Origin of the sequence: Pseudomonas fluorescens group sp. (genome assembly GCF_020093335.1) — a bacterium.
Classification (GTDB): Bacteria; Pseudomonadota; Gammaproteobacteria; order Pseudomonadales; family Pseudomonadaceae; genus Aquipseudomonas; species Aquipseudomonas petroselini.
On the sequence record NZ_JAIOKW010000021.1, the window covers coordinates 1 to 91,878 of the forward strand.

A 91,878-nucleotide genomic window follows, 5' to 3' on the forward strand; every position below is an offset into this window, starting at 1 on the left:
GGCTCGGTGTGCCCTCACTCCGGCTTTGGAGCGTGGGCCGCCGCGATGGGCCATCCTTGGCCCAGCGCGGCTAACCCGGCGTCCTGCCGGGTTACCCACGCTCCAAAGCCTGCGTTCGGCCAGCGTGTTTGACGGGGCGCCCCAGATCAAAGGCAAAAGCGCGGCGGCCTTAGAGCCGACCGGGGTTGGGGGTGCGTTACTGGGTTAAAAATGTGGGAGGGGGCTTGCCCCCGATGGCGGTGTGTCAGTTGATGCATCTGTGGCTGTCACACTGCCATCGGGGGCAAGCCCCCTCCCACAGTTTGAACTGCATACATCAGGTAGATATCAGCCTGCTTTTGCCCTGCTTTGCCCTACTTTTGATCTGGCTTTTGATCTTGATCTTAGGCGGCCCCCCAAATCACTGTCGGATTACGGGCACACCGAGCCTAGGCGAGGTGCCGAGTGTTGGGGCAAGAGCCTGTTGCTTACTTTTGGGCTTTTCAAAAGTGAGCCGCTGTAAGAGCGGAACCATAAGCCGCCGTTACCTAAAAAACGGATATGTACTCCAATGATCCAGCCCCGCGCCTTTTCGCCCAGCGGACTGCCGCTCCCCCCCGTTTGCCGTTATACTCGCCGGCTTTCAAAAGTTCGCCAACGAGTGCTGCCCGCCATGGAAATCAACCCGATCCTTAACACCATCAAGGACCTGTCCGAGCGCTCCGAAACTATTCGGGGGTATCTTTGACTACGATCAAAAGCATGAGCGTCTGACCGAAGTCAATCGCGAGCTTGAAGATCCGGCTGTCTGGAACAAACCTGAATACGCCCAGGAGCTGGGCCGCGAGCGCGCTGCGCTGGCACAGATCGTCGACACCCTCGATGAGCTGAACACCGGCCTGGGTGATTGCCGTGACCTGCTGGACATGGCCGTCGAAGAAAACGACGAAGGCGCAGTGGGCGATGTCTTCGCCGAGCTGGCCCGTCTCGAGGAAAACCTCGCCAAGCTTGAATTCCGTCGCATGTTCAGCCATGAAATGGACCCGAACAACGCGTATCTGGACATCCAGGCCGGTTCCGGCGGCACCGAGGCCCAGGACTGGGCCAACATCCTGCTGCGCATGTACCTGCGCTGGGCCGACAAGCGCGGTTTCGACGCGACCATCATGGAGCTGTCGGCCGGTGAAGTCGCGGGTATCAAAGGCGCGACGGTGCATATCAAGGGTGAGTACGCCTTTGGTTGGCTGCGGACCGAGATCGGCGTTCACCGTCTGGTGCGCAAGAGCCCGTTCGACTCCGGCAACCGTCGCCATACCTCGTTCTCCGCCGTGTTCGTCTCGCCAGAGATCGACGATAAGGTGGAAATCGAGATCAACCCGGCCGACTTGCGTATCGACACCTACCGCTCCTCTGGTGCCGGTGGTCAGCACGTAAACACCACTGACTCGGCCGTACGGATTACCCACGTACCGACCAACACCGTGGTCAGCTGCCAGAACGAACGTTCCCAGCACGCCAACAAGGACACCGCCATGAAAATGCTGCGGGCCAAGTTGTACGAGCAGGAAATGCAGAAGCGCAACGCCGCTTCCCAGGCGCTGGAGGACACCAAGTCGGATATCGGCTGGGGTCACCAGATCCGTTCTTATGTGCTCGATGCGTCGCGGATCAAGGATCTGCGCACTAACATCGAACGCAGCGACTGTGACAAGGTGCTCGACGGCGATATCGACGAATACCTGGAAGCCAGCCTGAAATCGGGCCTGTAAAAAGACTGTAGGAGCCGGGGGGACGCAGCGTCCCTGCCCGGCGATCCCCAGCCGAAGGCTGGGGGCAACGAACCTGTGATGGAATTTCAAAAGACATGAGCGACCAACAACTCGACCCGCAAGCCCTGCAACAGGAAGAAAACTCCCTGATCGCCCTGCGCAAGGAAAAGCTGGCTGCCGAGCGCGCCAAGGGCAATGCCTTCCCCAACGACTTCCGCCGCGAAAACTACTGCGATGCCTTGCAGAAGCAATACGCGGACAAGACCAAGGAAGAGCTGGCAGAGGCTGCGATTCCGGTCAAGGTGGCAGGTCGCATCATGCTTAACCGTGGCTCGTTCATGGTGATCCAGGACATGACCGGGCGTATCCAGGTCTACGTCAACCGCAAGACCCTGTCCGAAGACACCCTGGCCTCGGTGAAAACCTGGGACATGGGCGACATCATCGCCGCCGAAGGCACCCTGGCCCGTTCCGGCAAGGGCGACCTGTACGTGGAAATGACCAGCGTGCGGCTGCTGACCAAATCCCTGCGCCCGCTGCCGGACAAGCACCACGGCCTGACCGACACCGAACAGCGCTATCGCCAGCGCTACGTTGACCTGATCGTCAACGAAGACGTGCGCCAGACCTTCCGCGTGCGTTCGCAAGTCATCGCCCACATCCGCAGCTTCCTGATGCAGCGTGACTTCCTGGAAGTGGAAACCCCGATGCTGCAAACCATCCCCGGTGGTGCCGCAGCCAAGCCGTTCGAAACCCACCACAACGCGCTGGACCTGGAAATGTTCCTGCGTATTGCGCCTGAGCTGTACCTCAAGCGCCTTGTTGTTGGCGGCTTCGAGAAGGTGTTCGAGATCAACCGCAACTTCCGTAACGAAGGCGTCTCGACCCGTCACAACCCAGAATTCACCATGTTGGAGTTCTACCAGGCCTACGCCGACTACGAAGACAACATGGACCTGACCGAAGAACTGTTCCGCGAGCTGGCACAGCTGGTTCTGGGCAGCACCGACGTGCCGTACGGCGACAAGGTGTTCCACTTCGGCGAGCCGTTCGTGCGTCTGTCGGTATTCGATTCGATCCTCAAATACAACCCTGAGCTGACCGCCGACGACCTGAACGACATCGACAAGGCTCGTGCGATCGCCAAGAAAGCCGGCGCCAAGGTGCTGGGCTTCGAAGGCCTGGGCAAATTGCAGGTGATGATTTTCGAAGAGCTGGTGGAGCACAAGCTGGAGCAGCCGCACTTCATTACTCAGTACCCGTTCGAAGTGTCGCCGCTGGCCCGTCGCAACGATGACAACCCGAACGTCACCGACCGTTTCGAGCTGTTCATCGGCGGCCGCGAAATCGCCAACGCCTACTCCGAGCTCAACGACGCGGAAGACCAGGCCGAGCGCTTCATGGCCCAGGTGGCCGATAAGGACGCCGGCGATGACGAAGCCATGCACTACGATGCTGACTTCGTACGCGCCCTGGAATACGGCATGCCGCCCACCGCCGGTGAAGGTATCGGCATCGACCGCCTGGTGATGCTGCTGACCAACTCGCCGTCGATCCGTGACGTGATCTTGTTCCCGCACATGCGGCCGCAAGCGTAACCGTAGCGAAATCCGAAGCCGCCTTTTATAAGGCGGCTTTTTTATGTGGCGTTTATAAGCGTCAAGCAAACAGCGCCAGGTTTTGATCTATTCAAGGATGTGTGTCGTGAACCGCGTAATGGCTCAAGAAGGTGCCGCCGGCATTGCTGCTGCCGTGGCTGAAAGCGTCCAGTACCAGGGCCGCAAGGCCAGCCGTCGGGGCAGCGAGCAGCGCAGGCAAGACATTCTCGATGCCGCCATGCGCATCGTGGTGCGTGACGGCGTAAGGGCTGTGCGCCATCGGGCAGTGGCGGCGGAGGCGGGGGTGCCGTTGTCGGCCACCACCTACTATTTCAAGGATATCGATGACCTGCTCACCGATACGTTTGCCCAATACGTTGAACGCAGCGCCGCGTTCATGGGCAAGCTGTGGGTGCGTAACGAAGGCCTGCTGCGTGAAATGGTCGCCTATGGTGACGGCAGCCCCGCCTCGCGCTCGCAGTTGGCCGATGACATTGCGCGGCTGACCGCCGACTATGTGCTACGCCAATTGACCAACCGTCGCGAACACCTGATGGCCGAACAGGCTTTTCGCCAGGAAGCCTTGCTCAACCCGCGCCTGGCGGAACTGGTGCGCTCCCATCAGCAAATTCTGTTGCAGGGCACCGGGCAGTTTTTCCAGGTGTTGGGCTCCCGCGAGCCGCAACAGGATGCCAAAGTGTTGACGGCGATAATCAGTCGGATGGAATATCAGGGCCTGTTGGGCGGCGCAGAGCCTCTGACCGGTGAAGAAATGCTTGAGATCCTCAAGCGTTACATGCATTTGGTGTTGGCCTCGGTCTGACACCGGGGGATGTCCAATGAAAACCTGGCGTCTGGTTGTAATCGCCTTGTCGTTCCTGCTGCTCAGCGGTTGCCTGGTGACCTTCAAGGAGCCGCTGCCGGCCCATGACGCCGCGCCGCCGGCCCTGCTGGGCCACTGGACCAGCAAAAACGCCTGGGGCGAGCCGCTCAACCTGCACATCACCCGCGTCGGCGAGCACCGTTATAAAGCCGTGAGCTACCCTACAGCCAAGCCAGGCCAGCGTGACGAGTACCTGTTCAGTGTGTCGCGCCATGGCAACCGCTGGTACCTGTCAGCGCCGTTGCCGGCCAAGCTGGGCGGGCATTTCATCCTGGCGGGTTTTGAAATCAGCGAAAAGCACGAATTGGTGGTCTACACCCTCGACCTTGAGCAGATTCATCAAGCGATAGGCCAAAAAAACTTGCATGGCAGTACTGTGGAAACCGTCGAAGGCGCCGGGGTGCTGGTCGACAGCCCCTTGGACCAGGTGTTTGCCTACCTGGATGACCCGGCCAATGCCGATGTATTCGTAGAGGCCGTGCGCTACCGGCGCGCGGGCAAATAACGTTTAAAGAGGAAGCACCGGGTGGACGATTACCAGCAGACGATACGCACCTTGTCTGATCGCATTGTGCTGGCGCAAACACCGATTCGCGTCCTCGACGCCGTGAAGTGGGACGAGAACATTCGTCAGGGGTTCCTCAAGGCCAAAGGCAAGGAAATGCCGGCGGTTGACCGTGATTACTATCTCAACCGGCCATTGGCGTTCGACTCCAGCGCGGTGAAGCTGGAGTTCCAGAACATCGAGCGCGACATCACCCGCAGGCTCGGCCAGTTCAGCCCGGTGGGGCAGATCATGCGCCGCATGTGCCGGGAATATCGCATGGTGGTGCGCATGCTCGAAGCGCGTGGCACCGAGGATTTCGGCCTGATTTCCCAGGAACTGTATGGCGCCGCCTCCGATGCGTTCCACGCCGGCGACCCGACCCTGGCCGACCTGGGCCTGATGCTGTCCGACTACCTGAACAATATCGACGGCCGTGGCGACCTCAAGGACGAAGCCAAGACGCTCACCGCCAAGGACGCCGTCGCTCTGCTGCAAACACGCCTGAATAAAGTATTCGGCGAGGCTGAAGAAACCATCCGCGTGTTCGAGTCCGACGGTATCGTCGCCGACGCGGCGGCGGGCGCGGACTACATCAAGATCCGCGCCGACGCGATGTTCAACGATCGCGACGTGCGTGCCCTGGAGGTGCATGAAGGCCTGGTGCACGTGGGCACCACCCTCAATGGCCAGAACCAGCCCATCTGCACCTTCCTGTCCAAGGGCCCGCCGTCGTCCACTGTGACCCAGGAAGGCTTGGCGATCCTGATGGAAATCATCACGTTTGCCTCCTACCCGAGTCGCCTGCGCAAGCTGACCAACCGCACCCGCGCCATCCATATGGTGGAGGAGGGTGCCGATTTCCTGCAGGTGTTCGAGTTCTTCCGCGAGCAAGGCTTTGAGATGGCCGAAAGCTACGGCAATGCCAGTCGCGTATTCCGAGGATCGGTGCCGACCGGTCTGCCGTTTACCAAGGATCTGTCCTACCTCAAGGGCTTTATCATGGTCTACAACTACATCCAGCTGGCCGTGCGCAAAGGCAAGCTGGAACAAGTGCCGCTGCTGTTCTGCGGCAAGACCACCCTGGAAGACATGCGCACCCTGCGCCAACTGGTCGACGAAGGCCTGGTGGTGCCGCCCAAGTACCTGCCCGAGCAGTTTCGCGACATGAACGCGCTGGCGGCGTGGATGTGCTTCTCCAACTTCCTCAACCACCTGAGCCTGGATCGGATCGAGGCGGATTACTCCAATATCCTTTAAACCGTGGTATTCGCGAGGCTTCAACGGATGAGAATCCTCGGCATTCTATGCCTGCTCCTCACATTGAACGGCTGCAGCTCATTGCTGTTCTACCCCGAACCCGGCCTGCCGTTCACGCCGGAAAAAGCGCACCTGCAATACCGCGACGTCACCCTCACCACCGCCGACGGTGTGAAGCTCCACGCCTGGTGGCTGCCGGCCAAGCCTGGTGTGCCGCTCAAGGGCACGGTGCTGCACCTGCACGGTAACGGTGGCAATCTGGCCTGGCACTTGGGTGGCAGTTGGTGGCTGCCCGAACAGGGCTACCAAGTGCTGCTGCTGGATTATCGCGGTTACGGCTTGTCGCAAGGCAAGCCCTCGCTGCCCGCGATCTATCAGGATGTGGATGCGGCCTTCAACTGGATCGACAAAGCGCCTGAAACCCAAGGCCAGCCACTGATCGTGCTGGGCCAAAGCCTGGGCGGTGCGCTGGCGGTGCACTACCTGGCCGCGCACCCGGAGCGCCAATCCCGGCTCAAGGCGCTGGTGCTGGACGGCGTGCCTGCCAGTTATCGTGACGTAGGACAATTCGCCCTGAGCACCTCCTGGTTAACATGGCCGTTTCAGGTGCCGTTGTCCTGGCTGGTACCGGACGCCGACAGTGCGATCCATGCCATGCCTCAGCTGACCGGCGTGCCGAAGCTGTTGTTCCACAGTCTGGATGACCCGATCGTGCCCGTGGCCAATGGCATTCGCCTGTACCAGGCCGCCCCGCCGCCCAGGGTGCTGCAGTTGACCCGAGGCGGTCATGTACAGACCTTTGCCGACAAGACTTGGCAAACCGTGATGCTGCGTTACCTCGATGACCCGCAGCACTTCAACGGCCTGCGGCGGCTGGGCGAAATTCCGAACTACCCCACTCCTAACGTTGATTCATCAGAGAGCCCGCAATGAGCGAAGAACGCAACATGATCCCGCTGATCCTCACCGGTATCGGCACCATCATCGGTACCGTCGGTTGCCTGTGGTACTACGGTTACCTGCACTTCGCCAAGCCGGAAGATGCGCTGTTGCTCAGCGATTTCACCCTGCTCAAGACCGTGCCGGGCGAGGACTACAAGATCTCGCTGACGCCGGCCGCGCAAGTGGCGCAGTGCGTCGATGGGGTGCTGGTCATGTTCGATACCGAGCAGAAAGGCCTGAGCGGCGTGCTGGTCAACAACAAGAAGCAGGCCGTGCGTTGCATGGGGCAGGAAACCCCTAAATTGCAACAATGAACGCGGTTTTTATCGGTGTGGGAAAGCTCCGTTTTGCTTACCGATTAATGATTTAACGCCTGTCAGGCGCTCGGCCGGCCGGAACCAGCCTCGCTTGCTCACCACTGATAATGGACTGATTGGCAATGCTGATCAGTCCATTTTTTTATGAGTCTGGAGTGAGCATATATGGCAGGTATAAACGGAATATCGGGCGCAGGCAGCATGGGTAACGGTGGTAATGTCGGCGGTGGCGCCCCGTCAAGTCAAGGCCTTGATCAGCAGATCCAGGACGTTCAAAGTAAAATTAAAGACCTGCAGTCACAAAGTGCTAAAGGCGGACAGGGCAGCCAGGGTAGCCAGGGCGGAGGTGAGCTCGAGGAACTGATGAAGCTGCTGGAAAAGCTGCTTAAACAAAAAAATGATCAAGGTGCACAGGGTGCGCAGGGCGATCAAGGCGCGCAGGATGGTCAAGGTGGCGCTCAGGGCCAGGGCCAGATCCAAATGCCGGAGACCCAGGGCACAGGCAAGGTGGGCGGTTAAATAGCGGCCCTTTTGAACCGCCCTTTTGGGGCGGTTTTTTCATTTTGATACAGCTATTCAGCCTGTCGCGAAATGTGTGGCGCAGCACTTCATGCAGTTGCTGTGGAAATTTCGGAACCGTTTCTTCTCAAATGCCACAAAAAATGCGGCAACCTACCTAGATTGGGTCGAGGATGAAAATACATATTCCTGTATTGGAAAACATGTTGGCCATGGCAAGGCAGCATGTAGCGCTGGAACAGGAAGCCGCTCGCAGGTACAAGCGCGATCAACAAATGGATGAGCAGGCGGGCGCGAAGATTGAAATGCCAGCCGAGGACACGAATCGCACTATTCAGTTTGATGAGTCGAAAAAAAACCCACCGTGAGGTGGGTTTTCTTATATTGCGCTAATCAATCAGTTAGCAACGGAAGACCGTGGCTTGACCGGCTGGTTGTCGTTGGAGATGGTCACTTCAACGCGGCGGTTCATGGCACGGCCCGATACGCTGCCGTTGTCGGCAACCGGGTATTCCTTGCCATAGCCCTGGGTCACGATGCGCGAGATATCCACGCCCTGTTGGGCCAGTGCGCGTTGTACCGAAGCCGCACGGCGCTCAGACAGGCTCTGGTTGTACGAGTCGGAACCGGTGCTGTCGGTGTAGCCTTCGACGATCACTTTACGGTCCGGGTTGTCGCGCAGGAACTGAGCCAGTTTGGTGATGTTCACCAGGCCGCTGGATTTCAGGTCGGACTTGTTGGTAGCGAACAGCACGTCACCGAACGTTACCAAGGTGCCGCGATCAGTCTGCTTGGCATTCAGGCTGTCTTGCAGTTGCTTGATCTGTGCATCACGGGCGTCCAGCAGGGCGCGGGCGCGTTCGTCACCGGCGTTTTTCAGCTTGGCTTCGGATTCGCGCAGCACGATGGTGTCTTTGGCCACTTCAACGCGCTGGTTGGTCAGGTAGGCCAGCTGGTCGACTTTCTTCTCGTCTTCCTTATCGCGGTAGGCCTTGTCAGCCTTGTCCAGCCATTCGCTGGCGTCCTTGGTTTCCAGCGCCGCCAGCTTGGTGGCTTGCGGGTTGGTTTGCAGGGCCGAAAAGTTGGTCCGTGCGTTTTCCAGGTTCGCGTTCGGCGGGGTGGAGCAGGCCGCCAGTGCAACGCTCATCGCCAGCAGGGCAGGGATCATCAATTGTTTACGCATAGTCGTGTCGTCCTTTCAATTCGATATCAGGTGCGATGCGGTCAAGGGGTGCGTCTTACTTCTGCTGGATAGCAGCCGGGCGCATGCCTTCCTTACGCAACTCATCAACAGCCTTCTGGGAATCCTTCACAGCCTGTTCAGCCTTGGCGGCCTGGGACTTACGCTCGGCGACGCGAGCATCCCACTCGGCTTGTTCAGCCAGGCGACGGGCTTCGTCGTAGTTCTTGTCGTGCATGGCAATCTCGGCTTGCTTGAGCTTGTCCTGGGCCGACTTCATTTCTACAGCTGCGTACTCGGTGCCGCCGGCGCTGACAGCGCTGTTGACTGCGGACTGGGTCACCGCGTACTGCTCGGTCGGAGGATTGCCGGCGCAACCCGCCAGAACGAAGCTGGTGCCGATTGCCAGCGCGGCCAATTTGAGCCCGCGCAGGTGGTTAAACGAGGATTTGGCAGTGCTGGTCTTCATCGTCTTCAACTCCATTGGATAACTCCTGAAAAACATTTAAATCCATGTCACTGGAGTGCGGCTGAGGACCTGGCGATAAAGCAGCAGAAGCCCTTTCAAACGGCCGTTCCAAGTGATGGCTTACTGGCTGTGACCGGAGGCTTTTTTCAAAAGTTCAGAGAAGATGGCGATTTGCCTAAAAAAATATCTGACTGATCGGTCAGTGTAAAAAACTTGGAACTTCTGCGTTGCGCAGCGGTACGCCGGGCGCGTGAAGTGCCCGGCGTACAAGGGTTTGGCAGGGTCGTATCAGTGCTTCTGTTCGTCGCTGCTGGCGGACATATCATGCAGATAACGCCGCGACAGCGTCAGGAAGCGAGGGGTAGGACCGACGTCTTCATACAACGGATCGCCCTCTTCATCGGTGGCAATCACCTGCTGGCCCTTGATGTACGGAAAGCTGGCTTCCAGCTCTTCGAGGGCGGCGCCGATCAGCTCGCCGAGCAGTTCTTCAGTGTGGCGCTTGGGGTACATTTCGGCGATGGCCGCCAGCCTCGCGGCAGACTCCACATCCAAGTGGATGGCGTACTCGGTCTTGGTCAAGCGACCCTTGGCGTTTTCTTCCCAATGCTGGGCCAGTTCTCGGATTTTCATGGCAACCTCAATAAAGCCCGTGATGGCAGGCGGTGATGAGTGACCAGTCGCTGCATGGATAAACGCAGGCGACTCAGTGTTGAGACTAGCTGCAACTCACAAGGTTTAAAGTCTTGTCATAAATCGACGCCAGCGGCACTCTGACAGACCTGCGCGTCCCGGATTTCTGGCTGGAGATTGGCTGATGAGTGATATCGATGCACGCTTGCGTGAGGATGTTCACCTGCTGGGTGAGCTGTTGGGCAACACCATTCGAGAGCAGTACGGCGATGCTTTTCTCGACAAAATCGAGCAGATCCGCAAAGGCGCCAAGGCCGACCGACGCGGGGCCGGCGATGAATTGAGCGCGAGCCTCAATCAGTTGCAGGAAAACGAACTGCTGCCGGTCGCCCGGGCGTTCAACCAGTTCCTCAACCTGGCCAATATCGCCGAGCAATACCAACTGATTCACCGGCGCGATGAGTCGCAACCGGCACCCTTTGAGTCCCGCGTATTGCCGGAATTGCTCGCCCGCCTGCAAAGCGAAGGGCACAGTAACGAGTCCCTGGCCCGCCAGTTGGGGCGCCTGGAAATTGAATTGGTCCTCACCGCGCACCCGACCGAGGTGGCGCGCCGCACCTTGATCCAGAAATACGATGCCATTGCCGCCCAACTGGCGCTGCAGGATCACCGTGACCTCACCACCGCAGAGCGCGAGCAGATTCGCCAGCGCCTGCAACGCTTGATCGCCGAAGCCTGGCACACCGAAGAAATCCGCCGCACCCGGCCCACCCCGGTAGACGAGGCCAAGTGGGGCTTTGCGGTGATCGAACATTCCCTGTGGCACGCCATTCCCAATTACCTGCGCAAGGCCGACCAGGCCCTGCACGCCGCCACTGGCCTGCGCTTGCCGCTCGAGGCGGCGCCGATCCGCTTCGCTTCGTGGATGGGCGGCGACCGTGACGGCAACCCGAATGTCACCGCGCCGGTCACCCGTGAAGTGCTGTTGCTGGCACGCTGGATGGCGGCCGACCTGTACCTGCGTGATATCGATCACTTGGCGTCCGAGCTGTCGATGCAGCAAGCCAGCCCGGCATTGCAAGCCAAGGTCGGCGACAGCGTCGAACCCTATCGCGCTCTGCTCAAGCAACTGCGCGAACGCCTGCGGGCCACGCGCCAGTGGGCACACACGGCGTTGAGCAGCAGCACGCCAGCGCCCGCCGAGGTGCTGCAAAACAATCGCGACCTGCTGGAACCGCTGGAGTTGTGCTACCAGTCGTTGCACGAGTGCGGCATGGGCGTGATCGCCGACGGGCCGCTGCTCGACTGCCTGCGGCGTGCGGTGACGTTCGGTTTGTTCCTGGTGCGCCTGGATGTGCGCCAAGACTCCAGCCGTCATTCGGCGGCCATGACTGAAATCACTGATTACCTCGGCCTGGGGCGTTACGAAGACTGGGATGAAGAGGCGCGCATCAGCTTCTTGATGAAAGAGCTGGCCAATCGTCGACCGCTGCTGCCGGGGTATTTCAAGCCGTCGGCGGATACTGCCGAAGTGCTCAACACCTGCAAGGAAGTCGCCGCCGCCCCCGCCGCATCGTTGGGCTCGTACGTCATCTCCATGGCCGGCGCTGCGTCGGACGTGTTGGCGGTGCAACTGCTGCTTAAAGAGTCGGGCGTGCAACGGCCGATGCGCGTGGTGCCGCTGTTCGAAACCCTGGCCGACTTGGATAACGCCGGCCCGGTGATCGAGCAACTGTTGCTGCTGCCGGGCTATCGCACGCGTTTGCAGGGCCCGCAGGAAGTGATGATCGGCTACTCGGACTCGGCCAAGGATGCCGGCACCACCGCCGCCGCGTGGGCGCAGTACCGGGCGCAGGAGCGGCTGGTGGATATCTGCCGCGAGCAGCAAGTGGAACTGTTGTTGTTCCACGGTCGCGGTGGCACCGTCGGTCGTGGCGGTGGCCCGGCCCACGCGGCGATCCTGTCGCAGCCGCCGGGTTCGGTGGCAGGACGGTTCCGGACCACTGAACAGGGCGAGATGATCCGCTTCAAGTTCGGTTTGCCGGATATCGCCGAGCAGAACCTCAACCTCTATTTGGCGGCGGTACTGGAAGCGACGCTGTTGCCACCACCGCCTCCTGAACCGGCCTGGCGCCATTTGATGGACGAATTGGCGGCAGACGGTGTCAGTGCTTACCGCGCCGTGGTGCGGGAAAATCCGCAGTTCGTCGAGTATTTCCGTCAGTCCACGCCGGAACAGGAGCTGGGCCGCTTGCCGCTGGGCAGTCGCCCGGCCAAGCGACGTGCGGGCGGGATTGAAAGCCTGCGCGCGATCCCGTGGATCTTCGGCTGGACCCAGACCCGCCTGATGCTGCCGGCCTGGCTTGGCTGGGAGGCCGCGCTGAGCAAGGCCCTGGAGCGCGGCGAAGGCGAACTGCTGGGGCAGATGCGCGAGCAGTGGCCATTCTTCCGTACCCGCATCGACATGCTGGAAATGGTGCTGGCCAAGGCCGACGCCGATATCGCCCGTCTGTATGACGAGCGCCTGGTGCAGCCAGACCTGCTGCCATTGGGGACGCATTTGCGCGACCTATTGTCGCAGGCATGCAGCGTGGTGCTTGGCCTGACTGGCCAGTCGCAATTGCTGGCGCACAGTCCGGACACCCTGGAGTTCATCCGCCTGCGCAACACCTATCTCGACCCCTTGCACTTGTTGCAGGCCGAGTTGCTGGCGCGCTCCCGTCAGCAGGAAGCGGCACAAGACAGCCCTCTGGAACAGGCGCTGCTGGTCTCCGTGGCCGGTATTGCTGCCGGTTTGCGTAACACCGGCTAAGGTTTTTTGCGTGTTCTCAACGGCTTGCAGATAAACCACGACGGCCGCCCTGAAAAGGGCGGTCGGCGTTTACGAGGCCGGGTTGCACTCAGGCACACCCTACCTATGACGCATGCACGGCGCGGGTTCCTGCGACTTTTGGCGGCTTGTGTGGTTAAGGCCTGCTGTGTATCTTGATCAGCCTTTGGCCGTTTGGGCGGCCCGAATTCTATTTTTACGCGATTGGCCCCCCGCGGCGAATCCGAGCGTCATCTCTATAAAAAAATTGAGGAGCACATCGATGCGCGTCATTCTGCTGGGAGCTCCCGGGGCCGGTAAAGGTACTCAGGCAAAGTTCATCACTGAAAAATTCGGCATTCCGCAAATCTCCACCGGCGACATGCTGCGTGCGGCCGTCAAGGCGGGCACCGAGCTGGGCCTGATCGCCAAGAGCGTGATGGACAGCGGTGGCCTGGTTTCCGATGACTTGATCATCAACCTAGTCAAGGAACGCATCAGCCAGGAAGACTGCAAGAACGGTTTCCTGTTCGACGGCTTCCCGCGCACCATTCCCCAGGCTGAAGCCCTGGTGAAGGCCGGCGTCGAGTTGGACGCCGTGGTTGAAATCGCGGTTGAAGATGAAGAGATCGTCCAGCGCATTGCCGGTCGTCGTGTTCACGAAGCCTCGGGCCGCGTGTACCACACCGTCTACAACCCGCCAAAAGTTGAAGGCAAGGACGATGTGACCGGCGACGACCTGGTGCAGCGCAAAGACGACACTGAAGAAACCGTGCGTCATCGTCTGTCGGTCTACCACTCCCAGACCAAGCCGCTGGTGGATTTCTACCAGAAGCTGTCCGCTGCCCAGGGCAAGCCGAAGTACAGCCACATTCCTGGCGTCGGCTCGGTCGAAGCGATCACTGCCAAGGTGCTGCAAGCACTGAGCTGATCCCTCGACGGCTTCACGGATAACGGCCCGCTTGCGGGCCGTTGTTGTTTATACTGGCGCACTTTTTTTCGACTTGGACACCTACACCGATGAGCACCCTGCTGGCCCTGGACACCGCGACTGAAGCTTGCTCGGTTGCCCTGCTGCACGATGGCAAGGTAACGAGCCACTACGAGGTGATCCCGCGCCTGCACGCGCAAAAGCTGTTGCCGATGATCAAGCAACTGCTCGAAGACGCCGGTACTACGCTGGCTGCGGTCGATGCCATTGCCTTCGGCCGTGGGCCGGGTGCCTTTACCGGCGTGCGTATCGCCATCGGCGTGGTGCAAGGCCTGGCATTTGCGCTGGAGCGTCCGGTGTTGCCGGTGTCCAACCTCGCCGTGCTGGCCCAGCGCGCCTTGCGTGAACATGGCGCCCAGCAGGTTGCGGCAGCCATCGATGCGCGCATGGATGAAGTGTATTGGGGTTGCTACCGCGAAACAGCGGGAGAGATGCGCCTGGTCGGTGTTGAAGCCGTGCAGCCGCCGGAGTCATCGGTGCTGCCTGCCGACGCCAGCGGCGACTGGTTCGGTGCGGGCACCGGTTGGGGTTATGGTGAGCGCATCGCGGTGCCGTTGGCGGGCCAGGACGCTGCGATGTTGCCTCATGCCGAGGACCTGCTGACGTTGGCTCGTTTTGCTTTTGAGCGTGGCGAGGCGATTCCCGCAGATCAGGCCGCACCTGTGTACCTGCGCGATAAAGTGGCGCAGACCAAGGCCGAACGCGGCCTGTAACTGTCGTGAGCGGGCTTGACCCGCGCCGGGCTGCGAAGCGGCCCTAAACATCCCGAACACGCCTCTAATCTGCACCAATCGTCAGAATTTGCCCCCCGTTTTAAACCTTTTTCAAATTATGTGTTCTAGTTATCACCAGAGCATTTGCGCGCTACGGATTGCGCCACTAAAATGCCATCACCGATACCGAGTTCGCATCGATGCGTATAGACGGCTTTTCCTCACAGTCCTACCCCATCAAGCGTAAGCCGCGTAAGGCCAACGTCACGGTAGACGAGTCCGTCGAAGATTCACCGGACTTCATCGAAGTCCAGCCCGATGCGCAGTCCAACGCTCAATCACGTATCAGCGGTCTTCCCGCCCGTCAGCAAGACATGGTCTTCCCACGCTCAATGAGCAGAAGTGTCGCCACCGCCCTGGCCAGCTACCTGACCACCGCCGGCTTTGTCGAATGGGATATGGAAGTGCTGGGCCTCGACATCCACATCTGATGCGTCTGCCTTACTACCTGGGTTGCCCGTCTTGGAGTGAAAACGCTTGGCGCGAGTACCTGTACCCCGCCGATGCCCGTTCCAGCGACTACCTTGCGCTCTACTCCCAGGTTTTCAACGCCGTTGAAGGCAACACCACGTTTTATGCTCGCCCGTCGGCCGCCACCGTGCAACGCTGGGCCGAGATCATGCCCGAGGATTTTCGCTTCACGGCCAAGTTTCCCGGTGATATCAGCCACAGCGGCAACCTGATTGAGCAGCTCCCGGCAGCGGAAAGCTTTGTGGGCTTGATGAGTCCGTTGGGTGAGCGGGTATCGCCGCTGTGGTTGCAGCTGCCCGCGACGTTCACACCGCAGCGTCTGGGGGAATTGGCCGGTTTCATTGATGGCCTGGAGCGGCCAATGGCCGTAGAAGTACGCCATCAGGAATTCTTCGCCAAGGGCGATGCCGAGCGCATGCTCAACCGCTTGTTGCGTGACCGGGGCGTGGAACGCATCTGCCTGGACCCTCGTGCACTCTTCAGTTGCACGTCGACTTCAGCCGCCGTGCTGCACGCCCAATCGAAAAAGCCCAAGGTGCCACCACGGCCGGCGGCGCTGACGCAGTTCCCCCAAGTGCGTTTTATCGGCCATCCCGAACTCGAAGCCAACGATCCGTTTTTGGTCCCGTGGGTGGAAAAAGTCGCCGGCTGGATCGAAGAAGGCCGCACGCCCTATGTGTTCCTGCACACCTCGGATAACCGTCTCGCCGCGCAGTTGGCCCTGCGTTTCCACGACCAGTTGATGGCGCGCCTACCTGGGCTGCCGCCACTGCCCACGTTGGATCGCACCCCCGAAGTGGAGCAACTGGGGTTACTCTAGGGCTCCTTTTCCCGCCAGGAGCCAGACATGGATGCGCAAACCCTTCGCGCCGAAACCTTCAAGGCCTTGCATGAGCGTGACCGCGCCTTCGTAATGCCCAACCCGTGGGATGCAGGCTCCGCCGTGATGCTGGCCAGCCTGGGTTTTGAAGCGCTGGCCACCACCAGTGCGGGCTACGCGTTCAGCTTGGCGCGCCCGGATGCGGAAGGGGCGCTGTCCCTGGAAGACACGTTGATCAATGCCGGCATGATCGCCAAGGCCACGGCGCTGCCGGTGGCGGCTGACCTCGAAAACGGCTTCAGCGACACCCCCGAAGGTTGCGCCCAGACCATCCTGCGTGCCGCCGCCACGGGGATCGTCGGTGGCTCCATCGAGGATGCCACGGGCGTCGCCGTCGACCCGATCTATCCCTTTGACCTTTCCGTAGAACGTGTGGAAGCGGCCGTTGCCGCCGCCCGTAGCCTGCCATTCCCCTTCACCCTGACGGCCCGTGCGGAAAACCTCCTGCACGGCCGCCTGGATCTGCCCGACACCATCCGCCGCCTGCAGGCCTACGCCGAGGCCGGTGCCGACGTGCTGTATGCGCCGGCCTTGCGCAGTGCCGAGGAAGTGCTGGCGGTGGTCAAGGCGGTGGCGCCCAAGCCGGTGAATGTGTTGATGTCCGGCGGCTTGAACCTGAGCGTCGCGCAGCTCAGCGAGATGGGCGTGCGACGGATCAGCGTCGGCTCGGCCCTGGCGTTGGCGGCCTACGGTGAGTTCTATCGTGCAGCCCAGGAAGTGTATGAGCTGGGCACGTTCACCTTTACCGAGCGCAAGATGCCGTTCAGCCAGGCCAACCAGTTCTTCAAGGACTAAGCCGTGCGTTTTTTAAACGTGATGGGCTTGCTGCTGATTCTGGCGGGCGCCGTTGCCGTGGGCGTCTGGCGTGGCTGGGTGCCAATACCGGCCGATTGGAACCCCTGGGCACCGCTGGACGTACGTGCCAGCCCCAACCTGCTGACCCGTTACAAGCTGGGGCGCCTGCAGGATGACCCGGCGCTGTGCGACCAGGTGATGGAAACCTCGGGCCTGCGCGTCAGCCATCAGGCGGACTCGCCCGCCGATGCCGCTTGCCCCTTGCGTAATACCTTGCGCGTCCAGGGCGCAGCGGTCGGGCTGAGCAGCAGCTTTCTCGCCAGTTGCCCACTGGCGGTGGCCTTCGCCCTGTTTGAGCGGCACAGCCTGCAACCGGCGGCCCAGGCGGTATTCGGCCAGGCGGTGACACGGGTCGACCACCTGGGCAGCTTTGCCTGCCGCAATATGTATAACCGTGCCGAGGGGCGACTGAGCCAGCATGCGTCGGCCAATGCGCTGGACATTGCCGGCTTTCGTCTGGCGGATGGGCGCAGTATCAGCGTGCTCAAGGATTGGCCGGGGGAGGGCGATAATGCGCGGTTCCTGCGCCAGGTACGCGATAGCGCCTGTGATGATTTCAATGTGGTGCTGAGCCCGGACTACAACGCCGCGCACCGCAACCATTTCCATCTGGATATGGGGCGTTGGTGGGTGTGTCGCTGAGTGTCAGGCGGCCAGGCGCAGGTTGTGGGTGACCAGCGGGCGTGCCCAGTAGTAATCGAAGTCCAGGGCTTTCTGTTGCGCGACCAGTTCTTCGGTCGGGTACGGCGTGGCGGCCGGTGGCAGCAGGTCCAACTCGAATTCGGCGATGGGCAGGTGCAGTGGGCGTGGCTCCGGTGCCGGGCCTGGCTCCGGCAGCGCTTGGCCAGCGGTCAGTACGATCGGGCGCACCCAACCGCTTTCGAAGTTCTGCTGGCGTTGCTGGGCGACGATTTCTTCTTCCGGGAACGGTGTGGCGGCGGGTGGCAGCAAGTCGGTCTCGAACTCGGCGATCGGCAGGAACAGCGGCTCCGGCGGCGCGATTTCGGTGTCTTTCACGTCACACCCACGCTGCGTGAGGATCTGCGACAACAGGTCGGCGCCAGCACTCGGTTCTACCGCTGGGTCTGCCGGTGCAGGCGCCTGCACCGCGAGCGCGTCCGGCGTATCGCCAAGCTGCTCGGCCAATGCCCGGGCGAAGAAGTCCTGCCACACATGGCTCACCCCGGCCAGCGCTTGGGTATTGCGCAGGCCGTAGTGGTTGTGGGTCGGCAGTACACCGATGGTTAGGGGAAGAATGTCTGACATTTTTCTCGGTCGACGCTCAGCTCTGGCAAAATACCTGACTGTTGTTTTTATCGGCCGGTAGTTGCCGATCCTTAATATTTTTGAGCGTAGCGATTGATGAGCGAACAACCAGCGGCCAGCCGCATCCAGGTCGAGGCATTGGGCGACGGTTTCAAGGCCCGTGCCGAGCAGTGGGCGTCACTGTTGGGGCTGCCGTTGCAGCTGGCGGATGCGGACTTTTCCCTGCAAGTCGGCGAACATGGCCTGCAGTTGCAACAGCTTGGGCCTGACGCGCCTGGGCCGGTGCGGGTGGACTTTGTCGAAGGCGGAGCGGCGCATCGGCGCCTGTACGGTGGTGGCAGCGGGCAGATGATCGCCAAGGCCGTGGGCATTGCCCAAGGCGTGCGTCCACGGGTGCTGGACGCCACGGCCGGCCTGGGCAAGGACGCGTTCGTGCTGGCCAGCCTGGGCTGCGAGATGAGTTTGATCGAGCGCCAGCCGCTGATCGGCGCGTTGCTTGAAGATGGGTTGGCGCGTGGCGCGGATGATTTTGAGGTGGCGCCGATCGTGGCGCGCATGCAGTTGCTCAAGGGCAACTCCATCGACGTGATGCGCAATTGGGAAGGTGAGCCGCCCCAGGTGATCTACCTTGACCCGATGTTCCCGCACCGTGAGAAAACTGCGCTGGTGAAGAAGGAGATGCGCCTGTTCCGGCCGCTGGTGGGAGATGATCCGGACGCCCCGGCGCTGTTGGCTGCCGCGTTGGCCCTGGCCAGCCACCGTGTGGTGGTCAAGCGCCCGCGCAAGGCGCCGTGCATTGACGGGCCCAAGCCAAGTCATGCGCTGGATGGCAAGTCCAGTCGGTATGACATCTACCCCAAGAAAGCGCTCAAGCCTTGATCGTGGACCTGTGGCGAGGGAGCTTGCTCCCGCCGGCGGCCTTACAGCCGACCGCTATTTACCTGTTGCCCAGCGATCAAAATGTGGGAGCTGGCTTGCCAGCGATGAGGCCCGTCCATGCAACGAGCCTTTAAGGCCTGTACGCCCGCATAAACAACCCCACCACCTCCTGTACATGTTCTTCGGCGGCTTCTTCGCTCAGTTGCCCGCCGCAGCCATACAGCAAGCAAAAGTTCGCCGTGCCTTTGAGCAGGCAGAAGAAGTGCTCGGCTGCGGTAAACGGTTTGTCGATGCTCAGCGCGCCGCTCTGATCGATCTTGCTCAACAAACGCTCCATGCCTTGCAACATGCGCATGGGGCCGGCCTCGAAGAAAATCTGTGAGAGTTTCACGTCTTGATTGCCGGTGGTCATCATCAGGCGATGCAGGTTGACCGACTCTTCGCTGTTGATCAGGCGATGGAACCCTCGCGCGATGTTCAGCAACACAGTCTCTACGGGCACACCCATGGGCAGCTCGAAGTACATCACCGGCAGTTGTTCTTCGCACTTGGCCACTACGGCGGCCGTGAATAACGTTTCTTTATCGTTGAAATGACTGTAGACGGTCAGTTTCGACACGCCCGCTTCCAGTGCAACGGCATCCATGCTGGTACTGGCGTAGCCATTGCTCAAAAACAGGATTTTCGCGGCTTCAAGGATTGCCTGGCGTTTTGCCATGTCCTTGGGACGCCCGGGGCTATTGGTGTTTACAGGATTGTCGGACATTTTCACCTTTAATACTGGACTGGTGAGTTTGGTATTAATAACATACCCGCCAGTATAATTATTCCTAGCTCCATTAGCGAAAAGGTCCTACAGCATGCGCAGCATTTTCCTGCCCTTTGCGTTGCCTGCCAGTCTGGTCCTCCTATTGGCCGCCTGTGGCCATGAAGAAGCGACCCAGACCACCATCCGACCGGCCATGGTGGTGCAGCCACAGCCTTCTGCGCAGTCGATGGACAGCTACCCCGGCGAAGTGCGCGCACGCTATGAGCCGGACCTGGCGTTTCGCATTGGCGGCAAAGTCAGTAAGCGGCTGGTGGAGGAGGGCGAACGGGTCAAGGCCAACCAGGCGCTGGCGGAGCTCGACCCTCAGGACGTGCGCCTGCAACTCGAAGCGACCCGTGCCCAAGTCGCCGCCGCCGAGGCCAACCTGAGCCTGGTGCGTGCCGAGCGCGATCGCTACAAGACCCTGATGGACCGTCAGATGGTCAGCCGTTCCCAATACGACAATTCCGAAAACCTCTATAGATCCGGTGAAGCACGCCTCAAGCAGATCAAGGCCGAGTTTGACGTGGCCAGCAACCAGGCTGGCTACGCCGTGCTGCGCGCACCCCAGGACGGTGTGGTAGCCAAGCGCGCGGTCGAAGTCGGCCAGGTGGTGTCTGCCGGCCAGACGGTGTTCACCCTGGCCACCGATGGCGAGCGCGAAGTGCTGATCAGCCTGCCCGAGCAAGGTTTTGGTCGCTTCAAGATCGGCCAGCCGGTGTCGGTCGAGCTGTGGAGCCAGCCCGACCAGCGCTTCAGCGGGCGTATTCGCGAGCTGTCACCGGCGGCCGATCCGAAGTCGCGCACATTCGCGGCCCGCGTGGCGTTCACTGGCGGCAAGGTGCCGGCGGAACTGGGCCAGAGCGCCCGCGTATTCATACAGGCTGACGGCATTATTCCGCTGTCGGTGCCGCTCTCTGCCCTCAGTGCGGAGAACGGTGCGTCCTACGTCTGGCGCGTACAGCCCGACAACACCCTCAAACGCGTGCCGGTCCGTATTGGCGCCTTTGGTGAAAAAACCGTCCCGGTACTGGAAGGCTTGAGCCCGACCGATTGGGTCATTGCCGCCGGTGTGCATGTGCTCCACGAAGGCCAGCAAGTGCGCCCGGTGGATCGCGCCAACCGCGTGGTGAATCTGGCGGCCAAGGAGTAGTCCCCGATGGGTTTCAATCTTTCCGAATGGGCGTTACGTAATCGCCAGATCGTACTGTTCCTGATGATTCTGCTGGCAGTGGTCGGTACTTTGTCCTACTCCAAGTTGGGGCAAAGCGAAGACCCGCCGTTCACCTTCAAGGCCATGGTGATCAAGACCAATTGGCCCGGCGCTACAGCCCAGGAAGTCTCGCGGCAAGTCACCGAGCGTATTGAAAAGAAACTGATGGAGACCGGTGAGTACGAGCGCATCGTCTCTTTCTCGCGCCCCGGTGAATCCCAGGTGACCTTTATAGCGCGCGACTCGCTGCATTCGGCGCAGATCCCTGAGCTGTGGTACCAGGTGCGCAAGAAGATCAGCGACATCCGCCAGACGTTGCCGCCGGACATCCAGGGGCCGTTTTTCAATGATGAATTCGGCACCACTTTCGGCAACATCTACGCGCTGACCGGCGATGGCTTTGACTATGCCGTGCTCAAGGACTACGCCGACCGTATCCAGATTCAACTGCAGCGCGTGCCTGATGTGGGCAAGGTCGAGTTGCTCGGCCTGCAGGATGAGAAGATCTGGATCGAACTGTCCAACCTCAAGCTCGCCACCCTCGGTTTACCTCTGGCGGCGGTGCAGCAGGCTTTGCAGGAACAGAATGCGGTCTCGACGGCGGGTTTCTTTGAAACCCCGAGCGAGCGTGTGCAACTTCGGGTATCGGGCAATTTCAAGACCGTTGAAGAGATCCGCAGCTTTCCGATTCGCGTGGGTGACCGCACCTTCCGAATCGGCGATGTGGCCGACATCCACCGTGGCTTCAACGACCCACCGGCCCCGCGCATGCGCTACATGGGCGAGGACGCCATCGGCCTGGCCGTCGCCATGCGTGACGGCGGCGATATCCTGGTCTTGGGCAAAGCCTTGGAAGTCGAATTCGCACGCTTGCAGAAGAACCTTCCTGCGGGCATGGAGCTGCGCAAGGTCTCGGACCAGCCGGCGGCAGTGAAAACCAGCGTCGGTGAATTTGTGCAGGTACTGGCCGAAGCGCTGGCCATCGTGTTGCTGGTGAGTTTCTTCTCCCTCGGCGTGCGCACCGGCATGGTGGTAGCCCTGGCGATTCCGCTGGTGCTGGCGATGACCTTTGCCACCATGTATTACCTCGGGATCGGCCTGCACAAGATTTCCCTCGGCGCCCTGGTGTTGGCGTTAGGCCTGCTGGTGGACGATGCCATCATCGCAGTGGAAATGATGGCGATCAAAATGGAGCAGGGTTACGACCGACTCAAAGCCGCGAGTTTCGCCTGGACCAGCACGGCGTTCCCGATGCTCACCGGTACATTGATCACCGCCGCCGGATTCCTGCCGATTGCCACTGCGCAGTCGAGCACCGGTGAATACACGCGTTCGATCTTCCAGGTGGTGACCATCGCGTTGTTGGCCTCGTGGGTCGCCGCCGTGGTGTTTGTGCCTTATCTGGGGGAAAAACTCCTGCCGGACCTGGCGAAAATTCATGCGGCCAAGCACGGCACTGATGGCCCTGATCCCTACGGAACACCGTTCTATCAACGTGTAAGACGCTGGGTGGAGTGGTGCGTACGGCGACGCAAAACCGTAATCGTCCTGACGCTGCTGCTGTTTATCGGCTCGGTCGCGCTGTTTCGTTTTGTGCCACAGCAGTTCTTCCCGGCCTCCGGCCGCCTGGAGTTGATGGTCGACCTGAAGCTGGCCGAAGGCGCCTCCCTGAGCAATACTGCCGACCAGGTCAAGCGCCTGGAAGCCTTGCTCAAGGATCACGCCGGTATCGATAACTACGTGGCCTACGTCGGCACAGGCTCGCCGCGTTTCTACCTGCCGCTGGATCAACAGCTGCCGGCCACCAGCTTCGCCCAGTTTGTGGTATTGGCCAAAACCATCGAGGAGCGCGAAACCCTGCGCACCTGGTTGATCGAAACCCTCAACGAACAATTCCCCGACCTGCGTTCACGCGTCACACGTCTGGAAAACGGCCCACCTGTAGGCTATCCAGTGCAGTTTCGCGTGACCGGCGAACATATCGAAGAGGTCCGCGCCCTCGCACGTAAGGTTGCGGCCAAGGTTCGCGAAAATACCCATGTGGTCAACGTGCACCTGGACTGGGAAGAACCGAGCAAGATCGTCTACCTCAACATCGACCAGGACCGCGCCCGTGCCCTCGGTGTGAGCACCGCCAACCTGTCGAAATTCCTGCAGAGTTCGTTGACCGGTTCCACCGTCAGCCAATACCGCGAGGACAACGAGTTGATCGAAATCCTCTTGCGCGGCACCGTGCACGAGCGCACTGAACTGTCGCTGCTGCCAAGCCTGGCCGTGCCTACCGACAATGGTAAAAGCGTAGCGCTGTCGCAGATCGCCACCCTCGAATACGGCTTCGAAGAGGGCGTCATCTGGCACCGCAACCGCTTGCCCACCGTGACTGTTCGCGCGGATATCTATGGCAAGGAACAACCGGCGACGTTAGTCCAACAGATCCTGCCGACCCTCGAAGGCGTACGCGCTGAGCTACCGGATGGCTACTTGCTGGATGTCGGCGGTACGGTCGAGGACTCTGCCCGTGGCCAGAATTCGGTCAAGGCCGGTGTGCCCTTGTTCATTGTGGTGGTGCTGACCCTGCTGATGCTGCAACTGCGCAGCTTCTCGCGCACCGCCATGGTGTTTCTGACTGCCCCGCTGGGACTGATCGGTGTGACATTGTTCCTGCTGGTATTCCGTCAACCTTTCGGCTTCGTGGCCATGCTGGGAACCATCGCATTGTCGGGGATGATCATGCGTAACTCGGTGATCCTGGTTGACCAGATCGAACAGGACATCAAGGCGGGACTGGCACCCTGGCAGGCGATAATTGAAGCCACCGTCCGACGTTTCCGCCCGATTGTGCTGACAGCCCTGGCGGCCGTACTGGCGATGATTCCGTTGTCGCGCAGCGTGTTTTTCGGGCCAATGGCCGTGGCGATCATGGGCGGGTTGATTGTGGCCACGGCGTTGACGCTGTTGTTTTTGCCAGCGTTGTACGCGGCATGGTTCCGGGTCAAACCGCAGGTCGTGTAAAACCTTGTCGTAGGGATATTCACAAAGGTATTACGGAGCCAGGAACGTTTATTCGGCGAGGGGCCACTCATGAATTACCTGATTGCCAGGTCTTTTGCCGCCAGGGTTTTATCCCTGTCGGTGGAAGCATAAATCTGATGATTCAAGGAGTATTTATGAAAATAGGTATTAATTTTAATGCTTGGAAGCCCGGCTGCGGCAGCAACTCCTGTGCGCCTGCCAAGCCTAAACCCCCTTGCTCCAAACCCCCTTCCTGCAATAAGCCTGAAGACCCTTGCAAGCCCAGGAGTGGCGCGGCAATTGGCTTCGGTGTCATGCCTTTGGGCATGATCGCCTTCGGTGGTTTTGGTATAGGGAAGTTCTTCTAATTACGCCAGAACTGCTTGAATCCGGGCAGGTGAGCCTCCCCCACCTGTCCGGGCTCAGAGCGCGAGCTTACAGGGCGCCGAAGACTTTCTTCGCCAGGCTGGTCGCGGCAGCCGCTGGGTTCTCACGGATGGTTTCTTCCTGCTTCGCAATCATCTTGAACAACCCGTCCAGCGCCTGCTCGGTCACGTAGTTTTCGACGTTGGCGCTCTTGGCATCCACCGCACCAAAGGCCGCGGCTTTACCGGCCAGGGCATTGTACTGCTGAGCCACGCCGACCTTGTCGGTAGCGGCCTTGACGATCGGCAGGAACTTGGCGCGGATGGCCTCGCGACTGCTTTTGTTCAGGTACTGGGTGGCGGAATCCTGGCCGCCGCTGAGGATGCCCTTCGCGTCAGTCACACTCATGTTCTTGACGGCGTTGACCAGGATCGGCTGGGCCTGGGTCACGGCGGTTTCGGCGGCCTTGTTCATGCTGGTTTCCAGCTGGGTGACCTGGTCACCCATGCCGAACATTTTCAGTTTGTCGGCCACTTTGCCCAGCTTGCCAGGCAGGCCGATCTTCACTTCCGGGTTGTTGCTGAAACCACCGGGTACGCCCAGTTGCTTCACGGCGATCTGCGCGCCTTGGGTCAGGGCGTCCTTGAGGCCGCCGCTGGCGTCACCCTGGGACAGGCTGCTCAAGTCCAGGGCCATGGCGTTGGCACCGAGCAACAAACCAGCACACAGGGCAGTAAAGCGAAGGGAGTTACGGAGCATGGGCGCTTCCTTTTGATAGGGCTTATGTTCTAGAGACGACTCAGTGGGCTACAGCGTCGACGCGCAGGCGCAGGGGGTGTGGGTCCTGGCCATTGAGCTGCACGGAGTACCGTTCGGTGGTGATAAACAGTAGCTTGCCATCCAGTTCGATGCGAGCGCTCACCGAATAACTGTGGCCGGGTTTGACTTGCGCGGGGTCGTAGCTCAGGTGGAAGGGCAGCGGCACTTGGCCTTTGACCGGGCCTTTCTGCTCGGCGAGGGTCACGGCGGGTGCATCCGCCAGGGACACGTCTTGCAGGCTGACGCTCAAGGTTGCGGCCGGCGGCAGGGCGATACGTTGCAGGTAGAAGACTTCGCCGTCGAGGCTGGCCTTGGGAGCGGGCGTCATGGATTGGCAGGCTCCGAGCAGGGCGGTAAGGCCCAGGAGGATGATCTTTTTCAAGGTGCAGCTCCTTTTCAACGGCGCCGGATTCCATCCGGCGCCTGCTTAAATCTAGCGGCTTTCTTCAGGTTTTGGCGGTTGCGGTTCGACCGCGGCTTCGGCGGCCCCATCCACGCGATGCAAGGCGACCTGACGGATCGACAGGCGAATCTCCGCCGGTAACACGCGCTTGGCCGCGCCTTCGGCCAGTTCGCCGAGCAGGTCGTGGTAGCTCAACTTACCGGCTTCGTCGCGGCGCAGCACATCTTGCTCCAGTAAGGTCTGGATGAAATGTCGGAAAAGGCTCTTGTCGAAGAATTCCGGGGCGTTGAGGCCATGCAGGATCGACAGGCGTTGGGCCATGATCGTGCACAGGTCTTCCAGCTCTTCGGCGCTGATGCTGTTCTGGCCGCTGTTGAGCAGCAGCGAAATCGCCATGTAGAAGCGTTGCAGGGTCTGGGCGACAGTCTTGGACAGCAGCGTCAGCAGCACAAAGTGCCGCGAGCTCGGCGCCGGGCGCAGGTACACGTTGTTCTCGAAACGCAGCAGGCCTTGCTCCACAAAGGCCTCCAGCCATTGGTCGACCACGGTGTCCAGCTCGTCCAGCGACCAGCGGATAAACAGCTCCGATTGCAGGTACGGGTACAGCGCGTGGGTATAGCGCAGGATCTGATCGCGGCTCATCCGCGAGCTGCTTTGGAAGAAACTGGCCAGCAGCGCCGGCAGCGCAAAAATGTGCAGCACGTTGTTGCGGTAGTAGGTCATGAGGACGGCATTCTGCTCGTCCAGGTACAAAATCTTACCCAGCGCATCACTCTGTTCCGACAGCAGATCCATGTCCTTGACGTGCTTGATCAGCGCCAGGCCATCGCCGTCGGGCAGGGTGGTATGGGGCGAGTAGGGCACGCGGCGCAGCAGCGCCAGGTACAAATCCAACTGGCGCGCCATGGCTTGTTCGTCGAGGGCCAGGCGCGTGGTGGACAGCAATGCCAGCGCCACCAGGTTCACCGGGTTCACTGCCGCAGCTTCGTTCAAGTGGCGCGCTACCTGTTCGCCGAGGCGGTTGGTGGTTTCATTCAGCCAGGCGGGTTTGTAGTTCGGGCCCAGCTCCTGGGAGCGCCAGTCCGGTTGCTCGGCGTCGAGGAACTCAGCCAGCTTGATCGGCTCGCCGAAATTGACGGCGACCTGGCCGAAGCGCTGCTTGAGCGCGCCAACCACTTTGAAAATATCGAAGATCGACTCTTTCTTCTTGCTCGCGCCACGTAGCTCGCCCAGGTAGGTGCGGCCTTCGAGTACGCGCTCGTAGCCGATGTACACCGGCACAAACACGATGGGCATGCGCGAAGAGCGCAGGAAACTGCGCAGTGTAATCGCCAGCATCCCGGTCTTCGGCTGCAGCATGCGCCCGGTGCGTGAGCGTCCGCCTTCGACGAAGTACTCCACCGGGAAGCCCTTGGTGAACAAGGTGTGCAGGTACTCGTTGAACACCGAGGTGTACAGCGGGTTGCCCTTGAAGGTGCGGCGCATGAAAAACGCACCGCCACGGCGCAGCAGGCTGCCGATCACCGGCATGTTCAGGTTGATCCCGGCGGCGATGTGCGGTGGGGTCAGGCCATTCTTGAACAGCAAATACGAGAGCAACAGGTAATCGATATGGCTGCGGTGGCAGGGCACGTAGATCACCTCGTAGCCCTGGGCAACCTTTTGCACACCTTCGATGTTATTGACCTTGATGCCGTCGTAGATCTTGTTCCAGAACCAGCTCAGCACCACTTCGAGGAAGCGGATCGCCGTGTAGGTGTAGTCCGAGGCGATTTCGTTGCCGTAGCGCAGGGCCTGGGCCTTGGCTTTTTCCGGGGTGATCTTTTCCCGTTCGGCTTCGTCGGCAATGGCCTGGCGCACCAGCGGCATGTTGACCAGGCCCTTCACCAGGTTGCGCCGGTGTGACAAGTCGGGGCCGATCACGGCGGTCTTCAGGTTACGAAAGTGCACACGCAAGATGCGCTGGGCCATGCGCACGGTGCGTTCGTGCCCTTTATTGTGCTCGATCAATTCACGCAGGTTGATAGGCGCGGAGAATTGCACGCGGGTCTTGCGGCCCAGGATCAGGATGCTCAACAGGCGGCGTAGACGCCCGGTGACCGCCCAGCTGTCGGCAAACAGCAGCTTCCACGGGCTGGACTCGCTCTCCGGCGACTGCCCCCAGAACACGCTGACCGGAATGATTTGTGCATTCTCTTCGGCGTGCTCGCTGAGGGTATTGACCAGGCGGGTCAGGGTCGGTGGTGCGCCGCGCTTGTCCTGGCGTCCGAGCCAGTCCGGTTCCGGCGTGAGGTAGAAGAACGCCGCCGGTTCCATCAACGGGCCGACCGATACCGGCAGCACCGGGCGCGGCAGGCCGGCCTTGGTGCACTCGGCATCGACCACGGCCAATTCGCTGAGGGAGGGCGATTGCAGGACGTAGAACACCGGCCGGCTGCGGTCCAGGTTAAGGGTTAAGGACGACTGGTTGATCGTCTCTGAGCGAACCCAGAGGTACAACAGTCGGCGCAAGGTGCCAAACACTAGACGGCGGAACGGAGAGCGGGTCATAGGCGTGCTGCTTCAAGTGGAAAAAACCGAGCAGGCGCTCGGGCGGGTAGTGTGCCGTATTCACCGAAAATCGGCAAAAAAGCAGCGATGTAAACTTGAGTTGATCGTTTTTGAGCCTGTCTTATACTCGGCAGTTCAACGCGACCGACTCAACAATAACAATCAGGTGGGAGTGAACAGATGGCAACGCGCGAAACCGGTAATGTGAAGTGGTTCAATGACGCAAAGGGCTATGGCTTTATCCAGCGTGAAGACGGCAAGGATGTGTTTGTGCACTACCGCGCCATTCGCGGTGAGGGCCATCGTTCCTTGGCCGAGGGCCAGCAGGTGGAGTACGCCGTGGTGACTGGCGAGAAGGGGTTGCAGGCGGAGGATGTGGTGGGGCTATAAGCCCACCGCTGTACAGATGTGGCAAGGGGCTTGCTGTGGTGAGCGGGCTTGCCCCGCGCTGGGCTGCGAAGCGGCCCTAACAAGAACGCCGCGTCGTGTCACGCACTCCGCGGCGTAAGGTTTTAGGGCTGCTACGCAGCCCAGCGCGGGGCAAGCCCGCTCACTACACAAGCACTTCTTCAGGATTATGCGGTTTTCCAGGTGATCTGCTCTTCACCGTCTTCACTGATGCGAATCCAGGTGTCAGCGCTTTCTTCACCTTCTTCCTCGACCCAGGTGCCCGGTGCGCAACGCACTTCGACGTTCAGCGCGGCAAAGGCTGCGCGGGCACAGGCGATGTCGTCGTCCCACGGCGTCTGGTCGCTTTCCAGGTACAGGCTGTTCCATTTGCCTACAGCTTTCGGCAGCCAGGTAACGGGTACGTTGCCGGCCTTGCACTTGTAGGTCTGGCCCTTCTGGACCCAGTCGGTGCAGGGGCCCAGGGCGGCGCCGAGCCAGGCCGCGATGGCCTTGTAGTCGACGTCGGCGTCCTTCAGGTAAATCTCTATATCGGGTTGGCGCATGGATGTTCCTCGTTGCGGGATTCGAAAATCCATTCGCGGATACTGGACAGTCTGTTATTGAAGCACGAAATAGTCGTAGCGCATCGATACCGTGACCAGCAGCGGCTCGGCCGCCTCGATCACGTCGGCGCGGCGCTCGGCACTGGCGCGCCAGCCGTGGGGTGTCATCGCCAGCAGGTTGGCACGGTCCTGGGGTTCGGCCAGGCTCAGGGCGAATTCCAGTGTTTCGCTGTGCGCCAGGCTCATGCCGTCCGGCACCAGGGCCAGGTGCTTGTCGTCGGTGTATTCGCGCACTTCGTCGTATAAACGCTCGCGCAATTCCATCAGGTGGCCGGCGGTTGGGCCGACCTTCATCAAGCCGCCGCCGGGGCTGAGCAGGCGCTTGGCCTCTTCCCAATCCAATGGGCTGAAAACGCTGGCGAGAAACTGGCAACTGCCTGAGGCCAACGGCACACGGGCCATGCTGGCGATCAACCAAGTCAGCGCCGGGTTGCGCTTGCAAGCGCGTTTGACCGCTTCCTTGGAGATATCCAGCGCGTAGCCATCGGCGTGGGGCAGGGCTTCGGCGATTTGCGCGGTGTAGTAACCCTCGCCACAACCGATGTCCACCCAGCGCTGCGGCGCACGTTCGGCGGCCAGTTCAGCCAGGCGCTTGGCCACCGGGGCGTAGTGCCCGGCGTTGAGAAAGTCGCGGCGCGCCTCGACCATGGCCAGGTTATCGCCGGGGTCGCGGCTGTTCTTGTGTTGTACCGGCAACAGGTTCAGGTAACCCTGGCGCGCGCGGTCGAAACGGTGTCCGGCCGGGCACGCCACGCCATTGTCCACCGCATTGAGCGGCGCGCTGCAAATGGGGCAGGCGAGCATCAGGCGAGCAACTTGATCAGGGTCTGGTAGTAGATTTCGGTCAGCACATCGAGATCGCTGGCCAGGATGCGCTCATTGACCTGATGGATCGTTGCGTTGACCGGGCCCAGCTCGACCACCTGGGTGCCGAGGGTCGCGATGAAGCGTCCATCGGAGGTACCGCCGCTGGTGGACGCCTGGGTCTCACGCCCGGTGATTGCCTTGATGCTCGCCGAGACCGCATCCAGCAACGCGCCCGGTTCGGTGAGGAAGGGCAGGCCCGACAACGCCCACTCCACGTGCCAGTCCAGGCCATGTTTGTCGAGAATCTCGGCCACCCGTTGTTGCAAGCCTTCGACGGTGGATTCGGTGGAAAAGCGGAAGTTGAACACCGCTGTCAGGTCGCCGGGGATCACGTTGGTCGCGCCGGTGCCGGAATTGAGGTTGGAGATCTGGAAACTGGTGGGCGGGAAGAAGCTATTGCCGTCATCCCAATGCTCGGCAGCCAGTTCCGCCAGGGCCGGTGCAGCCAAGTGGATCGGGTTCTTCGCCAGGTGCGGGTACGCCACGTGGCCCTGTACACCGCGTACGGTCAGGGTCGCGCCGAGGGAACCACGACGGCCGTTCTTGACCACATCGCCCACCAGGGTGGTGCTTGACGGCTCGCCGACGATGCACCAGTCCAGACGCTCCTTGCGTGCGGCCAGGCGTTCGATCACGGCTTTGGTGCCGTGGTGCGCCGGGCCTTCTTCATCGCTGGTGATCAGGAAGGCGACCGAGCCCTGGTGGTCCGGGTAGTCGCTGACAAAGCGCTCGGCCGCCACCAGCATCGCCGCCAGGCTGCCTTTCATGTCCGCCGCGCCACGCCCGCAGAGCATGCCGTTTTCGTCGATCAACGCGTCGAACGGGTCGTTCTGCCAGGCTTGCACCGGGCCGGTCGGCACCACGTCGGTGTGGCCGGCGAAGCACAGCACCGGACCTTCATGCTTGCCATGGGTGGCCCAGAAGTTGTCCACGTCTTCGATGCGCATCGGCTCGAGCGCAAAACCGGCGTCGCCCAGGCGCTGCATCATCAGCTTCTGGCAATCGGCGTCCATCGGCGTCACTGAGGGGCGACGGATCAGGTCGATAGCGAGTTGAAGGGTCGGCGAAAGGTCGGCATGGGCCGTCATGGGAAACTCCGGAAGCATGTGATGGGCGCAGGACGTAAGGGGCGTAGATTCAGTGTGGGAGGGGGCTTGCCCTCGATGGCTGAGTGTCAGTCACTGCATCTGTTGACTGGCCCACCGCCATCGGGGGCAAGCCCCCTCCCACACAAAGCATTGGCCTGGGCCAAGACTCATAAAACGGCCGTTATCTTATAGCAAAACGGCGGCCAGAGGCCGCCGTTTAGTGCATTGCGCAAGTTTTTACTCAGCAGTTGCCAGCTCGACCTTCGGCGCCGGTTTCGGCAGCGACGACAGGAAAGCCATCACCAGCGCCGCCACATACGGCAGCGACTGGACCAGCAGCATCACCACCCAGAAGCGGATGTCATTGCTGGGCAGGCCCTGCACCAGGTAGATCCCCAGCGCCGCGCCCCACAACAGCAGCATGATGAACATCTCTTCGCGGGCTTCGGAAATCGCGACCCAGAAGCCGTGGTTATCCGCGTTTTTCGGTGTACGAAAGAACGGAATGCTGGTGGTGAAGAAGCCATACAGCACCGCTTTGGCGATGGTGTGGGACAACGCCAGACCGGCCAGGGCTGCGCAGAATGCATCCTTCAAGTTCACGCCTACCGCACGGCGGTAGAGGAAGATGATCTTGCCGACCTTGAACACAAACAGCGCCAATGGCGGAATCGCGAAAATCAGCAACGGCGGGTCGACCCGCGTCGGCACGATGATCATCGCCGCCGACCACAACAGGGCGCCCACGGTGAAGAAGATGTTCATGCCGTCCGCCACCCACGGCAACCAGCCCGCGAGGAAGTGGTAGCGCTGGCCACGGGTCAGCTCGGTGCCCTTGCCACGCAATAGGCTCGCGGTGTGGCGCTTGATGATCTGGATCGCCCCGTAGGCCCAGCGGAAACGCTGTTTCTTGAAGTCGATAAAGGTATCCGGCATCAGGCCCTTGCCGTAGCTGTCGTGGTAATACGCCGCCGACAGGCCTTTCTCGAACACGCGTAGGCCCAGTTCGGCATCTTCGCAGATGCACCAATCGGCCCAGCCCAGTTCTTCGAGCACCGAGCGACGGGTCATGGTCATGGTGCCGTGCTGGATGATCGCGTCACGGTCGTTGCGCGTCACCATGCCGATATGGAAGAAGCCTTTGTATTCCGCGTAGCAGAGCTTCTTGAAGGTGCTTTCGTTCTGGTCGCGGTAATCCTGCGGCGACTGCACCACGGCGATTTTCGGGTCGGCGAAGTGCGGCACCATGTGTTTGAGCCAGTTCGGCGACACGCAGTAATCCGAGTCGATCACCGCGATCACTTCGGCGTCCTTGGCGGTGTGCGGGATCAGGTAGTTCAGTGCACCACCCTTGAAACCCGCCAGCGGCGCGACGTGGAAGAACTTGAAGCGCGGGCCGAGGGTTTCGCAGTAGTCGCGTACCGGCTCCCACACGGCCGGGTCCTTGGTGTTGTTGTCGATGATCAGGACTTCGTAATCCGGGTAATCGAGGGCGGCCAAGGCGTCGAGGGTCTGTTTGACCATCTCCGGCGGCTCGTTGTAACACGGCACATGGATCGACACTTTCGGGCGGTAGTCCGAATCTCCCTCCACGGGTAGGAATTCACGCCGGCGCTTGTGGGTCCATACCGCTTCCGCCAGTTCGTGGGCTTCGGTCAGCAACACGATAAACACGCCGAGGGCGCCAAGGGCCAGGAGGATCCCCACGGTGACACTGAACCAGGTGCTGTATTGCTGGCTGTAGTCGTAGCCGATCCACACCAGCACCGAACCGCAGAGAAACGCGATAAAGGTCAGGAAGGTGCGGCCACGCTGGCGCAGGGATGAGCCATCGATCATCAGCAGGGTCAGGGACAGCAGCGCGAGCACCACCGAACCAATGGCCAGCACGCGCCATTGCGGAATCGCCACCACCGGCCCGTCAAAGTTGAATTTCTGCTGGCGCGCAGCGTTGTATACACCCCAGTAAGCGCCGGCCGAGCCTTCGTCACTGACTTTCCACGGCTGATCGAACGCCTCGATCACGAAGTAGTTGAAACCCTGGCGATTGAGCTTGTTCACCAGTGTGCGCAGATAAATCGCCTGGTCGGCAGGCGACGTTTCATTGCCACCGCGCATGCGGCCGTTACTCGGCCAGCCCACTTCCGACAGCAGCAACGGCTTTTTCGGGAACAGTTTCTTCAGGTCCCTGGCGCGGTCGAGTACGTACTGGCCGGCCTTGTCCATCGGAATGTATTCCCAGAACGGCAGGATGTGCGCGGCGATCAGGTCGACGTGCTTGGCCAGTTGCGGGTTCTTTTCCCAGATGTGCCATTGCTCGGACGTCGTCACCGGCACTTTCACGGCGGCGCGGACCCTGTCGAGCAGCACAATCAGCGCTTCGGGGGTGATTTCCTCACGGAACAGGGCTTCGTTACCGACCACTACCCGCACCACACTGCGCGAGCTGTTGGCGATTTCGATGGCGCGCTGGATTTCTCGCTCGTTGCGCTCAAGATCCGGGCTGATCCAGATCCCTAGCGTCACACGCAGGCCGAACTCCTCGGCCAGCTTGGGGATATCCCCCAGCGTGCCGTCGACCGAGTAGGTACGGATGTTGTCCGTCAGCTTGCTCATGATCTCGAGGTCGCGACGCATCTGGTCGTCGGTCGGGTACTGGTCTTTCTGTGGGTACTGGCCTTGCTGGAACGGCGAGTAGGAAAAACCGGAGATCTGTTCAGGCCAGTTGGGGGCGGTGACCGGGCGGTTGATCAGCGCCCAGAAACCGCTGAATAGCGCGGCAATTGCCAGCACTATCACTAGGTTGAGTCCAAATTTACGCGATGCCATGGCTATTTCGGGTTCCAAAGGGTGTGGAACGAAAAGAGGTGTCGGCCTACGCCGAACGGCGCGCATCCTACACCGGCCCTTCCCTGACCGTACAGCAAGCCGAGAAAAACCGGACATTGGGCAGCGAAAGTACATCTAAGTTCTTTACTTGTAACTTGTAGCTTAAAACTTGCCGCTGCGTAGCCCATAATGCGCGCCGGTTTTTGGGGTAATGGTCATGAGTACAGAAGATCCGCGGTTTGCAGGCGTCGCCCGCTTGTATGGCATTGAAGGCTTGGAACGCTTGAAAGCGGCCCATGTGGCGATTGTCGGCGTCGGCGGCGTGGGCTCGTGGGCGGCGGAAGCCATGGCCCGTTGCGGGGTGGGCGAGATTTCGCTGTTTGACCTGGATGACGTCTGCGTCAGCAACAGCAACCGCCAGTTGCACGCGCTGGACAGCACCGTCGGTAAACCCAAGGTCGAAGTGATGGCTGAGCGCCTGCGCGCGATCAACCCGGATTGCACGGTGCATGCGGTGGCGGACTTCGTGACCCGCGACACCATGGCCGAGTACATCACCCCCAACATCGACTGCGTGATCGACTGCATCGACGCGGTCAACGCCAAGGCGGCACTGATCGCCTGGTGCAAGCGTCGCAAGATCCAGATCATCACCACCGGCGGCGCGGGCGGGCAGATCGACCCGACGCTGATCCAGGTCTGCGACCTGAACCGTACCTTCAACGACCCGCTGGCGTCGAAAGTGCGCTCCACCTTGCGCCGCGACTATGGTTTCTCCCGCACCGTGACCCGCCATTACAGCGTGCCGTGCGTGTTTTCCACCGAACAACTGCGCTATCCCAAGCCGGATGGCAGCATTTGTTTGCAGAAGAGTTTCGTCGGGGACGGGGTGAAGCTGGACTGCGCCGGTGGGTTTGGCGCGGTGATGATGGTGACGGCCACCTTCGGCATGGTGGCGGCGACCAAGGCAGTGGATAAAATTGTGGCAGGAGTGCGCCGGCCGTCGGAGCGGGTCAAGCCCACTTAAATCTCGGAACCCTACACAATTCAAATGTGGGAGGGGGCTTGCCCCCGATAGCGGTGGATCAGCCAACTTGTTCAGTGACTGACACCCTGCAATCGGGGGCAAGCCCCCTCCCACATTTAGCTTTGTGTATGGCTGAGTTCGCGCATGCGTTGCAGGACCGCGTTGAGGCCATTGCTGCGCGAGGGTGAGAGTTGACGGGAAAGCCCCAATTGATTGAACCAGTCGGGCAGGTCCACGGCCAGTAGCTCGGCAGCAGAAAGCCCATTGACCCGCGCCAGCAGCAATGCGACTAACCCACGAATCATCCGTGCATCGCTGCTGGCGGCGAACTGCCAGTGGCCATCCTGCAAACGCCCCACCAACCACACCAGGCTTTCACAGCCCTGCACCAGGTTGGCCTCGGTCTTATCTTCATCCGCCAATGCTGGCAGCCGCTCGCCCCATTGCATCAGCATCCGCGCGCGCTGCTCCCAACTGCCCACGGCTTGAAAAGCCTCAAGTGCGGCAACGGCCTCTACCGGCAGGCTCATCGCAGCATGTCCAGCGCCTGGTCCAGCGCTTCAAAGAAGCGCTCCAGGTCATCGGAATCGTTATACAGCGCCAGGGACACGCGAATCGCCCCCGATAGATGCATCGCCTTGAGCAGCGGCATTGCGCAGTGATGGCCGGCGCGCACGGCAATGCCTTGCTCGGTGAGCAGGTGCGCGAGGTCCGCGTTGTGCACGCCATCGACGACAAAACTGACCAGCGCGACCTGCGGCGACCCCAGCACGCGCACGCCATTGCGCGCTTTGAGGCCACGTAACAGGTAGTCATGCAGCGCCGCCTCATGGGCGACGATCGCGGGCTGGTCCAGCGAACCCAGGTAATCCAGGCTGGCGCCCAGGCCGATCACACTGGCAATCGGCGGGGTGCCCGCCTCGAAACCCAACGGTGCCGGGCGGAAGCTGGCGCTGTGGTAGTCCGCCTGTTGCACCATCTCGCCGCCAAACTGCCAGTGGCGCAGGTGATGCAAGGCTTCGTTGCGCCCGAACAGCACGCCGACGCCATCCGGGCCATACAGCTTATGGCTGGAAAACACATAGAAATCGCAGCCCAAAGCCTGCACGTCGTGACGGCCATGGACGATGCCCTGGGCGCCATCGACCACCGTCAGGGTGCCGTGTGGCTGGGCGAGCGCCAGCAGGGCCTCCAGCGGCTGCCAGGCGCCGAGCACGTTGGACAACTGGCTCACCGCCAGCAGGCGTGTGCGTGGGCCGATCAGCTCGGCGGCGGCCGGCAGGTCGATCACGCCGTCATCGTTCAGCGGCAACACCACCAGCGTGGCGGCGCGACGTTTGGCCAGTTGCTGCCAGGGCAGCAGGTTGGCGTGGTGTTCCAGGGCGCTGATGACAATCTCGTCGCCCGCATTGAATAAGTGCTCTAGGCCATAGGCCAAGAGGTTCAGCGCTGAGGTCGCGCCGTGGGTGAAGACGATCTGCCCGCTGTCGCCTGCATTCAACCACTGCGCGACCTTGCTGCGACTGTCTTCGAAGGCTTGCGTCGCATGGGCGCCTGGCAAATGCTGGGCACGGTGCACATTGGCTGCGCCATTGGCGTAGTAATGGCTGATGGCATCCAACAGGGCCTGGGGTTTTTGCGTGGTGGCGGCGTTGTCCAGGTAAGTCTGGTCTTGCCGTTGCAGCGTGGCGATGGCCGGGAAATCGGCACGCCAGGGGGAGGGCACTAGCATGGTGTTCAAGACTCGTATAAGCGAGCCCCAGGGTCGGGGCCCGCTAGTGGCATCGAGTGGCTGCTTAGTTGTGAGCGTGCAGCGCTTCGTTCAGTTCGATGGCCGATTTGTGGGTTTTGCACTCCACGGCACCGGTCTCCGAGTTGCGGCGGAACAGCAGGTCCGGCTGGCCGGCCAGCTCACGTGCCTTGACCACTTTGACCAGTTGGTTTTGTTCGTCCAGCAGCGCAACCTTCGTGCCGGCAGTGACGTACAAGCCCGACTCCACGGTGTTGCGGTCGCCCAACGGGATACCGATACCGGCGTTGGCGCCGATCAGGCAGCCTTCGCCCACCTTGATCACGATGTTGCCGCCGCCCGACAGGGTGCCCATGGTGGAGCAACCGCCGCCCAGGTCCGAGCCCTTGCCGACGAACACGCCCGCCGATACACGGCCTTCGATCATGCCCGGACCTTCGGTGCCGGCGTTGAAGTTGACGAAGCCTTCGTGCATCACGGTGGTGCCTTCGCCCACGTAGGCGCCCAGGCGGATACGCGCGGCGTCAGCGATACGTACGCCGCTTGGCACAACGTAGTCGGTCATTTTCGGGAACTTGTCCACCGAGAACACTTCCAGCAGCTCGCCGCGCAGGCGGGCTTCCAGCTGGCGCTCGGCCAATTCCGCGATGTCGATCGCGCCCTGGCTGGTCCAGGCCACGTTCGGCAACTGCGGGAACACACCGGCCAGGCTCAGGCCGTGCGGCTTGACCAGGCGGTGGGACAGCAGGTGCAGCTTGAGGTAGGCCTCGGGGGTGGAGGTCAGTGCCGCGTCTTCGGCCAGCACGGTGGCGACCAGCGGGGTGTGGCTTTCAGCCAGGCGGCTCAGCAACGCGGCTTGGGTGGCATCAACACCTTTGAGCGCGTCTGCCAGTTGCAGGGCCTGGGTGACGGTGAAGGTAATCGCCTGGTTGCCTTCGCTGTAACCGAGGATCGGTGCGATGGCGGCGACAATTTCAGCCGATGGGTTGAGCAACGGTTGTGCGTAAAACACTTCCAGCCAAGCACCTTGGCGGTTCTGAGTGCCGACGCCGAAGCCCAGGCTGAACAGGGAATTGGACATGCTGTTACCTCTACAAAATGGAAAGGGCTGGCCTACTTGAGGGCCGCCGAATAACTATCTGGCTTGAAGCCAATCAGGGTTCTGTCACCGAGATCGAGCACTGGGCGCTTGATCATCGAGGGTTGTGCGAGCATCAATTCAATGGCTTTCGACTGATCGAGATCGGCTTTGCGTTCGTCTTCGAGTTTGCGAAAGGTGGTGCCCGCACGGTTCAAAACCACCTGCCAACCGTGCTCGTTGCACCATTGGGTCAAGTGTTCGCGGTCGATACCGGCCGTTTTGTAGTCGTGAAACTCATAGTTGACGCCTTGCTCATCGAGCCAGGTACGCGCCTTTTTCATGGTGTCGCAGGCTTTGATGCCGAAAAGGTGCAACGTTTTGCTTGAAGCGGTCAAGGAATTGCCCCCCTTTGGGCTGCTTAAAACGAAAGATCACGGATTATGCCACGACCAGCGGGTTTGGGTGCCGCTCGTCAGCGCTGTGCGACTTTTGTGCAAAAGCCACTGCGCGGCATAGCCGCTAACATAGCCGGGTAATATGGCACTTCAACGGCCACTTGTTGCCTGATGTGTGTCGTTGCAAGTCGATTGTCCGGGAAACCTGTTTTATGCAAACCGCCTACACCGTTCTTATCCTGCTGATGCTGGTCAGCGTTTCGCGTCTGGTCGGGCGTATCATCCCTCTGCCGTTACCGCTGGTGCAAATTGCCGCCGGTGCCCTGCTGGCCTGGCCGACGCTGGGGTTGCATGTGGCGTTGGACCCGGAGCTGTTCCTGTTTCTGTTCCTGCCGCCTCTGCTGTTTTCTGATGGCTGGCGCATGCCCAAGCGCGAGTTATGGCGCCTGCGTGGGCCGATCCTGACGCTGGCGGTGGGGCTGGTGCTGTTTACGGTGGTCGGTGCCGGCTACTTCATTCACTGGCTGTTGCCTACGATCCCGTTGCCGGTGGCCTTCGCCCTGGCGGCCGTGTTGTCGCCGACGGACGCCGTGGCGGTGTCGGCCATTGCCCAGAACCGCTTGCCGACGCCGCTGATGCATATGCTCCAAGGCGAGGCGCTGATGAACGATGCCTCGGGCCTGGTGACCTTCAAGTTCGCCCTGGCGGCGGCGCTGACCGGGGTGTTTTCCCTGGCCGATGCGAGCCTGACCTTTGTCCTGGTGGCGGTCGGCGGCCTGGCTGTCGGTGTGGCGCTCAGCTGGCTGGTCGGCCGTCTGCGCGCCTGGATGATTGCGCGGGGCTGGGATGATCCGGCCACCCACGTGGTCTTCATGTTGCTGCTGCCGTTTGCGGCCTATGTGCTGGCCGAACGCCTGGGCGCATCGGGCATCCTGTCGGCGGTGGCGGCGGGCATGATGCAAAGCTGGCTCGACCTGCTGCCACGCCAGACCAGTACGCGCTTGCTCAATCGCAGCGTGTGGTCGTTGTTGGAGTTTGCCTTCAACGGCCTGATTTTCCTGCTGCTGGGCCTGCAGCTGCCGGACATCATCAAGGCCGTGGTCAGTCATGAGCCGACGCTGTGGCCCACGCTGTTTTATCGCTGCCTGGATGTGATCGCGATCTTCCTGGTGCTGGTGGTGCTGCGGTTTATCTGGGTGCAGAGCATCTGGCGGCTGTCGGGTTTATTGCGGCGGTTACGTGGGAAAAGCGAGCTGACCCTGGTGCCCACAGCCCGCTCCTGCTGGCTGTTGACGGTGGGGGGTGTGCGCGGTGCGGTCACTTTGGCCGGTGTGATGTCGGTGCCCTTGCTGTTGGCGCCGGGCCAGGATTTCCCCGAGCGTGACCTGCTGATCTTCATCGCCGCCGGGGTGATCCTCCTGTCGTTGATCGCCGCTTGCATCGCGTTGCCGCTGTTGTTGCGCGGCATTGAGAAAAGCCCGGATGAGAAGCGTCATAACGAAGTCCGCGAAGCCTGGAAGAAAACAGCCGTTGCCGCGATTCATGCCCTGGAGGCCGAGGAGCCCGTTGAAACGGAAACCCAGGACGCTGCCCAAGCCGCACTCGCCGCCGAGTTGAAGGCACGGTTGATGTCGGAGTATCGCCATCAACTGGACGTGTTCAACGACTCGGCGGAAGCCCAGGCGCTGGCGCGGCAAATGGATCTGCTTGAGCGGAAGCTGCGTCTCAAGGCGCTGCGGGCGCAGCGGTTGGAGTTGTATAGCTTGAGCCGTCATCACCAGATTGGTGATGACGTCTTGAGGGAGGTATTGGCGGAGTTGGATATGAGTGAGGCGAATCTGGGACATCTGAAATGACCCGTCAGGCGCTTATCAGCGCCGCTGAATGAAATCCCGAATCCGCTCAGCTGCTTCCACGCATTCCCCCAGCGGCGCAACCAAGGCCAGGCGCACGCGCCCCGCGCCTGGATTGACACCGTCCACCTCCCGCGACAGGTACGAGCCCGGCACCACGGTCACGTGTTCTTCGACGAACAAGTCGCGGCAGAAGGCCGCATCGTCGCCCTTTACCTTTGGCCACAGGTAGAACCCGCCATCCGGGCTTTGTACGTCCAGCACCGGCTTGAGGATCGCCAGTACGGCGTCGAATTTTTCCCGGTACAGGTCACGGTTGGCCTGCACGTGGGCTTCATCTTGCCAGGCCGCGATGCTGGCCAGCTGGGTTTGCACCGGCATCGCGCAGCCGTGGTAGGTGCGGTACAGCAGGAACCCCTTGAGGATGTCGGCGTCGCCGGCCACGAACCCGGAGCGCAGGCCTGGCAGGTTGGAGCGCTTGGACAGGCTGTGGAACACCACGCAACGCTTGAAGTCCTGGCGGCCCAGCTCGACGCAGGCGCTGAGCAGGCCCGGTGGCGGGGTTTGCTCGTCGAAGTACAGCTCGCTGTAGCACTCGTCGGCGGCAATAACGAAGTCGTATTCGTCGGCCAGGGCGATGAGTTTTTTCAGGGTGTCGACCGGGATCAACGCGCCGGTCGGGTTGCCGGGGGAGCACAGGAACAGGATCTGGCAGCGTTTCCAGATGTCCGGCGTCACGGCGTCGAAATCCGGGTTAAAGCCATTGGCGTCCAGGCACGGCAGGTAATGCGGCTTGGCCCCGGCCAGGAACGCGGCGCCTTCGTAGATCTGGTAGAACGGGTTCGGGCTGACCACGAGCGCGTCGTCACCGCGATTGACCACTGTCTGGGTGAAGGCGAACAGCGCCTCGCGGGTGCCGTTGACCGGCAGGATATTGCGCGCCGGGTCGAGCCAACCCTTGGGCACGTCAAAGCGGCGTTCGCACCAGGCGCCGATGGCCTCGCGCAGGGCCGGGATACCCAGGGTGGTGGGGTACACCGCCATTTGATCGAGGTTGTTGCTCAGCGCTTCGGCGACAAACGTCGGAGACTTATGCTTGGGCTCACCGATGGACAGCGCGATTGGGCGCTTGTCCGGGTTCGGCGTGACGCTGCCGAGCAGGGCACGCAGTTTCTCGAACGGATAGGGCTGCAGCTGGTTCAGGGCGTTGTTCATGGAAGTCTCGTTCAATTCGGTTGAAAACATGCGGTCTGCTGGGCGAAGTCATTTAAATGTGGGAGGGGGCTCGCCCCCGATTGCAGTGTGACAGCCAACGCATTTTTATCTGATCCACCGCTATCGGGGGCAAGCCCCCTCCCACACGGGCCCTGTTTTTTAGATAGTCAGGCGTGTCAGTTCCACGCCAGGTTCCTGGGTCACGCTCAATTGCTGGACGATAGCGTCCTGCAGGCGGCGACACAGTTCCGGGTCGGACAGCGGCTGGTTATCGGCATCGGTAATGAAGAACACGTCTTCCACCCGCTCGCCCAAGGTCGCAATCTTGGCATTCTGTAGTGACAAATCGAACTCCAGGAAAATCCCGCCGATCCGCGCCAGCAGGCCAGGGCGGTCCGGTGCGCTGAGCTCCAGCACGGTTACCGGGCGCTGGGCGTCGTTGGAAATGGTCACTTGGGGCGCAAACGCAAAGTGCTTGAGCTGGCGCGGGACCCGGCGCTGGATGATGGTCGGGTAGTCGTCCGGGTTGCGCAGGGCCTCGGTCAGGCCTTCGCGGATCTTCTTCACCCGCACCGGGTTATCGCCGATGGATTCGCCTTCGGTGTCGAGCACGATGTAGGTGTCGAGGGTGAACTGGCTGCTGGAGGTGATGACCCGAGCGTCATGGATGTTCAGGTTGAGTTGGTCCATGGCCGCCACGGTCACGGCGAAGAAGTCGTGCTGGTCGGGGGCATAGATGAAGATCTGCGTGCCGCCTTCGAATTCGCGCTGGGTGGTTTCCTTGATCAGCACCAGCGGGCCGCCATCGGCGGGCTGTTGCAGGATCGCGTCACTGTGCCAGGCCACGTCGCCGGCGGTGTGGCGCAGGAAGTAGTCGTCACCCAGTTGCGACCACAGTTGCTCGACATCATCCGGGTCGTTGCCGCCGCGAACGAGGATGTCCAGGGCAGCGCTCTGGGTGCGGCGGATCTGCTCTTCGCGGTCCACCGGGTTTTCCAGGCCGCGGCGCAGGGCACGCTTGGTCTCGGTGTAGAGCTGGCGCAGCAGGCTGGCGCGCCACGAGTTCCATAACGTCGGGTTGGTAGCGTTGATGTCGGAAACGGTCAGTACGTACAGGTAGTCCAGGCGTGTTTCATCCTCGACTATTCCGGCGAAGTCATGGATCACCTGCGGGTCGGACAAGTCCTTGCGCTGGGCGGTAGTCGACATCACCAGGTGGTTTTGCACCAGCCAGACGATCAGGCGGCTGTCCCACAGCGGCAGTTGGTGACGTTGGCAGAACGCTTCAGCGTCGACCGCGCCGATCTCTGAGTGGTCGCCATGCCGGCCTTTGCCGATATCGTGGTAGAGGCCGGCGAGGTAGATCAGCTCGGGCTTGGGCAGCTTGGCCATGAGTTTGCTGGCCAGCGGGAATTTCTCTGACACCTGGGTGTACTGCAGCTTACGCAGGTGTTTGATCAGGTTCAGGGTGTGGGCGTCCACGGTATAGATGTGGAACAGGTCGTGCTGCATCTGCCCGACGATAAAACCGAACTCCGGCAAGTAGCGCCCGAGGATGCCGTAACGGTTCATGCGCCGCAGGTTGCGGTGGATGCCGATCTTGCACTTGAACAGCTCGATGAACAGGCTGGTGTTACGGATATCGTTGCGGAAATCGTCGTCGATCAGGTGACGGTTTTCCCGCAGCAGGCGGATGGTGTCGGCGCGCACGCCTTTGATTTCCGGCTGCTGGGCCATCAGCACGAAGATCTCCAGCATGGCGAACGGTGTGCGGCGGAATACATTGTCGTTGCGCGCCTCGATATAACCGTCGTGCAACTGGAAGCGCGAATTGATCGGTTGCGGCGGCGCCTCGTCTTCGGGGGCCAGGATCACTTCTTCGAAGTGCTGGATGATCAGGTCGCTGAGCTGGGCAATGCTCATGACCACCCGGTAGTACTGCTGCATGAAGCTTTCGATGCTGGTCTTCGCGTCTTCGCCCTCAAAGCCCAGCAGGGTGGCGATGGAGCGCTGGTGGTCGAACAGCAGGCGGTCTTCGGAGCGCCCGGCGAGCATGTGCAGGGCGTAGCGCACTTTCCAGAGGAACTCTTGGGACGAGGCCAGCAGGGCGTTTTCGCTCTCCACCAGGAAGCCTTCGCCAGCCAGGGCGCGAAGGTTCAGGGTGCCGTACTGGCGACGCGCTACCCACAGAATCGTCTGGATATCCCGCAGCCCGCCCGGCGAGCCCTTGACGTTGGGTTCCAGGTTGTATTCGGTGTCGTTGTATTTGTGGTGCCGGGCCTTTTGCTCGGCACGCTTGGCCAGGAAGAAGTCTTTGCTCGGCCACATGTGTGCAGTGCTGGTCACTTCAAGCATGCGCTGGCGCAGGCGCTCGGGGCCGGCGATGGTACGGCTTTCCATCAGGTTAGTGATCACCGTGAGGTCGGCACGGGCTTCTTCGGCGCATTCATCCACCGAGCGCACGCTCTGGCCGACTTCCAGGCCGATGTCCCACAGCAACGTCAGAAAACGCTCGATGGAATCGCGAAAGATCTCATGATCGGCGCTGTCCAGCAGGATCAGCAGGTCGATGTCGGAGTAGGGGTGCAACTCACCACGGCCGTAGCCGCCGACCGCCACCAGGGCGATGTCGGCGTCTTCGCTCCAACTGAACTGTTCCCAGGCTTTTTGCAGGATGTTATCGACGAACCAGGCGCGGTCCTCGATCAGCCGGCGGATATCCCGGCCACTGCGAAAGCGCCCATCGAGCACCTCGCGGGCCTGGCGGATAGCTTTCTTGAACGCAGCGATAGGGCTCGCCTTCAGGGCCAGTTCGGCCTGGAACTGGCCGCGGTCGAAGAGTTCGGGATCCACCTGGGGCATCGATCGGCTTTCCTTTCTATCTATCAGTCAGTCACAACACGGTTGGGGAAAACCTGGGTGATCCTTACGCGGAAACGCGCGGGATCGTGTCGTCCGCACGCAGGGTGAAGATCTCGTAGCCGGTTTCGGTGACCAGCAGGGTGTGTTCCCACTGGGCCGAGAGCTTGCGGTCCTTGGTGATGGCGGTCCAGCCGTCGCCCAGTACCTTGGTGTCGGCCTTGCCCTGGTTGATCATCGGTTCGATGGTGAAGGTCATGCCTGCCTTGAGTTCCATGCCGGTGCCGGCACGGCCGTAGTGCAGGATCTGTGGCTCTTCGTGGAAGACGGTGCCGATGCCGTGGCCGCAGAATTCGCGCACCACCGAGAAACCGTTCTTTTCCGCGTGCTTCTGGATCACTTCGCCGATGTCGCCCAGGCGGCAGCCGGGCTTGACGATTTCGATGGCCTTGTACATGCACTCTTGGGTGACCTGCGACAGGCGCTCGGCCCAGACCGGTACGGTGCCGACGTGGAACATGCGGCTGGTGTCGCCGAAATAGCGGTCCTTGATGACGGTGACGTCGATGTTCAGGGTGTCGCCGTCCTTCAACGGCTTGTCACCCGGAATCCCGTGGCAGACCACGTGATTGACCGAGGTGCAGATCGACTTGGGGAAGCCTTTGTAGTTCAGCGGCGCAGGAATGGCGCCCTGCACATTGACGATATAGTCATGGCAGATCTGGTTCAGGGTTTCGGTGGTAACGCCAGGCTTGACGTGCTCGGCGATCATTTCCAGCACGTCGGCAGCCAGTTTGCCGGCGATGCGCATGCCAGCGATGTCTTCGGCGGTTTTCAAGCTAACGGTCATACAGGCTCTCTCTAGCGCGACGCGCTGAAATCAATACGGTTTACGGGCGTGCGACAAAAGGTTACAGAATTCGCATAAGCCTCAAAAAACGCGATTCTAACAGACCATGGCGTCAAATCATGAGCCTCTGATGATCGCTTCTCTCTATAAGGTGGGGGGTTGTTGGCTCTATTCAAAGGGTTGCATGAAAGAGGCTCACGGCAAATGTGATTGCGGGTTCCGTTTTCGCCCTTGCTGTGGTATAAAATGCGCCGCTTTCCGGGGATACCCCGCAAAGCTTAAATCCACACACGTGTCGACACGATGACCTGGGTGCCGGAGGCCTTGATGCCGCTGGTTGGTCATTGGGGTACGTGGAGGCCAAACCCGACTTATTAAGGAACTATCATGTCCCAAGTCAACATGCGCGATATGCTGAAGGCCGGTGTGCACTTCGGTCACCAGACCCGTTACTGGAACCCGAAAATGGGTAAATACATTTTCGGCGCGCGTAACAAGATCCACATTATCAACCTTGAAAAAACCCTGCCGATGTTCAACGAAGCACTGACTTTCGTAGAGCGCCTGGCCCAGGGCAAAAACAAGATCCTGTTCGTCGGCACCAAGCGTTCCGCTGGCAAGATCGTTGCTGAAGAAGCAGCACGTTGCGGTTCGCCGTACGTCGATCACCGCTGGTTGGGCGGCATGCTGACCAACTTCAAAACCATCCGTGCTTCCATCAAGCGTCTGCGTGACCTTGAAGTGCAAGCCGAAGACGGTACTTTCGCCAAGCTGACCAAGAAAGAAGCGCTGATGCGCTCCCGTGACCTGGAAAAGCTCGATCGTTCCCTGGGTGGTATCAAGGACATGGGCGGTCTGCCTGACGCACTGTTCGTTATCGACGTTGATCACGAGCGCATCGCGATCACCGAAGCCAACAAGCTGGGCATCCCGGTTATCGGCGTAGTCGATACCAACAGCAGCCCGGAAGGCGTTGACTACATCATCCCAGGCAACGATGACGCAATCCGCGCTATCCAGCTGTACATGGGTTCGATGGCTGACGCTGTAATCCGTGGTCGCAACCACGTTGCTGGTGGTACCGAGCAGTTCGTTGAAGAAGCTCCGGTAGCTGCCGCTGAGTAATTGACGCCCTGGCGTTGACTCAGTAAGCAAAAAGGGGGCTTGGCCCCCTTTTTGCCACCTCGAAAACCATTTGTCGGCTCCCACTTGTGGCAGCGCAACCTAGCGACTGTAACGTGCAGCAGCCTACAAGGGTTATTCGGGAAGAATTGATCGCCCGTTTGATCGGGTGGAATGGTTGAAAACCTATCCAAGAGGATTTTGAAATGGCAGAGATTACTGCAGCGTTGGTTAAAGAACTGCGTGAGCGTACCGGCGAAGGCATGATGGATTGCAAAAAGGCCTTGACCAAGGCCGGCGGCGACATCGAAAAAGCCATCGACGACATGCGTGCCTCCGGCGCCATCAAGGCTGCCAAGAAAGCAGGCAACGTAGCTGCTGAAGGCGCAATCGCTCTGAAAGAAGACGGTAAGTCCGCTGTTCTGCTGGAAGTGAACTCGCAGACCGACTTCCTGGCTCTGCAGGACGACTTCAAGGCATTCGTTGCTGCCAGCGTTGAAAAAGCATTCGCTGACAAGCTGACTGACGCCGCTCCGCTGATCGAAGCTCAAGAAGCAGATCGCCTGGTACTGGTCGGCAAGGTTGGCGAAAACGTCAACATCCGTCGCCTGGTTCGCGTTGAAGGTGATGTTGTCGGCGGTTACCTGCACGGCAACAAAATCGGTGTAGCGGTTGTTCTGAAAGGCGGCAACGTTGAGCTGGCCAAAGACATCGCTATGCACGTAGCGGCCAGCAACCCTGAGTTCCTGCTGCCATCGGAAGTGTCTGCTGACGCAATCGAACGTGAAAAAGCGGTGTTCCTGAGCCTCAACGCTGACAAAATCGCTGGCAAGCCAGAGAACATCGTTGAAAACATGATCAAGGGCCGTATCAGCAAGTTCCTGGCTGAAGCAAGCCTGGTTGAGCAGGCGTTCGTCAAGAACCCTGAAATCAAGGTCGGCGAACTGGCCAAGAAAGCCGGTGCTGAAATCGTTTCCTTCACTTACTTCAAAGTAGGCGAAGGCATCGAGAAGCCGGTCGACAACTTCGCTGAAGAAGTTGCTGCCCAGCTGGCTGCCGCCAAGCAATAAGACAGTCTTCAACTGTCGCCCGAAAGAGGCTGCCCGCTCACGCGCGCAGCCTCTTTTCAAATGGGAAGGTCGATTTTATTTGGCTTCCCCTCGGAACTGGCTTACAAAGCCGTGTTCCGATGGCGCTGTGACAGCGTCCAGCTAGAGTGAACGCAAGCCGTAAAACGGCTCGCCAAGAATTTTTAAAAATACGCCGCAGGAGAGATTCGCAATGGCTCAGCAGGGCAGTGGTTATCAGGCTCGCTATAAACGCATTCTACTCAAGCTTAGCGGCGAGGCCCTGATGGGCTCGGAAGAGTTCGGGATCGATCCCAAAGTACTCGACCGCATGGCGCTGGAAGTCGGCCAACTGGTCGGTATCGGCGTACAGGTCGGCCTGGTGATCGGCGGCGGTAACCTGTTTCGCGGCGCGGCACTGAGTGCGGCCGGCATGGACCGGGTCACCGGCGATCACATGGGCATGCTGGCCACTGTGATGAACGCCCTGGCCATGCGCGACGCCCTGGAGCGCGCTAATATCTCGGCTATCGTGATGTCGGCTATTTCCATGGTCGGCGTGACCGATCACTATGACCGCCGCAAAGCCATGCGCCACCTGAACGCCAAGGAAGTGGTGATCTTCGCCGCCGGCACGGGTAACCCGTTCTTCACCACCGACTCGGCAGCGTGCCTGCGCGCCATCGAGATTGATGCTGACGTGGTGCTCAAGGCGACCAAGGTAGACGGCGTTTACACCGCAGACCCATTCAAAGACCCGCATGCCGAGAAGTTCGATCATCTGACCTACGATGAAGTCCTGGATCGCAAGCTGGGCGTGATGGACCTGACGGCTATTTGCCTGTGCCGCGACCACAAGATGCCGCTGCGCGTATTTAACATGAACAAGCCCGGCGCCCTGCTGAACATCGTACACGGCGGCGCAGAAGGGACTCTGATCGAGGAAGGCCAACAATGATCAACGAAATCAAGAAAGACGCCCAGGCGCGTATGCAGAAATCCCTGGAATCGCTGAGCCATGCATTCGGCCAGATCCGTACCGGCAAGGCACACCCGAGTATCCTGGGCAGCGTAATGGTGCCTTACTACGGTTCTGATACCCCTATCAGCAGCGTTGCCAACATTACCGTTAAAGATTCGCGCACCCTGCAAGTCGTGGCCTTCGAGCGCAACATGCTCGGTGCCGTCGACAAGGCCATCCAGAGCGCTGGCCTGAACCTCAACCCAACCAACCTGGGTGAGTTGCTGCTGATCTCCATGCCGGCCCTGACTGAAGAAACCCGTAAGGGCTTCACCAAGCAGGCGCGCAGCGCTGCCGAAGATGCGCGCGTCGCCGTGCGTAACATCCGTCGCGATGCCCTGGGTGACCTGAAGAAACTGGTCAAGGACAAGGAAATCAGCGAAGACGAAGAGCGTCGTGCCACTGCTGATATCGATAAGCTGACCAAGGATGCCGAGGCCCAGATCACTAAGGCCACGGAAGAAAAAGAAAAGGACCTGATGGCCGTATAAGGGGTCAGGACGCCTTCATGGAAAAGACCAAGCAGACTGTGCCCTCTGTGGTGCCGCGCCATGTCGCGATCATCATGGATGGGAATAATCGCTGGGCGAAGAAACGCTTTATGCCGGGTGTGGCCGGGCATAAAGCGGGTGTCGATGCGGTGCGGGCGGTGATCGAGGTATGCGCCGAAGCCAAGGTCGAAGTGTTGACCTTGTTCGCGTTCTCCAGTGAAAACTGGCAGCGGCCCGCCGAAGAAGTCAGCGCCTTGATGGACTTGTTCTTCCGGGCGTTGCGTCGTGAGGCCAAGCGCCTCAATGACAACAACATCTGTCTGCGCATCATTGGTGATCGCTCGCGCTTCCATCCGGAATTGCAGGCGGCCATGCGCGAAGCTGAGGCCATTACTGCCGGCGCCAACCGTTTTGTGCTGCAGATCGCAGCCAACTACGGTGGCCAGTGGGATATCGCCCAGGCCGCGCAGCGGCTGGCCCGCGAAGTGCAGGCCGGTCATCTGCGACCCGACGACATCACGCCCGAACTCTTGCAAACCTGCCTGGTGACCGGTGACCTGCCGTTGCCTGACTTGTGCATCCGTACCGGTGGTGAGCACCGCATCAGTAATTTCCTGTTGTGGCAGCTGGCCTACACCGAGCTGTACTTCTCCGACCTGTTCTGGCCGGACTTCAAACACGATGCCATGCGTACTGCGCTGGCCGATTTCGCTTCCCGTCAGCGTCGCTTCGGTAAAACGAGTGAGCAGATCGAAGCTGGAGCCCGGGTTTAAATGCTTAAACAACGAATCATCACAGCACTGATCCTGTTGCCGATCGCCTTGTGTGGGTTTTTCCTGCTCGAGGGTTCCGGCTTTGCGCTGTTTATCGGCCTGGTCGTCACCCTGGGTGCCTGGGAATGGGCGCGCCTGGCAGGTTTCAATGCACAGTTGCCGCGGGTGGCCTATGCCGCCGTGGTGGCCGCCTTGGCGTTTCTCTTGTACATCCTGCCCGACATTGCACCTTGGGTGTTGGGTGCGGCAGTACTGTGGTGGGCGCTGGCGACATTCCTGGTGTTGACTTACCCGCGCACCAGCAGTCAATGGTCGAGCGTGGCCTGCAAGTTGGTGATTGGTTTATTGATCCTGCTGCCGGCGTGGCAGGGGCTGATTGAGATCAAGCGTTACCCGATGGGTAACTGGCTGATCCTGGCGGTCATGGTGCTGGTCTGGGGGGCGGATATCGGTGCCTACTTCTCCGGTCGGGCCTTTGGCAAGCGCAAGCTGGCACCGGCGGTCAGTCCGGGCAAGAGCTGGGAGGGTGTATACGGTGGTTTGGCGTTGACGCTGGTGATCGCACTGGTCGTCGGTGTTGTGCGTGGCTGGGCGGTGAAGGACATCTTCCTGGCGCTGGTGGCTACAGCCATTGTCGTGTTTATCTCGGTGGTGGGTGACCTCACCGAAAGCATGTTCAAGCGCCAGGCCGGGATCAAGGACAGCAGCAACCTGCTGCCGGGTCACGGCGGTGTGCTGGACCGCATCGACAGCCTGACCGCTGCCATTCCGATCTTTGCCGTGCTGTTGTGGATGACGGCGTCGTGAGCCGCCTGCAACAAGTGACCGTGCTGGGTGCAACCGGCTCGGTAGGGTTGAGCAGCCTAGATGTGATTGCGCGCCATCCTGATCGCTACCAGGTTTTCGCCCTCACCGGGTTTACCCGCATGAGCGAGCTGCTGGCCTTGTGCGTACGCCATGCGCCGCGATTTGCGGTAGTGCCTGAAGCCGCTGCGGCGCGGACGCTGCAGGATGACCTGCGGGCTGCCGGGCTTGCGACTCAGGTGTTGGTCGGGGAGGAGGGGCTGTGCCAAGTCTCGGCCGACGCCGAAGTTGACACGGTGGTCGCCGCCATTGTCGGTGCTGCGGGGTTGCGTCCAACCCTGGCGGCCGTCGACGCTGGCAAGAAGATCCTGTTGGCCAATAAAGAAGCGCTGGTCATGTCTGGCGCGCTCTTCATGCAGGCGGTGCGCAAAAGTGGCGCGGTACTGCTGCCACTCGATAGCGAACACAATGCGATCTTCCAGTGCATGCCCGGCGACTATGCCCGTGGCCTGAGTCAGGTGGGTGTGCGTCGGATCCTGCTGACCGCCTCCGGAGGGCCGTTCCGGAAAACCCCGCTCGCGGAGCTGGAACAGGTGTCGCCCGACCAGGCGTGCGCTCATCCGAACTGGTCCATGGGGCGCAAAATCTCTGTGGATTCGGCGAGCATGATGAACAAGGGGTTGGAACTGATCGAGGCGTGCTGGCTGTTCGATGCGCGGCCTGACCAGGTCGAGGTGGTGATTCACCCGCAAAGTGTGATTCATTCCCTGGTCGACTACGTGGACGGTTCGGTCCTGGCGCAGTTGGGCAACCCCGATATGCGCACCCCGATCGCCAATGCCCTGGCCTGGCCCGAGCGGATCGATTCCGGCGTGGCGCCTTTGGACCTGTTTGCCGTGGCTCGTCTGGACTTCGAAGCGCCCGACGAGCAGCGCTTTCCGTGCCTGCGCCTTGCCCGGCAAGCTGCCGAAGCGGGCAATAGCGCGCCGGCGATGCTGAATGCGGCCAATGAGGTGGCGGTGGCGGCGTTTCTCGAACGGCGCATCCGCTTTCCGCAGATCGCGAGTATCATCGAGGACGTCCTGGCGCTTGAGCCTGTTGTGACGGTGAGCGATCTGGGGGCAGTATTCGAGGCCGATACCAAGGCCCGGGCCCTGGCGGAACAATGGTTGAACCGCAACGTGCGTTAGCCTGTGGGCAGGTTTGAGCCTTGAGGCACTGGATAGGAATGCGGAGAACTTAGATGAGTGCGCTTTACATGATTGTCGGCACCCTGGTTGCTCTGGGTGTGCTGGTTACCTTCCACGAATTCGGCCACTTCTGGGTGGCGCGTCGTTGCGGCGTCAAGGTATTGCGCTTTTCCGTCGGTTTCGGCATGCCGCTGTTGCGCTGGCACGACCGCCGTGGCACCGAGTTCGTGATCGCGGCTATCCCGTTGGGTGGCTACGTCAAGATGCTCGATGAGCGCGAAGGTGAAGTGCCGGCAGACCAACTGGACCAATCTTTCAATCGCAAGACCGTTCGTCAGCGTATCGCCATTGTTGCCGCCGGTCCGATCGCCAACTTCCTGTTGGCGATGGTGTTCTTCTGGGTCTTGGCCATGCTGGGCAGCCAGCAGGTGCGTCCGGTCATCGGCGCGGTCGAGTCGGACAGTATCGCCGCCAAGGCTGGGTTGGTTGCTGGGCAAGAAATTGTTTCCATTGATGGCGAACCCACCACGGGGTGGGGCGCGGTCAATTTGCAGTTGGTGCGTCGCCTGGGTGAAAGCGGCACCGTCAACGTGGTGGTGCGCGAGCAGGATTCCACCACCGAAACCCCGCGCGAGCTGGCTCTTGACCACTGGCTCAAGGGGGCTGATGAGCCTGATCCGATCAAGTCTCTGGGCATACGGCCCTGGCGTCCGGCCTTGCCGCCGGTGCTCGCGGAGCTGGACCCGAAAGGCCCGGCCCAGGCTGCAGGCCTGAAAACGGGCGACCGCTTGTTGGCCCTCGATGGCCAGTCGCTGGGTGACTGGCAGCAAGTGGTTGACTTGGTGCGTGTACGTCCTGAAACCAAAATTGTGCTGAAAGTTGAGCGCGATGGTGCTCAAATCGACGTCCCTGTGACGCTGTCGGTTCGCGGGGAAGCCAAGGCGGCCGGGGGTTACCTGGGGGCTGGGGTCAAAGGTGTCGATTGGCCGCCATCGATGGTGCGCGAAGTCAGCTTCGGGCCGTTGGCTGCCATTGGCGAGGGTGCAAAACGCACTTGGACCATGAGTGTACTGACCCTCGAATCGCTCAAGAAAATGTTGTTCGGCGAGCTCTCGGTAAAAAACTTGAGTGGGCCGATAACCATTGCTAAAGTGGCGGGCGCTTCTGCCCAGTCGGGTGTCGCGGATTTCCTGAATTTCCTGGCTTATCTGAGTATCAGCCTGGGTGTTCTGAATTTGCTGCCCATTCCGGTATTGGATGGGGGGCATCTGTTGTTTTATCTGGTCGAGTGGGCGCGTGGTCGCCCCTTGTCGGATCGGGTGCAGGGTTGGGGGATACAGATCGGTATCAGTTTGGTGGTCGGGGTGATGTTATTAGCCTTGGTCAACGATCTGGGTCGACTGTAACGCTTCGCTGAATTGCGAATCTGCCGCATTTTGCGGCAGTTTGTTTATTGCCAGTTGGAATAAGAAAGGACTTCATGAAACGTCTGCTGCTAACTGCGGTTCTCACCGTATTGATGATCGCCGAAGTTCACGCCGAGTCCTTCACCATCTCCGATATTCGCGTCAACGGCCTCCAGCGGGTTTCCGCGGGTAGCGTCTTTGGTGCCTTGCCGTTGAACGTTGGGGAACAGGCTGATGACCGTCGCCTGGTGGAATCCACTCGTGCGTTGTTCAAAACCGGTTTCTTTCAAGACATCCAACTGGGTCGCGAAGGCAACGTCCTGGTCATCACCGTCGTCGAGCGACCCTCCGTCGCCAGTATCGAGATCGAAGGCAACAAGGCGATCTCGACTGAAGACCTGATGAAGGGCCTCAAGCAATCCGGCCTGGCCGAGGGCGAGATCTTCCAGCGTGCCACCCTTGAAGGTGTGCGTAACGAACTGCAACGCCAGTACGTTGCCCAGGGCCGCTACTCCGCGACCGTGGAAACGGAAGTGGTGCCGCAGCCGCGCAACCGTGTTGGCCTCAAGGTCAACATCAACGAAGGCACCGTGGCCGCGATTCAGCACATCAACGTGGTGGGCAATACCAAGTTTGCTGATGAAGACCTGATCGACCTGTTCGAACTCAAGACCACCAACTGGCTGTCGTTCTTCAAGAACGATGACAAGTACGCCCGTGAAAAACTTTCCGGTGACCTGGAACGCCTGCGTTCCTACTACCTGGACCGTGGCTATATCAACATGGATATCGCTTCGACCCAGGTGTCCATCACCCCGGACAAGAAACACGTCTACATCACTGTCAACGTGAACGAAGGCGAGAAGTACAAGGTTCGTGACGTGAAGCTGAGCGGCGACCTGAAAGTGCCTGAAGACCAGGTCAAGGCGCTGCTGCTGGTGCAGAAAGACCAAGTGTTCTCGCGCAAGCTGATGACCACCACGTCCGAACTGATCACCCGTCGCCTGGGTAACGAAGGCTATACCTTCGCCAACGTCAACGGTGTGCCGACCCCGCATGATGATGACCACACTGTGGACATCACCTTCGTCGTCGATCCAGGCAAGCGTGCCTACGTGAACCGTATCAACTTCCGTGGCAACACCAAGTCTGCGGACGAAGTGCTGCGTCGTGAAATGCGCCAGATGGAAGGTGGCTGGGCGTCGACTTACCTGATCGACCAGTCCAAGACCCGTCTTGAGCGCCTGGGCTTCTTCAAGGAAGTCAACGTCGAAACCCCGGCCGTACCGGGCGTGGATGACCAGGTTGACGTGAACTACGCCGTTGAAGAACAAGCGTCGGGCTCCATCACCGCGAGCGTCGGCTTCGCACAGAGTGCCGGTTTGATCCTTGGTGGTTCGATCACCCAGAACAACTTCCTCGGTACCGGTAACCGAGTGTCCATCGGCCTGACCCGAAGCGAATACCAGAGCCGATATAACTTCAGTTATACCGACCCTTACTGGACTGCCGACGGTGTTAGCCTGGGCTACAACGCCTTCTACCGCACCACCGACTACAAAGACCTCGACGTTGACGTAGCAAGCTACGCAATCGACAGCCTCGGTGCCGGTGTCAACGTGGGTTACCCGATCAGTGAGACCTCGCGTCTGACCTTCGGCCTGACCGCGCAGCAGGATGAGATCAAGACCGGTGTGTACACCGTGGACGAGATCTTCGACTTTACCCGTCGCGAAGGCGACAAGTTCCTGAACTTCAAGGCGTCTGCCGGCTGGTCCGAGTCGACCCTGAACAAAGGCGTACTGGCGACCCGTGGCCACTCCCAGAGCCTGACCCTGGAAACCACCACGCCGGGCAGCGACCTGTCGTTCTTCAAACTCGACTACCGTGGCCAGCTGTTCCAGCCATTGAGCGACAACTACACCATGCGCCTGCACACTGAGCTGGGCTATGGCGATGGTTATGGTTCTACCAATGGCTTGCCGTTCTATGAAAACTACTATGCTGGTGGTTTCAACTCGGTACGTGGCTTCAAGGACAGCACCTTGGGTCCGCGTGGTACGCCAAGCCGTGGTGTGGGTGTGACCGGTAACCAAGGCACTGTGGCCGACTCCGACAACGACCCGCTGCCGTTCGGTGGTAACGTCTTGATCCAGGGTGGCGCGGAAATCCTGTTCCCACTGCCGTTCGTGAAAGATCAGCGTTCACTGCGTACGTCGGTCTTCTGGGACGTGGGTAACGTGTTCGATTCCAAGTGCGAGCAGATCAAAAACCCGAGTGGCGTGAAGTCCAACACTCAGTGCAACGACGTGAGCCTCAGCAACCTGGCAAGCTCCGTGGGTGTGGGTGTGACTTGGGTGACTGCACTTGGCCCATTGAGCTTTGCTCTGGCCATGCCGATCAAGAAACCGGACAACGCTGAAACCCAGATTTTCCAATTCTCCCTCGGCCAGACGTTCTAAGCGTCTGACCCAAGATAACGACAACGGATTCTGTAGGAGTGCATCGTGCGTAAGTTGACTCAATTGGTTCTGCTGGCAACCGTGCTGGTAGCGACCCCGGCCTTCGCCGAAATGAAAATCGCCGTCCTGAACTATCAGATGGCCCTGCTGGAATCGGACGCGGCCAAGAAGTACGCCGTGGATGCCGAGAAAAAATTCGGTCCGCAACTGACCAAGCTCAAGACTCTGGAAAGCAGCGCCAAGGGCATCCAGGACCGCCTGGTAGCCGGTGGCGACAAGATGCAACAAGGCGAGCGCGAGCGTCTGGAGCTTGAGTTCAAGCAAAAGGCCCGTGACTACCAGTTCCAGTCCAAAGAGCTGAACGAAGCCAAAGCGGTTGCTGACCGTGAAATGCTGAAACAGTTGAAGCCGAAACTCGACAGCGCTGTGGAAGAAGTCATCAAGAAAGGTGCCTTTGACCTGGTGTTCGAGCGTGGCGCGGTAATCGACGTCAAGCCTCAATACGACATCACCCGCCAGGTGATCGAGCGCATGAACCAGCTGAAGTAAGCCATGACCGCGACTATCAAGCTCGGCGAGTTGGCCGAGTTCCTGGGGGCCACCTTGCGTGGCTCTCCGGAGAAGGAAATCACTGGGCTAGCCACCTTGCAGGAGGCTGGCCCAGCTCAGTTGAGCTTCCTCGCAAACCCCCAATACCGTAAATACCTGGTCGACAGCCAAGCCGCCGCCGTGTTGCTGAAAGCGGCTGACGCCGAAGGGTTTGCCGGGGATGCGCTGGTGGTGGCTGACCCGTACCTGGCGTATGCCCGGGTGTCGCACCTGTTCGATCCTAAGCCCAAGGCAGCGGCCGGTGTTCATCCGTCTGCGGTGATCGCCGATGATGCCCAGGTTGACCCAGCGGCCAGCATCGGTGCCTTTGCGGTGGTCGAGAGCGGCGCGCGCATTGCGGCGGGTGTCACCGTTGGGGCCCATTGCTTTATCGGTGCGCGCTGCGAGATCGGCGCCGACGGTTGGCTGGCGCCGCGCGTGACCCTGTACCACGATGTGCGTATCGGTGAGCGGGTGGTCATCCAGTCGGGTGCCGTGATCGGCGGTGAAGGCTTTGGCTTTGCCAACGCCAAGGGCATCTGGAACAAAATTGCCCAGGTCGGCGGCGTATTGATCGGCGACGACGTGGAAATTGGCGTGAACACCGCTGTCGATCGCGGGGCCCTGGCCGATACCGTGATCGGTAACGGCGTGAAGCTCGACAACCAGATCCAGATCGCCCACAACGTGCAGATTGGCGATCACACCGCCATGGCCGCGTGCGTGGGCATCTCCGGCAGTACCAAAATTGGTAAGCATTGCATGCTCGCCGGTGGCGTAGGGCTGGTGGGGCATATTGATATTTGCGACAACGTCTTCATCACCGGGATGACCATGGTGACCCACTCGATTACCGAGCCAGGTGCCTATTCTTCCGGTACCGCCATGCAGCCTGCGGCTGAATGGCGCAAGAGTGCAGCGCGGTTGAGGCAGCTCGACGACATGGCTCGGCGTCTCAAACAGCTGGAAAAGCGTGTTGGGGACGTGACCCCTGGCGGTAATGCTTCATCAGAAGGCTGATACCATTTCCATATCAAGTGTGCACAGCCGCTAGACTGCCTCCTTGATTTGCTAGCGGGGCGTGCGTTTAGTTCGCCCGCCCCCAATCTTTATTACAGGCTTCCCCCCGAAATGATGGACATCAACGAGATTCGCGAATACCTGCCTCACCGTTACCCGTTCCTGCTGGTGGACCGCGTAGTGGACCTCAATGTCGAGGAAAAGCGCATTCGTGCCTACAAGAATGTCAGCATCAACGAACCGTTCTTCAATGGTCACTTTCCTGCACACCCCATCATGCCGGGCGTGTTGATCATCGAAGCGATGGCCCAGGCTGCCGGTATCCTTGGTTTCAAAATGCTTGACCTCAAGCCTGCCGACGGCACGCTTTACTATTTCGTGGGCTCCGACAAGTTGCGTTTCCGCAATCCGGTTACCCCGGGTGACCAGCTGATCCTGGAAGCCAAGTTCATCAGCTGCAAGCGCCAGATCTGGAAGTTCGAATGCCAGGCCTCGGTGGACGGCAAGCCGGTGTGCTCCGCTGAGATCATCTGCGCGGAACGCAAACTATGAGTTTGATTGACCCTCGCGCAATCATCGATCCGTCGGCCGTACTGGCCGCCGACGTTGAGGTCGGCCCTTGGTCGATCATCGGCGCAGGTGTGGAAATCGGCGAGGGGACTGTCATCGGGCCGCACGTGATCCTCAAAGGTCCGACCCGCATTGGCAAACACAATCGCATCTACCAGTTCTCCTCGGTAGGCGAAGACACCCCGGACATGAAGTACAAGGGTGAAGAGACGCGCCTGGTAATCGGTGATCACAACATCATCCGTGAAGGCGTGACCATTCACCGTGGTACCGTGCAGGATCGGGCCGAAACCACGCTGGGTGATCACAACCTGGTCATGGCCTATGCCCATATCGGCCACGACAGCGTCATCGGCAACCACTGCATCCTGGTCAACAACACCGCGTTGGCGGGCCATGTGCACGTTGACGATTGGGCGATCCTGTCCGGATTCACCCTGGTGCATCAGTATTGCCATATCGGCGCCCACAGCTTTTCCGGCATGGGCACCGCTATCGGTAAGGATGTTCCGGCGTTCGTCACGGTATTCGGCAACCCGGCCGAAGCCCGCAGCATGAACTTCGAAGGCATGCGCCGTCGCGGTTTCAGCGAAGAAGCCATCCACGCCCTGCGCCGCGCCTACAAGGTGGTTTACCGCCAAGGGCTCACGGTTGACCAGGCATTGACCCAACTGCTCGAGCCGGCAGCGTTGTTCCCGGAAGTCGCGGTGTTCCGTGACTCGATCCAGGCGTCGACTCGCGGCATCACCCGCTAATCATGGCTAATCTGCGTATCGCGCTGGTGGCCGGGGAAGCTTCCGGCGACATTCTGGGCGCAGGTCTTATGCGGGCCCTCAAGGCCCAGCATCCGGCGGTGCAATTTATCGGTGTCGGCGGCCCGCTGATGCAGGCTGAAGGGCTTACGTCCTACTTCCCCATGGAGCGCTTGTCGGTCATGGGGTTGGTTGAGGTGCTGGGGCGCCTGCGCGAACTGTTGGCGCGTCGCAAGCTGCTGATCCAGACCCTGATCGAAGAAAAGCCTGATGTGTTCATCGGGATCGACGCGCCGGACTTCACCCTCACTCTCGAACTCAAGTTGCGTCAGGCCGGCATCAAGACCGTGCACTACGTCAGCCCCTCCGTTTGGGCGTGGCGGCAGAAGCGCGTGCTCAAGATCCGTGAGGGCTGCGACCTGATGCTGACCCTGCTGCCGTTCGAAGCCCGGTTCTATGAAGAAAAGGGCGTGCCGGTACGGTTTGTCGGGCATACCCTGGCCGACACCATTCCCTTGCAGGCTGACCGCACGGCAGCACGTGCCGAGCTGGGCTTGCCAGACGGCCCGTTGGTAGCGTTGATGCCAGGCAGCCGTGGCGGTGAAGTCGGCCGCCTGGCTTCGGTGTTTTTCGACGCCGCCGAGCGTCTGCAGGCGCTGAAGCCAGGCGTACGTTTCGTGCTGCCCTGCGCCAGCCCGCAACGTCGTGTGCAGATCGAAACACTGCTGGAAGGTCGCAACCTGCCGTTGACCTTGCTCGATGGCCAGTCGCACCTGGCCCTGGCGGCCTGCGATGCGGTACTGATCGCTTCGGGCACGGCCACCCTCGAGGCCTTGCTGTACAAGCGCCCGATGGTCGTGGCCTACCGCCTGGCGCCGCTGACTTTCTGGATTCTCAAGCGCATGGTCAAAAGCCCCTACATCTCCTTGCCCAACCTGCTGGCCCAACGCCTGTTGGTGCCGGAGTTGTTGCAGGACGATGCAACGCCGGAGGCCCTCGCGCAAACCCTACTACCCTTGATCGACGGTGGCGAAGAGCAGACCCGTGGTTTCGACGACATCCACCGCACCCTGCGTCGTGATGCGTCGAACCAGGCGGCCGACGCCGTGTTGAGCTTGATCGGCCAGAAACAGGAAGCCTTATGAAGACGCAAATGGGCCTGGATTTCAGCCTGGTTGCCCAAGCCCACGAGCTGGTGGCCGGTGTTGACGAAGTAGGGCGCGGGCCTTTGTGTGGTGCGGTGGTCACGGCGGCGGTGATTCTTGATCCGAACCGTCCGATCCTCGGCCTCAACGACTCGAAGAAGCTCACTGAAGCACGCCGCGAAAAGCTCTACGACGAGATCTGTGAGAAAGCACTGAGCTGGCATATCGCCCGGGCCGAAGTCGAAGAAATCGACGAACTGAACATTCTGCACGCCACCATGCTGGCCATGCAGCGTGCGGTCGAGGGGCTGCACATCACCCCGAAAATGGCGATGATCGACGGCAACCGCTGCCCCAAGCTGGCCATGCCTTCCGAAGCGGTGGTCAAGGGAGATAGCAAGGTGCCGGCCATCGCCGCTGCCTCGATCCTGGCCAAAGTCAGCCGTGACCGGGAAATGGCCGCGTTCGAATTGATCTACCCCGGCTACGGCATGGGCGGTCATAAAGGCTACCCGACGCCCGTTCATCTGGAAGCCCTGGCTCGCCTTGGCCCGACGCCGATCCACCGCCGCTCGTTCGCCCCTGTGCGCGAGGCCTACGAGCTGCGCGAGAGCCTCAGCGAGGTGTAGTCGCGTAGGCTGATGTTTTGCTCAAGGCCCGGTACAATCCCGGGCCTTGTTGTTTCTAAGTTTCTAGACAGGATCACTATGCCGGCTTCATTCGTTCACCTACGCCTGCACACTGAATACTCCCTGGTCGACGGCCTGGTACGGATCAAACCGCTGGTCAAAACCCTGGTGGGCATGAACATGCCTGCGGTCGCGGTTACCGATCAGAACAACATGTGTTCCCTGGTCAAGTTCTACAAGAACGCCATGGGCGCCGGCATCAAGCCGATCTGTGGCGCCGACCTGTGGCTGTCCAACAAAGACCCGGATAACCCCCTGAGCCGCATCAGCCTGTTGGCGATGAACGGCGTGGGCTATCGCAACCTCACCGAACTGATTTCCCGGGGTTTCATCGACGGCCAGCGCAATGGCTCGATCATCATCGAGCGTGAATGGGTCGCCGAGGCCAACGAAGGCCTGATCATGCTGTCGGCCGCCAAAGAGGGCGAGATCGGTATCGCGCTACTGGGCGGCAACCCGCAGGAAGCCGAAGTGCTGGCGCGTGAATGGATGCAGGTCTTCCCGGACCGTTTCTACCTGGAAATCCAGCGCACCAATCGCCCCAACGACGAAGAACACCTGCACGCCGCGGTAGCCCTGGCCGACAAGCTGGGCGCGCCGCTGGTGGCGACCAACGATGTGCGCTTCATCAAGAAGGAAGACTTCGAAGCCCACGAAACCCGCGTGTGCATCGGCGAAGGCCGGGCCCTGGATGACCCGCGTCGCTCGAAGAACTACAGCGAGGAGCAATACCTCAAAAGCGCCGACGAGATGGCCGAGCTGTTCAGCGACCTGCCCGAGGCCCTGGAAAACTCGGTCGAGATCGCCAAGCGCTGCAACATCGAGGTCAAGTTGGGCAAGCACTTCCTACCCAACTTCCCGATTCCCGATGGCATGACCATCGATGAGTACTTCCGCAAGGTCTCGTTCGATGGCCTGGAAGAGCGTTTGTCTGTCCTGCTGCCCAAGGACACCACCGAGGATTACGACGCCAAGCGCCAGGTTTATGTCGACCGGCTGAATTTCGAGCTGGATATCATCATCCAGATGGGATTCCCCGGCTACTTCCTGATCGTAATGGACTTTATCCAGTGGGCCAAAAGCAACGGCGTACCGGTTGGTCCGGGCCGGGGGTCAGGTGCCGGCTCGCTGGTCGCCTATGTGCAGAAGATCACCGACCTTGACCCGCTGGAATATGACCTGCTGTTCGAACGGTTCCTGAACCCGGAACGGGTCTCCATGCCCGACTTCGACGTCGACTTCTGCATGGACGGCCGTGACCGCGTGATCGAATACGTGGCCGAGAAATATGGCCGCAACGCGGTCAGCCAGATCATCACCTTCGGTTCCATGGCGGCCAAGGCTGTAATCCGCGACGTAGCGCGGGTGCAGGGCAAGTCCTACGGCCTGGCGGATCGCCTGTCGAAGATGATCCCGTTCGAAGTCGGCATGACCCTGGAGAAAGCCTACGAGCAGGAAGAAATTCTGCGCGACTTTATCAAGGTCGATGAAGAAGCCGCCGAAATCTGGGACATGGCGCGCAAGCTCGAAGGTGTGGTGCGTAACGTCGGTAAACACGCCGGTGGCGTGGTTATTGCGCCGACCAAGCTCACGGACTTTTCGCCGATCTATTGCGACGAAGAGGGCGGTGGCCTGGTTACCCAGTTCGACAAAGACGACGTGGAGGCGGCCGGCCTGGTGAAGTTCGACTTCCTCGGCCTGCGGACCCTGACGATCATCGACTGGGCGCTCAAGACCATCAACCGTGACCGCGCCAAGGTCAATGAAGAGCCGCTGGATATCGCGTTTATCCCGCTGGACGACAAGCCAACCTACAGCCTGCTGCAAAAAGCCGAAACCACGGCTGTGTTCCAGCTTGAATCACGGGGTATGAAAGAGCTGATCAAAAAGCTCAAGCCCGACTGCCTGGAAGACTTGATCGCACTGGTGGCCCTGTTCCGTCCGGGCCCGCTGCAATCGGGCATGGTGGATGACTTCATCAACCGTAAGCACGGTCGCGCGGAACTGGCCTACCCGCACTCGGACTACCAGTACGAAGGTCTCAAGCCGGTACTGGCGCCGACCTACGGCATCATCCTGTATCAGGAACAGGTGATGCAGATCGCCCAGGTGATGGCCGGTTATACCCTGGGCGGTGCGGACATGCTGCGTCGCGCCATGGGTAAGAAAAAACCCGAGGAAATGGCCAAGCAACGTGGCGGTTTCATCGAAGGTTGCGCGACCAACAATATCGACGCCGATCTTGCGGGTAACATCTTCGACCTGGTAGAAAAATTCGCCGGTTATGGTTTTAACAAATCCCACTCCGCCGCCTACGGCCTGGTGTCGTACCAGACCGCCTGGCTGAAAGCCCACTACCCGGCGCCGTTCATGGCCGCGGTACTCTCGGCGGATATGCACAACACCGACAAGGTCGTGACCTTGATCGAGGAAGTGCGCACCATGAAGCTGCGCCTCGACGCGCCGGACGTGAACGCCTCGGAGTTCAAGTTCACCGTGAACGACGAAGGCCGCATCATTTACGGTCTGGGTGCGATCAAAGGCGTGGGCGAAGGCCCGGTGGAAGCCATCACCGAAGCGCGTCAGGACGGGCCGTTCAAGGACCTGTTCGACTTCTGCGCGCGGGTTGACCTCAAACGCATCAACAAGCGGACACTCGATGGCCTGATCCGCAGCGGCGCACTCGACCGTCTCGGTCCGTATTTCCATGATGAGCCCAAGGCTTACCAGGCGAATATCGACCGTAACCGCGCAGTGCTGCTCGCCGCCATGGAAGAAGCGATCAAGGCCGCCGAGCAAACCGCCCGAACCCACGACAGCGGCCACGCCGACCTGTTTGGCGGTTTGTTCGTCGAAGAAGATGCGGACGTATACGGCAACCATCGCAAGGCCAAGGACCTGACCCTCAAGGAACGCCTCAAGGGCGAGAAAGACACCTTGGGCCTGTACCTCACCGGTCACCCGATTGACGAATACGAAGGGGAAATCCGCCGGTTCGCCCGTCAACGCATCATCGACCTGAAGCCGGCGCGGGACACTCAGACCGTTGCCGGCATGATCATCGCCCTGCGGGTGATGAAGAATAAAAAGGGCGACAAGATGGGCTTTATCACCCTCGACGACCGTTCGGGCCGTATCGAAGCGTCGCTGTTTGCCGACGCGTTCCACTCCGCGCAGTCGCTGCTGCAGACCGACGCGATGGTGGTGGTGGAAGGGGAGGTCAGCAACGATGACTTCTCCGGCGGCCTGCGCCTGCGCATCAAACGGGTGATGAGCATGGAAGATGCGCGCACCAATTTGGCCGAAAGCCTGCGTTTGAAGGTGAAAACCGAAGCGCTCAAGGGCGATCAGCTACGCTGGTTGGGCGACCTGCTCAAACGCCACCGTGGCGCGTGCCCGGTGACCATGGAGTACACCGGCAATGACGCCAAGGCCATGTTGCAGTTCGGCGAGAGCTGGCGAATTGATCCCGCTGACGGCTTGATTCAAGCTTTGCGTGACCAGTTCGGGCGAGACAACGTCTTCCTCCAATACCGTTGACGGTCAGATGTGTCTGATCTCGACTAAACATTTAATCTCGACCTAAACGCGCCTCTCCCTTAAGGTAGGGCGCGAATAGACAACCGGCTGGCCAGGCACGCCCTGGCCGTCGACCCAAGACGGACGCTTATGAACCCGAATTTTCTTGATTTCGAACAGCCGATCGCTGACCTGCAAGCCAAGATCGAAGAACTGCGCCTGGTCGGCAATGACAATTCGCTGAACATCGGCGATGAGATCGCTCGCCTGCAAGACAAGAGCAGCACGCTCACCGAAGACATCTTCGGCAAGCTGACCAGCTGGCAGATCGCGCGCCTGGCCCGCCACCCGCGCCGTCCGTACACCCTGGACTACATTCAGCACATCTTCACCGAGTTCGACGAGCTGCATGGCGATCGCCACTTCTCCGACGACGCCGCCATCGTGGGCGGTATCGCTCGCCTGGACGACCAGCCGGTGATGGTGATTGGTCACCAGAAAGGCCGTGAAGTGCGTGAGAAAGTCCGCCGTAATTTCGGCATGCCGCGCCCGGAAGGCTACCGCAAGGCGTGCCGCCTGATGGAAATGGCCGAGCGCTTCAAGATGCCGATCCTGACCTTCATCGACACCCCGGGTGCCTACCCAGGTATCGACGCCGAAGAGCGCAACCAGAGCGAGGCTATCGCCTGGAACCTGCGCGTCATGTCACGCCTGAAAACCCCGATCATCGCCACCGTAATCGGCGAAGGTGGTTCCGGCGGCGCCCTGGCCATTGGTGTTTGCGACCAACTGAACATGCTGCAATATTCGACCTACGCGGTGATTTCGCCGGAAGGTTGCGCTTCGATCCTGTGGAAAACCGCCGAAAAGGCGCCGGACGCTGCCGAAGCCATGGGGATCACCGCCGATCGCCTCAAGGGCCTGGGCATCGTCGATAAAGTCATCGCCGAGCCATTGGGTGGCGCACACCGCGACCCGGCTGCCGCTGCCGCAACTATCCGTGGTGAGCTGGCTTCGCAACTGGCGATGCTCAAGAAGCTGGATAACGAAGCCTTGCTGGCCCGTCGTTATGAGCGCCTGATGAGCTACGGTCTCTAAGGCCAACGCACTACCAAAATGTGGGAGGGGGCTTGCCCCCGATTGCTGAGTGTCAGTCAATGTATCCAGTGACTGACCCACCGCTATCGGGAGCAAGCCCCCTCCCACATTTGCTTTGTGTATGCTTGGTCAATGTATTCCAGATTTGCGGCGGTAATGTTTGATGAAGCCAGCCCTGCCCGCCAAGCTCCTGCAAGCCCTGGCCCCCTGGCGCAGCGCCCCGGCCTGGCACATCGCATTCTCCGGTGGCCTTGATTCCACCGTCCTGCTGCACCTCCTGGCCAATCTGGCCAACACCGACACCCTGCCGCCCCTCGGCGCTGTCCATGTCCACCATGGCCTGCAAACCGCCGCCGACGCGTGGCCTGCTCACTGCCAGTCGATATGCGACAACTTGGGTGTGCCTCTGCGCGTGATGCGCGTGCAGGTGCAACCCGGCGCCAGCCTTGAGCGGGCCGCCCGTGACGCGCGTTACCAGGCTTTTATCGAGGTGACCGGGGCAGGGCAGGTGTTGCTGACGGGCCAGCATCGCGACGATCAAGCGGAAACCCTGTTATTCCGCCTGCTGCGTGGGGCTGGGGTGCGCGGGCTGTCGGCGATGCCGGCGCAGCGCCCATTGGCGGCCGGCTATCTGGTGCGGCCCTTGTTGGAGGTCTCGCGGGCAGAGCTGGAAGCCTATGCCGAGGAGCATCAGCTCGAATGGATCGAAGACCCTTCCAACGCTGATTCGCGGTTTTCCCGTAATTACCTGCGTCACCGGGTGTTGCCGACGCTGACGGAGCGCTGGCCTCAAGCTGTCTCAAGCCTGGCCCGCACCGCTGAGCACTTGAGCGAAGCCCAGGGCCTGCTTGACGAGTTGGCAGTCATGGACCTGCAGGCCGCCGACCAGCCGTCAGCGTTTCCCTGGCTGAGATTGCGGTCATTGACCCTCGCCCCCTTACGCGAGCTTTCCGACGCTCGCCAGCGCAATGCCCTGCGCCATTGGCTGACGCCGCTGACCCGTCTGCCTGACAGCGACCACTGGGCCGGCTGGCATTCCCTACGTGATGCCAAGGACGATGCACAGCCCCTGTGGCGCCTGGCCGATGGCGAGCTGCACCGTTGTGGTCAGCGCATCTGGTGGCTGCCCTCGACAGGGTCGGAATTTTCCGACGCAACGGTGAGCTGGCCCGATCCGCAAAAACCACTAGAGTTAGCCGGCAATGGTCAGTTGATACTCAGTGGTGAGGCGCCTGATGGTCCGCTGCAGGTTCGTTACCGCCAAGGCGGCGAAATCATCGAAGTGCCAGGTCGCGGTCGACGTGACTTGAAGCGCCTGCTTAACGAAAGTGGCTTGCCGGGCTTCGTCCGTGGCAGATTGCCGCTGCTGTATCAGGGCGAGCAATTGCTGGGTGTGCCCAGCCTTGCGGGACTTTGGCCAGCACCGAGCCATGACTGGCAATTACATTGGATGCCACAGACCTGCGATCAAGGTTTGAGCTGATAGAGCCTTTCCGGTAGACTACGCTCCCTTCTTGATACAACTTCTGTGGATTCGACTGAATCGCAGCAGTTGCCGATTACCAAGCAGTCTTTGCTGGGCGATTCCAAAAAATGTGTAGCGATCAACGTACCGGTGTTTCATTGCTGGTCTGTCACCACGCGGCGGTTTTTTTGAAAGGTGCACTGTGATTAATGCAGGTGATCGGGGGCTTCGGCCTTCCTTCGCTTTCCCCGGCGGCTCGGACCGCTTTAACGCAGACTTCTAGGGTTTTTCATGACGCGCTACATATTCGTCACGGGCGGTGTTGTTTCTTCATTGGGGAAAGGCATTGCCTCCGCTTCATTGGCGGCCATCCTGGAGGCGCGGGGACTTAAGGTCACCATGCTCAAGCTGGACCCGTACATCAACGTTGACCCGGGCACCATGAGCCCGTTCCAGCACGGTGAAGTGTTCGTCACCCACGACGGCGCCGAAACCGACCTGGACCTGGGCCACTACGAGCGGTTCATCCGCACGACCATGACCCAGAACAACAACTTCACCACCGGCCGTGTCTACGAGCACGTGCTGCGCAAAGAGCGTCGTGGTGACTACCTGGGTGCAACCATCCAGGTGATCCCGCACATCACCGACGAAATCAAGCGCCGCATCATCAAGGGTGCCGGCGATGCCGACGTGGCAATGGTCGAGATTGGTGGCACCGTGGGTGACATCGAGTCCCAACCGTTCCTCGAAGCCATCCGCCAGTTGCGTTTCGAAGTCGGCGCCAAGCGCGCGATGCTGATGCACTTGACCCTGGTACCGTACATCGCCACCGCCGGCGAGACCAAGACCAAGCCTACCCAGCACTCGGTCAAGGAACTGCGTTCCATCGGCCTGCAACCGGACGTGCTGGTGTGCCGCTCCGATCACCCGATCGACATTTCCTCGCGTCGCAAGATCGCGCAATTCACCAACGTTGAAGAACGTGCGGTGATCGCGCTGGAAGACGCCGACACCATCTACAAGATCCCGGGCATCCTGCACTCGCAAGGCCTGGACGATTTTGTCGTCGAGCGTTTCGGCCTGCAATGCAATGGCGCGGACCTGTCCGAGTGGGAAGCCGTGGTCGACGCCAAGCTCAACCCTGAGCACGAAGTCACCATCGCCATGGTCGGCAAGTACATGGAACTGCTGGACGCGTACAAATCGCTGATTGAAGCGATGAGCCACGCCGGTATCAGCAACCGTACCAAGGTCAACCTGCGCTACATCGACTCAGAAGACATCGAGAACCAGGGCACCGCGCTGCTCGAAGGGGTTGATGCGATCCTCGTGCCTGGCGGTTTCGGCCTGCGTGGCGTGGAAGGCAAGATCACGGCCGTGCAATACGCTCGCGAGAACAAGGTGCCGTACCTGGGCATCTGCCTGGGCATGCAAGTGGCCGTTATCGAGTTCGCCCGTAACGTGCTGGGCTGGAAAGACGCCAACTCCACTGAATTCGACAGCAAGAGCGGCCACCCGGTCGTCGGCCTGATCACCGAGTGGGAAGATGCCACCGGTGCCGTCGAGACCCGTACCGAAGCTTCCGACCTGGGCGGCACCATGCGCCTCGGCGCGCAGGACTGCCTGCTGGAGCAAGGCTCGCTGGTTCACGATTGCTACGGCAAGGACGTGATCGTCGAGCGTCACCGCCACCGCTACGAAGTGAACAACAACCTGCTGCCGCAAATCAAAGAGGCTGGCCTGAAAATCTCCGGTCGCTCCGGTGATGGCGCGCTGGTGGAAGTGGTCGAGGCGCCGGATCATCCATGGTTCGTCGCGTGCCAGTTCCACCCTGAGTTCACCTCGACGCCGCGTGACGGTCACCCGTTGTTCAGCGGCTTCGTCAAAGCAGCACTGACGCAACATCAGAAGAAGGCGTAACCCTGATGGCCCAGAAGATCATTCGCGTAGGCGACATCGAGATTGCCAACGACAAGCCCATGGTGCTGTTCGGTGGCATGAACGTGCTGGAAAGCCGTGACATGGCGATGCAGGTCTGTGAAGAGTACGTAAAGGTCACCGAGAAACTCGGTATCCCTTACGTGTTCAAGGCCAGCTTCGACAAGGCCAACCGTTCGTCCGTGACCTCCTATCGCGGCCCGGGTCTTGAAGAAGGCATGCGGATCTTCCAGGACATCAAGCAAGCCTTCGGCGTGCCGATCATCACCGACGTCCACGAGCCTGAACAGGCTGCCGTGGTCGCCGAGGTGTGCGACATCATCCAGTTGCCGGCCTTCCTGTCGCGCCAGACTGACCTGGTCGTCGCGATGGCCAAGACCGGCGCTGTGATCAACATCAAGAAAGCCCAGTTCCTCGCACCCCAGGAGATGAAACACATCCTGAACAAGTGCGTGGAAGCGGGTAACGACCAGTTGATTCTCTGCGAGCGTGGTTCGAGCTTCGGCTACAACAACCTCGTGGTGGACATGCTCGGTTTCGGCATCATGAAACAGTTCGAGTACCCGGTGTTCTTCGACGTGACCCACGCGCTGCAAATGCCGGGTGGTCGAGCCGATTCCGCTGGTGGGCGCCGTGCCCAGGTGCTGGACCTGGCCAAGGCGGGCATCAGCCAGTCCCTGGCGGGCTTGTTCCTAGAAGCCCACCCGGACCCGGACAACGCCAAATGCGACGGCCCATGCGCCCTGCGCCTGGACAAACTGGAGCCATTCCTGGCCCAGCTCAAGCAGTTGGACGAACTGGTCAAGAGTTTTCCGACGGTAGAGACCGCGTAAGCGCCATTTCTCCGGTAAAGTATCCCACGCTAAAAGCTCAGGCCCTCGGGCCTGGGCCTTGTCGCCTGCAAGCCTGCCCCGTTGTTCCACCCTTGCGGTCGGTCAAAAGATTTCCTTCAGCTGCGTCGTTTTCGTCAACTTTGGAGTGTTTACAACAATGGCAAAAATCGTCGACATCAAAGGTCGTGAAGTTCTCGACTCCCGTGGCAACCCCACCGTCGAAGCCGACGTGCTTCTCGATAACGGCATCATCGGCAGCGCCTGCGCGCCGTCCGGTGCTTCCACCGGTTCGCGCGAAGCGCTGGAACTGCGTGATGGCGACAAGAGCCGTTACCTGGGCAAGGGTGTTCTCAAGGCTGTAGCCAACATCAATGGCCCGATCCGTGACCTGTTGCTGGGCAAGGACCCGCTGGACCAGAAAGCCCTGGACCACGCGATGATCAAGCTCGACGGCACCGAAAACAAAGGTAGCCTGGGTGCCAACGCTATCCTCGCCGTGTCCCTGGCCGCCGCCAAGGCCGCTGCTCAGGACCAGGACCTGCCGCTGTACGCTCACATCGCCAACCTGAACGGTACCCCGGGTGTCTACTCGATGCCGGTGCCAATGATGAACATCATCAACGGTGGCGAGCACGCCGATAACAACGTCGACATCCAGGAATTCATGGTGCAGCCGGTGGGCGCCAAGTCCTTCTCCGAAGGCCTGCGCATGGGCACCGAGATTTTCCACCACCTCAAGGCTGTTCTGAAGGCCCGTGGCCTGAGCACTGCGGTGGGTGACGAAGGTGGTTTCGCTCCGAACCTGGCGTCCAACGAAGACGCACTGAAAGTGATCTCCGAAGCCGTGGCCAACGCAGGCTACAAGCTGGGCACCGACGTGACCCTGGCCCTGGACTGCGCGGCCAGCGAGTTCTACGAGGACGGTAAATACAACCTGTCCGGCGAAGGCCAGGTGTTCAACTCCGAAGGTTTCGCTGAATACCTGAAGGGCTTGACCCAGCGCTACCCGATCATCTCGATCGAAGATGGCCTGGACGAGTCCGACTGGGACGGCTGGAAAATCCTCACCGACAAGATCGGCGAGAAAATCCAACTGGTGGGCGACGACTTGTTCGTGACCAACACCAAGATCCTGAAAGAAGGCATCGATAAAAAGATCGCCAACTCGATCCTGATCAAGTTCAACCAGATCGGCACCCTGACCGAAACCCTGGAAGCCATTCAGATGGCCAAGGCGGCGGGCTATACGGCTGTGATCTCGCACCGCTCCGGCGAAACCGAAGATTCGACCATTGCCGACCTGGCCGTGGGCACTTCGGCGGGCCAGATCAAGACCGGTTCCCTGTGCCGTTCCGATCGCGTTTCCAAGTACAACCAATTGCTGCGTATCGAAGAGCAACTGGCTGGCAAGGCCAAGTACAACGGTCGCGGCGAGTTTCGCGGCTGATCGCTACATGGTAAAAATGGTAAAAGGTCGGCGGATTGCGTCGGAAAACTCACGACAGTGTGTATTTCGACGCTAATCTGATGGCTATCAAGCACAAGCCTGGTTCTTCCAGGCTTCGTGCTATCAGTTGCTGCAAAAGTTTTGCATGGCTGTTTTTTTTCACTGGATACCCGATATTCGATGCGCAGTCCCAATTGGTTGTTCCTCGTCTTGCTCTTGTTGCTGGCTGGCCTGCAATACCGCCTATGGGTGGGTAATGGCAGCTTTGCGCAGGTGAAAGACCTGACCGAGCAAATTGCTGCACAGCACGCCGAAAACGAGATCTTGCTGGAGCGCAACCGCGTCCTCGATGCCGAAGTGCTTGAGCTGAAAAAAGGCACGGAGACCGTTGAAGAGCGGGCTCGTCATGAACTGGGCATGGTCAAGGAGGGCGAAACCCTCTACCAGTTGGCCCAATGAGTGAGCGTTTGCCGGCCTTCTGGGCCGTGATTCCTGCCGCGGGCGTCGGTGCCCGTATGGCCGCGGACCGTCCCAAGCAGTACCTGCAATTGGGCGGGCGCACTATTCTCGAACACAGCCTCGGCTGTTTTCTCGACCATCCATCGCTCAAGGGACTGGTGGTCAGTCTTGCTGCTGATGATCCCTACTGGCCCAGCCTGGCCTGTGCTGCCGACCCGCGTATCCAGCGTGCGGAGGGTGGTTCTGAGCGCTCTGGTTCAGTACTTAATGCACTGCTGCAACTCAATGCCCTGGGTGCCGGCGATGACGACTGGGTGTTGGTGCACGATGCTGCACGACCGAACCTGAGTCGCGATGATCTGGACAAGTTGCTCGCCGAACTGGCGGACGACCCGGTCGGCGGCTTGCTGGCCGTGCCGGCCCGCGACACCCTCAAGCGCGTCGACAAATATGGCCGTGTGATCGAAACCGTCGATCGCAGCCTGATCTGGCAGGCCTATACCCCGCAGATGTTCCGCCTCGGCGCCTTGCATCGCGCGTTGGCCGATAGCCTGGTAGCCGATGCGGTGATTACCGACGAAGCCTCGGCCATGGAATGGTCCGGACAGGCACCGCGCCTGATCGAAGGGCGCTCGGACAACATCAAGGTGACCCGGCCCGAAGATCTGGAATGGTTACGGCTGCGGTGGGCGAATCGCAGGTAGTCGCCTGTATCGTGTCGACTTCATCGGGGGCAAGCCCCCCTCCCACATTTTGACCTGTGAACATATTCAAAGGTGGGAGGGGGCTTGCCCCCGATGAGGTCCGCCCAAACAACAATACAGTCAACTGCTGTACTCCGGCCGCCCAGCCAGCCCCTCCTTCAAGAAATCCACCAGCTTCCTGACCTTCGGCGACAAATGCCGTTGCTGCGGATACAGCGCCCACACCGCCGTATTCGGCGGTTGATGTGCCTCCAGCAACGACACCAGCGCGCCACTGTGCAGATGCTCCAGCACATAATAGTCCGGCAATTGGCACAACCCGACGCCCTGTAGCGCTGCATCCAGCACCGCTTGACCACTGTTGCAGCGCCAGTTTCCCTGCACACGCTGGGAAAATTCCCGCCCGTCCTGGGCCAGTTGCCAGATATCCGAGCTGCCGATCAGGCAGTTATGCCGACTCAACTCCGACAAACTATGTGGCCGACCATACCGCGCCAGGTAGGACGGCGACGCGCACAGGTACATGCGTCTCGGCGCCAGCCGGCTGGCAACCATGCGCGAATCCTGCAGGCGCCCCAGGCGAATCGCGAGGTCGAGGCCTTCGTGCACCAAGTCCAATGGGCGGTTGCTCAGCTCAATATCCACCCGCAGTTGGGGGTAGAGCGCCATGAACCGTGTCACCAGCGGCACGATAAAGCGCTCGCCGTACGCCACGGCGCAGGTCATGCGTAACATGCCTTTGGGTTCGCTGGTGAGGTCGCCGACCGCGCGCAGAGCTTCTTCGCGACCATCCTGCAGGCGCTGGCAATGCTGCAGAAAGGTCTGGCCCGCTTCGGTCAGGGTCACTTTGCGCGTACTGCGATACAGCAGGCGTGTTTGCAGCCGCTCTTCCAGGCGTGCCACCTGCCGGCTGATATGGGACGACGACACGCCTAAGCGCTCGGCCGCCGCCGTAAATTGGCTGCATTCAGCCACGGCGACAAACTCGTCGATGCCTTCCCAGCGGTTTTCCAGCATGGCAATTATCCCTGTACAGCAATAAAGTTTTGCTTTTGTCTGGATTATTAATCAGATGGCCATGTTTTACACTCTACGTCTCAGTTTTTAACTCCCTGGAGAAACCCGGATGATCAAGTCCCGCGCTGCCGTAGCCTTCGAAGCCAAGAAGCCCCTTGAGATCGTAGAAGTGGATGTCGCCATGCCCAAGGCTGGCGAAGTGCTGTTGCGGGTGGTCGCGTCCGGTGTGTGCCATACCGACGCCTACACCCTGTCGGGTGCCGACCCGGAAGGCATCTTCCCGTCGATCCTCGGCCATGAAGGCGGTGCCGTGGTTGAAGCCATCGGCGAGGGTGTGACTTCCGTTGCGGTGGGCGATCATGTAATTCCGCTGTACACCCCGGAATGCGGCAAGTGCAAATTCTGTCTGTCGGGCAAGACCAACCTCTGCCAGGCCATCCGCGCCACGCAGGGCAAAGGCCTGATGCCGGACGGCACTACACGCTTTTCCTACAAAGGTCAGCCGATTTTCCACTACATGGGCACCTCGACCTTCTCCGAATACACCGTGCTGCCGGAAATTTCCGTGGCCAAGATTCCTAAAGAAGCGCCGCTGGAAAAAGTCTGCCTGCTGGGCTGTGGCGTTACCACCGGCATCGGTGCGGTGATCAACACTGCCAAGGTCAAGCCGGGCGACACCGTGGCCATTTTCGGCCTCGGCGGTATCGGTCTGTCGGCTATTATTGGCGCGGTCAAAGCCAAGGCTGGCCGCATCATTGCCATCGATATCAACCCGGCCAAGTTCGAGATCGCCAAGCAACTGGGCGCCACTGACTGCATCAACCCGAAAGACTACGATCGCCCGATCCAGGACGTGATCGTCGACCTGACTGACGGTGGTGTGGACTTTTCCTTCGAATGTATCGGTAACGTGCAGCTGATGCGCGCTGCCCTCGAGTGCTGCCACAAAGGTTGGGGCGAGTCGGTGATCATCGGCGTGGCCGGTGCCGGCCAGGAAATCGCCACCCGTCCATTCCAGCTGGTGACCGGTCGCGTCTGGCGCGGTTCGGCATTCGGCGGCGTGCGCGGCCGGACCGAGCTGCCAAGCTACGTGGAAATGGCCCAGACCGGCGAGATCCCGCTGGACACCTTCATCACCCACACCATGGGCCTGGAGGACATCAACAAAGCGTTTGACCTGATGCATGAAGGCAAGAGCATTCGTACCGTCATTCACTTCTGAGGTCGGCCATGAGTCTGGAAAACCTGTCGTGCCAGAAAAGCTTCGGCGGCTGGCATAAACGCTACAAGCATCATTCCGATGTGCTCGACTGCGACATGACGTTTGCCGTCTACCTGCCGCCGCAAGCGGAGCAGGGCGGCAAGCTGCCGGTGCTGTACTGGTTGTCCGGTCTCACCTGCACCGATGAGAACTTCATGCAGAAGGCCGGCGCCCAGCGCATGGCCGCCGAACTGGGGTTGATCATTGTTGCACCGGACACGAGCCCGCGTGGGCCGGGTGTGCCGGGTGACCCGGATAACGCCTGGGATTTCGGCCTCGGCGCCGGTTTTTATCTGAATGCCACCCAGCAACCTTGGGCAAAGCACTATCGGATGCATGACTACGTGGTGCAGGAATTGCCGGCATTGGTTGAAGCGCATTTCCCGGCTTCGGCTAAACGGGGCATCAGCGGCCACTCCATGGGCGGCCACGGTGCGTTGGTGTGTGCATTGCGCAACCCAGGGCGTTACCAATCGGTGTCGGCATTTTCGCCGATCAACAACCCGATGGATTGCCCTTGGGGCCAGAAAGCGTTCTCCCGTTACCTGGGTGAAGAGCGTTCGAAATGGCGTGAGTGGGACGCCTGCGTGCTGATCAGCGAAGCGTCCGAAAAGCTGCCGCTGCTGGTGGACCAGGGTGACCGCGACGATTTCCTCGCCGTGCAACTCAAGCCTGAAGCCTTGCAGCAAGCGGCCAAGGCGGCCAACCATCCGTTGGAACTGCGCCTGCAACCCGGCTACGACCACAGCTACTTCTTTATCGCCAGCTTCATCGAAGATCATTTGCGACACCATGGCCGTGCTTTGCTCGGTTAATGTGAGGCAAAAGTAGGTAGAATCACGCCCTGAATTAAATCGGGGCGTTTTTTTATGCGTATTGGCCACGGCTACGATGTGCACCGTTTCGCTGAAGGCGATTTCATCACCCTGGGCGGCGTGCGCATTGCGCACCACCATGGGTTGCTGGCTCATTCCGACGGCGACGTTGTGTTGCATGCCTTGAGCGATGCCTTGCTCGGCGCGGCGGCGTTGGGCGATATCGGCAAGCACTTTCCGGACACAGACCCGACCTTCAAAGGCGCGGACAGCCGTGTATTGCTGCGCCACGTTGTGGGCTTGATCCATGCCAAGGGCTGGAAAGTCGGTAACGTCGACAACACCATCGTGGCCCAGGCGCCGAAGATGGCGCCCCATATCGAATCGATGCGCGCACTGATTGCCGCTGACCTGCAAATTGAACTGGATCAAGTCAACGTGAAAGCCACCACTACCGAAAAACTCGGGTTTACCGGTCGTGAAGAGGGCATTGCGGTGCACTCCGTTGCCTTGTTGCTGCGCGCATGAACGACTTGGAACTGCTGGGCCCACGGGCGTATGGCGAGGCGTTGGGCAGCGCGGTGCTGAAGGCCACGGCTGAAGACTTCCAAGTCGACGAAGTGTTGGATATTCCGTTGACCGGCGAAGGCGAGCACCTGTGGTTATGGGTCGAGAAGCGCGGCCTCAATACCGAGGAAGCAGCACGTCGGATCGCCAAGGCGGCCGGTGTGCCGTTGCGCACCGTCAGCTATGCCGGGCTCAAGGATCGCCAAGCGTTGACCCGGCAATGGTTCAGCGTGCAGCTACCGGGCAAGGCTGATCCAGACATGAGCGCGGCAGAAAACGACACGCTCAGGATCCTCAAGACCGGCCGCCACAAGCGCAAGCTGCAGCGCGGCGCGCATTCGGCCAATGGTTTCACCTTGCGCCTGACGCAGTTGGTCGGCGATACCGCCGCCATCGACGCGCGGTTGCAGCTGATCGCCCAGCACGGCATTCCGAACTACTTCGGCACCCAGCGCTTTGGCCATAACGGCGGCAACGTCGTCGACGCCCGCGAGTGGGCCGTGCGCAAGGCGTTGCCGGAGCAGCGCAATGCGCGTTCGCGCTTGTTGTCGACTGCGCGCAGTTATCTCTTCAACAAAGTGCTGGCGGCGCGGGTTGCCGAGGGTTCCTGGCAGCGCGCCCAGGTCGGCGACTTGCTGGCGTTTACCGACAGCCGCAGTTTTTTTCCGGCGGGAGAGGCTGAATGCAGCGACCCGCGCCTGGCGATTCTGGACCTGCACCCCACCGGTCCGCAGTGGGGCGAAGGCGATTCACCTGCCAGTGGTGCAACCTTTGAGCTGGAACAGGCCGTTGCCGCCGGCGAGGCCGACCTGCGCGATTGGCTGGTGAATGCCGGCATGAGCCAGGAACGTCGCATTCTGCGACTGCCCATTGGCGGTTTGACGTGGCATTATCCCTCGCTGGACATTCTGCAATTGGAATTCGTCCTGCCGGCCGGATGCTTCGCCACTGTCTTGGTGCGCGAGCTTGTTGATCTGGTGCCGGTGGGGCAGACGGACAACCCATGCGTATTCTGATATCAAACGATGACGGTGCCACCGCACCCGGTCTTGCCGCGCTCTATGCTGCGCTGGAAGATTATGCCGAGTGCGTGGTGGTCGCCCCCGACCAGGACAAGAGCGGCGCCAGCAGTTCGCTGACGCTCGACCGTCCGCTGCACCCGAAGGTCCTGGCCAATGGCTTTATCAGCGTGAACGGCACCCCCACCGATTGCGTCCACCTCGCCATCAACAGCCTGCTGGATCACGAGCCGGACCTGGTGGTGTCGGGTATCAATCTGGGCGCCAACCTGGGCGATGATGTGCTGTATTCCGGCACCGTGGCGGCGGCCCTTGAAGGGCGCTTCCTGGGGCGTACCGCGTTCGCTTTTTCGTTTGCTTCGCGCCAACTGGATAACCTGCCCACTGCGGCGTATTTCGCGCGCAAGCTGGTGGAGGCCCATGCCACCCTGGACTTGCCGCCGCGCACGGTGCTCAACGTCAATATCCCCAATTTGCCCCTCGATCATATTCGCGGCATCCAGCTGACGCGCCTGGGTCATCGTGCCCGTGCGGCGGCGCCGTTGAAGGTAGTCGACCCGCGTGGCAAGGAAGGCTATTGGATCGCCGCAGCGGGTGATGCCGAAGATGGCGGTGAGGGCACGGACTTTCATGCGGTGATGCAGGGTTATGTGTCGATTACTCCATTGCAATTTGATCGCACCTTCAGTGATGCCTTCAGTGGTCTCGATGGCTGGCTGGAGGGGCTGCGCTGATGGGCCGTGAACAAGACGACTTGCTGCGCCGGGGTATCGGGATGACGTCCCAGCGTACCCGTGAACGCTTGATCCAGCGCTTGTACGAAGAGGGTCTGTCCAACGCCCAAGTGCTGGAAGTGATCCGGCGTACGCCTCGGCACTTGTTTGTCGATGAAGCCCTGGCCCACCGCGCTTATGAAGACACGGCGCTGCCCATCGGCCATAACCAGACCATTTCCCAGCCGTACATGGTGGCACGCATGAGCGAGCTGCTGCTGGCGGCGGGGCCGTTGGACAAGGTGCTCGAAATCGGCACCGGCTCCGGCTACCAGACCGCCGTGCTTGCGCAGTTGGTCGAGCGGGTGTTCTCGGTGGAGCGCATCAAGGTGTTGCAAGACCGCGCCAAGGAGCGCCTGGTGGAACTGAACCTGCGCAACGTGGTGTTCCGCTGGGGCGATGGCTGGGAAGGTTGGCCGGCGCTGGCACCGTACAACGGCATCATCGTGACTGCGGTGGCCACCGATGTGCCGCAAGCATTGCTCGATCAACTCGCTCCCGGCGGACGCCTGGTGATCCCGGTAGGCTCCGGTGAAGTGCAACAATTGATGCTCATTATTCGTGAGGACGAAGGTTTTTCCCGGCATGTGCTGGGGGCCGTGCGTTTTGTGCCGTTGCTCAATGGCCCGCTGGCGTGATCAATTTTTGCCGGCGGTGAATTCTGCTGGCGGGGATGTGTCTTACGGCGGGGTCTATTGAGTCAACATGACTGGCACGACGTTTAAACACGCTGAATGATTCGTTTCAGTCGTGTGCCGGTAAAACTTCAATGCCCAGTTATACTTGCGACATATTTCAAGCCTGATACAGGCATTCATGTTCAGCCACCACAAAGGGAGCGGCGGGTGAGTCTCACAGGTCTTGCGCAGCGTATGAGTAAAACAAGCTTTCATCGACTGGTGCTTGGCCTCGTCTTCAGTTCCGTGTTGGTAGGGTGCTCAAGCTCGCCAAGCAGCGGGGCGCGGGTGGTAGACCGTAATAACGCCGCACCGCAAAAGCCGACGGTAACCACCGGGCAGTATGTGGTGCGCAAGGGCGATACGATGTTCTCGATCGCCTTCCGTTATGGCTGGGACTACAAGGCGCTTGCAGCTCGTAACAATATTCCTGTGCCCTACACGATACATCCGGGTCAGACGATCCGTTTCGATGGGCGTACCGGTTCAGCGCCTACGGCAGTTGTGACAAATACCGGATCTTCGCCCTCGTCTTCGAGCAAGACCACCATCATTACCCGGCCTGCCGGCACCGCCGCGCCGACGGTTGCGAACAAGCCCGCGCCTGCGCCTTTACCGCCTGCCGGGCCCGCGCCGACCGGTTGGGGATGGCCTTCAAATGGAGTGCTGATTGGAAAATTCTCTTCAAACGGTAGTTTGAATAAAGGCATTGATATCGCCGGGGATTTGGGACAGCCTGTTTTAGCTGCGTCTGATGGGACGGTGGTGTACGCCGGGAGTGGTTTACGGGGCTACGGCGAGCTGGTCATCATCAAACACAGCGATACCTACGTCAGTGCTTACGGTCACAACCGTAGGCTGTTGGTTCGGGAGGGGCAGCAGGTCAAAGTCGGACAGACAATTGCCGAAATGGGGTCAACGGGTACAGACCGGGTGAAACTGCACTTTGAGATTCGCCGTCAAGGAAAGCCTGTAGATCCGCTGCAATTCCTACCCCGTCGTTGATGTGTTGCACAGCCTGTTCCCTCGCGTAGAAGGAACAGGCTCCAGCGTTGCCAAGGATAAAGGCGCCGCTTGAGCTTGAGGTCGAACTCACCAAAGGACTATAACAATGGCTCTCAGTAAAGAAGCGCCGGAGTTTGACATCGACGATGAGGTTCTCCTTATGGAGACCGGCATCGCTACGGAATCGATGTCGAATGAGGGACCTGCTGTACCTTCAGTTCGCGCCAAATCCAAGAACTCCACCGCGTTAAAGCAACACAAGTACATTGACTACACGCGGGCGCTCGATGCGACCCAGCTGTACCTCAATGAAATCGGCTTTTCCCCTCTGCTGACCCCCGAAGAAGAAGTCCATTTTGCGCGCTTGTCGCAAAAGGGTGATCCGGCTGGGCGCAAGCGCATGATTGAAAGCAACCTGCGCCTGGTGGTGAAAATCGCCCGACGCTATGTCAATCGTGGGCTGTCCCTGTTGGACTTGATCGAGGAAGGCAACCTGGGCCTGATCCGGGCCGTGGAGAAGTTCGACCCCGAGCGGGGCTTCCGCTTTTCAACCTATGCGACCTGGTGGATCCGCCAGACCATCGAACGGGCGATCATGAATCAGACCCGTACGATCCGGTTGCCGATCCATGTGGTCAAAGAGCTTAACGTCTACCTGCGGGCAGCACGTGAGCTGACCCAAAAACTCGATCACGAACCCTCGCCCGAAGAAATCGCCAACCTGCTGGAGAAACCGGTAGCGGAGGTGAAACGCATGCTCGGCTTGAACGAGCGCGTGTCTTCGGTTGACGTCTCGCTGGGTCCGGATTCGGATAAAACCCTGCTGGACACCCTGACGGATGATCGCCCTACAGATCCTTGCGAGCTGTTGCAGGACGATGATCTTTCCCAAAGCATTGACCAGTGGCTGTCGGAGCTTACGGACAAGCAGCGTGAAGTGGTGATTCGCCGCTTCGGCCTGCGTGGCCATGAGAGCAGCACCCTGGAGGACGTAGGCCTGGAGATCGGTCTGACCCGTGAGCGGGTGCGACAAATCCAGGTGGAAGGGCTCAAGCGCTTGCGTGAGATCCTGGAGAAGAATGGCTTGTCGAGTGAGTCGTTGTTCCAGTAAACAACGCAGCTTGAATGCTTGAATGTGGGAGGGGGCTTGCTCCCGATGGCTGTGGGTCAGTCGATACATCCAGTGACTGAGCGATTGCCATCGGGAGCAAGCCCCCTCCCACATTTTTTGTGCCCGGTATTACCAAATCCCAGGCATAAAAAAACCCCGCTTTTAAGGGCGGGGTCTTTTCGACTAAGTCAGTACAAGTTAGATAACTTGAACTTCTTCAGCTTGCATGCCTTTCTGACCGCGGGTAGCGATGAAAGAAACCTGTTGGCCTTCTTTCAGGCTTTTGAAGCCGTCGGATTGGATAGCTTTGAAGTGAACGAACAGGTCGTCACCGGATTGTGGAGTGATGAAGCCGAAGCCTTTTTCATCGTTGAACCACTTAACGGTACCAGTTTGGCGATTAGACATGGTGTATCTCCTTGGACAAAGTTAACTGCGACTCAGGAAAAGCCCTGGCCGAGACTGAGTGCAAAGAGCAGGAAAAATTCTTGGAGATGGTTGGATCGAAATTCAACATATCGTGTAGAGATTCTCAGTGACACAAGCAGCACAGTGGCGCCACCTTAACCCTTTTTCCGGAACGTGCCAATGGTATTTCCGAAGGTTTCTCTAAATTCGTGACTGACGGTGGTATCCACGGTCGCCCTGCGCGGCAATATTAACCCCGGCCCCGCTGGCTGCGGCTTATAGCCGCCGGCGCATTCATCAAGAAAAGCCCTGTGACCTTTGAACCCCAACGCCGGCCCCGGTAAGATGCCCCACAGTATTTTTCCACCTCGCTATTCAGGACACCCGCCATGAGCATCAAATCGGACAAGTGGATTCGCCGCATGGCGCAAGAGCACGGCATGATCGAACCGTTCGTTGAGCGGCAGATTCGTGGCGAAGGCGACGAACGTGTGATTTCGTACGGGGTTTCCAGCTACGGCTACGACGTACGCTGCGCCGATGAATTCAAGGTGTTCACCAACATCAACTCGGCGATCGTCGATCCGAAGAACTTCGACGAGAAGAGCTTCGTCGACGTTAAGAGCGACGTGTGCATCATTCCGCCCAACTCCTTCGCCCTGGCGCGCACCGTGGAGTTCTTTCGTATTCCCCGTGACGTGCTGACCATCTGCCTGGGTAAGAGCACCTACGCGCGTTGCGGCATCATCGTCAACGTGACGCCACTTGAACCCGAGTGGGAAGGCCATGTGACCCTGGAGTTCTCCAACACCACCACCTTGCCGGCGAAGATCTATGCCAACGAAGGTGTGGCGCAGATGCTGTTCCTGCAGTCCGATGAGGCCTGTGAAGTGTCCTATAAGGACCGCGCAGGCAAGTACCAGGGCCAGCGCGGCGTCACCCTCCCACGCGCTTGATCGAAAGGTCTTACGCGTAAAGGGAATTAGTCTGCGGAAAGTGACTCTATCTAGGTGTACTGCCTCGGTGCGTGTAAAACGCACCGAGCCACGCTTGAGGAGTACCTTATGAAGATCGACCCGCGAATCAGCGCAGAACTTGCCCGGCTTGAACCCAACCAGATTGGCGTTCTGGCCTGGTCCTTGATGGCAAACCCTGCATTTGAAGGTGGCGTCCCTGGACAACCGGATCCAGACCCTGCGCCCGGCCAGCCCGAGCAGCCCGACGAGCAAGGGGTGCCAACCCTTCCAGACGAGCCGCCACCCGCTCCCGTTGCTTGATGCCAGGCAGCAGGTTGGGAAATGGTCAGTCCCTCAGCGTACTGGCCATACTTCCTGATCGCCGATCACAAAGAGTTGGTGATCTTCTCGCTGTTCCACCGCATACCCCCCTGTAAACGCCCCAAACGCCGGCAGCAAGCTGACCCGCGTACCGATCTGAAAGCACGGCAGCCGCAAACTCTGCCGGCCTTTGCCGCGCAAGCGATACACCGGATGCACATGCCCCGCCAGGACATGATGGCTGGGATGGGCATGCGGTTCATGCTGCAGGGCGAAAGGGCCCATCAGCAGCGGCTCCGGGACAACCTCAATCCTCAAGTCGACAGGCGGGTCACCCGCGCGCTTATCGTGATTGCCGCGAATCAACGTCATCGGCAGGTCAGGGATAAGCGCTCGCCAGGCTCTCAGCGCGCTCAGCGTGCCACTGGCGTGAGACCCTGGGCCGTGCAGGAAATCGCCGAGAAAGATCACCTGCGCGCACGGTAGGGCCGAGAGCAATCGATCCAGACGCTGTAAGTTCTCGCTCGTGGTGCCTTGCGGCACCGGCTGGCCCAGGCTGCGATACGCCGACGCCTTGCCGAAATGCGCATCGGCAATCAACAGGCAGCGGCGCGCCGGCCAATACACCGCCTTGTCTGCCAGCAACCACAATTCTTCTCCCTCAAGCCTCACCGAACACACCATCAGCGCTTCCCGTTATCCGCGATTTTTTCCAAATCCTTGACCATTCGCGCAATACGCTCCGAGAGTTTTTCCGAGCTCATGCTTTCGCGCATCCGCTCAACCAGCAGCGGAAAGGCCAAAGGCGTAGGCCGTTCGATCACGTGCACGTCCAATTGCAGCGCCGCCATGTGCAGCAATGTCTCCTCCAGCCGACGAATATCCAGTTCATCACGCAAGACTTCTTCCCCGGCCTGCGTCAGCAGCAGGTTCTGTGGGTCATATTGCTTGAATACCTCGAAGAACAACCCGCTGGAGGCCTGTACCTGTCGCGTACTTTTCGGCGCGCCGGGGTAGCCGGCAAACACCAGCCCGGCGATCCGTGCGATTTCACGAAAACGCCGCAGGGCCAGCTCTCCGGCATTCAGGCTGGCCGACACATCGTGCAGCAGATGTTCTGGCCCCAGCAGTGTCGGGTCCAGCAACTCCGGCCACTCCACCTCGGTGGCACTCAGTAGCTCCAGCCCATAATCGTTGACCGCAATCGAGAAAGTCACAGGCTGCCGCTGGCTCACCCGCCACGCCAGCAGGCTCGCCAGCCCCAAGTGCACCTGGCGCCCGGCGAACGGATAAAGAAACAGGTGCCACCCCTCCCGCGATTTCAGGGCTTCGGCCAGCAAGTGCTTGCGCGTCGGCAAGCCGGACCAGCGCAACTGCGTCTGCAACAGGGGTTGCACCGCCTGCATCTCCGGGCCGTCGTAGTGCCCATGCGCCGCCGCATCAAAACGTTCCACCACCGCCTGGGCCAGCTCATTGGAAAGGGGCATGCGCCCGCCATTCCAGCGCGGTACGGCGGCCTTTTTCGCGGTGCTGCGCCGCACATAAGCGGTCATGTTTTCCACGCGCACCAGTTCCAGCAAACGTCCGGCAAACAGGAAGCCGTCGCCGGGTTTGAGCCGGGCGATAAACCCTTCCTCGACACTGCCCAGATTCTTGCCACCACCGCCCTTGCTCCAGTATTTCAAATGGATACTCGCGTCACTGACGATAGTGCCCACGCTCATCCGATGACGGCGTGCCAGCCGCGCATCGGGTACGCGCCAGATGCCGTGCTCGTCCGGCTCTACGCGGCGGTAATCCGGGTAAGCGGTCAGCGACAGACCGCCATGGCGCACAAACCCCAGCGCCCAGGCCCAGTCTGCATCCGTCAGCTCGCGATACGCCCAGGCGCCACGTACTTCCGTCAGCAGCGCATCCGGCGTAAAGCCACCGCCCAGGGCCATGCTCACCAAATGTTGTACGAGCACATCCAAGGGTTTGTGAGGCGATTCCCGTGCTTCGATACGCCGCTGGGCAATCGCATCCTGGGCGGCGGCGGCTTCCACCAGTTCCAGGCTGTGGGTCGGCACCAACGTCACCCGCGACGGCCGTCCCGGTGCATGCCCTGAACGTCCGGCACGCTGCATCAGGCGCGCCACACCCTTGGCCGAGCCAATCTGCAGCACCCGCTCCACCGGCAGAAAATCCACCCCCAGGTCCAGGCTGGACGTACACACCACGGCCTTGAGCTGGCCGTCTTTGAGCGCCCGCTCCACCCAGTCGCGGGTCTCGCGTGACAGCGAGCCATGGTGCAGGGCGATCACCCCGGCCCAATCGGGGCGGGCGTCCAGCAGCGCCTGGTACCAGATTTCCGATTGCGCCCGTGTATTGGTAAACACCAGGCAGCTGCGGCTGGCGTCGACCTCGGCCACCACTTGGGGCAGCATTTTCAAGCCGATATGCCCAGCCCAGGGAAAGCGCTCGGCGACGGGCGGCAGCAAGGTGTCGACTTCCAGCCGCTTGACCGTTTGCCCCTGCACATTGATCCCACCCCCTTGTGGGACCAAAACTTCCAGGGCGTGGGGTTGGTTGCCCAAGGTCGCCGAAATGCCCCACACCATCAATTCCGGATGCCAACGCCGCAGCCGCGCCAACGCCAGTTGCAACTGCACGCCGCGCTTGTTGCCGATCAATTCATGCCATTCATCCACGACCACCATGCGCAGGTGCGCAAGGCTCGCTTCGCTGTCGGCGCGGGCGAGCATCAAGGTCAGGCTTTCCGGGGTGGTGACCAGTGCGGTGGGTTGGCGACGGGTCTGACGGGCGCGCTCGCTGCTGCTGGTATCGCCGGTACGCAGGCCGATGCTCCAGGGGATCTGTAAAGCCTCAAGCGGTGCTTCGAGGGCGCGCGCGGTGTCGGCCGCAAGGGCTCGCATGGGCGTGATCCACAGCACCGTCAGCGGTTCGGCGGGCGGTTTGCGCTTACCCGTCACAGGCGGGCGAGTGAGGGCGAAGCGATTAAGCGCCGCAAACCACAGCGCGTAGGTTTTACCCGCGCCGGTACTGGCATGCAGCAATCCTGACCGGCCGTCCTTGACCGCCGCCCACACGTCTTTTTGAAAGGCGAACGGCTTCCAGCCTTTGGCGGCAAACCATTGTTTGGCGAAGTCGATGGGTTTTGCCATACGGCGGCTGACACTCTGGAAGGCCTATTCCACAGACCTTCCAGAGCGGGCAAAGGTTTACTTCAAGTTGCCACTCAGGAACTGCTGCAGGCGTTCGCTCTTCGGATTGCCCAGCACGTCTTCCGGCGCGCCTTGCTCTTCCACCAGGCCCTTGTGCAGGAACAGCACCTGGCTCGACACCTTGCGCGCAAAGCTCATCTCGTGGGTCACCATGATCATGGTGCGGCCTTCCTCGGCCAGTCCCTGGATCACCTTCAACACTTCGCCCACCAACTCCGGGTCGAGGGCCGACGTGGGTTCGTCGAACAGCATCACCTCCGGTTCCATCGCCAACGCCCGGGCGATGGCCACCCGTTGCTGCTGGCCGCCGGACAGGAACGCCGGGTATTGATCGGCCACGCGCGCCGGCAACCCCACCTTGTCCAAGTAGCGACGGGCGCGGTCTTCGGCGTCCTTCTTACTGCAACCCAATACCCGGCGTGGGGCCATGGTGATGTTTTCCAGCACGCTCATGTGGCTCCACAGGTTGAAGTGCTGGAACACCATTGCCAGCCGCGTGCGCAGGCGCTGCAATTCGGCGTCATCGGCCACGCGCATGCCGTGGCGGTCGCTGACCATGCGGATCGGCTGCCCGTCGAGGGTCATCGCGCCGTCGTTGGGGGTTTCCAGGAAGTTGATACAGCGCAAAAAAGTGCTTTTGCCCGAGCCGCTGGCGCCGATCAGGCTGATCACGTCGCCGGTCTTGGCCTTGAGCGAAACACCTTTGAGCACCTCATTGTCGCCATAGCTTTTATGCAGGCCTTCAACGGTCAATTTGTACATGGGGCGTGCATCCTCAAGGCGAAAGTAGGTAGCCGCTGCGGTAGGCCTCGGCGCCTGCGACATGGCCGATGACCATCCCGGCAGTGGCCATGCGGCGCAGCGAACGGGCGTAAAGCAGGCCGGCCTGTCGGCAGTGCACGGGCGTTACGCGGTCGGAAATGGGGTCGATGATTTCGGCGATCAGTTGCCCGGCTTCCAGGTATTCACCGGGCAGGGCGCTGAACACCAGCAGGCCGCCCACCGGCGTTGCCACCGGTTCGACGCCGGCCAGCGGCGTGGCCGGGTAGGGCAGGTCGGGCAGCGGTGCTGCATCGCCCGCAATGGCGCCGAAGTGAATCAAGTAATCGATGATCGCCTGGCAGTCGAGCGCCGCCAAGCCGTGGTTGACGTCGCCCTGGCCGCGCAGTTCGACGGTTACCGAAAAACTGCCCATGGGGATCGGGAAGCGCTTGCCGAAGCGTTGCTGCAACTGCCACCACACCAAGGTGAAACACTCATCGAAGGACTGCCCACCGGAATCGGTCGCGAGCAAATTCGCTTCCGAACCGATGTACCGCGCCAGCGGCTCCACCTGCGGCCAAGCCTCGGGCGTGGTGTACAGGTGCGCCACGGCTTCGAAGTCGCAATGCAGGTCCAGCACCATATCGGCGTCGCAGGCCAGGCGTTGCAGCACCAGGCGCTGGGATTGCAACTGGGTGTCGGCACTTTGCGCGGCGAGCGCGGTGGACAGCGCCGCGCGGATCAGTTCGATGTTGTGCCGGGGATCATCCCCGAGCAAGTCTTCGATCTGGTTGCCGACGGCTTCACTGAGGTCGACAAACAGGCGATTGAAGTTCTGCCCGCTCTCCAGCTCATAGCGACCCAACGGGATATCCATCAACACCTGTTCCAGGCCCACTGGATTGGCGATGGGCACCAGCACGATCTCGCTGCGCAGGCGGCCGGCCGCTGCCAGCTTCGCCAGCTGCACCTTGAGGTGCCACGCCACCAGCATGCCCGGTAGCTCGTCGGCATGCAGCGATGACTGGATGTAGATCTTGCCCTCGGCCTGCTCCGGGCCGAAGTGAAAACTATGAATCTGCCGCGCCGTGCCTGGCACCGGCGCAATCAGCTCATGGACGTGATGCCGCATGAATGCTCCTTAATGGCTCGGCCCGAGGAAAGCCAGCCAGCGGCGTTCCGCCAGACGAAACAGACCGACCAGCGCAAAGGTCACGGTCAGGTAGATCAGCGCAGCGATACCGAATGATTGAAAGGTCATGAAGGTAGCCGAGTTGGCATCCCGTGCCACTTTCAGGATGTCCGGAATCGTCGCGGTAAAGGCTACCGTGGTCGAGTGCAGCATCAGAATCACTTCATTGCTGTAGTACGGCAACGAGCGGCGCAACGCCGATGGCATGATCACATAGGCGTACAACTTCCAGCCGCTCAAGCCGTAGGCCTTGGCCGCTTCGACTTCACCGTGGGCCATGCTGCGTATGGAACCGGCGAAAATCTCGGTGGTGTAGGCGCATGTGTTGAGGGCGAACGTCAGGATGGTGCAGTTCATCGCATCGCGAAAGAACGCATCCAACACCGGTTGCGCCCGCACGGCGGCGATGCTGTAGATGCCGGTGTAGCAGATCAGCAACTGGATATAGAGCGGCGTGCCCCGGAACAGGTAGGTGTAGAACTGCACCGGCCAACGTACCAGCGGGTTGCGCGATACCCGGGCGATGGACAGCGGGATCGACACCACGAAGCCGATGACGAGTGCGGCCGTGAGCAACCACATCGTCATGGCCAGGCCGGTGATGTGCTGGCCGTCGCTATAAAGGAAGGGGCGCCAGTATTCCTGCAAGAGTTCAATCATCGCACTGCCTCCCGGGAGCCTGCGGAGTAGCGACGTTCAAGACGGCGCAGGACAAAGTTGGACGCGCTGGTGATCAGCAAATAGATGAGTGCAGCGAGCACCAGGAAATAGAACAGTTGGTAAGTGCTCTTGCCCGCGTCCTGGGCGGCCTTGACCAGGTCGGCCAGGCCGATGATGGACACCAGTGCCGTGGCCTTGAGCATCACCATCCAGTTATTGCCGATACCCGGCAAGGCAAAGCGCATCATCTGCGGGAAGGTCACGTAGCGAAACCGTTGCCCGCGCTTGAGGCCGTAGGCCGTGGCGGCTTCCAGCTGGCCGCGCGGCACGGCAAGGATGGCGCCACGGAAGGTCTCGGTGAAATACGCACCGTAGATAAAGCCCAGGGTGATCACCCCGGCGCTGAATGGGTCAATCTCGATGTATTCCCATTCCATGAAATCAGTCAGGCCGGTGAGCCAGGTTTGCAGGCTATAGAAAATCAGCAGCATCAGCACCAGGTCGGGCACGCCGCGGATCAACGTGGTGTAGAGCTGGGCGGGGATACGCAGCAAGCGCAGGCTGGACAGTTTGGCGCTGGCGCCGAGCAGGCCCAGCAACACGCTGACGGCCAGGGACAGCACCGACAACTTGATAGTCATCCAGGTGCCTTGCAGCAACAGCGGGCCGAAACCCTTCAAGCTGAGCGCGCTCAACCCGAGGGTTTGCAACAATTCTTCGAACATAAATCAGGACCTATGGCGATAAAAAAGCGCCCCTCCCATGGAAGGGCGCTCCAGGCATTATTTGCCGCTGTACAGGTTCAGATCGCCAAAGTGTTTCTTCTGGATAGTGGCGTAGGTGCCATCATCGTGTAACGCTTTGATACCTTTATCCAAAAGCGCCTTCAGTTCAGTGTTACCTTTTTTGATACCGATGGCGGTTTTCGACGGCAGCAGTGGGTCGTCGATGGCTGCGCTGACTTCATAACCAGCACCGGCTGGCGACTTCAGGAAGCCCAGTTCGGCTTGCAGCATGTCCTGCACGGAAGCGTCGAGGCGCCCGGAAGTCAGGTCGGCATACACCTGGTCCTGGTTGGCGTAGGCCTTGGTGGTCACACCGGCTTTATCCAGTACGGCCTTGGCGTAGGCTTCCTGGATGGTGCCTTGCTCGTAGCCCACGGATTTGCCCTTGAGGGACTCAGGCGTCGAGTAGCCAGCGCCTTTCTTGAACACCAGCGACGTCGGGCCGGAGAACAGCTCGTTGGAGAAGTCGATAGCCTTTTCGCGCACCGGGGTCACGGTCATGGACGAAATCACGCCGTCGAACTTGTTGGCTTTCAGGCCTGGAATCATGCCGTCGAAATCGCTTTCGACCCATTTGCACTTCACTTTCAGCTCAGCGCAGATCGCATTGCCCAGGTCGATATCGAAGCCTACCAGGCTGCCGTCGGCGGCCTTGGATTCGAACGGCGCGTAAGACGGATCGACACCAAAACGCAATTCCTTGTATTCCTTGGCCAGCGCGGAACCGGCGGCCATGCACAGAGCCAGTGCAGAAAGGGTCAGCAATGCTTTTTTCATTATGTAATCCCTGGAAACCAAGATAAGCGCTTGTGGCGCGTTTAGGACTGTTACTGAACGGTGTCAGACGGATCACAAGTAGCAATTTCTGCACCATAGTTCCGAATGTAGTTCCGAATGATCGTTTTAAAAGGTGGGACAAGGGCGTTCTGAGTCTAGGTGATGCCCGAAAATGGGCATTGAAAATTCAGTGCATCATTTAAGGTCATGTTGGTCGGTGTCAGGTCAGGAGGTCTTGCAGGGTGGCGAGGTTGTCAGCGTCTTCCACAGATTTATCCTGCCGCCAGCGCAACATCCGTGGAAACCGCACCGCAATCCCGCTCTTATGCCGCTTGGACAGGGCAATCCCTTCAAACCCCAATTCAAACACCATGCTCGGCGTCACGCTGCTCACCGGGCCGAACTTTTCCACCGTGGTCTTGCGCACAATCGCGTCGACCTTGCGCATCTCTTCGTCGGTCAGCCCTGAGTAGGCCTTGGCAAAGGGCACCAGCGTACGTTCGCTGCCGGACGGGCCGTCCCACACCGCGAAGGTGTAGTCGCTGTAGAGACTGGCGCGTCGGCCGTGGCCGCGTTGGGCGTAGATCAACACCGCGTCGACGCTGAACGGGTCGACCTTCCACTTCCACCACACGCCCATGTCCTTGGTGCGGCCCACGCCGTACAGCCCATCACGCGCCTTGAGCATCATGCCTTCCACGCCGAGGCTGCGGGAGGCTTCGCGCTGTTCTGCCAGGTCCTGCCAACTGTTTGCCGTCAGCAAAGGGGACGCCAGCAATACAGGCTGGTTGCACCCGGCAATCACCTGCTCAAGCTGGGCGCGGCGCTCGGCCTGGGTGTGGTTGCGCCAGTCGTCACCCTGATGTTCCAGCAGGTCGTACGCCAGGACCGCGACCGGGGCATCCTCCAGTACCTTTTTGCTCAGGGTTTTGCGGCCGATGCGCTGTTGCAACTGAGCGAAGGGTTGCACCGCGTCTTTCCACACCACGATCTCGCCGTCGATCACCGTGCCGTCGGGCAAGCCGCTCACCAGGCTGTGGAGTTCGGGGAAGCGCTCGGTCACCAGCTCTTCACCCCGTGACCAGATCCACAGACGGCCGTCACGCTTGACCAACTGCGCACGGATGCCATCCCACTTCCACTCGACCTGCCAATCGGCGGGAGAGCCCAGCAAGGTGTCGAACTGCTCCACCGGTTGCGCCAAGCCGTGAGCGAGAAAAAACGGATAAGGCTGCCCGCCCCGTTGCGCATGTTCGTCGGACGATTCAGGGGCGATCAGCTTGAGGTAGCCCTCAGGCGTAGGGCGATTGGACAGATCGGTGTAGCCCACCAACCGCTGGGCCACGCGCTTGCTGTCGAGTTCGGCCATCGCGGCAAGGGCGCGGGTGACCAGCAACTTCGACACGCCCACACGAAAACTGCCGGTGATCAACTTGATGCACACCATCAGGCTCGGCTGATCCAGTTGCGCCCATAACGCAGGGAGCCGCGCTGCCAAGTCCAGCGGAGGCAGGCCACGCAGAGGCAAGAGTTTTTCCTCCAGCCACACCGCCAGACCGTCCTCTGAGGTGTAGGGGGATTCCGGCAGCAGCAGGGAAATGGTCTCCGCCAGGTCGCCCACCGACTGGTAGCTCTCTTCAAACAGCCACGGCTCGATGCCGGACGCTTCGGTGGCCATGTCCCTCAACAGACGCGTGGGTACCAATTGCCGCGGCCGTCCGCCGGACAGAAAGTACACGGCCCAGGCTGCATCTTCCGGCGCGGCATGGCGAAAGTACGCCTGCAGCGCCGCCAGCTTGGCGTTGCTCGAGGTGGTGGCGTCGAGGTTGGCGTACAGCTCGGCGAAGGCCTTCATGCGCTGGCCTCCTCTTCGTCATCGCCGTATTCAGTGGTGAAACCCATGGCATCCAGGCCTTTTTCCCGCAGATGGCGTACCAATACGCCGACAGAACCGTGGGTCACCATCACCCGTTCCGCGCCGGTTTGCTCGATGGCCCACAACAGGCCCGGCCAGTCGGCGTGGTCCGACAGCACAAAACCACGGTCGACCCCGCGTCGTCGGCGGGTGCCGCGCAAGCGCATCCAGCCGCTGGCGAAGGCGTCGCTGTAGTCGCCGAAGCGCTTGATCCAACTGCTGCCGCCCGCAGACGGGGGGGCGATGATCAGGGCCTGGCGTAACAGCGGATCGGTCTTCTTGAAGTCACCGGCGTAAAGCGTTTCAGGGATGTAGATGCCAGCCTCGCGGTACACCCGGTTCAACGGCTCGACCGCGCCGTGGCTGAGGATCGGGCCGATGCTGGCGTCGATACCATGCAGGATGCGCTGGGCCTTGCCGAAGGAATAACAGAACAACACGCTGGCTTTGCCGGCGGCGATGTTCGCCTGCCACCAGTCGTTGATCCCGGCGAAGATCTGCGCCTGGGGCTGCCAGCGGTAGATCGGCAGGCCGAAGGTGGATTCGGTGATAAACGTGTGGCAACGCACCGGTTCGAAGGGCGCGCAGGTACCGTCGGGCTCGACCTTGTAGTCGCCGGACGCGACCCAGACTTCACCCTGGTATTCCAGGCGCACCTGGGCCGAGCCGAGCACATGCCCGGCCGGGTGGAAACTTAGGGTGACGCCATGGTGTAGAAGTTTTTCGCCATAGGCCAGGGTCTGCAGGTTGATGTCCTGGCCCAGGCGTGAACGCAGGATGCCTTCGCCGGGAGCGGCCGCCAGATAGTGCTGGTTGCCGGTGCGAGCATGGTCGCCGTGGGCGTGGGTGATGACCGAGCGTTCCACCGGGCGCCAGGGGTCGATGTAGAAATCTCCGGCGGGGCAGTAGAGGCCTTCGGGGCGGGCGATGACGAGGTCCATGGGGTGACCGGGGGAGGTGGGCTTATCAGGTAGGAGGCGGGCGGAGGAGGAGAAGTTCGATTAACTATTTGGGGTGAGCGGGCTTGTGTGGTGAGCGGGCTTGCCCCGCGC

At 60.5% G+C, this 91,878-nt stretch carries 85 protein-coding genes; 55 read left to right on the plus strand and 30 right to left on the minus strand.

Annotation, left to right across the window (positions count from 1 at the left end):
* The first annotated feature begins 652 nt into the window (after nucleotides 1-652).
* The 9 genes from prfB to K7431_RS20090 all read left to right on the plus strand — a co-directional run bounded on the left by prfB (nucleotide 653) and on the right by K7431_RS20090 (nucleotide 8,179).
* Nucleotides 653-1,748, plus strand: a protein-coding gene (prfB, locus tag K7431_RS20050) for a peptide chain release factor 2 (protein WP_148270893.1) whose coding sequence is annotated in 2 segments (ribosomal slippage) — nucleotides 653-724 and nucleotides 726-1,748 — 1,095 coding nt in all. Because the reading frame shifts where the segments join, the coding sequence is not laid out codon by codon here.
* Nucleotides 1,749-1,843: 95 nt separating this feature from the next.
* Nucleotides 1,844-3,346 (plus strand): lysine--tRNA ligase, encoded by a 1,503-nt coding sequence (gene lysS, locus K7431_RS20055; RefSeq protein ID WP_012722555.1) that lies wholly within the window; start codon nucleotides 1,844-1,846, stop codon nucleotides 3,344-3,346.
* Nucleotides 3,347-3,452: 106 nt separating this feature from the next.
* The gene (locus K7431_RS20060; protein WP_080567166.1) at nucleotides 3,453-4,169 is read left to right on the plus strand and encodes a TetR/AcrR family transcriptional regulator; all 717 of its coding nucleotides are present in this window, start codon (nucleotides 3,453-3,455) and stop codon (nucleotides 4,167-4,169) included.
* Between the two features lie 16 nt (nucleotides 4,170-4,185).
* Entirely contained in the window at nucleotides 4,186-4,734 is a 549-nt protein-coding gene (locus K7431_RS20065) for a hypothetical protein (RefSeq protein WP_012722557.1), read from the plus strand.
* A 21-nt stretch (nucleotides 4,735-4,755) separates the two neighbouring features.
* The gene (locus K7431_RS20070; protein ID WP_012722558.1) at nucleotides 4,756-6,033 is read left to right on the plus strand and encodes a flavohemoglobin expression-modulating QEGLA motif protein; all 1,278 of its coding nucleotides are present in this window, start codon (nucleotides 4,756-4,758) and stop codon (nucleotides 6,031-6,033) included.
* Between the two features lie 27 nt (nucleotides 6,034-6,060).
* Complete coding sequence (locus K7431_RS20075) at nucleotides 6,061-6,966, plus strand: alpha/beta hydrolase (RefSeq protein ID WP_043204885.1); 906 nt, start codon at nucleotides 6,061-6,063, stop codon at nucleotides 6,964-6,966.
* The gene (locus tag K7431_RS20080) at nucleotides 6,963-7,289 is read left to right on the plus strand and encodes a hypothetical protein (RefSeq protein WP_043204887.1); all 327 of its coding nucleotides are present in this window, start codon (nucleotides 6,963-6,965) and stop codon (nucleotides 7,287-7,289) included. Before K7431_RS20075 ends, K7431_RS20080 begins: the two co-directional genes overlap by 4 nt.
* 168 nt (nucleotides 7,290-7,457) lie before the next feature.
* The gene (locus tag K7431_RS20085; RefSeq protein WP_173390379.1) at nucleotides 7,458-7,811 is read left to right on the plus strand and encodes a hypothetical protein; all 354 of its coding nucleotides are present in this window, start codon (nucleotides 7,458-7,460) and stop codon (nucleotides 7,809-7,811) included.
* A gap of 173 nt (nucleotides 7,812-7,984) precedes the next feature.
* On the plus strand, nucleotides 7,985-8,179 hold the full coding sequence (locus K7431_RS20090) for a hypothetical protein (RefSeq protein ID WP_012722562.1): 195 nt from the start codon (nucleotides 7,985-7,987) through the stop codon (nucleotides 8,177-8,179).
* A gap of 29 nt (nucleotides 8,180-8,208) precedes the next feature.
* Here K7431_RS20090 and K7431_RS20095 read toward each other — a convergent pair whose 3' ends face one another.
* From K7431_RS20095 to K7431_RS20105, 3 genes are all read right to left on the minus strand, one after another.
* Entirely contained in the window at nucleotides 8,209-8,994 is a 786-nt protein-coding gene (locus K7431_RS20095; RefSeq protein ID WP_012722563.1) for an OmpA family protein, read from the minus strand.
* 55 nt (nucleotides 8,995-9,049) lie between these two features.
* Complete coding sequence (locus K7431_RS20100; protein WP_173390380.1) at nucleotides 9,050-9,460, minus strand: DUF4398 domain-containing protein; 411 nt, start codon at nucleotides 9,458-9,460, stop codon at nucleotides 9,050-9,052.
* A 288-nt stretch (nucleotides 9,461-9,748) separates the two neighbouring features.
* Nucleotides 9,749-10,093: a hypothetical protein gene (locus K7431_RS20105; RefSeq protein ID WP_012722565.1), complete on the minus strand. Its 345-nt coding sequence runs from the start codon at nucleotides 10,091-10,093 to the stop codon at nucleotides 9,749-9,751.
* 184 nt (nucleotides 10,094-10,277) lie between these two features.
* Here K7431_RS20105 and ppc point away from each other — a divergent pair, with 184 nt between their 5' ends.
* The 7 genes from ppc to K7431_RS20140 all read left to right on the plus strand — a co-directional run bounded on the left by ppc (nucleotide 10,278) and on the right by K7431_RS20140 (nucleotide 17,514).
* Entirely contained in the window at nucleotides 10,278-12,905 is a 2,628-nt protein-coding gene (ppc, locus tag K7431_RS20110) for a phosphoenolpyruvate carboxylase (RefSeq protein WP_012722566.1), read from the plus strand.
* A gap of 280 nt (nucleotides 12,906-13,185) precedes the next feature.
* Nucleotides 13,186-13,833 carry an adenylate kinase gene (adk, locus tag K7431_RS20115; protein ID WP_012722567.1) on the plus strand — a complete coding sequence of 216 codons (648 nt, stop codon included), beginning with the start codon at nucleotides 13,186-13,188 and terminating at the stop codon, nucleotides 13,831-13,833.
* Between the two features lie 89 nt (nucleotides 13,834-13,922).
* Nucleotides 13,923-14,606, plus strand: coding sequence for a tRNA (adenosine(37)-N6)-threonylcarbamoyltransferase complex dimerization subunit type 1 TsaB (gene tsaB, locus K7431_RS20120; protein ID WP_012722568.1), 684 nt, complete (start codon nucleotides 13,923-13,925; stop codon nucleotides 14,604-14,606).
* Nucleotides 14,607-14,806: 200 nt separating this feature from the next.
* Complete coding sequence (locus tag K7431_RS20125) at nucleotides 14,807-15,097, plus strand: hypothetical protein (RefSeq protein ID WP_012722569.1); 291 nt, start codon at nucleotides 14,807-14,809, stop codon at nucleotides 15,095-15,097.
* Nucleotides 15,097-15,957 (plus strand): DUF72 domain-containing protein, encoded by an 861-nt coding sequence (locus K7431_RS20130; protein WP_012722570.1) that lies wholly within the window; start codon nucleotides 15,097-15,099, stop codon nucleotides 15,955-15,957. The genes K7431_RS20125 and K7431_RS20130 overlap by 1 nt, the downstream gene beginning before the upstream one ends.
* 27 nt (nucleotides 15,958-15,984) lie before the next feature.
* Nucleotides 15,985-16,812, plus strand: a complete 828-nt coding sequence (locus K7431_RS20135; protein ID WP_012722571.1) for an isocitrate lyase/PEP mutase family protein — start codon at nucleotides 15,985-15,987, stop codon at nucleotides 16,810-16,812.
* A 3-nt stretch (nucleotides 16,813-16,815) separates the two neighbouring features.
* Nucleotides 16,816-17,514 carry an extensin-like domain-containing protein gene (locus K7431_RS20140; RefSeq protein ID WP_012722572.1) on the plus strand — a complete coding sequence of 233 codons (699 nt, stop codon included), beginning with the start codon at nucleotides 16,816-16,818 and terminating at the stop codon, nucleotides 17,512-17,514.
* Nucleotides 17,515-17,517: 3 nt separating this feature from the next.
* Here the strand turns inward: K7431_RS20140 and K7431_RS20145 are convergent, their stop codons facing one another.
* Entirely contained in the window at nucleotides 17,518-18,138 is a 621-nt protein-coding gene (locus K7431_RS20145) for a hypothetical protein (protein WP_043204893.1), read from the minus strand.
* Between the two features lie 96 nt (nucleotides 18,139-18,234).
* Between K7431_RS20145 and K7431_RS20150 the strand changes: the two genes are divergently transcribed.
* Nucleotides 18,235-19,017, plus strand: a complete 783-nt coding sequence (locus tag K7431_RS20150; protein WP_012722574.1) for a class I SAM-dependent methyltransferase — start codon at nucleotides 18,235-18,237, stop codon at nucleotides 19,015-19,017.
* Nucleotides 19,018-19,147: 130 nt separating this feature from the next.
* Here the strand turns inward: K7431_RS20150 and K7431_RS20155 are convergent, their stop codons facing one another.
* On the minus strand, nucleotides 19,148-19,783 hold the full coding sequence (locus K7431_RS20155) for a TetR/AcrR family transcriptional regulator (RefSeq protein ID WP_012722575.1): 636 nt from the start codon (nucleotides 19,781-19,783) through the stop codon (nucleotides 19,148-19,150).
* Between the two features lie 94 nt (nucleotides 19,784-19,877).
* On the opposite strand from K7431_RS20155, the gene K7431_RS20160 reads away from it, so the two are divergent.
* Both K7431_RS20160 and K7431_RS20165 read left to right on the plus strand, forming a co-directional pair.
* Entirely contained in the window at nucleotides 19,878-20,978 is a 1,101-nt protein-coding gene (locus K7431_RS20160) for an efflux RND transporter periplasmic adaptor subunit (protein WP_012722576.1), read from the plus strand.
* A gap of 6 nt (nucleotides 20,979-20,984) precedes the next feature.
* Nucleotides 20,985-24,050 carry an efflux RND transporter permease subunit gene (locus K7431_RS20165; RefSeq protein ID WP_012722577.1) on the plus strand — a complete coding sequence of 1,022 codons (3,066 nt, stop codon included), beginning with the start codon at nucleotides 20,985-20,987 and terminating at the stop codon, nucleotides 24,048-24,050.
* Nucleotides 24,051-24,485: 435 nt separating this feature from the next.
* On the opposite strand, the gene K7431_RS20170 is transcribed toward K7431_RS20165, so the two are convergent.
* Genes K7431_RS20170 through plsB form a run of 3 tightly spaced genes read right to left on the minus strand, consistent with a single transcriptional unit; the run spans nucleotide 24,486 to nucleotide 28,188 of the window.
* Nucleotides 24,486-25,175 (minus strand): DUF4197 domain-containing protein, encoded by a 690-nt coding sequence (locus K7431_RS20170; protein ID WP_012722579.1) that lies wholly within the window; start codon nucleotides 25,173-25,175, stop codon nucleotides 24,486-24,488.
* 40 nt (nucleotides 25,176-25,215) lie between these two features.
* Nucleotides 25,216-25,617, minus strand: a complete 402-nt coding sequence (locus tag K7431_RS20175; protein ID WP_043204895.1) for a YbaY family lipoprotein — start codon at nucleotides 25,615-25,617, stop codon at nucleotides 25,216-25,218.
* 51 nt (nucleotides 25,618-25,668) lie between these two features.
* Nucleotides 25,669-28,188, minus strand: a complete 2,520-nt coding sequence (gene plsB / locus K7431_RS20180) for a glycerol-3-phosphate 1-O-acyltransferase PlsB (RefSeq protein ID WP_012722581.1) — start codon at nucleotides 28,186-28,188, stop codon at nucleotides 25,669-25,671.
* 180 nt (nucleotides 28,189-28,368) lie between these two features.
* On the opposite strand from plsB, the gene K7431_RS20185 reads away from it, so the two are divergent.
* Nucleotides 28,369-28,578, plus strand: coding sequence for a cold-shock protein (locus K7431_RS20185; protein ID WP_003219353.1), 210 nt, complete (start codon nucleotides 28,369-28,371; stop codon nucleotides 28,576-28,578).
* 185 nt (nucleotides 28,579-28,763) lie between these two features.
* Here K7431_RS20185 and K7431_RS20190 read toward each other — a convergent pair whose 3' ends face one another.
* The 4 genes from K7431_RS20190 to K7431_RS20205 form a co-directional block, all read right to left on the minus strand.
* Nucleotides 28,764-29,141 (minus strand): hypothetical protein, encoded by a 378-nt coding sequence (locus tag K7431_RS20190; RefSeq protein ID WP_012722582.1) that lies wholly within the window; start codon nucleotides 29,139-29,141, stop codon nucleotides 28,764-28,766.
* A 54-nt stretch (nucleotides 29,142-29,195) separates the two neighbouring features.
* Nucleotides 29,196-30,005 carry a putative RNA methyltransferase gene (locus tag K7431_RS20195; protein WP_012722583.1) on the minus strand — a complete coding sequence of 270 codons (810 nt, stop codon included), beginning with the start codon at nucleotides 30,003-30,005 and terminating at the stop codon, nucleotides 29,196-29,198.
* Nucleotides 30,005-31,156, minus strand: coding sequence for a succinyl-diaminopimelate desuccinylase (gene dapE / locus K7431_RS20200; RefSeq protein WP_012722584.1), 1,152 nt, complete (start codon nucleotides 31,154-31,156; stop codon nucleotides 30,005-30,007). Before dapE ends, K7431_RS20195 begins: the two co-directional genes overlap by 1 nt.
* 237 nt (nucleotides 31,157-31,393) lie before the next feature.
* Nucleotides 31,394-33,985, minus strand: coding sequence for a glycosyltransferase (locus tag K7431_RS20205; protein ID WP_012722585.1), 2,592 nt, complete (start codon nucleotides 33,983-33,985; stop codon nucleotides 31,394-31,396).
* 217 nt (nucleotides 33,986-34,202) lie between these two features.
* Here K7431_RS20205 and tcdA point away from each other — a divergent pair, with 217 nt between their 5' ends.
* Nucleotides 34,203-35,012, plus strand: a complete 810-nt coding sequence (tcdA, locus tag K7431_RS20210) for a tRNA cyclic N6-threonylcarbamoyladenosine(37) synthase TcdA (protein ID WP_046036662.1) — start codon at nucleotides 34,203-34,205, stop codon at nucleotides 35,010-35,012.
* A gap of 116 nt (nucleotides 35,013-35,128) precedes the next feature.
* Here tcdA and K7431_RS20215 read toward each other — a convergent pair whose 3' ends face one another.
* The 4 genes from K7431_RS20215 to K7431_RS20230 form a co-directional block, all read right to left on the minus strand.
* Nucleotides 35,129-35,542, minus strand: a complete 414-nt coding sequence (locus K7431_RS20215) for a SufE family protein (protein ID WP_012722587.1) — start codon at nucleotides 35,540-35,542, stop codon at nucleotides 35,129-35,131.
* Entirely contained in the window at nucleotides 35,539-36,744 is a 1,206-nt protein-coding gene (locus K7431_RS20220) for an aminotransferase class V-fold PLP-dependent enzyme (protein WP_043204901.1), read from the minus strand. Before K7431_RS20220 ends, K7431_RS20215 begins: the two co-directional genes overlap by 4 nt.
* A 64-nt stretch (nucleotides 36,745-36,808) precedes the next feature.
* Nucleotides 36,809-37,843 (minus strand): 2,3,4,5-tetrahydropyridine-2,6-dicarboxylate N-succinyltransferase, encoded by a 1,035-nt coding sequence (gene dapD / locus K7431_RS20225; protein ID WP_012722589.1) that lies wholly within the window; start codon nucleotides 37,841-37,843, stop codon nucleotides 36,809-36,811.
* Between the two features lie 32 nt (nucleotides 37,844-37,875).
* On the minus strand, nucleotides 37,876-38,184 hold the full coding sequence (locus K7431_RS20230; RefSeq protein ID WP_232504876.1) for an arsenate reductase: 309 nt from the start codon (nucleotides 38,182-38,184) through the stop codon (nucleotides 37,876-37,878).
* 266 nt (nucleotides 38,185-38,450) lie between these two features.
* Between K7431_RS20230 and K7431_RS20235 the strand changes: the two genes are divergently transcribed.
* Entirely contained in the window at nucleotides 38,451-40,094 is a 1,644-nt protein-coding gene (locus K7431_RS20235; RefSeq protein WP_043204902.1) for a Na+/H+ antiporter, read from the plus strand.
* A 15-nt stretch (nucleotides 40,095-40,109) separates the two neighbouring features.
* Here K7431_RS20235 and dapC read toward each other — a convergent pair whose 3' ends face one another.
* From dapC to map, 3 genes are all read right to left on the minus strand, one after another.
* Nucleotides 40,110-41,306 (minus strand): succinyldiaminopimelate transaminase, encoded by a 1,197-nt coding sequence (gene dapC, locus K7431_RS20240; RefSeq protein WP_012722592.1) that lies wholly within the window; start codon nucleotides 41,304-41,306, stop codon nucleotides 40,110-40,112.
* A 159-nt stretch (nucleotides 41,307-41,465) separates the two neighbouring features.
* Nucleotides 41,466-44,168, minus strand: coding sequence for a [protein-PII] uridylyltransferase (locus K7431_RS20245; protein WP_012722593.1), 2,703 nt, complete (start codon nucleotides 44,166-44,168; stop codon nucleotides 41,466-41,468).
* A gap of 64 nt (nucleotides 44,169-44,232) precedes the next feature.
* Nucleotides 44,233-45,015 (minus strand): type I methionyl aminopeptidase, encoded by a 783-nt coding sequence (gene map / locus K7431_RS20250; protein ID WP_012722594.1) that lies wholly within the window; start codon nucleotides 45,013-45,015, stop codon nucleotides 44,233-44,235.
* Between the two features lie 387 nt (nucleotides 45,016-45,402).
* Here map and rpsB point away from each other — a divergent pair, with 387 nt between their 5' ends.
* The 23 genes from rpsB to ispD all read left to right on the plus strand — a co-directional run bounded on the left by rpsB (nucleotide 45,403) and on the right by ispD (nucleotide 71,581).
* The gene (gene rpsB, locus K7431_RS20255; protein ID WP_003189158.1) at nucleotides 45,403-46,140 is read left to right on the plus strand and encodes a 30S ribosomal protein S2; all 738 of its coding nucleotides are present in this window, start codon (nucleotides 45,403-45,405) and stop codon (nucleotides 46,138-46,140) included.
* A 203-nt stretch (nucleotides 46,141-46,343) separates the two neighbouring features.
* A complete protein-coding gene (tsf, locus tag K7431_RS20260; protein ID WP_012722595.1) occupies nucleotides 46,344-47,207 on the plus strand; it encodes a translation elongation factor Ts in 864 nt (287 codons plus the stop codon).
* 211 nt (nucleotides 47,208-47,418) lie between these two features.
* The gene (pyrH, locus tag K7431_RS20265) at nucleotides 47,419-48,162 is read left to right on the plus strand and encodes a UMP kinase (RefSeq protein ID WP_003172271.1); all 744 of its coding nucleotides are present in this window, start codon (nucleotides 47,419-47,421) and stop codon (nucleotides 48,160-48,162) included.
* A complete protein-coding gene (gene frr / locus K7431_RS20270; protein ID WP_012722596.1) occupies nucleotides 48,159-48,716 on the plus strand; it encodes a ribosome recycling factor in 558 nt (185 codons plus the stop codon). Before pyrH ends, frr begins: the two co-directional genes overlap by 4 nt.
* Nucleotides 48,717-48,733: 17 nt before the next feature.
* On the plus strand, nucleotides 48,734-49,489 hold the full coding sequence (gene uppS / locus K7431_RS20275; protein WP_012722597.1) for a polyprenyl diphosphate synthase: 756 nt from the start codon (nucleotides 48,734-48,736) through the stop codon (nucleotides 49,487-49,489).
* Nucleotides 49,490-50,296 carry a phosphatidate cytidylyltransferase gene (locus K7431_RS20280; protein ID WP_012722598.1) on the plus strand — a complete coding sequence of 269 codons (807 nt, stop codon included), beginning with the start codon at nucleotides 49,490-49,492 and terminating at the stop codon, nucleotides 50,294-50,296.
* Nucleotides 50,293-51,483, plus strand: coding sequence for a 1-deoxy-D-xylulose-5-phosphate reductoisomerase (ispC, locus tag K7431_RS20285; RefSeq protein ID WP_012722599.1), 1,191 nt, complete (start codon nucleotides 50,293-50,295; stop codon nucleotides 51,481-51,483). Before K7431_RS20280 ends, ispC begins: the two co-directional genes overlap by 4 nt.
* A gap of 53 nt (nucleotides 51,484-51,536) precedes the next feature.
* Nucleotides 51,537-52,889 carry a sigma E protease regulator RseP gene (gene rseP / locus K7431_RS20290; RefSeq protein ID WP_012722600.1) on the plus strand — a complete coding sequence of 451 codons (1,353 nt, stop codon included), beginning with the start codon at nucleotides 51,537-51,539 and terminating at the stop codon, nucleotides 52,887-52,889.
* A gap of 74 nt (nucleotides 52,890-52,963) precedes the next feature.
* Nucleotides 52,964-55,351 carry an outer membrane protein assembly factor BamA gene (bamA, locus tag K7431_RS20295; RefSeq protein ID WP_012722601.1) on the plus strand — a complete coding sequence of 796 codons (2,388 nt, stop codon included), beginning with the start codon at nucleotides 52,964-52,966 and terminating at the stop codon, nucleotides 55,349-55,351.
* A gap of 45 nt (nucleotides 55,352-55,396) precedes the next feature.
* Nucleotides 55,397-55,900 carry an OmpH family outer membrane protein gene (locus K7431_RS20300; protein WP_003219314.1) on the plus strand — a complete coding sequence of 168 codons (504 nt, stop codon included), beginning with the start codon at nucleotides 55,397-55,399 and terminating at the stop codon, nucleotides 55,898-55,900.
* Nucleotides 55,901-55,903: 3 nt separating this feature from the next.
* Nucleotides 55,904-56,959: a UDP-3-O-(3-hydroxymyristoyl)glucosamine N-acyltransferase gene (lpxD, locus tag K7431_RS20305; protein WP_012722602.1), complete on the plus strand. Its 1,056-nt coding sequence runs from the start codon at nucleotides 55,904-55,906 to the stop codon at nucleotides 56,957-56,959.
* 111 nt (nucleotides 56,960-57,070) lie between these two features.
* Nucleotides 57,071-57,511, plus strand: coding sequence for a 3-hydroxyacyl-ACP dehydratase FabZ (gene fabZ / locus K7431_RS20310; protein WP_003172281.1), 441 nt, complete (start codon nucleotides 57,071-57,073; stop codon nucleotides 57,509-57,511).
* Nucleotides 57,508-58,284: an acyl-ACP--UDP-N-acetylglucosamine O-acyltransferase gene (gene lpxA / locus K7431_RS20315; protein WP_012722603.1), complete on the plus strand. Its 777-nt coding sequence runs from the start codon at nucleotides 57,508-57,510 to the stop codon at nucleotides 58,282-58,284. Before fabZ ends, lpxA begins: the two co-directional genes overlap by 4 nt.
* 2 nt (nucleotides 58,285-58,286) lie before the next feature.
* Complete coding sequence (gene lpxB / locus K7431_RS20320) at nucleotides 58,287-59,426, plus strand: lipid-A-disaccharide synthase (RefSeq protein WP_012722604.1); 1,140 nt, start codon at nucleotides 58,287-58,289, stop codon at nucleotides 59,424-59,426.
* Nucleotides 59,423-60,055, plus strand: a complete 633-nt coding sequence (rnhB, locus tag K7431_RS20325; protein ID WP_043204904.1) for a ribonuclease HII — start codon at nucleotides 59,423-59,425, stop codon at nucleotides 60,053-60,055. Before lpxB ends, rnhB begins: the two co-directional genes overlap by 4 nt.
* A gap of 78 nt (nucleotides 60,056-60,133) precedes the next feature.
* Entirely contained in the window at nucleotides 60,134-63,655 is a 3,522-nt protein-coding gene (dnaE, locus tag K7431_RS20330; protein ID WP_012722606.1) for a DNA polymerase III subunit alpha, read from the plus strand.
* Nucleotides 63,656-63,784: 129 nt separating this feature from the next.
* The gene (locus K7431_RS20335) at nucleotides 63,785-64,732 is read left to right on the plus strand and encodes an acetyl-CoA carboxylase carboxyltransferase subunit alpha (protein ID WP_012722607.1); all 948 of its coding nucleotides are present in this window, start codon (nucleotides 63,785-63,787) and stop codon (nucleotides 64,730-64,732) included.
* A gap of 163 nt (nucleotides 64,733-64,895) precedes the next feature.
* Complete coding sequence (tilS, locus tag K7431_RS20340; RefSeq protein WP_043204906.1) at nucleotides 64,896-66,215, plus strand: tRNA lysidine(34) synthetase TilS; 1,320 nt, start codon at nucleotides 64,896-64,898, stop codon at nucleotides 66,213-66,215.
* Between the two features lie 273 nt (nucleotides 66,216-66,488).
* Entirely contained in the window at nucleotides 66,489-68,120 is a 1,632-nt protein-coding gene (locus K7431_RS20345) for a CTP synthase (protein WP_012722609.1), read from the plus strand.
* Between the two features lie 5 nt (nucleotides 68,121-68,125).
* Complete coding sequence (gene kdsA / locus K7431_RS20350) at nucleotides 68,126-68,971, plus strand: 3-deoxy-8-phosphooctulonate synthase (RefSeq protein WP_010212442.1); 846 nt, start codon at nucleotides 68,126-68,128, stop codon at nucleotides 68,969-68,971.
* A gap of 157 nt (nucleotides 68,972-69,128) precedes the next feature.
* Nucleotides 69,129-70,418, plus strand: a complete 1,290-nt coding sequence (gene eno, locus K7431_RS20355) for a phosphopyruvate hydratase (RefSeq protein ID WP_003189193.1) — start codon at nucleotides 69,129-69,131, stop codon at nucleotides 70,416-70,418.
* A gap of 180 nt (nucleotides 70,419-70,598) precedes the next feature.
* A complete protein-coding gene (gene ftsB / locus K7431_RS20360) occupies nucleotides 70,599-70,877 on the plus strand; it encodes a cell division protein FtsB (protein WP_003231201.1) in 279 nt (92 codons plus the stop codon).
* On the plus strand, nucleotides 70,874-71,581 hold the full coding sequence (gene ispD, locus K7431_RS20365; RefSeq protein ID WP_012722610.1) for a 2-C-methyl-D-erythritol 4-phosphate cytidylyltransferase: 708 nt from the start codon (nucleotides 70,874-70,876) through the stop codon (nucleotides 71,579-71,581). Before ftsB ends, ispD begins: the two co-directional genes overlap by 4 nt.
* Before the next feature lie 120 nt (nucleotides 71,582-71,701).
* Here the strand turns inward: ispD and K7431_RS20370 are convergent, their stop codons facing one another.
* The gene (locus tag K7431_RS20370; protein ID WP_012722611.1) at nucleotides 71,702-72,598 is read right to left on the minus strand and encodes a LysR substrate-binding domain-containing protein; all 897 of its coding nucleotides are present in this window, start codon (nucleotides 72,596-72,598) and stop codon (nucleotides 71,702-71,704) included.
* Nucleotides 72,599-72,707: 109 nt separating this feature from the next.
* Here K7431_RS20370 and K7431_RS20375 point away from each other — a divergent pair, with 109 nt between their 5' ends.
* From K7431_RS20375 to rpoS, 8 genes are all read left to right on the plus strand, one after another.
* Nucleotides 72,708-73,820, plus strand: coding sequence for an S-(hydroxymethyl)glutathione dehydrogenase/class III alcohol dehydrogenase (locus K7431_RS20375; RefSeq protein ID WP_012722612.1), 1,113 nt, complete (start codon nucleotides 72,708-72,710; stop codon nucleotides 73,818-73,820).
* A gap of 8 nt (nucleotides 73,821-73,828) precedes the next feature.
* Nucleotides 73,829-74,674 (plus strand): S-formylglutathione hydrolase, encoded by an 846-nt coding sequence (gene fghA / locus K7431_RS20380; protein WP_012722613.1) that lies wholly within the window; start codon nucleotides 73,829-73,831, stop codon nucleotides 74,672-74,674.
* 54 nt (nucleotides 74,675-74,728) lie between these two features.
* Complete coding sequence (gene ispF, locus K7431_RS20385) at nucleotides 74,729-75,202, plus strand: 2-C-methyl-D-erythritol 2,4-cyclodiphosphate synthase (protein WP_012722614.1); 474 nt, start codon at nucleotides 74,729-74,731, stop codon at nucleotides 75,200-75,202.
* Nucleotides 75,199-76,257, plus strand: a complete 1,059-nt coding sequence (gene truD / locus K7431_RS20390) for a tRNA pseudouridine(13) synthase TruD (protein ID WP_012722615.1) — start codon at nucleotides 75,199-75,201, stop codon at nucleotides 76,255-76,257. The genes ispF and truD overlap by 4 nt, the downstream gene beginning before the upstream one ends.
* The gene (surE, locus tag K7431_RS20395) at nucleotides 76,245-76,994 is read left to right on the plus strand and encodes a 5'/3'-nucleotidase SurE (RefSeq protein ID WP_012722616.1); all 750 of its coding nucleotides are present in this window, start codon (nucleotides 76,245-76,247) and stop codon (nucleotides 76,992-76,994) included. Before truD ends, surE begins: the two co-directional genes overlap by 13 nt.
* Nucleotides 76,995-77,035: 41 nt before the next feature.
* Nucleotides 77,036-77,671 carry a protein-L-isoaspartate(D-aspartate) O-methyltransferase gene (locus K7431_RS20400; RefSeq protein WP_010563544.1) on the plus strand — a complete coding sequence of 212 codons (636 nt, stop codon included), beginning with the start codon at nucleotides 77,036-77,038 and terminating at the stop codon, nucleotides 77,669-77,671.
* 207 nt (nucleotides 77,672-77,878) lie between these two features.
* Nucleotides 77,879-78,715: a peptidoglycan DD-metalloendopeptidase family protein gene (locus tag K7431_RS20405; protein ID WP_012722617.1), complete on the plus strand. Its 837-nt coding sequence runs from the start codon at nucleotides 77,879-77,881 to the stop codon at nucleotides 78,713-78,715.
* Between the two features lie 106 nt (nucleotides 78,716-78,821).
* Nucleotides 78,822-79,826 carry an RNA polymerase sigma factor RpoS gene (rpoS, locus tag K7431_RS20410; RefSeq protein WP_012722618.1) on the plus strand — a complete coding sequence of 335 codons (1,005 nt, stop codon included), beginning with the start codon at nucleotides 78,822-78,824 and terminating at the stop codon, nucleotides 79,824-79,826.
* A 198-nt stretch (nucleotides 79,827-80,024) separates the two neighbouring features.
* On the opposite strand, the gene K7431_RS20415 is transcribed toward rpoS, so the two are convergent.
* Nucleotides 80,025-80,234 (minus strand): cold-shock protein, encoded by a 210-nt coding sequence (locus K7431_RS20415; protein ID WP_002554837.1) that lies wholly within the window; start codon nucleotides 80,232-80,234, stop codon nucleotides 80,025-80,027.
* 389 nt (nucleotides 80,235-80,623) lie between these two features.
* On the opposite strand from K7431_RS20415, the gene dcd reads away from it, so the two are divergent.
* Both dcd and K7431_RS20425 read left to right on the plus strand, forming a co-directional pair.
* Nucleotides 80,624-81,190, plus strand: a complete 567-nt coding sequence (dcd, locus tag K7431_RS20420) for a dCTP deaminase (protein ID WP_003189215.1) — start codon at nucleotides 80,624-80,626, stop codon at nucleotides 81,188-81,190.
* A 108-nt stretch (nucleotides 81,191-81,298) separates the two neighbouring features.
* On the plus strand, nucleotides 81,299-81,511 hold the full coding sequence (locus K7431_RS20425) for a hypothetical protein (RefSeq protein WP_043204916.1): 213 nt from the start codon (nucleotides 81,299-81,301) through the stop codon (nucleotides 81,509-81,511).
* Between the two features lie 33 nt (nucleotides 81,512-81,544).
* Here K7431_RS20425 and pdeM read toward each other — a convergent pair whose 3' ends face one another.
* From pdeM to K7431_RS20470, 9 genes are all read right to left on the minus strand, one after another.
* Nucleotides 81,545-82,195: a ligase-associated DNA damage response endonuclease PdeM gene (gene pdeM, locus K7431_RS20430; RefSeq protein ID WP_012722619.1), complete on the minus strand. Its 651-nt coding sequence runs from the start codon at nucleotides 82,193-82,195 to the stop codon at nucleotides 81,545-81,547.
* Nucleotides 82,195-84,675: a ligase-associated DNA damage response DEXH box helicase gene (locus tag K7431_RS20435; RefSeq protein ID WP_012722620.1), complete on the minus strand. Its 2,481-nt coding sequence runs from the start codon at nucleotides 84,673-84,675 to the stop codon at nucleotides 82,195-82,197. The genes pdeM and K7431_RS20435 overlap by 1 nt, the downstream gene beginning before the upstream one ends.
* 57 nt (nucleotides 84,676-84,732) lie before the next feature.
* Complete coding sequence (locus K7431_RS20440) at nucleotides 84,733-85,497, minus strand: ABC transporter ATP-binding protein (RefSeq protein WP_012722621.1); 765 nt, start codon at nucleotides 85,495-85,497, stop codon at nucleotides 84,733-84,735.
* A gap of 13 nt (nucleotides 85,498-85,510) precedes the next feature.
* On the minus strand, nucleotides 85,511-86,629 hold the full coding sequence (locus tag K7431_RS20445) for a succinylglutamate desuccinylase/aspartoacylase family protein (protein WP_012722622.1): 1,119 nt from the start codon (nucleotides 86,627-86,629) through the stop codon (nucleotides 85,511-85,513).
* A 9-nt stretch (nucleotides 86,630-86,638) separates the two neighbouring features.
* Nucleotides 86,639-87,349, minus strand: coding sequence for an ABC transporter permease (locus K7431_RS20450; protein ID WP_012722623.1), 711 nt, complete (start codon nucleotides 87,347-87,349; stop codon nucleotides 86,639-86,641).
* Complete coding sequence (locus K7431_RS20455) at nucleotides 87,346-88,074, minus strand: ABC transporter permease (RefSeq protein ID WP_012722624.1); 729 nt, start codon at nucleotides 88,072-88,074, stop codon at nucleotides 87,346-87,348. The genes K7431_RS20450 and K7431_RS20455 overlap by 4 nt, the downstream gene beginning before the upstream one ends.
* A 57-nt stretch (nucleotides 88,075-88,131) precedes the next feature.
* The gene (locus K7431_RS20460; protein WP_012722625.1) at nucleotides 88,132-88,911 is read right to left on the minus strand and encodes a transporter substrate-binding domain-containing protein; all 780 of its coding nucleotides are present in this window, start codon (nucleotides 88,909-88,911) and stop codon (nucleotides 88,132-88,134) included.
* A gap of 220 nt (nucleotides 88,912-89,131) precedes the next feature.
* Nucleotides 89,132-90,766: an ATP-dependent DNA ligase gene (locus K7431_RS20465; protein WP_012722626.1), complete on the minus strand. Its 1,635-nt coding sequence runs from the start codon at nucleotides 90,764-90,766 to the stop codon at nucleotides 89,132-89,134.
* Complete coding sequence (locus K7431_RS20470) at nucleotides 90,763-91,767, minus strand: ligase-associated DNA damage response exonuclease (RefSeq protein WP_012722627.1); 1,005 nt, start codon at nucleotides 91,765-91,767, stop codon at nucleotides 90,763-90,765. Before K7431_RS20470 ends, K7431_RS20465 begins: the two co-directional genes overlap by 4 nt.
* Nucleotides 91,768-91,878 lie beyond the last annotated feature (111 nt).

Bases quoted from the DNA above. Each gene is read 5' to 3' on its own strand.
- K7431_RS20245 (WP_012722593.1), bottom strand. From the start codon at position 44,168: ATGCCCCAGGTGGATCCCGAACTCTTCGACCGCGGCCAGTTCCAGGCC.
- K7431_RS20230 (WP_232504876.1), bottom strand. From the start codon at position 38,184: ATGAAAAAGGCGCGTACCTGGCTCGATGAGCAAGGCGTCAACTATGAG.
- K7431_RS20165 (WP_012722577.1), top strand. From the start codon at position 20,985: ATGGGTTTCAATCTTTCCGAATGGGCGTTACGTAATCGCCAGATCGTA.
- dapE (WP_012722584.1), bottom strand. From the start codon at position 31,156: ATGACGGCCCATGCCGACCTTTCGCCGACCCTTCAACTCGCTATCGAC.
- lpxB (WP_012722604.1), top strand. From the start codon at position 58,287: ATGGCTAATCTGCGTATCGCGCTGGTGGCCGGGGAAGCTTCCGGCGAC.
- K7431_RS20185 (WP_003219353.1), top strand. From the start codon at position 28,369: ATGGCAACGCGCGAAACCGGTAATGTGAAGTGGTTCAATGACGCAAAG.
- K7431_RS20445 (WP_012722622.1), bottom strand. From the start codon at position 86,629: ATGCGGCATCACGTCCATGAGCTGATTGCGCCGGTGCCAGGCACGGCG.
- K7431_RS20125 (WP_012722569.1), top strand. From the start codon at position 14,807: ATGCGTATAGACGGCTTTTCCTCACAGTCCTACCCCATCAAGCGTAAG.
- lpxD (WP_012722602.1), top strand. From the start codon at position 55,904: ATGACCGCGACTATCAAGCTCGGCGAGTTGGCCGAGTTCCTGGGGGCC.
- K7431_RS20235 (WP_043204902.1), top strand. From the start codon at position 38,451: ATGCAAACCGCCTACACCGTTCTTATCCTGCTGATGCTGGTCAGCGTT.
- tcdA (WP_046036662.1), top strand. From the start codon at position 34,203: ATGAGTACAGAAGATCCGCGGTTTGCAGGCGTCGCCCGCTTGTATGGC.
- K7431_RS20130 (WP_012722570.1), top strand. From the start codon at position 15,097: ATGCGTCTGCCTTACTACCTGGGTTGCCCGTCTTGGAGTGAAAACGCT.
- ispD (WP_012722610.1), top strand. From the start codon at position 70,874: ATGAGTGAGCGTTTGCCGGCCTTCTGGGCCGTGATTCCTGCCGCGGGC.
- lysS (WP_012722555.1), top strand. From the start codon at position 1,844: ATGAGCGACCAACAACTCGACCCGCAAGCCCTGCAACAGGAAGAAAAC.
- rpoS (WP_012722618.1), top strand. From the start codon at position 78,822: ATGGCTCTCAGTAAAGAAGCGCCGGAGTTTGACATCGACGATGAGGTT.
- K7431_RS20135 (WP_012722571.1), top strand. From the start codon at position 15,985: ATGGATGCGCAAACCCTTCGCGCCGAAACCTTCAAGGCCTTGCATGAG.
- K7431_RS20400 (WP_010563544.1), top strand. From the start codon at position 77,036: ATGACGTCCCAGCGTACCCGTGAACGCTTGATCCAGCGCTTGTACGAA.
- fabZ (WP_003172281.1), top strand. From the start codon at position 57,071: ATGATGGACATCAACGAGATTCGCGAATACCTGCCTCACCGTTACCCG.
- K7431_RS20440 (WP_012722621.1), bottom strand. From the start codon at position 85,497: ATGTACAAATTGACCGTTGAAGGCCTGCATAAAAGCTATGGCGACAAT.
- lpxA (WP_012722603.1), top strand. From the start codon at position 57,508: ATGAGTTTGATTGACCCTCGCGCAATCATCGATCCGTCGGCCGTACTG.
- K7431_RS20370 (WP_012722611.1), bottom strand. From the start codon at position 72,598: ATGCTGGAAAACCGCTGGGAAGGCATCGACGAGTTTGTCGCCGTGGCT.
- ftsB (WP_003231201.1), top strand. From the start codon at position 70,599: ATGCGCAGTCCCAATTGGTTGTTCCTCGTCTTGCTCTTGTTGCTGGCT.
- K7431_RS20150 (WP_012722574.1), top strand. From the start codon at position 18,235: ATGAGCGAACAACCAGCGGCCAGCCGCATCCAGGTCGAGGCATTGGGC.
- frr (WP_012722596.1), top strand. From the start codon at position 48,159: ATGATCAACGAAATCAAGAAAGACGCCCAGGCGCGTATGCAGAAATCC.
- K7431_RS20195 (WP_012722583.1), bottom strand. From the start codon at position 30,005: ATGCTCGCCTGCCCCATTTGCAGCGCGCCGCTCAATGCGGTGGACAAT.
- K7431_RS20095 (WP_012722563.1), bottom strand. From the start codon at position 8,994: ATGCGTAAACAATTGATGATCCCTGCCCTGCTGGCGATGAGCGTTGCA.
- K7431_RS20375 (WP_012722612.1), top strand. From the start codon at position 72,708: ATGATCAAGTCCCGCGCTGCCGTAGCCTTCGAAGCCAAGAAGCCCCTT.
- K7431_RS20460 (WP_012722625.1), bottom strand. From the start codon at position 88,911: ATGAAAAAAGCATTGCTGACCCTTTCTGCACTGGCTCTGTGCATGGCC.
- K7431_RS20345 (WP_012722609.1), top strand. From the start codon at position 66,489: ATGACGCGCTACATATTCGTCACGGGCGGTGTTGTTTCTTCATTGGGG.
- rnhB (WP_043204904.1), top strand. From the start codon at position 59,423: ATGAAGACGCAAATGGGCCTGGATTTCAGCCTGGTTGCCCAAGCCCAC.
- K7431_RS20450 (WP_012722623.1), bottom strand. From the start codon at position 87,349: ATGATTGAACTCTTGCAGGAATACTGGCGCCCCTTCCTTTATAGCGAC.
- pdeM (WP_012722619.1), bottom strand. From the start codon at position 82,195: ATGGTGTGTTCGGTGAGGCTTGAGGGAGAAGAATTGTGGTTGCTGGCA.
- K7431_RS20190 (WP_012722582.1), bottom strand. From the start codon at position 29,141: ATGCGCCAACCCGATATAGAGATTTACCTGAAGGACGCCGACGTCGAC.
- surE (WP_012722616.1), top strand. From the start codon at position 76,245: ATGCGTATTCTGATATCAAACGATGACGGTGCCACCGCACCCGGTCTT.
- eno (WP_003189193.1), top strand. From the start codon at position 69,129: ATGGCAAAAATCGTCGACATCAAAGGTCGTGAAGTTCTCGACTCCCGT.
- K7431_RS20170 (WP_012722579.1), bottom strand. From the start codon at position 25,175: ATGCTCCGTAACTCCCTTCGCTTTACTGCCCTGTGTGCTGGTTTGTTG.
- fghA (WP_012722613.1), top strand. From the start codon at position 73,829: ATGAGTCTGGAAAACCTGTCGTGCCAGAAAAGCTTCGGCGGCTGGCAT.
- K7431_RS20075 (WP_043204885.1), top strand. From the start codon at position 6,061: ATGAGAATCCTCGGCATTCTATGCCTGCTCCTCACATTGAACGGCTGC.
- K7431_RS20470 (WP_012722627.1), bottom strand. From the start codon at position 91,767: ATGGACCTCGTCATCGCCCGCCCCGAAGGCCTCTACTGCCCCGCCGGA.
- pyrH (WP_003172271.1), top strand. From the start codon at position 47,419: ATGGCTCAGCAGGGCAGTGGTTATCAGGCTCGCTATAAACGCATTCTA.
- ispF (WP_012722614.1), top strand. From the start codon at position 74,729: ATGCGTATTGGCCACGGCTACGATGTGCACCGTTTCGCTGAAGGCGAT.
- K7431_RS20335 (WP_012722607.1), top strand. From the start codon at position 63,785: ATGAACCCGAATTTTCTTGATTTCGAACAGCCGATCGCTGACCTGCAA.
- dnaE (WP_012722606.1), top strand. From the start codon at position 60,134: ATGCCGGCTTCATTCGTTCACCTACGCCTGCACACTGAATACTCCCTG.
- K7431_RS20080 (WP_043204887.1), top strand. From the start codon at position 6,963: ATGAGCGAAGAACGCAACATGATCCCGCTGATCCTCACCGGTATCGGC.
- K7431_RS20065 (WP_012722557.1), top strand. From the start codon at position 4,186: ATGAAAACCTGGCGTCTGGTTGTAATCGCCTTGTCGTTCCTGCTGCTC.
- K7431_RS20085 (WP_173390379.1), top strand. From the start codon at position 7,458: ATGGCAGGTATAAACGGAATATCGGGCGCAGGCAGCATGGGTAACGGT.
- K7431_RS20105 (WP_012722565.1), bottom strand. From the start codon at position 10,093: ATGAAAATCCGAGAACTGGCCCAGCATTGGGAAGAAAACGCCAAGGGT.
- K7431_RS20160 (WP_012722576.1), top strand. From the start codon at position 19,878: ATGCGCAGCATTTTCCTGCCCTTTGCGTTGCCTGCCAGTCTGGTCCTC.
- adk (WP_012722567.1), top strand. From the start codon at position 13,186: ATGCGCGTCATTCTGCTGGGAGCTCCCGGGGCCGGTAAAGGTACTCAG.
- K7431_RS20215 (WP_012722587.1), bottom strand. From the start codon at position 35,542: ATGAGCCTGCCGGTAGAGGCCGTTGCCGCACTTGAGGCTTTTCAAGCC.
- tsf (WP_012722595.1), top strand. From the start codon at position 46,344: ATGGCAGAGATTACTGCAGCGTTGGTTAAAGAACTGCGTGAGCGTACC.
- plsB (WP_012722581.1), bottom strand. From the start codon at position 28,188: ATGACCCGCTCTCCGTTCCGCCGTCTAGTGTTTGGCACCTTGCGCCGA.
- rseP (WP_012722600.1), top strand. From the start codon at position 51,537: ATGAGTGCGCTTTACATGATTGTCGGCACCCTGGTTGCTCTGGGTGTG.
- map (WP_012722594.1), bottom strand. From the start codon at position 45,015: ATGACCGTTAGCTTGAAAACCGCCGAAGACATCGCTGGCATGCGCATC.
- K7431_RS20465 (WP_012722626.1), bottom strand. From the start codon at position 90,766: ATGAAGGCCTTCGCCGAGCTGTACGCCAACCTCGACGCCACCACCTCG.
- tsaB (WP_012722568.1), top strand. From the start codon at position 13,923: ATGAGCACCCTGCTGGCCCTGGACACCGCGACTGAAGCTTGCTCGGTT.
- K7431_RS20205 (WP_012722585.1), bottom strand. From the start codon at position 33,985: ATGGCATCGCGTAAATTTGGACTCAACCTAGTGATAGTGCTGGCAATT.
- K7431_RS20280 (WP_012722598.1), top strand. From the start codon at position 49,490: ATGCTTAAACAACGAATCATCACAGCACTGATCCTGTTGCCGATCGCC.
- tilS (WP_043204906.1), top strand. From the start codon at position 64,896: ATGAAGCCAGCCCTGCCCGCCAAGCTCCTGCAAGCCCTGGCCCCCTGG.
- K7431_RS20100 (WP_173390380.1), bottom strand. From the start codon at position 9,460: ATGAAGACCAGCACTGCCAAATCCTCGTTTAACCACCTGCGCGGGCTC.
- uppS (WP_012722597.1), top strand. From the start codon at position 48,734: ATGGAAAAGACCAAGCAGACTGTGCCCTCTGTGGTGCCGCGCCATGTC.
- K7431_RS20435 (WP_012722620.1), bottom strand. From the start codon at position 84,675: ATGGCAAAACCCATCGACTTCGCCAAACAATGGTTTGCCGCCAAAGGC.
- K7431_RS20155 (WP_012722575.1), bottom strand. From the start codon at position 19,783: ATGTCCGACAATCCTGTAAACACCAATAGCCCCGGGCGTCCCAAGGAC.
- dapD (WP_012722589.1), bottom strand. From the start codon at position 37,843: ATGTCCAATTCCCTGTTCAGCCTGGGCTTCGGCGTCGGCACTCAGAAC.
- K7431_RS20220 (WP_043204901.1), bottom strand. From the start codon at position 36,744: ATGCTAGTGCCCTCCCCCTGGCGTGCCGATTTCCCGGCCATCGCCACG.
- K7431_RS20090 (WP_012722562.1), top strand. From the start codon at position 7,985: ATGAAAATACATATTCCTGTATTGGAAAACATGTTGGCCATGGCAAGG.
- dapC (WP_012722592.1), bottom strand. From the start codon at position 41,306: ATGAACAACGCCCTGAACCAGCTGCAGCCCTATCCGTTCGAGAAACTG.
- K7431_RS20455 (WP_012722624.1), bottom strand. From the start codon at position 88,074: ATGTTCGAAGAATTGTTGCAAACCCTCGGGTTGAGCGCGCTCAGCTTG.
- ppc (WP_012722566.1), top strand. From the start codon at position 10,278: ATGAGTGATATCGATGCACGCTTGCGTGAGGATGTTCACCTGCTGGGT.
- K7431_RS20145 (WP_043204893.1), bottom strand. From the start codon at position 18,138: ATGTCAGACATTCTTCCCCTAACCATCGGTGTACTGCCGACCCACAAC.
- rpsB (WP_003189158.1), top strand. From the start codon at position 45,403: ATGTCCCAAGTCAACATGCGCGATATGCTGAAGGCCGGTGTGCACTTC.
- K7431_RS20425 (WP_043204916.1), top strand. From the start codon at position 81,299: ATGAAGATCGACCCGCGAATCAGCGCAGAACTTGCCCGGCTTGAACCC.
- dcd (WP_003189215.1), top strand. From the start codon at position 80,624: ATGAGCATCAAATCGGACAAGTGGATTCGCCGCATGGCGCAAGAGCAC.
- K7431_RS20415 (WP_002554837.1), bottom strand. From the start codon at position 80,234: ATGTCTAATCGCCAAACTGGTACCGTTAAGTGGTTCAACGATGAAAAA.
- bamA (WP_012722601.1), top strand. From the start codon at position 52,964: ATGAAACGTCTGCTGCTAACTGCGGTTCTCACCGTATTGATGATCGCC.
- kdsA (WP_010212442.1), top strand. From the start codon at position 68,126: ATGGCCCAGAAGATCATTCGCGTAGGCGACATCGAGATTGCCAACGAC.
- truD (WP_012722615.1), top strand. From the start codon at position 75,199: ATGAACGACTTGGAACTGCTGGGCCCACGGGCGTATGGCGAGGCGTTG.